We start from the raw sequence: 111,710 nt of genomic DNA on the forward strand, positions 1-111,710 counted from the left end.
GCGGCGGGCACCGGGGCCGCGACCCGCGCGCTCGCCGAGCGGCTGCCGGCGCAGGCGCGCATCGTCGCCACCGACCTCAACCCCGGCATGCTGGAGGTGGCGGCACGGCACGGTCCCGACCCGCGCATCCACTGGCAACAGGCCGACGCGATGGCGCTGCCCTTCGAGGACCGGGTCTTCGATGCGGTGATCTGCCAGTTCGGGGTGATGTTCCTTCCCGACAAGGCGCAGGGCCTGCGCGAGGTGCGCCGCGTGCTGGTGCCGGGCGGCACGCTGATGTTCAACGTCTGGGACCGGCTCGCGGTGAATGATTTCGCGCAGGCGACGACCGAGGCGCTGGCGGCGGTGTTTCCGGGCGATCCGCCGCGGTTCATGGCCCGCACGCCCCACGGCTATTCCAGCCTCGACAAGATGTATGCCGATGTCGAGGCGGCCGGGCTCGCCGATTTCGCGGCCGCGGTGGTGAACCACACCGGCCGGATGCCTTCCGCCCGCGACCTCGCCATCGGCTTCTGCCAGGGCACGCCGCTCAGGGGCGAGATCGAGGAGCGCGCGCCCGGCCGGCTCGACGAGGTGACCGAGGCGGTGGTGCCGATGCTGAGGGCGCGCTTCGGGCCGGGGAGGATCGAGGGGCGGCTGCGGGCCATCGTGGCTAGCGCGGTCCGCCATGACGACGGGCCGGGACACCGGGCGGCCCCGTTCCTGCGGGGGGAGGGCTGAAACCGAGGGGAGGGCTGAAACGCAAAACCCCGCCTCGCGGCGGGGTCGTGATCTGGCGGCGGTGCCGGACGGTTCAGGCCGGGATGCGCTGTTCCTGCTCGCCGGCCTCGCGCAGCACATAGCCGCGGCCCCACACCGTCTCGATGAAGTTGTGGCCGCTCGACGCATTGGCGAGCTTCTTGCGCAGCTTGCAGATGAACACGTCGATGATCTTCAGCTCGGGCTCGTCCATGCCGCCATAGAGATGGTTGAGGAACATTTCCTTGGTCAGCGTCGTGCCCTTGCGCAGCGAGAGGAGCTCCAGCATCTGGTACTCCTTGCCGGTGAGATGCACGCGGGCGCCGCCGACCTCGACGGTCTTGGTGTCGAGATTGACCACGAGGTCGCCGGTGGTGATCACCGACTGCGCGTGGCCCTTGGAGCGGCGCACGATGGCATGGATGCGCGCCACCAGCTCGTCCTTGTGGAACGGCTTGGTGAGATAGTCGTCGGCGCCGAAGCCGAGACCCTTCACCTTGTCCTCGATGCCGGCAAGGCCGGAGAGGATGAGGATCGGCGTCTTCACCTTGGCGACGCGAAGCCCTTTCAGAACATCATAGCCGGACATGTCCGGCAGGTTCAGATCGAGCAGGATGATGTCGTAGTCGTAGAGCTTGCCGAGGTCGACACCCTCTTCGCCGAGATCCGTCGTGTAGACGTTGAAGCTCTCGGACTTGAGCATCAGTTCGATGCTCTGCGCGGTCGCGCGGTCGTCCTCGATGAGCAAGACGCGCATGCCAATCCCCTTCCCTCGCCACGGCCCCCGGGGTTTCAGCGCACAATCGGACAACTCCCGTTCCGAGCGTCACCCCAACCCCGCGCCCGGCTCGGCACACCGATTCGTCAACTACGATCCAATGGGTAACAAAACCGGATTCCCCAGCACAAGCGGTTGCCACGAACTTTCTTCGAGTCTTCCCGCAAGAGGCTGGCGATGAACCAGAATTTTTGTGACCGACTGTCTCAAGCCGAATCTTAAGATATGCGCTTAAGTGAATCTGGCGACTCGGCTTTCGCGCCAAGGCGCCGGATCACACCGGACGTGAACGATCATTAATGGAGCCGGTAAACAAATCGTTTCCAAACCCCTGGAAAGCCGTCCGAATACCGCCTCGGGATATCTTTCCCCCCAAAAATGTAAGGAAGCGGCAACCTCTGGGCGCCAAGATGGCCGTGCCGCCGGGTAAGGGCGGCTCGACCCGGGCGGTCTGGCGTCGGTGCCGATGGGCGCCGGCGGGCCTCCGGCCCGACAGCGGGAGTAACGCCGGCATGAAGTCGCTCGACACCGTCATTCGCCTCCGGCGGTTCCAGGCCGAGGAGAAGCGCCGCCATTTCGCGCAGATCGACGGCATGATCGCCGATTTCGACCGCATGGCGCGCGACCTCGATCGCGAGATTCTCGCCGAGGAGCAGCGCGCGGGCATCACCGATACCAGCCATTTCGCCTATCCCACCTATGCCCGCGCCGCGGCCACCCGCCGCGACAATCTGCGCCGCTCGGCCGAGGAGCTGAAAGGCCAGCTCGACGAGGCCCGCGAACAGCTCGACGCGGCGCTGGACGAACTGAAGAAGGTCGAGGCGCTCGGCGAGCGCGAGCGCGGGCTGGATGCCGTCGAGGTGCCGCGCCCGGCCGGCGGCCGGCGCGCCCGCTCCACCTCGGTATCGCTGGCCTGAACACCGGCCCCCAAGGCACCGGCGGCCGGCGCGCTAGCCGATCACCGGAATGTGAGGGGCGGCATCGCGCCGGATGGTGCCGTCGAGCCGCGGATCGTCGGCGATCTCCACCGCCCGCCCCACCGCGGTGAAGCCCGCTTTGGTATAGAAGCCCACCGCCGCCGGATGATCATGCGTGCAGGTGTGCACGAAGAAGCGGGTCAGCGGCCGGGCGAAGACCAGCTCGATCGCCCGGTTCATCAGCACGCGGCCGGCCCCGGCGCCGGTCTCGCCGGGCACCAGGCCGAAAAAGCCGAGCTCCGGCTCGCCGGGCACCCGCCAATCGAGCTCCAGCAGGCCGATCTCGTCGGCGCCGCGCATCAGCACATGGACCTCCACCGCCGGATCGTCGAGGATCGCCGCCAGCTCGGCATCCGGGAGGCGCAGGCGCGAGAACCACAGCCAGTCCTCGCCGATGCGGCGGAACAGAGCGCGATACCAGCCGGCATCGGGACGCTCGACGCGCCGAACCTCAAGCCCGTGGCCTGACGGCTCCGGCAGCGGCGCCGGGCGCGCGCGCATCTCCAGAAAAGTGACGATGGCGGCGATCTTGCCCGCCGGAACCGGCGTGAGGCCGTCAAGCGCAAGAACAGGGGCAGGGATAAGGGCAGGTGCAGGGGCGAGGCGATCGGTCATCGGGGCGGCCGGCGGCTGGAAGGGCCGGCTCGCGCCGGTCAGAATGCCTGCCTTAGAGCATATTCAGCGCGAGTTGAACGGCTTTCCGCGCCTAGGAGGACACCGGGCGCCGGGGACGCCCGCCGTGCTGGACGGCAGAGGGCCGGAACGCCTGCGCGGCAAGGGGCCGGCGCCGCGGGGCGGGCACTGCGGGGCCCGGCGGCGAAGTCCGCCCGGGAGGCTTCACATCGCCGATTTTTCAGGTAGGTTGCGGATTAATCTACTAATCACGTTGACAATGAGTGAATTGATGACCGTCGCGGTGAGCATCGAGCATGTGGGCAAGAATTTCGGCAGCGGCGCGCCGGCGTTGTCGGACATCTCGCTCGACGTGAAGCCGAGCGAGCTGGTGGCGCTGCTCGGTCCCTCCGGATCGGGGAAGACGACGCTTCTGCGCATCGTCGCCGGGCTGGAGCAGCCGAGCCACGGGCGGGTGCTGTTCAACGGCGAGGATGCGCTGTCGGTGCCGGTGCGCCGGCGCGGCATCGGCTTCGTGTTCCAGAACTACGCGTTGTTCCGCCACATGACGGTGGCCGACAATATTGCCTTCGGCCTGCGCTCGCGGCCGCGCGGCGAGCGGCCTTCGGAGCCCGACATCCGCAAGCGGGTCGCCGATCTGCTGGCGCTGGTGCAGCTCGAGGCGTTCGGCGGACGCTTCCCGGCACAGCTCTCCGGCGGCCAGCGGCAGCGGGTGGCGCTCGCCCGCGCGCTGGCCATCGAGCCGAAGGTCCTGCTTCTCGACGAGCCCTTCGGCGCGCTCGACGCGCTGGTGCGCAAGGAGCTGCGCAAATGGCTGCGCGAGTTGCACGACCGCACCGGCCATACCACGCTGTTCGTCACCCACGACCAGGAAGAGGCACTGGAACTTGCCGACCGGGTGGTGGTGATGGGCAAGGGCAAGATCGAGCAGGTGGGCACGCCGGACGACGTCTATGACCGGCCGGCTTCGGCGGCGGTGTTCGGCTTCATGGGCGAATCCAGCCGCATCGAGGTCGAGGTGAAGGACGGCACCGCCTTTGCCGGCCACACGCCGATCGCGGCGCCGGTGGCGCCGGTGCCGGACGGGCCGGCGCTGATCTATGTGCGGCCGCACGACATCGCCATCGGGCTGGCCGGCACGCCGGGCCTGCCGGGCGTGGTGCGCGGCTTCCGCCGCCACGGCGCCATCCGCCGGCTGGAGCTGGCGGTGGGCAGCGCGCATTTCGAAGCCGATATCGCCCCCAGCGTGCGGGTGCCGGTGGGCGAGAAGGTCGCCGTGCGGCTGGAGCGCGCCCGGCTGTTCGCCGATGGCGTGCCCGGCACCGATTGCCGGGCTCCTTCGGCGCACCAGACCGGCGATTACGCGATCTGAGCGCGGCTGCCTTCGCTGGTCCTCCCGCCTTCGGGGGAAGGGGCCGCGAAGCGGGCCGGTGATAGGAGACATCGGGAGCCGCCGAAGACCCCTCACCCCAACCCTCTCCCCGTCGGGGAAAGGGAGCGGGTCGCCCCGCCAATCACCGCGGGCGCATCAGCCAGACGGACTCATGTGCCGGCTTCAGGCCCTTCAAGCCGTCCTTGAGCTCGTGGCGGCCGGCCTGGGTGAGGTGGTAGGCGACACCATAGTGGCGCCGTACCTCCGCTTCCGGTACCGCGAAAGGCGGGCCGACCAGCAGCGACGGGTCATACTCGACGGCGATGAGCAATTGCGGCGCGGCGCGCGTGAGATGGACGAGATGGCCGGCATAACGCCCGCGCATCGCCTCGGGCAGGGCGACCAGTGCCGCCCGGTCATAGATTGCGGCGACCTCGCCAAGCGCGTGGTGATCGAGATCGAAGATATTGCCGACGAACACCGTCAGCGCTCCGGCGTCGAAGCGCTCCAGCGGCCCGACCGGGGTGATGTGCGGCGTCAGGCCGAGATCGGCGAATAGCTGCTCTATCGCTAGCCGGCTAAGCTCGGCGCCGGTGACGGCGTAGCCCTGTGCGAGCAGCCAGCCGATATCGCCGGTCCTGCCGCAAAGCGGCAGCAGCAGCCGCGCCCCGGCGGGGAGGTCGAGAGCGGGAAGATAGCGCCGCAGCAAGGGGTTGCCTTCGGCCTCGTGAAAGGCGGTCTCGCCGCGTTGCCACTTGCCGTGCCAGAACTGCTCGTCCATAGCCATGCGCCTTTCATTGTCCGAGCGCGGCATCATAGCCGCCGGCCGGCGCTTGCCTAGGCCGGCCGGCCGGCCGGCACGGGCCGGGGGCGGGGTGCTGTGCCGGCAATGGGGGAGCCGGTGCAGGCCGATGCGGCGTGGTGCCGGGGGCGCCGCCGCGGCTAGTCCGTGCGGCGGAGGAAGGCGCCGAAGGCGCGCGGGCCGTCCGCCACCTCGATATCGGCGACCACCCCGAGCGTGCCGGTGTCGATGACGCTCAGTGTGTTGGCCTCCCAATTCGCCACATAGACGAAGGCGCCGTCGCGGCTGGCGGCGATGCCCTCCGGATAGTCGCCGACCGGAATGGTGGCGACGGGCTGGAGCGTGCCGGTGTCGAACACGCTGACCGTCGAGGCGTATTGATCGGTGACGAAAGCGCGGCCGCGGGCGAGGGCCACCGCATAGGGGCGCTGCCCGACCTTCACCGTGCCGACCAGCTTGCGGGCGGCGATATCGATGACGCTGACATCGTCGGAGCCGACATTGGCGGTGTAGGCGCGGGTGCCGGCAGCATCGACCGTGATGCCGAAGGGCCGGGTGCCGACCTGGACCGAACCGGTGCGCGCGAGGGTCGAGGTGTCGATGAAGCTGACGGCGTCGGAATCGCGGTCGGCCGAGAGCAGGAGCTTGCCGTCCGGCGTGACGGCGAGGCCGGAGGGGGACTGGCCCACCTGCACCTCGCCGGCGACGGTGCCGCTGGCGGCGTCCACCGCGACGACGCGGTGCTGGTACCAGTCCGCCACATAGGCCGGGCTGCCGGAGGGATGCACGGCGACGCCGAGCGGGCCGCCGCCGACCTCGACGCGGTGCTCCACCGTGCGGGCGGCGGCGTCGAGGATGGTAAGCACCTTGCCGTCCGGCGAGGTGACGAAGGCGCGGGCGCCGTCCGGGCTCACCGCGATGCCGGCCGGCTTGCCGGGGATCTTCAGGGTGGCGACCACCCGGCGCGTGTCGAGATCGACGATGGACAGCGTCTCCGCCGGCTGCGAGGTGACGAAGGCCTCGTCGGCACGGGCGGGGACGGCGAGGAGGAGGGCGGCCAAGGCAGCGCCGGCGAGCCTCTCCCGCTGGAGAATGGGGCGCCGCGCGGCAGGTGTCCGGCCGGCAGGCGTGGAGGCACGGCACGGGATCAGAGATGATGGGGTTTTCTTCACGCGGGCGACTTCCGCTGATCGGGGGGCTTCACGTGGTCATAGCCGGGCTCGCTCCGGCCCTCGCGGCCTTGATGGGAAGACGCGAACCCGGCGAGGCACGATGTATGCGTGGAGTGTCGGTCATCCCGGACGGACGCCGGGCCGATCCGGGATCGTGCGAACAGGGAAAGGAAACACTGCGGAGACTGGCTCGTCCTTGGCTTTGGTCCGGCACAGTGCCTCCACCACCATGGCCGGGCTCGATCCGGCCATATATCCGTCCGCGCGGTGCTGCGCGTAAAGGTGGGATCTCCGGGTCAGGCCCCGCGGATGAGGAAGGTGGCATCACGAGCGCGGGCACCGGAGCGAGCCCGGCTCTCCGGCTTCGCCCGAGCCCATCCGGCGCTCGCCAAGGCGAGACCCGAGGGGCGGGACGACGGCGCGGCGGAGACGCGGCAGCCGGACAGGACAGGCGGCCGCCGGCCGTCTTTCGGCCGGAGGCCGGCTCCGGCAAAAGACGGCGCGCTTTCCCGAAGCCGTCTGCCTCAGCTGCCGCTCTCGATCTTCTTCTTCAGGTTCTCCAGCCCGGCCTTGTAGAGCCCGGTCACGGCGGCGATGGCGGCCTCGTCGTTCAACTCCGGCGGCGGGTCGTTGTTGGGATAGCCGCGGTAGAAGGCGCCGCGCCACTCGACCTTCGACTTGGCGCCGCCGTCCTGCGGCGTCACGACCAGCCAGGACGAATAGTTGGTGACCGGCAGCACCTTCACGTCGACCTTGTCGATCCGGTACATCAGGGTCATCTTTTCGGGTTCGAGCTTGGCGACCTCCTCCTCCACCGTCGCGCCGCCCTTCAGCGTCAGGGTGCGCTTGGCGCCGGCGGCGCTGCCTCCGGTGCCTTCGGTCTTGTCGACCACCGGGATCCATCCGCCGTCCTGGAAATTGCCCACCACCGCCCAGACCTTGGCCGGCGGGGCATTGATCTCGATGGTCTCGCTGACCTTCTGCCGGGTCGGGCCATGCGCCTGCGCCCCGGAGGCGGCGACGGCGAGGGAGGCGGCGGCCATCGCCACCGTGAACAGTTCGAATTTCATCACTTCCATCCCGGAGCTGTTGACCTTGCGGACTTTTCCCGTCCGTTGCCGACAGTCTAGGAGCGGAATCGACGTTCGTGAACTCTTTTGCGCGGCGAAAATGTCGCGGGCGAATTCTTAGAGATTTCTAAGAGAATTCTTTGAGAATCTTAAGGAATGCCGTCCCGAACGCCTCCAGCTTGGCGGCGCCGACGCCTTTGACGCCGGCGAGCTCGGAGCGGGTGCGCGGGTGCTCCACCGCCATCTCCTCCAGCGTGCGATCGGCGAAGACGACATAGGCCGGCACGCCGCGCTCGGCGGCGAGCTCGCGGCGCAGCGCTTTCAGCTTCGCCAGCAGCGAGGCCTCGGCGGGAGCCAGCTCCGGCGCCTCGGCGCGGCTGGAGCGGTCGCGCTTCACCTTGGAGGGCGCGCGCAGGGTGAAGGCACGGGTGCCGGCGAGGATCGCCTTGCCGTGATCGGTCAAATTGAGCGCGCCGAAGCGCTCGACATCGGCATGCAGCGCGCCGGTGGCGACCAGCTGGCGCAGCAAAGCGCGCCACTCGGTCGCAGGTCGGTCGGCGCCGGCGCCGAAATCGGCCAGCCGGTCATGGCCGCGGCCGCAGACCTGATCGGAGCGCTGGCCGGTGACGACGCTCGCCAGATAGGCGGCGCCGTAGCGTTCGCCGGTGGCGCGGGCGATGCGCAGCACCAGTTCGGCCTGCCGGGAGGCATCGACCACCTTGGGCGGGTCGCGGCAGACGTCGCAATGGCCGCAGGCCTTCGCCCGCTCGCCGAAATAGCCGAGCAGCACCGCGCGGCGGCAGGTCACCGCCTCGCAGAAGCCGACCAGCGCGTCGAGCCGGCGCGCCTCCACCAGCTTGCGCTCAGGGGCGGATTGCTCCTCGTCGATGAAGCGGCGGCGGGTGGCGATGTCGCCGCCGGAATAGAGCAGATGCGCCTCGGAAGGCTGGCCGTCGCGGCCGGCGCGGCCGATCTCCTGGTAATAAGCCTCGAGGCTGCCCGGCGCGTCGGCATGCAGCACATAGCGCACGTTCGACTTGTCGATGCCCATGCCGAAGGCGACGGTGGCCACCATCACAATGCCGTCCTCGGCGAGGAACGCCTCCTGATGCGCGGCGCGCTGCTCCGGCGACAGGCCGGCGTGATAGGGCAGGGCGCGGATGCCGGCGGCGACGAGACGCTCGGCGGTCTCCTCCACCTTCTTGCGCGAGATGCGGTAGACGATGCCGGGCACGCGCGGGCGCGCCTTCACATAGCTCTCGATCTGGCGGGCGGGGTCCTTCTTCTCTTCGAGGCCGATGAAGATGTTCGGCCGGTCGAAGCCGGAGACGAACACCCGCGCCTGCCCGCCGAACAGCCGCTCGACGATGTCGCCCTGCGTCGCCTTGTCGGCGGTGGCGGTGAGCGCCACCAGCGGCACGCCGGGGAAGATCTCGCGCAGCCGGCCGAGCTGGAGATATTCGTTGCGGAAGGAATGGCCCCATTGCGAGATGCAGTGCGCCTCGTCCACCGCGACGAGGCCGAGGGGGAGGCGTTCAAGCGCGGCGAGCATGCGCTCGGTCATCAGCCGCTCGGGCGCGAGGTAGAGCAGCCGCACCTCGCCTGAGGCGACCCGGCGCCAGATGGCGACATTGTCCTCGCGCGACTTGCCGGAATGGATCGCCTCGGCGGCGACGCCCTGCAGCTTCAGCGCGTTCACCTGGTCATCCATCAGCGCGATGAGCGGCGAGATGACGACGGCGAGGCCGCCGACGACCAGCGCGGGAAGCTGGTAGCACAGCGACTTGCCCGCTCCCGTCGGCATCACCGCCAGGGTCGGCACGCCGGCGAGCACCGCGTCCACTACTTCCTGCTGGCCGGGACGGAAGCGGTCGAAGCCGAACACCTGCTTGAGGATGGCGGTCTTGCGCGCCTCGACCTCGCGCGGAAGCGCGTCGGAAGCGGCGGAAGGAGTGTCGGCAAGGCGGCTGGCGGCGCTGTTCATGCGTGACGGGTGCCGGCGAGGCTGGAAACGGCAGACAAACTCTGGACGGCCGTGGCGGCGATGGACATGGTGCGGCCTCCTGCCGGTCTTGAGAGAATCAGTGCGGATGGCGCCGGAGCTCACCCTCGGTTTAACCCTAGTCGCGCTGCTGTTCGAGGCCGCTTTCGGCTATCCCGCCTTCTTGCTGCCGCGCCTCGGCCATCCGGTGATGTGGGCGGGATGGCTGATCGGCTTTCTCGACCGCAGCCTGAACCTCGACGGCGACCCGCCGGGCGATCGCCGCTTCGCCGGTCTCGTCTCGTTGGTGGTGGTGCTGCTGGTGTGCACCGGTGCCGGACTGGCGGCGCAGAAGCTGTTGCTGCTGCTGCCGATGGGCTTCGTCCTCGTCGCCCTGCTCGGCTCGACCCTGCTGGCGCAAAGGAGCCTGCACGACCATGTCGCACGCGTGGCCGAGGGCCTCGATGCCGGACTTGCCGAAGGGCGGGCGGCGGTGTCGCTGATCGTCGGGCGCGACCCGGACGCGCTCGACGAGGCCGGGGTGTCGCGGGCGGCGATCGAGAGCCTGGCGGAGAACTTCTCCGACGGCATCGTGGCGCCGGCGCTGTGGATGGCGATCGGCGGGCTGCCGGGCATCTGCATGTACAAGGCGGCGAACACCGCCGACAGCATGATCGGCCATCGCACCGAGCGCTTCATCGATTTCGGCCGCGCGGCGGCGCGCTTCGACGACCTGATCAACCTGCCGGCCTCGCGGCTGGCCGGCGGGCTGCTGATCGCGGCGGCATTGCTGATGCCGGGCGCCTCGGCACGGGGGGCGTGGGAGGCGGTGCGGCGCGACGCGCGGTTCCACAAATCGCCGAATGCCGGCTGGCCCGAGGCGGCGCTGGCCGGCGCGCTCGGCCTCGCGCTCGCCGGGCCGCGCGTCTATCACGGCCAGCTGGTGACGGACGGCTTCATGGGCACCGGCGGCCGGCGGGACTGCACGGCAGCGGATATAAGGCGGGCGCTCGCGCTTTACCGGATCGCCGATGCGCTGCTGATCGCGCTGGCGGGCGCGGGGGCGGCGGCGTTCTGGGCGATATGAGGCGAGGGGCTGCGGGCGTCATGGAAATGCGCCGGTTCGGGGCGTCCAATGGGTCTTTCGCAACAGGAGGACGCCATGACGAAATTCGCGCTTTACGTGCCGCTGAAGGCCAAGCCGGGCAAGGAGAACGAGGTCGCCGACTTCCTGCGTTCCGCGGTGCCGCTGGTCGAGGCCGAGCCCGGCACGATGAGCTGGTACGCCATCGAGGAGGGGCCGGGCTCCTTCGCCATCTTCGACACCTTCGACGACGAGGACGGCCGGCAGGCGCATCTGAACGGCCAGGTGGCGGCGGCGCTGATGGCCAAGGCGGACGAACTCCTGGAGACGCCGCCGCGGATCCACAAGATCGGCATCCTCGCGTCCTCGCGGAAATAAGCGGGGCCTTCCCGGGTGTTGGTCATACCGGATGGCCGACCGGCCGATCCGGGATCGTTCTCCGAATTGAGAGCGATCCCGGCCTTCCGCCGCGCGCCCGGTGGGATGACGAAGGGGGCGGCGTCGATGATGCTACCCGCTCCGCGCGATCTCCAGAAGCCGGTCCAGATTCACATGAGCGGCGAGGTGATCGGCGAGGGCGTCGAGCGCCGCTTCCACGCCGGCCTCGTAGTCGAGCACGCTCGCGGGGGCGCCGAGGCGGGCAAGCCATTGCGAGCGCTGGGCATCGTCGGCGAACAGGCCGTGCGCGTAGGTGCCGACGACGCGGCCATCGGCCGACATCGCGCCTTCCGCACCCTCGCCATCGATGCGGGCGAAGGGCCGGGCGCGGTCGGGGCCTTCGGTGACGCCCATATGCATCTCATAGCCGGTAAAGGCGGTGCCGTCCGAGCTGACGCCGGTGATCGGGCTCAGGCGTTTCTCGGCGGTGAGCACGGTGTCCACCGCCAAGAGGCCGAGGCCGGGCACGCGGCCGGCCGGTCCCTCGATGCCGGCGGGGTCGTCGATGGAGCGGCCGAGCATCTGGTAGCCGCCGCACAGGCCGAGCACCCGGCCGCCACGCCGTACATGGGCGGCGAGATCGATGTCCCAGCCGGCGGCGCGCAGCTCGGCGAGATCGGAGATCGTGGATTTCGAGCCGGGCAGGATGACGAGATCGACGTCGCCGGGCAGCGGCTGGCCGGGGCGCAGGCGGATCAGCTCGACGGCAGGCTCGGCCCCCAAGGGGTCGAGGTCGTCGAAATTGGAGATGCGCGGCAGCAGCGGCACGGCGATGCGTAAGCGCGCGCCGGGCTTCGATGCGGGGGGGGCATCGAGGGCGAGCGCGTCCTCGGCGGGAAGGCGGCGGGCATCCTTGAAGAACGGGATGAGGCCGAGGCCCTCCCATGCGGTGCGGCGCGCGATCTCATCCATGCCGCTGGCGAAAAGCGCCGGGTCGCCGCGGAAGCGGTTGACCAGGAAGCCGCGGATCATCGCGGCGTCCTCCGGAGCGATCACCGCCTTGGTGCCGACGAGGCTGGCGATGACGCCGCCGCGGTCGATGTCGCCGATGAGGATCACCGGCACGCCGGCGGCACGGGCGAAGCCCATATTGGCGATGTCGCCGGCGCGCAGATTGATCTCCGAGGCGGAGCCGGCGCCTTCGACCAGCACGAGGTCGGCCTCGGCGCGGAGCTTGTCGAAGCTGGCCAGCACCGGCGCCATGAGCTCGGGCTTGAGCTTCTGGTAGTCGCTCGCGCGGGCGTTGCGCCATGCCTTGCCCTGCACGACGATCTGGGCGCCGGTCTCGCTCTGCGGCTTCAGCAGCACCGGGTTCATGTGCACGCTGGGCGCTATGAGCGCGGCGCGCGCCTGCAGAGCCTGCGCACGGCCGATCTCGCCGCCGTCCTGTGTGACGGCGGCGTTGTTCGACATGTTCTGCGGCTTGAAGGGGCGCACCCTCAATCCTTGGCGGGCGAAGGCGCGCGCGAGGCCGGCGACGATCAGCGACTTGCCGACATCCGAGCCGGTGCCCTGGAACATCAGGGCGGGGGCGGTCATGACCGCCCACCGCCAGCCGCCGTCAGGCGCGGCGACCTTCCAGATAATCCACGCGGCGCTCGAGATTGGCCTCGCGCACCATGCCGGGGGTCAGGAACAGATCGACGATCTGGCCGATGCCGAGCAGGCCGACAGTGAGCAGCCACAGCGCGCCGGTCCAGTAGCGGCCGGCATAGAAGCGGTGGATGCCGCAGACCCCGATGAGGCCGAATAGCCAGAAGAGATAGGCAACGGGCGTCGAGCGCATGGACGCGCAACTCCATCTGATGACCACGCCGCGACATCCGGCGTCCCCATGCAGATAGGGATGACGTAGCGGGATTTCGAGAGGGCATCAGAATTCGATGCCCTTCTGCGCCTTCACGCCGGCCTTGAAGTGGTGTTTCACCAGCGTCATTTCGGTGACGAGGTCGGCGGCCTCGATCAGCTCGGCCTTGGCGTTGCGGCCGGTGACCACGACGTGAAGGTCCGGGCGGCGCTGCCGCAGGACGTCGACGACCTCTCCGGGCGGCAGATAGTCGTAGCGCAGGGCGATGTTCAGTTCGTCGAGGATGACGAGGTCGACGGACGTGTCGGCCATCAGCTCGCGCGCCTTGTCCCACGCGCGGAGGCAGGCGGCGATGTCGCGGGCCTTGTCCTGCGTCTCCCAGGTGAAGCCCTCGCCCATGGAGTGCCACGCCACGCGGTCGCCGAACGCCGCCAGGGCGTCGCGCTCGGCCGAATGCCAGGCGCCCTTGATGAACTGGACAACGCCGACGCGGCTACCGTGTCCCAGCACGCGCAGTGCGAGGCCGAAGGCGGCGGTGGACTTGCCCTTGCCGGCGCCGGTGTGGACGATCAGCAGGCCCTTCTCCAGGGTCTTTTCCGCCACCTCGGCATCCTGCACCGCCTTGCGCTTCGCCATCTTCTCGCGGTGGCGCGCGGCCTCCTCGGGGGAAAGGTCGGTCATCATTTTACCTTTACCGGAATGCCGGCGACCACCAGGACGACCTCGTCGGCCAGCGCGGCAAGGCGCTGGTTGAGCCGGCCCTGGGCATCGCGGAAGCGGCGGGCGAGGGCGTTGTCCGGCACGATGCCGAGACCGACCTCGTTCGACACCGCCACCACCGGCCCGTCATGGGCGAGAAGCTCGGCCTCGAGGATCGCCGAATCGAGATCGGCATCGGCGGCGGCCAGCATGCGGTTGGACAGCCAGAGCGTCAGGCAGTCGATCAGCACCGGCGCGCCGGACGGCAGGGCGCCAAGCGCGCCGGCGAGATCGTGCGGCGCGTCCAAGGTGACCCAGCCTTCGCCGCGGCGGGCGCGGTGCTGGGCGATGCGCTCTTCCATCTCGGCGTCATAAGCCTGCGCCGTGGCGACATAGTACCACGGCGCAGGAGCGCGCTGCACCAGCGCCTCGGCGTGGCTGCTCTTGCCGGAGCGCGCGCCGCCGAGGACGAGGGTAAAGGGCATGTCGGTTCAGGCCGTCCGATTCACGCCGCCCGCGCCGAGGCGCGGACGCAGCCAGCCGGAAAGCCCGCCGAGCAGCACCCAGAACAGGAAGCTCACCGCCACCGAGGCGACGACGAAGCTGTGGTGCAGGCTTTCCGGGATCGGGCTGTCATGGCTCTCCGGCTGCGGCGCGCCAATGGCATGCGGCGCCAGGATGATGAGCACGCCGAGCGCCGCCAGCAGCGGCGAGCGGCCATAGACCAGCAAGGCGAGGCCGATGGCGGTGGCCGCCGCGGTGCCGATCCACCACAGTTGCCGGGCCATCAGGTCGGCGGCCGGCATGGCCGGCAGCTCCGGCGGCAGGCCGAGGCCGGGGGCGAGCGTGAACACCGCGAAGCCGGCGAGGCCCCACAGGATTCCCTCGCGCCAGGAGGCGAGGCCGCCCTTCAGCTCGGTGGCGGCGACCAGCAGCAGGCCGAAGCCGAAGGCGGTGAGGACGGTGGCGAGCACGGTGTAGGCGTTGCGCTCGAAGCCGTCGGCCGGCCCCCATTCCTCACCGTCGCCATGGGAGTGTGCCGGCGTCGCCGCCCCGTGGCTGTGCGCCTCCGTGGCGTGGGCATCGGCGGCGTGAGCATCGACGGTGGCGGCCGCCTCGCCGCCCTCGAAGGTCTCGGCCTTGAGGATCAGCGGCACGGTGGTGAACAGGTGCACGGCGGCGGAAGCCACGCCGGTGGCGATGCCCGCCACCAGGGCGACGAGCAGGATTGTCCTGAACAGAGACATGGAAGCCCCCGTCAGTGGCAGGGGAAGGCGACGGCGTGGCGTACGTCGTGCGCCGCATTGTGCGCAGCGGCGATGTGGGAGAAGCCGACGCCGCCGACCACGAACGCGCCGAGCAGCGCGGCGAAGGTGATGGCGAGCGCGCGGGACGCCGGGGTCTCGACGGCGGCGGAAGGGGCGGCGGCGGACTGCGACGGAAGGTTCAGGCGATTCATGGTCGTCTCCTTTTGCCCTCCACCCGAGGGCCAGGGGTGATGTCGACGGCCGGTCTCCTGGCTTGCGGGTCGTCGCCTGTCCCTCCGCCTTCCCGGCGCGAACGCCAGTGGCCAGTAGAGGTGGGCTCGCCGCTCACAGTTGCGGGGGCAGCCGCGGAATCGACCCTGCCCGAAGGCCCGGTCCCACCGCGTTCCCGTCTTGCGTCCCGTGCCCATCACGGGAACCGCCGACTGGCACCAACTATACCGGCAGTCGAGGTCTCCGCAATGCCTGCGCGTTGACATTCCCCCCTCGCGCTCCTTTAGTGGCCGCGACCGACGGTTTCCTCCCTCACCGGGAGGGACGAAGAGGGAATGCGGTGCGCCGGCCCGGCAACAGGACGGCAATTCCGCGGCTGCCCCCGCAACTGTAAGCGGCGAGCCCGAGCCAACGGCCACTGGAGCGATCCGGGAAGGCGGCAAGGGCCACGACCCGCGAGCCAGGAGACCTGCCGTCGGTTCGGTCGTGCGTGCCGGCGGGGTGCCCGGCAGGCGGGTGACGTCGCCGGATGCCCGATTCCGGCGGCTTGCGCGGGAAGATTCCCGCGGCCGGCGTGCCCCGAACCTTGCAACGCCGCCGGAGACGCCGCCATGACCGCTGAAACTGCTTCGCTCGCCCGGGTGCCCTGCACCATCGTCACCGGCTTCCTCGGCGCCGGGAAGACGACGCTGATCCGCCACGTGCTGGAGAACGCCAAAGGCAAGCGCCTCGCGGTGATCGTCAACGAGTTCGGCGATGTCGGCATCGATGGCGAGATCCTCAAGGGTTGCGGCATCGAGACCTGCCCGGAGGAGAACGTCGTCGAACTCGCCAATGGCTGCATCTGCTGCACGGTGGCCGATGATTTCGTGCCGGCGCTCGATGCGATTCTCTCGCGTTCGCCGCGGGTCGACCACATCCTGATCGAGACCTCCGGCCTCGCGTTGCCCAAGCCGCTGGTGCAGGCCTTCCACTGGCCGGCGATCCGCAGCCGGGTCACCGTGGACGGCGTGGTGGCGGTGGTGGACGGCGAGGCGCTGGCCTCCGGCCGCGTCGCCCACGACCATGACGCGCTCGCCGCGCAGCGGGCGGCGGATGCCTCGCTCGATCATGACGACCCGATCGAGGAAGTGTTCGACGACCAGATCGCCTGCGCCGACCTCGTGGTGCTGACCAAGGCCGACCTGATCGACGCCAACGGCGCCCTGCGGGCGCGGGCGGCGCTCGACGCCGAGCTGCCGAAGGGGGTGAAGGTGGTGAACGTGACCGGCGGCCGGCTCGACCCGGCGGTGTTGCTCGGCCTCGGGGTGGGGACCGAGGACGACATCGCCAACCGGCGCACCCATCACGACGACGAGGCCGAGCACGACCATGACGATTTCGACAGCTTCGTCGTCGAGGTGCCGGAGATCGCCGATCCGGCGGAATTTTCCGCGCGGGTGGCGCGGGCGGCGGCGGAGGCCGAGGTGCTGCGGGTGAAGGGGTTCCTCGCGGTGGAAGGCAAGCCGATGCGCCTGCTGGTGCAGGCGGTGGGGCCGCGTGTCGAGCATCATTTCGACCGCCCCTGGGCCGCCGGGGAGCGGGCCGGGCGGCTGGTCGCCATCGGGCTGAAGGGGCTCGACCGGGCGAAGGTGGAGAGCATCCTCGCCGGCGAGCCGGCGGTGGCCTGAGACAGATCGGCCCGCGGCGGCATGCACATACTCGCCACCACATCGACCTCGCTCGACGATCTCGCCGAACCGGTCGACCTCGCGCAGGCGCCGGCGGAGCTGGTGGTGGCCTCCTTCGCCGACAGCGACCTCGCGGCGCTGGCCCGCGCCTTCGCGGCGGGCGGGGGAGAGGTGAGCCTCGCGCTGACCAATCTGCGCGATCTCAAGCACCCGATGTCGGTCGATCTGTGGGTCGACCGGCTGGCGCCGCGGGCGAAGATGGTGGTGGTGCGGCTGCTCGGCGGGCTCGACTGGTGGCGCTATGGCGTCGAGCGGCTGCGGGCGGCGGCGCGGCAGCACGGCTTCGCGCTCGCCGTGCTGCCGGGCGAGGACCGCGACGACCCGCGCCTCGCCGCTGCCTCGACGCTGGCGGCGGACGAACTGGCGGCGCTGCTCGCCTATTTCCGTGCCGGCGGGCCGGACAATATGCGGGCGCTGCTGGCGGCGCTGGCGCGGCATATCGGTCGCCCAATCGAGGTGCCGGCGCCCGTGCCGCTGCCGCTGGTGGGGTTTTATGTGAGCCGCGCGGTGGCCGGAGGGATGGACTCGCAGTCGCGCGCCCCCTCGTCCAGCCCTCTCCTCGACGGGGAGAAGGCCTTTGCCCCGGAGCGGCCCGCTCCTTCTCCCCGTCGAGGAGAGGGCTGGGGCGAGGGGGAGACCTCATCATTTGTCGGGGACGCCCTGGCGGGCGGGGCGGTGCCGGTCGTTCCCGTCATCTTCTACCGCTCGCTGCTGATGGCCGGCGATACCGCGCCGGTCGATGCGCTGTGCGCGGCGCTGGCCGAGCGGGGCATGCGGCCGCTGCCGCTGTTCGTCGCCAGCCTGAAGGAACCGTATTCGGCGGATCTCCTGCGTCGCGAGCTGCCGGAGATGCAGCCGGCGGCGATCGTGACGCTGACTGCCTTCGCCGCCGCCGAGCCGGGGGAATCCGGCCCCCTCGACCTCACCGACGCTCCGGTGCTGCAGGCGGTGGTGGCGACCACCAGGCGGGCGGCGTGGCGGGAGGGCGCGCGCGGACTGGCGGCCGCCGATCTCGCCATGCATGTGGTGCTGCCGGAACTCGACGGGCGGGTGCTGGCCGGGGCGCTGTCGTTCAAGGACATGGCCGAGGAGGCGGGGGCCACGCATCTGGTCAACCGGCCCGAGCCGGAGCTGGTGGCGGCGGTGGCGGACCGGGTGGCGGCGCTGGTGCGGCTGCGCCGCACGCCGCCGGCCGAGCGGCGGGTAGCGATGATCCTGCCGGACTATGCCGGCGCTGCCGGACGCACCGGCTGGGCGGTGGGGCTCGACGTGCCGGCGAGCGTGCTGGCGGCGCTCGCCGACATGCAGGCGGCGGGCTATCGCGTCGCCGACCTGCCGGAGGACGAGCGGGCGCTGGTGGCGGCGTTGGGCGATGCCGCTCGTGCCGAGAGGCTCGGTGAGGTGCCGGCGGCTGCACCCGGCGCCGTCCAGAGACGGGGTGCACAGAGGGGCCTGACGGCTTCCCGATCGCCTTCCCCCCTCACCCAACCCTCTCCCCCTCGGGGAGAGGGCTTCAGTGCTGATGCGGCGACGGACGAGGCCTCGCTGGACCTGGAGGACTATCGTCGCCTGACGGCTTCCCTTCCCGCCGACGCCATCGCCGCCGTCGAGGCCGCCTGGGGCGCGCCGGAGCACGATCCCGCGTTCGCGGAGGGCGCCTTCCGCTTCCGGGCGATCCGCTGCGGCAATGTCGTGCTCGCGCTGGCGCCGGATCGCGGCTCGCACGCCGAGCGGCGGGCGCAGTATCATGATCCGGCCCTGCCGCCGCGCCACGCGCTGCTCGCCTTCGGGCTGTGGCTGCAGCGCGAGGCCGACGCGCTCGTGCATATGGGCGCGCATGGCACGCTGGAATGGCTGCCGGGCAAGCAGGTGGCGCTGACGGCGGCTTGCTTCCCCAGCCTCGTGGTCGGGGCGCTGCCGGTGGTCTATCCGTTCATCGTCTCCAATCCCGGCGAGGCGGCGCAGGCCAAGCGGCGCATCGCGGCGGTGACGCTCGGCCATCTGCCGCCGCCGCTGAAGGAGGCGGAGCTTGATGGCGAGGCGCGCGAGCTGGAGCGCCTGCTCGACGAATATGCACAGGCGGAAGGGCTCGACCGGCGACGGCGCGAGCGGCTGGCACGGCTGATCGTCGAGGAGGCCGGGCGCACCGGGCTCGCGGGGGAAGCGCGCATCGACGGCGCCGATGACGGCGAAGCATTGCGGCGCATCGATGCGTGGCTGTGCGACCTCAAGGAACTGCGGCTGAAGGACGGCTTCCACATTTATGGGCGCGGCGCCTGCGGGGAGGCCGAGCGCGACGGGCTGCTGGCGGCGCTCGCCGGGCGGCGGGTGAAGGCCGGACCGGCGGGGGCGCCCGCGCGCGGACGTTCGGATGTGATGCCGACCGGGCGCAACCTCTCGACCGCCGACCCGCGCGGCCTGCCGACGCCGACCGCCATGGATCTCGGCCGGCTCGCCGCCGAGGAAATCCTGCGCGGCTATCTGCAGGCGCATGGCGACTGGCCGCGGGCGCTGGTGCTCGACCTGTGGGGCAGCGCGACGCTGCGCACCGGCGGCGAGGAGATCGCGCAGGGGCTGGCGCTGATCGGGGCGCGGCCGGCGTGGGACCCGGCGACCGGGCGCGTGACCGGCATCGAGGTGCTGCCGCCGGCGGCGATGGGGCGGCCGCGCGTGGACGTGACGTTCCGCATTTCCGGCCTGTTCCGCGACCTGTTCCCGGCGCAGATCGCGCTCATCGACGCCGCGCTGAAGGCGGTGGCGCGGCGCGACGAGCCGGCGGAGGAGAACCCGCTGGCGGCGGCGGGCGAGGGCGCGCCGCGCATCTTCGGCACCGCGCCGGGGGCCTATGGTGCCGGGCTCGACACGCTGGCGGGCGAACGGGACGCGCAGAGGGTGGGCGCGGCCTATCTCGCCAGCGCCTCGCATGCCTATGGCGGCGCCGAGGGCGCGGCACGCCCCGCCGGCGCGGCTTTCGTCGAGCGGGTGGCGGCGGCCGACCTCCTGGTCCACGGGCAGGACGATCCGGGACGGGACCTGCTGGAGGGCGATGCCGACCTCGCCTTTCTCGGCGGCTTCGCGGCGGCGGCGGCGGCGCTGGGGCGGGCGCCGGACCTCGTGGTGCTCGACACCAGCGAGCCGGCGCGGCCGAGGGCGCGGCCGCTCGACCAGGCGCTGGCGCGGATCGTGCGGCGGCGGGTGGCGCCCGGCTATATGGACGGCCTGCTGCGGCACGGCCCGCGCGGAGCGGCGGAATTGGTCGAGACCGTCGACCGGCTGATCGGCTTTGCCGAGGTGACGCCGGCGGTGTCCTCGCAACTGATCGACCTGATCCATGCCGCCTATGTCGCCGACCAGCGGGTGCGCGACTTCCTCGCCGCCCAGTCGCCGGAAGGCGCGCGCTTCGTCGCGGAGCGGCTGGAGGGTGCGCGGGCGCGCGGGCTGTGGCATCCGCGGCGCAACGATATCGGCGCGGGGCTCGACGCATTGAGAGGGGAGGCGGCGGAATGAGCTTCGCCGCAACCTCTGCCGAGGCCCTGCGCCGGGGCGCCTGCCCGAGCCTGCCGGCGCCGATGGAGACCGGCGACGGCATGCTGGCACGCCTCGCCCTGACCGAGGCGCTGACGCCGGCGCAGGCCGCCGGGCTGGCGGCGCTGGCGCGGGAGTGCGGCAACGGCATCCTCGAGGTGACGGCGCGGGGCAAGCTGCAGGTGCGCGGGCTCGGTGCGGCAGGGGCGACCCGGCTGGCGGAGGGCGTCGGGGCGCTGGGGATTGTCATGCGCGAGGGGCTCGGCATCGAGACGAGCGCGCTGGCCGGGCGCGATCCCGCCGGGGTTTTCGACCCGCGCCCGCTGGCGGCGGCGCTGGCGCAGGCGGCAGCGGCCGCGGGCCTTGCGACGCGGCTGGCGCCGAAGGTCAGCGTCGGCATCGATGGCGGCGGCGTGCTGGGGCTGGCAGGGCGGGATCTCGACATCGCGGTGTCGCCGGCCGGGGCGGAATTCCGCATCGAGGCGGCGGGCCTGACGCTCGGCCGGACGCCGGCGCCGGTGCCGGCGGTGCTGGCGCTGCTGGAACGGCTAGCGGCCTTCGGACCGCGCGCGAGGATGCGCGACCTCGCCGCCGCCGAGGGCGTGGGCGCGCTGGGGGAGGGATTGCAGCCGGCGGAGCCGCGCGATGCCGCGCCGGGCGAGCCGGTGGGGCGGCACAAGCTCGCCGCGGGGTGGGCGCTCGGGATCGGCCTGCCCTTCGGCCAGATCGAAGCGAACGTGCTCGAAGGGCTGGCCGGCACGGCGGGCCGGCTGGGGGCGACCTTCATCGAGCCGGCCGGCGGGCGGGCCTTGCTGATCGGCGCGCTCGACGATGACGCCGCCGCCGGGCTGACGGAGTGGACGAGGACGGCGGGGCTGATCGTCGATGCCGGCGATCCGCTGCGGCGGGTGGAGGCCTGCCCCGGCGCCCCGGCCTGCGGCGCGGCGCGATTCGCCACGCGGGGATTGGCACGCGAGCTTGCCGGGCTGGCTAAGGGCCGTTCGGTGCATGTTTCCGGCTGCGTGAAGGGCTGCGCGCATCCCGGCCGCGCCGGTCTCACCATCGTGGGGCTGGACGAAGGGGGCGGGATCGTGATCGAAGGCACCCCGCGCGACGTGCCGGTGCGGATCGTCCGCTTCGACGAACTGGCGAGTGCCGTGCGCGGGTTTCTGGAGAATTCACGTGGCTGAAGCTGCCCACGACTATATTCGCGACGGCGACGCCATCTATGCGCGTTCCTTCGCCATCATCCGAGAGGAGGCCGAACTCGGCCGCTTCACCCCCGAGCAGGCGGATGTCGCGGTGCGGATGATCCATGCCTGCGGGCTGGTGGAGGCGGCGCTCGCCATCGATTTCGCGCCCGACCTTGTGCGCGTGGCGCGGCGGGCGCTGGCGGACGGCGCGCCGATCCTGTGCGACGCGCAGATGGTGGCGCATGGGGTGACGCAGGCGCGGCTCCCGGCGAAGAACGAGGTGATCTGCACGCTGCGCGACCCGGAGGTGCCGGCGCTGGCGGAGCGGCTCGGCACCACGCGCTCGGCGGCGGCGCTGGAACTGTGGCGCGACCGGATGGAAGGCGCGGTCGTCGCCATCGGCAATGCACCGACCGCGCTGTTCCAGCTGATGGAAATGCTGGATGCCGGCGCGCCGAAGCCGGCGGCGATCCTCGGCATCCCCGTCGGCTTCGTCGGCGCGGCGGAATCCAAGGAGGCGCTGGCGGCGGGCGACCATGGCGTGCCCTGGCTGGTGGTGCGCGGGCGGCTGGGCGGCAGCGCCATGGCGGCGGCGGCGGTGAACGCGCTGGCGAGGGCGGGGATATGAGCGCGGGCGCTTCCGCCGGGCGGCTGATCGGGGTGGGCGTGGGGCCCGGCGACCCGGAGCTGCTGACGCTGAAGGCGGCGCGGGCGCTCGGCGAGGCCGATGTCGTCGCCTATTTCGCCAAGCGCGGCAATGGCAGCCATGCGCGCGCCATCGCGCATCCGCATTTCCGCGCCGGGGCGGTGGAACTGCCGCTCGACTACCCGGTGACGACCGAGCTGCACCGCCACGATGATGGCTACCGGTCGCAGATCACCGATTTCTACGACGCCAGCGCCCGGCTGGTGGCCGGGCATCTCGATGCCGGGCGCAAGGTGGCGGTGCTCTCCGAGGGCGATCCGCTGTTCTACGGCTCCTACATGCACCTGCATGTGCGGCTGGCGGCGCACTATGCCACCGAGGTCATTCCCGGCGTCACCGGCATGTCGGGCTGCTGGTCGCAGGCGGGGGCGCCGATCGCCCAGGGCGACGACGTGCTGAGCGTGCTGCCCGGAACGCTGGACGAGGCCGAGCTCGTCCGCCGGCTGGCGGAAGCCGACGCCGCGGTGATCATGAAGGTGGGGCGCAACCTGCCGAAGATCCGCCGGGCGCTGGCGACGGCCGGGCGGCTGGAGCGGGCTGTTTATGTCGAGCGCGGCACCATGGAAGGCGGCGGCTGCGTGCCGCTGGCCGGGCGCGGCGAGCAAGCGGCGCCCTATTTCGCCATCGTGCTGGTGCCGGGCTGGAATATGCGGGCAAAATCGGGAGCCGAGGCGGAGGGATGAGCGGGCGGATCGCGGTGATCGGCCTCGGCCCCGGCGAGGCGCGCTGGCTCACGCCGGAAGCGGCGGCGGAGCTGGCGGCGGCCGAGGCGGTCTATGGCTATGGGCCCTATCTCGACCGGGTGCCGGCGCTGCACGGGCAGGCGCGCCACGCCTCCGACAATCGCGAGGAGATCGCGCGCGCCGGCGCGGCGCTCGCCCATGCGGCGGCGGGGGCGAGGGTGGCGATGGTGTCGGGTGGCGATCCCGGCGTGTTCGCCATGGCGGCGGCGGTGATCGAGGCGATCGAGGCCGGGCCGGCCGAATGGCGGGCGCTCGAGGTGAGCGTGGTGCCGGGCATCACCGCGATGCTGATGGTGGCGGCGCGGGCGGGGGCGCCGCTGGGCCACGATTTCTGTGCCATCTCGCTCTCCGACAATCTGAAGCCGTGGGAACTGGTGGAGCGGCGGCTGCGGCTGGCGGCGCAGGCCGGCTTCGCCATGGCATTCTACAACCCGGTGTCGAAGGCGCGGCCCTGGCAGCTCGACCGGGCGTTCGCGATCCTGCGCGCGGAACTGCCGGCCACAGTGCCTGTGATCTTCGGCCGGGCGGCGGGGCGGGCGGGCGAGCGCATCGCCACCGTGTCGCTCGCCGAGGCGCGGGGCGACATGGCCGACATGGCGACCTGCATCATTATCGGCACCCCGGCAACCCGAATCGTGCCGCGGGAAGGATTGCCGGACCTCGTCTACACGCCGCGGCGCGCCGATGCTGGCGGAACGGAGCGGGCATGAAGCCGGGCGTCGATCCAGGCGAGCGCCTCCTCGACGCTGGCGGCCGTCGGCACGTCCGGGCGCGGCGGCCGGGCGATGAGAACCACCTGCAGGCCGAGCAGGCGGGCGGCGGCGAGCTTGGCGGCGCTGGCCGTTCCCCCGCTGTTCTTGGCGAGAATCACCTCGACGCCGTGCGATCTGAAAAGATCGACCTCGGAAGCGAGGGCGAACGGGCCGCGATCGAGGATGTAGCGGGCCTGCGGCAGGGCGAGCGGCGGCTCGACCGGATCGACGCTGCGGATCAGGTAATGATGTCGCGGCGCGGCTTCCAGCGCGCGCACCTCGTTGCGGCCGAGCGCCACGAAAATCCGCCGCGGCGAAGCGCCGAGGCCGGCGAGGGCGGCGGCCAGGCTTTCCTCTTCCCGCCAGTGGTCTCCGGGCTGCGGCGTCCAGGCGGGGCGGGCCAGCGCCAGCAGCGGCACGCTGGCGAGCCGGGCCGCCTCGGCCGCGTTCGCCGACATCACGGCGGCGAAGGGGTGGGTGGCATCGATGAGCGCATCTATGCCCTCCGCCCGCACATGTGCGGCGAGGCCGGCGCCGCCGCCGAAGCCGCCGATGCGGGTTGGTATCGGATAGCCGAGCGGGTTGCGCGTGCGGCCGGCAAGCGACACGCTGGGGGCGAGGTCGGGGCGGTCCGCAAGCGCCTCCGCGAGCGCCCGGGCCTCGCTGGTGCCACCGAGCAGCAGGACGCGCAGCGGACGGGACGCAGGATGAGGAGCGGTGATGCCGGGAGCTGAAACCGTGGTCCGTGACATGGTGCGGGACAATGCGCCGGCGCGGCGCTGGTTGTCCATCGTCGGCATCGGCGAGGACGGCCTCGACGGGCTGTCCGCGCGCGCCCGCAGCCTGATCGAGCAGGCCGAGGTGGTGTTCGGCGGCGCGCGGCATCTGGCGCTCGCCGGCGAGGCGATCTCCGGCGTGGCGCGGGCGTTTCCCGCCGAGGCGCGGGCCTGGCCGAGCCCGTTCGAGCAAGGGGTGCGGGAGGTGCTGGCGCTGGCCGGCGCCGATATCTGCGTGCTCGCTTCGGGCGACCCGTTCCTCTACGGCGTCGGCACGGTGCTGGCGCGCCACGTGCCCGCCGCCGAGATGGAGGTGGTGCCGGCGGCGTCCGCCTTCAGCCTAGCGGCCGCCCGGCTTGGCTGGGCGCTCAACGAGGCGACGCTGCTCTCAGCGCATGGACGGGCGGTGGAGGGGATAAGGCGGCATCTGCATCACGGGCGGCGGCTGCTGGTGCTGACCTCCGACGCCGACGGGCCGGCGGCGCTGGCGGCGCTGCTGGCGGCGGCCGGATTCGGCGGCTCGCGGCTCACCGTGCTGGAGGCGCTGGGCGGGGCGCGCGAGCGGGTGCGCACGACCGCGGCGGAAGTCTTCGCGCTCGACGACGTGCACCCGCTCAACATCGTCGGCATCGAGGTGATCGCCGGAGCGGGGGCGCGGGCGATCCCACTCACGCCCGGCTTGCCGGACGACTGGTATGAAAATGACGGCCAGCTGACCAAGCGCAGCATCCGCGCGGTGACTCTGGCGGCGCTGGCCCCGCGCCGGGGCGAATTGTTGTGGGACATCGGCGCCGGGGCGGGGTCGATCGGCATCGAATGGATGCTGGCGGATCCCTCGCTCGCCGCCATCGCCATCGAGGAACGCGGCGAGCGGGCGTCGCGGGTGACGCGCAATGCGCTGGCGCTCGGTACGCCGGGGCTGCGCGTCGTCGAGGGGCGGGCGCCGGAGGCGCTGGAAGGTTTGCCGACGCCGGACGCCATCTTCGTCGGCGGCGGGGCGAGCGACAGCGGCGTGCTCGATATGGCGCTGGCGGCGCTGAAGCCTCGCGGGCGCATCGTCGTCAACGCGGTGACGCTGGAGACCGAGGCGGTGCTGCTGGCACGGCACGCAACGCTGGGTGGCGAACTGACGCGGCTGTCGGTGGCGCACGCTGCCCCGGTCGCCGGCATGACCGGCTGGCGGCCGGCAATGCCGGTGACGCAATGGTCGTGGAGAAAGCCATGATCGTCGCGGGGGTCGGCAGCCGGCGGGGCGCGAGCGCGCAGGAGGTCTGCGCCGCCGTGCGCGGGGCGCTGGCGCGCCATGGCGTGAAGCTCGGCGAGGTGTCGCTGATGGCGACGCCGGCGCTGAAGGGCTCGGAGGCCGGCATCATCAAGGGCGCGCTCGATCTCGGCCTGCTGCTGGTCATGGTGCCGCAGGCGCAGATGGAAGCGGCGGGCGCGCGGGCCGTCACCCATTCGGAGCGGGTGGTGGCGCTCATGGGCGTGCCCTCGGTGGCGGAGGCGGCGGCGCTGGCGGCGGCCGGGCGCGGCTCGACGCTGCTCGGGCCGCGCTTCGTGCTGGGGCCGGTGACCTGCGCCCTGGCCAGGGAACGGGGCGATACGGCAGGCCAAGCCATGGGCGCGACGACGTGACGGTGCATTTCATCGGGGCGGGGCCGGGGGCCGCCGACCTCATCACCCTGCGCGGACGCGACCTGATCGGCCGCTGCCCGGTATGCCTCTATGCCGGCTCGCTGGTGCCGCCGGACATGCTCGGCTGGTGCCCGCCGGGCGCGCGGATCGTCGACACCGCGCCGTTGTCGCTCGACGAGATCGAGGCGGAATATGTGCGGGCGGCGGCGGCGGGCGAGGACGTGGCGCGGCTGCATTCCGGCGACCTCTCGATCTATTCGGCGGTGGCCGAGCAGCTGCGCCGGCTCGACCGGCTCGGCATCGCCTATACGCTGACCCCAGGCGTGCCGGCCTTCGCGGCGGCGAGCGCGGTGCTGGCGCGCGAGCTCACCGTGCCGGGCGTGGCGCAGAGCGTGGTGCTGACGCGGATGTCGGGCCGTGCCTCGGCGATGCCGGAACGCGAGACGCTGGAGGCCTTCGCGGCGACGGGGGCGACGCTGGTGCTGCACCTTGCCATCCATGCGCTGGGAGACGTCGTCGCCCGGCTGCTGCCGACGCATGGGGCCGACTGCCCGGTGGCGGTGGTGGTCGAGGCCAGCCGGCCGGGCGAACGGGTGATCCGCGGCACGCTGGCTGACATCGTCGCCCGCCATGGCGAGGCGCCGGCGGAACGGGCGGCGCTCATTCTCGTGGGGCGGGCGCTCGGCGCCGAGGATTTCCGCGAGAGCGCGCTCTACGATGCGCACTACCAGCGGCGCTTCCGGGGGCGGGACTAGTGGCGCGCGCGCTCATCCTCGCCGCGCCGCGCTCGGGCTCCGGCAAGACCACGGTGACGCTCGGCGTCGTCGCGGCGCTGGCGCGCCGGGGCGTCAAGGTGCGGGCGGTGAAGTCGGGCCCCGACTATATCGATCCCGCCTTCCACGCGGTGGCGAGCGGCATGCCGGGGCTGAACCTCGACAGCTTCGCCATGGCGCCGGAACTGGTCGCCGGGCTGCTGGCGGACGCCGGAAGCGCGGCGGAGCTGATCATCATCGAAGCCTCGATGGGGCTGTTCGACGGCATTTCCGGCGAGCCCGGCCGCTCCGGCGCGGCGGCGGACCTCGCCGCGCGCTTCGGCATCCCCGTGGTGCTGGTGATGGACGTCTCCGGCCAGTCGCAATCGGCGGCGGCGGTGGCGCGGGGCTTCGCCGCGCATGACCCGCGGGTGCGGATCGCCGCGGCGCTGATCAACAAGGTGGCGAGCCCGCGCCACCGCGCGCAGGTGGAAGAGGCGATGGCCGGTCTCGGCCTGCCGGTGGTCGGCGCGGTGCCGCGCGATGCCGCGCTCGGCCTGCCGGAGCGCCATCTCGGACTGGTGCAGGCGAGCGAGCACCCCGGACTGGCTGATCATCTCGACCGGCTCGCCGCCATGGCGGAGGCGCATATCAACCTCGACGCCCTGTCGGGGCTGGCGAGGCCGCTCGACCTGGCGGCCTTGCCGCGGCCGGCCGTGCGGCCGCCGGGGCAGCGCATCGCGCTCGCGCAGGATGTCGCCTTCGGCTTCGCCTATGCGCACCTCACGGCCGGCTGGCGGGCGGCCGGCGCGGAGATCGTGCCGTTCTCGCCGCTTGCCGACGAGGGGCCGCACGAGCAGTGCGACGTGTGCTGGCTGCCGGGCGGCTATCCCGAGCTGCATGCCGGGCGGCTGGCGGCGGCGGCCGGCTTCCTGGACGGCGTGCGCCGCTTCGCGCAGGAGCGGCCCGTGCATGGCGAGTGCGGCGGCTACATGGTGCTGGGCGAGACGCTGGAGGATGCCGACGGCGCCATCCACCCGATGCTCGGCCTGCTCGGCCACGCGACCAGCTTCGCCCGGCGCCGGCTCAATCTCGGCTACCGCCGGGCGACGACGCTGGCGGCGGGGCCGCTCGGTCCGCCGGGGACAATTCTGCGCGGCCACGAATTCCATTATGCCAGCGTCATCAAGCCCGGCGACGATGCGCCGCTCGTCACATTGGCCGACGGACAGGGTAAGCCGCTGGGGCCGGCGGGGAGCCGGCGCGGCTTCGCCTCCGGAGCCTTCTTCCACGTGATTGCGCAGGAGTGAGACATGACACCCTATCGCCGCCTGATCGTGCTTCTTGCCGGCCTGTACGGCGTGGCGGGCGTCGGCCTCGCGGCGGCGGCGGCGCATGCGGTGCCGGATGCCAGCCTCGCCACCGCCGCCAGCTTCCTGATGATCGGGGCGGCGGCGCTGGCCGGCTGCGCGGCGCTGGCGGCGGCGGGCGGGCGACGCTGGTCCTTCGCCGATATCGGCGCTGGCCTCATCGCGCTCGGCACGCTGCTGTTCAGCGGTGCCATCGCCACGCGGGTGCTGCTGGATACCGTTCTTTTTCCTATGGCCGCCCCGACCGGCGGGACTATGCTGATGATTGGCTGGGCGGTGTTGGGCCTTGCGGCCTTCGAGAGAACGCGGTCGCCCGCCTGAGGAATTGAGGGCCCACTTGGCCAAAAGGTTGCATGGGCCCGGGTCGGCATCCGCCGGATCTCGGGACCGGCGGAATTGCAGGCGGCGGATCGTCAATGGGAGCGCTAGTCGCAGATGACAGTCGAGGTCGAGAGCAAGATGCTGGACAAACCGGAGACGACCACCCGCGCACCGGGCGCTGCCGGCGACGATGTCGCCAAGTTCCGCACCGCGGTCATCGCCAAGCTGACCTATGCGGTGGGCAAGAATCCGGCGGCGGCCAGCGATCGTGACTGGTTTCTCGCCACCGCCTTCGCCACGCGCGACCGCATCGTCGACCGCTGGGTGACCTCGACGCGCCAGACCTATTCGGAAGGCCGCAAGCGGGTCTACTACCTCTCGCTGGAATTCCTCATCGGCCGGCTGCTGTTCGACGCGCTGACCAATCTCGAAATGCTCGATACGGTGCGCGCCGCGCTCGGCGACCTCGGCGTCGACCTCGACCGGCTGCGGCAGGTGGAGCCCGACGCGGCGCTGGGCAATGGCGGCCTCGGCCGTCTGGCGGCCTGTTTCATGGACAGCATGGCGACGCTCTCCATCGCCGCCTATGGCTACGGCATCCGCTACGATCACGGCCTGTTCCGCCAGGTGATCAAGAATGGCTGGCAGCAGGAATATCCCGAGGACTGGCTGTCCTTCGGCAACCCCTGGGAATTCGAGCGCCCGGAAGTCACCTATGATGTCGGCTTCGGCGGCTCGGTCGAGGCGGTGGCCGTGGGCGGCGACCGCAAGAAGCAGGTCTGGCACCCGGCCGAGCAGGTCGAGGCGGTGGCCTATGACACCCCGATCGTCGGCTGGCGCGGCCGGCACGTTAACACGCTGCGGCTGTGGTCGGCGCGTGCCACCGATCCGCTGCGGCTCGACGCCTTCAACCAGGGCGACCATATGGGCGCGCTGGCCGACCAGGTGAAGGCCGAGGCGATCTCCAAGGTGCTCTACCCGAGCGACGCCACCCCGGCGGGCCAGGAGCTGCGCCTCCGGCAGGAATATTTCTTCACCGCCGCCTCGCTGCACGACCTGATCCGCCGCCATGTCGACACCTTCGGCGACGTGCGCTCGCTGCCGGACAAGGCGTCGATCCAGCTTAACGACACCCATCCCTCCATTGCGGTGGCGGAGCTGATGCGGGTGCTGATCGACGAGCACGACATCGAGTGGGCGCAGGCCTGGGACATCACCAACCGCACCATCTCCTACACCAACCACACGCTGCTGCCCGAGGCGCTGGAGACCTGGCCGGTGCCGCTGATGGAGCGGGTGCTGCCGCGCCACATGCAGATCATCTACCTGATCAACGCGCTGCATATCGAGGCGGTGCGCAAGGCGTTCCCCGGCGACGACGCGCTGCTGTCCTCGGTGTCGCTGATCCAGGAAGATCACGGGCGGCGGGTGCGCATGGGCAACCTTGCCTTCCTCGGCTCGCATTCGATCAACGGCGTCGCGGCGCTGCACAGCGAGCTGATGAAGACCACGGTGTTCAAGGATTTCTACCGCCTCTACCCGGAGCGGATGAACAACAAGACCAACGGCATCACCTTCCGCCGCTGGCTGAACGAGGCCAACCCCGCCCTGACCAGCCTGCTGGTCGAGACCTGCGGCCCCGAGGTGCTGGACGATCCCGGCGCGCTGAAGAAGCTGGAGGCGCTGGCCGGGGATTCGGCGCTGCACGACAAGCTGGCCGCGGTGCGCCGGCAGAACAAGGTGGCGCTGGCGCGGGTGATCCGCGACCGGCTGGACATCAAGGTCAATCCCGGCGCGCTGTTCGACGTGCAGATCAAGCGCATCCACGAATATAAGCGCCAGCTGCTCAACGTGCTGGAGACCATCGCGCTCTACGACGCCATGCGCGCCAATCCGGCGAAGGCCTGGGCGCCGCGGGTGAAGATATTCTCCGGCAAGGCGGCGGCCAGCTACCATATGGCCAAGCTGATCATCAAGCTGGCCAATGACGTCGCCAAGGTGGTGAACGACGACCCCACCGTGCGCGACCTGCTCAAGGTGGTGTTCCTGCCGAACTACAATGTGTCGCTGGCCGAGGTGATCATCCCGGCCGCCGACCTTTCCGAGCAGATCTCCACCGCCGGCATGGAGGCGTCCGGCACCGGCAACATGAAGATGGCGCTGAACGGCGCGCTCACCATCGGCACGCTCGACGGCGCCAATGTCGAGATCAAGGAACATGTCGGCGACGACAACATCTTCATCTTCGGCCTGACCGCCGAGGAGGTCGAGCAGCGCCGGGCCGCCGGCATCGACGAGGCGGGCGCGATCGCCGCCTCGCCGCATCTCGGCGAAGTGCTGGATGCGGTGGCGGGCGGTGTGTTCTCCCCCGACGAGCCGGATCGCTACAAGCCGCTGGTCGACGCCCTGCGCCACCACGACTATTTCCTGGTGACGCCGGACTTCGACAGCTACTGGGACGCCCAGCGCCGCGTCGACGCGCAATGGAACAACCGTCCGGCCTGGTGGACGTCGAGCGCCATCAACACCGCCAATATGGGCTGGTTCTCCTCCGACCGGACCATCTCGGAATATGCCCGCGACATCTGGCACGTGCCGGTGCTGCAGACGCGGTGACGTCGCTGGAGAGGCGTCCGCCTGCGGCTTCATGCCTCGGATGGCGCCTCTCCTTCATCTCCGTGACGCTATGTGGTGGACTTATTGCCGGCGGTAAAGGAACCTTCTCCGCAATCGGGTCTTGATGCAGCAGATTCCGAGCAGGAAAGGTCTTCGAGCATGCATGCCTGGCAGGCCACGGACCGGGACGTCGACCAGCTCGTCGGCGGCCGGCACCACGATCCGTTCGGGCTGTTGGGACCGCACGAGACCAAGGACGGCCTGGTCATCCGCGCCTTCGTGCCGGGCGCCCTGACCCTCGACGCCTATGACATCGATGGCGCGCCCGTGGCCTCCCTCACGCGCCGGCACGACGCCGGCTTCTTCGAGGGGCTGGCGGGCGACCGCCCGGCCTGGGCGCGCTACACGCTGAAGGCCGGCAATGCCGGCGGCGAATGGTGGCTCGACGATCCCTATGCCTTCGAGCCGGTGCTCGGCCCTCTCGACGACCATCTCATGGTCGAGGGTACCCATACCCAGCTCTATGAGCGGCTCGGCGCGCATCTGAGCCTGCACCAGGGCGTGGCGGGCGTGGCCTTCGCGGTGTGGGCGCCGAACGCGCAGCGCGTCTCGGTGGTCGGCGATTTCAATGACTGGGACGGGCGCCGCCACCAGATGCGCAAGCGCATCGACAGCGGGCTGTGGGAGATCTTCGCCCCCGGTCTCGGCGAGGGCACGATCTACAAATACGAGATCATCGCCGCCGACGGCCGGCTGCTGCCGCTGAAGGCCGACCCGTTCGGCTTCCGCGGCGAATTCCGCCCGGCCACCGGCTCGGTGGTGGCGCTCATCGACAATTTCGAATGGAACGATGCCGCCCACCTCGCCGCCCGCCGCGACGGCGAAGCACGGCACAAGCCGATGTCGATCTACGAGGTACATCTCGGCTCCTGGCGGCGCGGCGAGGGCAATCGCTTCCTGACCTATGACGAGCTCGCCGACCAGCTGATCCCCTATGTGGAGTGGATGGGCTTTACCCATATCGAGCTCTTGCCGATCTCCGAGCATCCGCTCGACGCATCCTGGGGCTACCAGCCGATCGGGCTCTACGCCCCGACCAGCCGCTTCGGCGACCCGGCCGGCTTCGCGCGGCTGGTCGACCGCGCACATCGGGCCGGCATCTCGGTGATCCTCGACTGGGTGCCAGCGCATTTCCCCACCGACATTCACGGCCTTGCGCATTTCGACGGCGGCCCGCTCTACGAGCATGCCGACCCGCAGCGCGGCTTCCACCCCGACTGGAACACCGCGATCTACGATTTCGGCCGCCGCGAGGTGACGAATTTCCTCACCGCCAACGCGCTGTTCTGGCTCGACCGCTTCCATGTCGACGGGCTGCGCGTCGATGCGGTGGCCTCGATGCTCTACCTCAACTATTCCCGCCGCGAGGGCGAATGGTCGCCCAACCCGGACGGCTCCAACGACAACAAGGATGCCGTCGGCTTCCTGCAGCGGGCCAATGTCACGCTCTATGCCGAGCATCCCGGCACGGTGACCATCGCCGAGGAATCCACCTCCTGGGCCGGGGTGTCGGCGCCGGTGCATGCCGGCGGGCTGGGCTTCGGCTTCAAGTGGAACATGGGCTGGATGCACGACACGCTGGACTATCTGGCGCTCGACCCGGCCTATCGGCCCTGGCACCATGACAAGATCACCTTCGGGCTGATGTACGCCTTCAGCGAAAATTTCGTGCTGCCGCTGTCTCATGACGAGGTGGTGCACGGCAAGGGAACGGTGCTGTCGCGCATGCCCGGCGACGACTGGCAGAAATTCGCGACGGTGCGCGCCTACTACGCCTTCATGTGGGCCTATCCCGGCAAGAAGCTGCTGTTCATGGGCCAGGAATTCGCCCAGCGCGGCGAGTGGAGCGAGGAGCGTTCGCTCGACTGGCACCTTACCGGCATGGGCCCGCACCATCGCGGCGTGCAGCTGGTGGTGCGCGACCTGAACCAAGCCTATCGCGAGCTGCCGGCCCTGCACACCGGCGATGGCGACCCCAGCGGCTTCCGCTGGCTGGTGGTCGACGATCGCGCCCAGTCGGTGTTCGCCTGGCTCCGCACCGCCGGCGAGGACGACGCCCCGGTGGCGATGATCGCCAATTTCACCCCGGTGCCGCGGCCGTCCTACCGGCTCGGCCTGCCCAAGGCCGGGCGGTGGAGGGAAATCGTCAATACCGACAGTGCAGATTATGGTGGCTCGGGGGTGGGCAATCTCGGTGGCGTCGTCGCCATCGACGTGCCGGCCCACGGCATGCCGGCGAGCGCGGAACTGATGCTGCCGCCGCTGGCCACGCTCTACCTGAAATGGGAGCCGGAACGGGCAGAGCCCGCAACGGCCGAGGAAACGCCAACGTTCATCGCGACGGTCAAGGAGTAACGATATGGCCAGGCCACCGGTCCCGAACGCACCTCTCGCCCGAACCGCGATGGCCTATGTGCTGGCCGGCGGCCGCGGCAGCCGGCTGATGGAACTCACCGATCGACGCGCCAAGCCGGCGGTCTATTTCGGCGGCAAGTCGCGTATCATCGATTTCGCGCTGTCCAACGCGCTGAATTCCGGCATACGCCGCATCGGCGTTGCCACCCAGTATCAGGCGCACAGCCTGATCCGTCATATGCAGCGCGGCTGGAACTTCTTCCGCCACGAGCGCAATGAGAGCTTCGACGTGCTGCCGGCGAGCCAGCGCGTCTCCGAGACCATGTGGTATCTGGGGACGGCGGACGCGGTGTACCAGAACCTCGACATCGTCGAGGCCTACGACACCCGCCACATCATCATCCTGGCCGGCGACCACGTCTACAAGCAGGATTACGAGGTGATGCTGCAGGAGCATGTCGACAAGGGCGCCGACGTGACGGTGGGGTGCCTCGAAGTGCCGCGCGAGGAGGCCAGCGCCTTCGGCGTCATGCATGTCGATTCCGAGGACCGAATCATCTCCTTCCTGGAAAAGCCGAAGGACCCGCCCGCCATGCCCGGCCACCCGGACAAGGCGCTGGCCTCGATGGGCATCTATATCTTCGAGACCAAATTCCTCATCGAGCAGCTGAAGCGCGATGCCGCCGACCCGCTGTCGACGCATGATTTTGGCAAGGACATCATCCCGTATCTGGTCAAGCACGGCAAAGCCTGCGCGCATCATTTCTCGCGCTCCTGCGTGCGCTCCGACATGGAGACCGCGCCCTATTGGCGCGATGTCGGCACCGTAGATGCCTATTGGGAGGCCAATATCGACCTCACCGGCATCGTGCCGGAACTCGACCTCTACGACCGCGACTGGCCGATCTGGACCTATAGCGAAATCACACCGCCGGCGAAGTTCGTGCATGACGACGAGGGCCGCCGCGGGCAGGCGATCTCCTCGCTAGTGTCCGGCGGCTGCATCGTCTCCGGCTCGTCGCTGCGGCGGGCGCTGCTGTTCACCGGGGTGCGGGTGAATTCCTACGGCACGCTCGAGAACGCCGTGGTGCTGCCTTATGTCGAGATCGGCCGTTCCGCCCAGCTCAAGAACGTGGTGATCGATGCCGGCGTGCGCATTCCCGAGGGGCTGGTGGTGGGCGAGGATCCGGAGCTCGACGCCCTGCGCTTCCGCCGCACCGAGAAGGGCATCTGCCTCATCACCCAGTCGATGATCGACCGGCTCGACATCTGAGCGTCGCGCGCGGGCGCCAGGATCGACCGCGCCAGGGAACAGCGGCCGCGAAGGCGGCACCCACGAAAAAGGGGCAAGGCGGTTATCGTGTCGGAACTGAAGCTTCTCTCGGTGGTGTCCGAGGTCTATCCGCTGGTGAAGACCGGCGGACTCGCTGATGTGGCCGGCGCGCTGCCGGCGGCGCTGGCGGCCCAGGGGATCCAGGTGCGCACGCTGGTGCCGGGCTATCCGGCGGTGATGGCGGCGCTCGGCGCGGTCGAGGAAGCGTTCTACTTCGACCATCTGTTCGGCGCGCCGGCGCGGCTCTACGCCGCCACGGCGGCCGGCCTCGACCTGTTCGTCATCGACGCGCCGCATCTCTACGACCGGCCGGGCGGTCCCTATGTCGGCACCGATGGGCGCGACTATGCCGACAACGCCCAGCGCTTCGCCGCGCTGGGGGCGGTGGCATCGGGGATCGGGCTCGGGCTGGTGCCGGCCTTCGTGCCCGACGTGGTGCACGCCCATGACTGGCAGGCAGGCCTCGCGCCGGCCTATCTGCACTATGCCAGCGGGCGGCGGCCCGGCACGGTGATGTCGATCCACAACATCGCCTTCCAGGGGCAGTTCCCGGCCCATGTGGCGCCCGTGCTGGGAATGCCGGCGCATGCGTTCTCCATCGCCGGCATCGAATATTATGGCACGGTCGGCTATCTGAAGGCCGGCCTGCAACTCGCCGACCGCATCACCACCGTCTCGCCGGGCTATGCCGCCGAAATCCTGCAGCCGGAGGCCGGAATGGGCCTCGAAGGCCTGCTGAACCAGCGGCGCAGCGTGCTCACCGGTATCCTCAACGGGCTCGACGCGGCCGCGTGGAACCCCGCGACGGACCGCCTGATCCCGGCACCGTTCGACGCCAAGAGACTGTCGGCCCGCGCGGCCAACAAGGCGGCGCTGCAGGCGCGGTTCGGCCTGGCCGAGTCGCCGGACACGCTGCTGTTCGGCGTGGTGAGCCGGCTGTCCTGGCAGAAGGGCCTCGACCTTTTGATGGACGGGTTGGGCACGCTTATCGATCTCGGCGCGCAACTGGTGGTGCTGGGCAGCGGCGATCCGCAGCTGACCGAGCGCTATGCCGGCTCGGCCTGGGCCAATCCCGGCCGCGTCGGCGTGCAGTTCGGCTATGACGAGACCCTGGCGCATCTGATCCAGGCGGGAGCCGACGCGCTGCTGGTGCCCTCGCGCTTCGAGCCCTGCGGCCTCACCCAGCTGGCGGCGCTGCGCTATGGCGCGCTGCCGGTGGTGGCGCGGGTCGGCGGGCTCGCCGACACGGTGATCGACGTCAACGAGATGGCGCGGGCGAGCGGGGTCGGCACCGGCGTGCAGTTCTCGCCGGTGACCGTGCCGGCACTGCAGGCGGCGCTCGGCCGTACCCATGCGCTGTGGCAGGACAAGGCGCTTTGGCGAAAGCTGCAGCGCAACGCCATGGCGACGGACGTTTCCTGGGATCGCGCCGCGCGCGCCTATGCCGAGCTGTTCCGCTCTCTCGCGCGGGAGCGGGCGGCGTGACCGACTGGCGGCTGACGGGCGGGCGGCCGGAGCCGCTGGGCGTCACGCCCGCCGGGCAGGGGACAAAGGCGGGCGTCAATGTGGCGGTGTTCTCCGCCCACGCCACCCGTATCGAGTTCTGTCTGTTCGACGTCGTCGACATCGAGATGGCACGCATCGCCCTGCCGGAGCGCACCGGCGACGTGTTCCACGGCCATGTTGCCGGCATCTCGCCGGGCATGCGCTACGGGCTGAGGGCGTTCGGCCCGTGGGATCCGGCCAACGGGCACCGGTTCAATCCGGCCAAGCTGCTGGTCGACCCCTATGCGGCGGCGCTGGATCGGCCTTTCGTGCTGCATGACGCGCTGTTCGACGCCCGTGCGCGCGGCGCACGCGAGGACGAAACTGACAGCGCCGCCCATGTGCCGAAGGCGATCGTGCCGGCGGACGAGGACGAGAACGAACCGGTGCGCCGACCCGGTTTCGACTGGGCGGGGCAGGTGCTCTACGAGCTCCATGTGCGGGGCTTCACCCGGCTGCATCCCGACATTCCGCTCGACCTGCGCGGCAGCTTTGCCGGGCTCGCCGCCCCCTCCGCCATCGAGCATCTGGTCAAGCTCGGCATCACCACGGTCGAGCTGATGCCAGCGATGGCATGGATCGACGAGCGGCATCTGCCGCCGCTGGGGCTCACCAATTACTGGGGCTACAATCCGGTGGTGTTCGGCGCGCCGGACCCGCGCCTCGCCCCCGGCGGCTTTGCCGAGATACGCCGGACGGTCGCGGCGCTGCATGCGGCGGGCATCGGCGTGGTGCTCGACGTGGTGTTCAACCACACCGGCGAGAGCGATGTATTCGGGCCGACGCTGAGCCTGCGCGGGCTCGACAACGCGACCTATTACCGGCACGCGGCCGGCGATCCCGGCAGGCTGCTCAACGATGCCGGCACCGGCAACACGCTCGCTCTCGAGCGCCCGCCGGTGCTGCGGCTCGCCATGGACATGATGCGGCGCTGGGCGGCGGCCGGCCTCGACGGCTTCCGCTTCGATCTCGGCGCCACGCTCGGCCGCCGGGTGGACGGCTTCGACCCCGAGGCGCCGTTCTTCGCCGCCATGGCGCAGGACCCGGTGCTGCGCGATCTCGCCTTGATCGCCGAGCCGTGGGATATCGGGCCGGGCGGCTATCAGGTCGGCAATTTTCCCGCGCAATGGGCCGAGTGGAACGACCATTTCCGCGACGCGGCGCGGCGCTTCTGGCGCGGAGAGGACGGCCAGGTCGGCGAACTGGCGACACGGCTCGCCGGCTCGGCCGATGTGTTCGCGCCGCGCCGGCGGCCGCTGTCGCGGGCGATCAATTTCGTCACCGCCCATGACGGTTTCACGCTGATCGACCTCGTTTCCTACGCGGGCAAGCATAATGAGGCCAATGGCGAGGACAATCGCGACGGAACCGATGCCAATCACAGCTGGAACCATGGCGTCGAAGGACCGAGCGACGATGCCGAGGTGACGGCACGGCGGCGGGGGGACTGCCGGGCATTGCTGGCGACGCTGCTGGCGGCACGCGGCACGCCGATGCTCACCATGGGCGACGAGTGCGGGCGCTCGCAACGCGGCAACAACAATGCCTATGCGCAGGACAATGTCCTGACCTGGCTCGACTGGAGCAAGGTGGATGGCGGGCTGGCGCGCTTCACCGCCAGGCTGGTGGCGCTGCGCCGCGCGCATCCGGCGCTGACCGGCGAGGCGCCGCTGACCGGGCGGCCGCTTGATGCCAGCGGCATCCCCGATGTCGAGTGGCGGGCGGCGGACGGAACCGCTGTCGGCTGGGACGATCCGGCGACGCGGACGCTGGTGGCCGGATTCTACGCGCCTTCTGTCGGGCACCGGGCGGCCGACCGGGTGATCGTGGCGCTGAACGCCGCGGACGCGGTGGTGCCGCTGGTGCTGCCGGAGGCGCGGGACGGCTTCGCCTGGCAGCTCGCCGCCGATACGTCGCGGCCGGAGGCCGAGCCCGACACGGCGCCGGAGGACGGATCGCTGGTGCTGCCCGGTCGGGCGGTGCTCATTCTCGTCGAGGTGGCGGAACCGCGACGGGCGCGGCGGCCGGCGGATCCGGCGCTGCTGGAGAGCCTCGCGGCGGCGGCCGGCATCGCGCGCGAGTGGTGGGATGTCGACGGCAACCACCATCCGGTGAGTGACGACACCAAGCGGGCGCTGCTGGCGGCGCTCAAGCTGCCGGCGGGCAGCGGCGGCGAGGTGCGCGACAGCCTTGCCGCCCTGTCGGAAGAACGGTTCGGCCGCGATCTGCCGCTGGCGCTGGTGGTGCGACCGGGCGGCGCCGAGCTGGTGCTGGGCGGCGCGGCGGCGTTGAGCGGGCGCAGCCTCGACCTCGCCATCGTGCTGGAGGATGGTAGCGAGCAGCCGTTGCGCATCCGTCCCGAAGAGGGCGTGACACGCGAGGTGACGCGGCCGGACGGGCGGCTTGCCGCCGAGCGGCGCGTCGGCTTGCCGGAACTGCCGCTGGGACGGCATGTGCTGCGGCTTGGTTTGAGCGAATGCCAGCTTACCGTGGCGCCGCGCTCGGGCTATCTGCCGCCGGCGCTGGAGGCCGGCGAACGCGTTTTCGGCCTCGCCGGCCACCTCTACACCTTGCGCCGCAGCGGTCATGATTGCGGCATCGGCGATTTTACGGCACTGGCCGACCTCGCGGAGGCGGCGGCGGCACGAGGCGCGCAGATTCTCGGGCTCAACCCGCTGCATGCGCTGTTTCCGCAGGATCGCCGGCGGGCGAGCCCCTACCACCCCTCGGATCGGCGTTTCCTCGACCCGATCTATATCGATGTGACGGCGCTGGCCGGGCCGGCGACGGTCAATGAGGCGCTGGCGGCCGGGCAGGGCGAGTTCATCGCGCTCGCGGCCCTGGGTGACGTCGATTATGCCGGCGTGTGGGCCGCCAAGCGCCTGGTGCTGGAAGCCGCCTTCGCGGCGACCGGCGAGGCGGCGGATGCGGATTTCGATCGCTTCATAGCCGAGGGCGGCGCCGCTTTGCAGGGATTCGCGGCGTTCCAGCTGCTGTCGCGGCGCTTCGCCGGGCTGAGCTGGCGCGACTGGCCGGACGGGCTCGCCGCCGCGCGCGGGCCGGCCGTCGTCGCATTTTCCGCCGCGCATCGGCGCGAGATGCGGTTCGAGCTGTGGCAGCAATGGATTGCCGACCGCCAGTTCGGCGCAGCGGCGCAGCGGGCACAGGCGGCCGGCCTGTCGCTCGGCTTCTACCGCGACCTGGCGGTGGGCACCGCGCCGGACGGCGCCGAGGCCTGGGGGGAAGCGGAGGCGTTGATGGCGGGGGTGACGATCGGCGCGCCGCCGGACCCGCTCGGCCCCGAGGGGCAGAACTGGAACCTGCCGCCGCTCGACCCGCTCGCCATGGCGCGTGACGGCTATCGCGGCTATGGCCGGCTGCTCGCCGCCAATATGCGCCATGCCGGTGCGCTGAGGGTCGACCATGTGATGGGCCTGCGCCGGCTGTTCCTGCTGCCGGAGGGGGCGAGCGCCGCCGAGGGCGCCTATCTCGCCTATCCCTTTGCCGATCTCGCCGGGCAGGTGACGCTGGAGAGCCGGCGCGCGCGTTGCCTGGTGGTAGGCGAGGATCTCGGCACCGTGCCGGAGGGCATGCGCGGCGAACTCGATCGCGAGCGGATGCTGTCCTACAAGGTGCTGTGGTTCGAGCGGCAGGGCGAGGGCTTCGCGCCGCCGGCCGACTACCCGACGCTGGCGGCGGCCTGCGTGTCGACACACGACCTGCCGACGCTGGCCGGCTGGTGGGACGGCGTCGACCTCGCCGAGCGGCGGGCGCTGGGGCTGGACGACGAGGCCGCCTTCGAGGCCGGTCTCGCGGAGCGGGCGCGGGAGAAGGCGCGGCTCGGTGCGGCGTTGTTGCGCGAGGGCCTGGTCGCCGAGCTGCCGGCGGAAGGAGCCTCGCTCGACCCCGGTTTGCTCGCCGCCGTGCATGCCTATGTGGCACGCACGGCGTCATTGATCGCGCTCGCTCAGCTCGACGACCTCGCGGGCGAGAAGGTGGCGGTAAACCTGCCGGGGACCGACCGCGAGCGGCCGAACTGGCGGCGGCGACTGTCGCAGCCGGTGGACGCCGTGCTGGAAACGTCCGCGGCGCGCCTGGCGCTGGAAGCCATGCGCGCCGCACGTTAGCCGCGGCCGATCACGGCGGCGGCGGGTTGGCGGGCGTCGTCGGCGTCGCGGGAGCAGGAGCGGCGGGAGCCGGAGCGGCGGGAGCCGGAGCACTGTCTGTAACCGGTGGCGTCGGCGCTTCAGTCGGCTGTGGAGTGGTGCGCCCGGAAAAATGCACCGCCGCATAAAGGGCCACGACCAAGAGAACGGCGGCGGCGATCAGCGTTGTCGTACGGTTCATGCCACTCTCCGGTGTCATGTTACGTTACGTGATGAATTTTTTCATTGTCGCAACGTTCGTGATAGACGAAAGTTCCAGTTCCACGACCCGGCGGGCGGCCATGCCCACTGCCGGGGAATGATTGGGCGAGCCGCACAAGCGGCCGGGTTCCCGCCATTTCTCCGGCGGCGGGACGTATGGGGAGGAGAACGTGATGCTGCAGGCCGAGTTCGACATCGTCACACTCTCGCCGTCCACGGTGCGGGTGATGCACCGTGTGGCGCACCATATTTACGAGTTCTCGCTGGTGGATGACGGCTGCGGCCGGCGCATCGTCTCGCAGGGGCCGTCCATCCTGTTCGGCAAAAGCGACCAGGTGGCGGCGTGGAACCTCGTCGCCGAGGCCGAGCGGGTCGCTGCCGAGGTGGCCCGCCGTACCGGGATGATCGACTGACAATTTGCGGTATTGCCGCGGCCTCTGCACCTGAGCCGAGCGGCATGGCCTTTCCGTGTCGCTGCGGGCGAAGGTGGCGGCGCCATGGCGGTCGCCCGGTGGCCAGTACGGGGTTGCGCGGGCGGTAGGGGACCGGGGATGCGACGACCTTCCGGTGGTCGCGCCGCGCCCGGCTGGTCGGCGGCTGGCGATATCCGGTCAGCCCTTCTTCGACTCGCGCTGTCGACGCGCCTGCACCGCGGGACGGCGGGCGCCGCGGCATGTCTTCACCGCTTCGGTACTGGCGTCATCCCTCCAATCATGTATATGGACGAATATATGATCGCGGGAGACGTCCTATGTTCCATGCCTCCGCCCCCCTGTTCCGGCCGGTCATAAAGCTGGCCGCCACCATTGCCGTTGCGCTGCTTGTCAACCTTGCCGCCACGGTCTCGGAGGCGCGGGCGCAGACGACGGTGTTCGCCGCCGCCAGCATGACCAATGCGCTGCTGGACATCGGCAAGCTCTACAAGGAGAAGACCGGCAAGGATGTGGTGTTCTCCTTCGCCGCCTCCTCGGCGCTGGCCAAGCAGCTGGAAGCCGGCGCGCCGGCCGGCATCTTCATTTCCGCCGACACCAAGTGGATGGACTATGCCGAGGGCAAGGACCTCACCTTGAAGGCGACGCGGGTGACGCCGATCGGCAACAGCCTCGTGCTGATCATGCCGGCCGATACCGCCAAGGACGTCACGATCGACAAGAGCTTCGACTGGCTGGCCTTCCTCGGCGCCGATGGCAAGCTCGCCACCGGCCTTACCGACTCGGTGCCGATCGGCGTCTATGCCAAGACCGCGCTGACCAATCTCGGCCAGTGGGACAAGGTGAAGGCGCGCGTGGTCGGCGCCGAAAGCGTGCGCGCGGCGCTGGCGCTGGTGGAGCGCGGCGAGGCGGCCGCCGGCATCGTCTATTCCACCGATGCCGCCATCGCCAGGAATGTGAAGGTCGTCGCCACCTTCCCGGCGGTCAGCCACCCGCCGGTCGAATATCCCTACGAGATCGTCAAGGGGCAGGACACGCCGGAGACCAAGGCGGTGTTCGATTTCCTCGTCGGTCCGGAAGCCAAGGCGGTTTACGCCAAATACGGCTTCGTGGTGCATTGACGGAAGCGGCGGTCAAAGCGTGCCGCTCCGGGGAAGCCCATGCTGACGCCTGAGGAATGGACGGCGGTGTATCTGAGCCTGAAGGTCGCGTTCTGGGCGACCTTCTGGAGCCTGCCTTTCGCGCTGGCCACCGCCTTCGTGCTGGCGCGGCTCGATTTTCCCGGCAAGAGCCTGTTCGATGGCCTCGTCTATCTGCCGCTGGTGCTGCCCAAGGTGGTGGTGGGCTATCTGCTGCTCATCACCCTCGGGGCGCGCGGCTATCTCGGCCAGTATCTCGCCGAATGGTTCAACATCCGGCTGATCTTCACCACCGCCGGCGCCGTCGTGGCGGCGGCAGTGATCAGCTTCCCTCTCACCGTCAACGCCATCCGCCTGGCGCTGGAGGCGGTGGATCGCGGGCTGGAGACCGCGGCCCGCACGCTGGGGGCGAGCCGGCTCGACGTCTTCTTCACCATTACCCTGCCGCTGATGCTGCCCGGTATCCTCTCCGGCGCGCTGCTCGCCATCTCCTCGGCGCTCGGCGAGTTCGGCGCCACCATCACCTTCGTCTCCAATGTCGAGGGACAGACGCGCACCATTCCGCTCGCCATCTACAGCGCAACCCACATGCCCGACGGCGATGCGATGGCGCTGCGGCTCACGGCGGTGTCGATCGTGCTGGCGCTGGCCTCCTTGCTGCTTGCCGGCCTGGCCGACCGGCGGATCCGCACATTGATCGGCCGCGCATGATCGAGGTCGCCATCCAGCTGGCGCGCCCGGGTTTTTCTCTCGCGGCGCACTTCACCGCGCCGGGAGCGGGGGTGACCGCATTGTTCGGCCCCTCCGGTGCCGGCAAGACCACCATCATCCAGGCATTGGCCGGGGTGGTGCGGCCGGACAAGGGGCGCATCCTCGTCGATGGCGAGACCTATTTCGATTCGGCTGGCGGCATCGACGTGCCGATCGAGCGCCGCCGCGCCGGCTATGTGTTCCAGGATGCGCGGCTGTTCCCCCACATGTCGGTGGAGCGCAATCTGCGCTATGGCCAGCGGCGTTCACGCGGCGCCGATGCCGGCATCGGCTTCGACGCCGTGGTGGACCTGCTCGGCATCGGCCATCTGCTGCGGCGGCGGCCGCATACGCTGTCCGGCGGCGAGAAGCAGCGCGTCGCCATCGGGCGGGCGCTGCTGGCGCAGCCGCGGCTGCTGTTGATGGACGAGCCGCTCGCAGCGCTCGATGCCGCGCGCAAGGCGGAGATCCTGCCCTATCTGGAACGTCTTCGCGACGAGATGAGGCTGCCGATCCTCTATGTCAGCCATTCCATCGAGGAGGTGCTGCGACTCTCCGACCGGGTGGTGGCGCTCAAGGATGGCCGCCAGGTCGCCGAGGGGCCGGTAGCGGAGGTCATGTCGCGGGCGGACATATTGCCGGTGGTCGGGCGCTTCGACCTCGGCACGGTGCTCGACTGCACGGTGACGCGGCATGACGAGGATTATGCCTTGTCGACGCTGGCCTTTCCCGGCGGAGAACTCCGGGTACCGCGCGTTGAGGCGCGGCTCGGCGGAGGGGTGCGGGCGCGGGTGCGGGCGCGCGATGTCGCCATCGCGCTGGCCAAGCCGGTGGACGTGTCGGTAACCAACCTGCTGCCGGCGATGGTCGAGGCGATCACGCCGGGCGAGGGCCCCTATGCCGATGTGGCGCTGGTCGCCGGGGCGAGCCGGTTCGCCGCCAGCGTCACCCGCGAGAGCGTCGAGCGGCTGGGCCTGACGCCGGGGCGCGCGGTGTGGGCGATGATCAAATCGGTGGCGGTGGATAGCCGCAGCCCGGACTTCACGACCCCGCTGGGGCCGTCGTCCTAGCCTTCGCCGACCGTTTCGCCTTGCCGGAAGCGATCGAGGCCGGCTTTTCCCTGCCATCCGCCGGCTTTGGCGCCAAGGCGGCGCGCAACTCGGCGATCTCGGTGGCGGCCGCAGCGGCGCTCTTGGCTTCGATGCTGCGGTAGAGCGCGATCAGCCGCTCGCCGAAGGCGGTGAGGTCGGTGCCATGGCCGCGCCGTCCGGGATGGGTGACCACAACACGCTGGCCATAGGACGTATCGAGCGCCTCGACCAGCAGCCAGGCGCGTCGATAGCTCATGCCTATCTTCCTGGCGGCCGAGAGGATGGAGCGCTCGGCGCGGATGGTCTCCAGAAGCTCGATCATGCCGGGGCCGAGATGGCGGCCATCGCCGAAATACACACGGATGAACAGCCCGTCGCGCGGCCGCGCGGCGTCGCCATCTTCTGGATCGTGGTCGCGGCGGTTGCTCATGCCTGTCCGTGATGGTGCCGGCGCCCCTGTTTCGCGATCCTAGGCGAAGGGGCGCCGGGCCGAAAGCGCCCCGTTCGAGCGCTCAGGCCGTCGCGCGGCTGGATCGTGGCCGGCGCGTGAAGGCGACGTCGAGCGCGAGCATCGCCAGCATCGAGGCACCCACCAGCGGGAAGAGCACGCCGACCACGGCCATGATGGCGAGAAGGCCGCGCATCGCCCGTGGATCGGCCGGTGCGGGCGGGATGCCGAGCGCGCCGGCCGGACGCCGCTTCCACCACATGACCCCCGCCGCGACCGACATCAGTACGATGGCGAGGCATATGGCGAGCAACACCAGCTGGTTGGCGAGGCCGTATTCCTGGCCCATATGCACGTTGATCCCCCATTCCATCGCCTTGGCGGCCGGGCCGTAATCGGCATAGCTCATGTCGATCAGCGGTGTGCCGGTGTACTGGTCGAGGTGCACGACGCGCTGCTTCGACAGGTCGTCCGGGTAGACGGTGGCGGAGTAGACGCCGGTGGCAGAGCCCGGCAGGCTGAGCGCATAGCCGGGCGATACGCCCATGGCCTCGACGATGGCCGCGGCGCGGTCGATGCCGATCGAGGTGCCGGCCGGCTCCGCGGACAGCGGCATCTTCGCCTGTTCCAGCGACCACGGCGTCGGCCCGGTGGCGTGGGACAGGTGCTCGTCCGACATCGGCACATTGTCGTAGACGCCGGCGGGATAGCCGTAATTGGCGCTGTTGGCCCATTCATTGACCTTGGCACCCCACAGGATCGACCAGGGCATGCCGGACAGCGCCATGACGGCGATGGCGAGGCCGGCAAAAGCTCCGGTGACGGCGTGCAGATCGCGCCAGAACACCCGCCGCTTCGGGGTGCCGCGCACGGATAGGACGCCGCCGGTCTGCTTGCGCGGCCACCACAGATAGAAACCGGTGCCGACCAGCAGGATCGACCAGCCGCCGACGATTTCGATGACGCCGTTGGCGACCGGCCCGAACTCGGCGAGGCTGTGCAGGCGGCGGAAGAGCCACATGATCGTGCCCTTGTCGGCGAGCTCTCCCAGTACCCGCCCGTCATAGGGATCGACATAGACCGAGCGGCGGGCGCCATCGGCCGTCTTCACCACGATTTCGGCGGAGCTATCCGGGGTGGTGGGGGTGACGATCTTGAGCGCCACACCTGGGCGAGCGGCCAGCGCGGCGTCGATCAGCCGGCTCGGGGGCAGCGGAGCGGTGGCGCGCGGCTCGACCTGCTTGAGGTCGTGGTGCCAGAGAGCATCGATCTCATTGTGAAACAGAAAGGCGCCGCCGGTCACGGCGAGCAGAACGAGGAAGGGCAGCACCAGCAGGCCGGCATAGAAATGCCAGCGCCAGACGGCACGGTAAAGATTGAGCGCGCCCGCCTCGTTGGAGGGCGCTTCGTTGGACACGGGAGTGGCGTTCATCGGATCACATCCGGAAAAAAAGCCGACACGCGGCGCGCAACGCCCCGCGGCGCCCGGACACAGGCCGGGGCGTCGGTGGGGTGGTTCGCGCAGAGGCGTCAGCCGATGGGAAGGACGGGAGCTGTCTCGTGCCGGCGCTCATCCGGCCGGCGCGAGTGGCCCAGGTTCAGTTCGACGGCGTGCCGTGGCCGGCATGCGGGTCGGCCGCCGGCGTGCCGGCGGCGCCTTTCGGCCCGGCCATGCCCTCGACCTTGAACTCGACCGCCACCGTGCCGGCCTTCTCGAAGGTGAGGGTGCCCTTGAAGCTGGCTCCTTCCTTCAATGGCTGCCTGAGGTCCTGCAGCATCAGGTGATAGCCGCCCGGCGCCAGCGCCACCGTGCCGCCGGCAGGGATTGGGATACCGTCGGGCAGCATCTGCATCTTCATCACCCCGTCGCTGACGCTCATCTCGTGGATCTCGGCGCGCCCGGCGATATCGGCGGCGACGGTCACCGACACCAGTCGGTCCGGCGTGCTGCCGGTGTTCTCGATGGAGAGATAGGCGCCGCCGACCTTGGCGCCGGGCGGCGTCATCCGCGCCCAGGGATGGCCGATCTCCAGCGCGCCGAGCTTGAAGCCATGCGCATGAGCGGCATCGAAGGCGAAGAGCAGCAGCGCCAGCGCGAGCAGAGAGAAGGCGAGGCGTTGGCTGGTATCGCGGAAACTGTTGAAAAAGGCGGACATGTTGAATTCCCGTGGAACGGCGCCGGAAGGCGGCCGTCCGAATGACGACAGATGCGGAAAGGCAGGATCTGCGTCAGGCCACGGGAGGGGCGCGAGCGTTGTGCGGAAGATGCGCGGTGCCGGTGGAAGGGGCGTCCACCCGCGGGCCGGCGAGCGTGATGGCCGGCAGGGCGAGCGGCGCGGGTATCGGCGCCAGTTCCGGCGGCGGCAGCGAGGCCAGCGCGCCGATGCGGCAATTGGCGGTGCAGCAATCGGGCAGGTGGCCGGCGCTGTCCTGCTGGCCGTCCGGCGTCGTGGCGTTGAGGCAGATGACCTCGCCGGCCGGGCCGAGCGCCACGCCCATTCCGGCATGGGCGCCCATGGCCAGGCCGCCCAGCACCGTCTGCAGGACGAGCAGATAGGCGGCGAGGATCGCCGCCGCCATCAGGCTCATCTGTGGTGCGCGGTTGCTCATGCCGTCCGTCGCGCTGCCTCGCCCCATGGAACGTTCCATGGATGGCTCCAGATCTTGGACCTAGCACACCCCAAGACGGGTGACCAAGCGACCGGATGCCGCCACGGGGCAGGAGCGTTCCCCGCCGGACGATATCGCCCGTCGGCGAGGAAAATCTTCCGAAATTCGACGATTGGAGGGCGGTTTGCCCGCCGCTCCCTCGGCATCATGCGTCGCGCTAGTGCACCGCGCCGGGGCCGGCAATGGCGCCGGGCGGGCTCTTGCCCATGATGATCATGCCCAGCACCTCGTCCTTGGTGACATCCGAGGTCTTGGCGGTGCCGACCAGCTTGCCGTTCTTCATCACGCTGACGCGGTCGGCGAGGTCGAACACGTCGTGGATGTCGTGGCTGATCAGGAAGATGCCGATGCCCTCGGCCTTGAGCTGCTTGATCAGCTCGGCCACCTGTGCCGTCTCCTGCGGGCCGAGCGCGGCGGTCGGCTCGTCCATGATCAGGATCTTGGCGTTGAAGTGGATGGCGCGCGCGATGGCCACCGACTGGCGCTGGCCGCCGGAGAGGCCGCGCACCGGCTCCTTGAACTTGCGGAAGTTCGGGTTGAGCCGGCCCATCACCTCGCGCGCCGCCGCTTCCATGGCGACGTCGTCCAATGTGCCCCACGGCGTCATGATCTCGCGGCCGAGGAACAAATTGGCGGCGGCGTCCACATTGTCCGCCAGCGCGAGGGTCTGGTAGATCGTTTCGATGCCGTAGCGCTTGGCATCGCGCGGGTTGGCGATGTCGGCCTTTTCGCCGTTGATGCGGATCTCGCCGGAATCCGGGCGATAGGCGCCGGCGAGGATCTTGATCAGCGTCGACTTGCCGGCGCCGTTATGGCCGAGCAGGCCGACCACCTCGCCGGGATGGAGGTCGACATTCACCCCGTCGACGGCGCGGATGCCGCCGAAGGAGATCGAGATGTCGCGCATGTCGACGAGAGGGGGCGAGCCGGCGAGGGGGGTAGAGCCTTGGGTTGCCATGATGTCGCCTCCTCTCACTTGAAGCGCTTGCGGTAGAGCGTATCCACCCACACTGCGAAGACCAGCACGATGCCGACCACGATGTTCTGGTAGGGCGTGTCGACCCTCATCAGCACCATGCCCGATTGCAGGCTCTGCATGACCAGGGCGCCGAGCATGGCGCCGGCCACGGTGCCCGCGCCACCCGCGAGGGAGGTACCGCCGATCACCGCCGCGGCGATGACATAGAGCTCGTCGAGCGTGCCCTGGGCGTTGGTCGCCGAGTTGAGGCGGGCGGTGGAGATGGCGGCGCCGATGGCGGCGAGGCCGCCCATCAGGGCGAACACCATCAGCGTCACCCGCTTTGTATTGATGCCGGCGAGCTCGGCGGCCTCCGGATTGCCGCCGATGGCGAAGACGTAGCGGCCGAAACGGGTACGGGTGGTGACGAAGGTCATGATGACGCCGATGGCGAGCGCCACCAGGACCGGCACCGCGAAGCCGAAGGAGATGGCGAGACCCTCCGGCGGCACTTCAAGGCCGTTGGCCTCGGCATAGCGGCGGGCCAATGCGGCGGGCAGCGTGTAGGCATTGACCACCAGCGTAGCGGCCACCACCGCGAGGCAGCCGACGCCGGCGGTGACGAATTCGGCCCAGACCGGCTTCAGCGGAAAGCGGAAGCGCTGGCGCTGGCGGCGCGCCTGCAGGGTGGCGAGCAGGATGACCGCGCAGGCCATCGCCGCCACAACCCAGCTCCAGAACGCGCCGATCGAACCGTCGGCGCCACCGCCCAGCAGCTTGAAATGGTCGTCGACCAGCGGAATGGTCTTGCCCTGCGCCACCGCCCAGGCGGCGCCGCGCCACACCAGGAGGCCGCCCAGCGTGACGATGAAGGCGGGCACGCCGAGATAGGCGATGACGAAGCCGTGCAGGGCGCCGATCAACGCACCGATGCCGATGCCGGCGACCAGGGTGAGCACCGCAACGGCGGGATGGTTGAAGCCGAAGGCCGGCATCAGCGTGCTGGCCTGGAACACCGCCATGATCATGCCGGTGACGCCGAGGATCGAGCCGACCGACAGGTCGATGTGGCGCATCACGATGACCAGCACCATGCCGGTCGACATCACCGCGATGGAGGCGGTCTGGACCGAGAGGTTCCAGAGATTGCGCGGGGTGAGGAAGGTGCCGTCGGCCAGGAAATCGAAGACGATCCAGATGACGGCGAGCGCACCGACCATGCCGAGGAAGCGCACGTCGAGCTCCAGCGCGCCGAGCAGCGACGGTGCGGGCCCCTGCGGCGGCGAGGCCGGCCGCGCGGGGGCGGGTGCGATGGTGGACGGGCTCGTTGACTGGCTCATGGGCGTACTCCTCGGCCGACCCGTTGATGGGCGGGCGGCGGGGTTCGCGCCCCGCCGCATTGTTAGATGACGATCAGTTGCAGGCCTTCACCGTGCCAGCCTTCACGCCCTGGCACACGGTCGCCTTCGGTACCCAGCCGGCCTCGATGATCACGTCAAGATTGTCCTTGGTGATCGGGACCGGCTTCAGGAAGGTCGAGTTCATCGACACCTTCTTCGGGCCGCCGGTGAAGGTGGTGGTGCCCTTCACATCCGTGGGCTTGGTGCCCTTGGCGAGATCGAGGGCGATCTCCGCGGCACGCTTGCCGAGTTCGCGCGAGTCCTTCCACACCGACACGGTCTGGGTGCCGAGCGCGATGCGGTTCAGCGCCGCGAAGTCGGCATCCTGGCCGGACACCGGCACCGAGCCGGCAAGGCCCTGGGCGGCAAGCGCGGCGACGGCGCCGCCGGCGGTGCCGTCATTGGAGGCGACGACGGCGTCGACCTTGTTGTTGTTGGCGGTCAGGAACTGCTCGGTGTTGCGCTGGGCGTTGGCCGGCAGCCACGAGTCGGTATAGGCCTCGCCGACATTCTTGATGTCGCCCTTGTCGATGGCCGGCTTCAGCACTTCTATCTGGCCGGAGAACAGGAAGTCGGCATTCGGATCGGAGGCCGAGCCCTTGATGAAGAGGTAGTTGCCCTTCGGCTTCAGCTTCTGCACCTCGGCCGCCTGCAGCCGTCCCACCTCCTTGTTGTCGAAGGTGATGTAGTAGGCATAGGGGTTCTCGATCAGCCGGTCATAGCCGACCACCGGGATGCCCTCGTTCTGCGCCTTGGAAATGGCGGGGGCGATGGCGTCGGAATCCTGCGCCAGGATGATCAGCACATTGGCGCCCTGGGCGATCAGCGCCTCGACGTCGGAGAGCTGCTTGGAGGCCGAGGACTGGGCATCGGCAGAAATGTACTTGGCGCCGGCGGCTTCGAGCGCCTTCTTGATCGCCGCTTCGTCGGTCTTCCAGCGCTCTTCCTGGAAGTTGGACCAGGAGACGCCGACCACGGTATCGGCGGCGCGGGCAGCGCCGGTCGCGATGAGCATCGCGAAGGCCGCCACGGTGACGGTAAGCTTGGACTTCATGCGTTCCTCCCAAAAGGATGCGTGGTGATCAGATGCAGGGCTTTGTGTTGAGGGACGGGCCGTGGGGCGGCCTCTTCGTCTTGATGTTCGAACCTCAAACCAGATGACGGATTTCATCCTCCTCTGCAATCGGGTACCGACTTTGCACAGCTTCGAGGCCTTCGTCGAGCCTTCATCGCACCGTAACAGAACAATTCCACCACGGCGCTTCACCTCTTGTCTAATTGGTGGACATCTCATTCATGAGTTGCGTACGTCAAATTTTGAGGGCAACTTCTCGCCATGTCGAGAGTTTCCTCACGCATAACCCTTCAGGACGTCGCCCGCGAGGCCGGTGTGTCGCTGGCCACCGCCGACCGCGTGCTCAATGGCCGTGCCGGCGTGCGCGAGGCGACGGCGGGCCGGGTGCGGGACGTGGTGGCTCGGCTCGGCTACCGCCCGAATGCCGCCGCGGCGCGGCTGGCGCGCGGCGAGACCTATCGCTTCTGTTTCGTGCTGCCGTCGGGGACCAACGTCTTCATGCGCCAGCTCGCCGAGCAGGTGGGGAACACGGCGGAATGGCTGTCGACCCACAATGCCTTCATCGACCTGCTGCGCGTCGACGTGTTCGCGCCGGACGCGCTGGCCGCGACGCTGGAAGGGTTGATCGGCCACTATGACGGCGTCGCGGTGGTGGCGCTCGACCACCCGCGGGTGCGCTCGGCGATCGACGACCTCACCGCCGCCGGCATGGTGGTTGTGACGCTGGTTTCCGACGTGCCGTCCTCGCATCGCCGCCACTATGTCGGCGTCGACAACATCGCCGCCGGTCGCACCGCCGGCACGTTGATCGGCCGATTCGCCGGCGGGCGGCAGGGATCGGTCGGGCTGATCGTCGGCACGCCGGCCCTGCGCGACCATGCCGAGCGGCAGTTCGGCTTCACCCAGGTGCTGTCCGGCGAATACCCGTCGCTGAAAGTGCTGCCGGTGCAGGAAAGTCTCGACGAGGACCACCGGACGCAGGAGATCGTCGAGCAGATGCTGCGCGAGGTCCCGGATCTCGTCGGGCTTTACAATGTCGGGGCCGGCAATGGCGGCATCGCCGCCGCCCTGGCCGCCTTCGGCCGCGCCGGCGAACTGGTCTTCGTCGGCCACGACCTTACCGACGACACCCGCCGCTTCCTGCTGCGCGGGGTGATGGATGCGGTGATCAATCAGGATGCCGGCCACCAGTCGCGCTCGGCGGCGCGGGTGCTGCTGGCCTATTGCTCGGGCGAGCCGCTGTTCGACGAACAGGAGCGCATCCGCATCGACATCTTCGTGCGGGATAATCTGCCGTGATACGCCGCTGCGGTGTGGAATCACGGTGAATGAAAGGATGTGAGGCATGTTTGTCGGCCTCGATATAGGTACGTCCGCCATCAAGGCGGTGCTCGTCGACGAGAACCAGGCGGTGCTGGCCACCGCCGAGGTGCCGCTGTCGGTGTCCAGGCCGCAGCCGGGGCACAGCGAGCAGAACCCGGAGGACTGGTGGCAGGCAACGCTTGCCAGCCTCGACCAGCTCAAGGCCTCGCGGCCGGCGGACCTGGCGGCGGTGAAAGGCATCGGCCTCTCCGGCCAGATGCATGGCGCGGTGCTGCTCGACGCCGCCGGCGCGGTGCTGCGCCCGGCGATCCTGTGGAATGACGGCCGCTCGGCTGCGGAGTGCGTGGAACTGGAGGCCGCCTTTCCGCGCTTGCACCAGGTGACCGGCAACCTCGCCTTTCCCGGCTTCACCGCGCCGAAGCTGCTCTGGGTGCGCAAGCACGAGCCCGACATCTTCGCCCGCACCGCCAAGGTGCTGCTGCCGAAAGCCTATGTCGGCTACCGGCTGACCGGCGAGATGGTGGAGGAGATGTCCGACGCCTCCGGCACGCTGTGGCTGGACGTCGGCAAGCGCGACTGGTCGGACGCGGCGCTGGCCGCCACCGGCCTCGACCGCACGCACATGCCGCGTCTTGTAGAAGGCAGTGAGGTCGCGGCCCGCATCACGCCGGATCTCGCCGCCCGGTGGGGCATGGCGAGCCCGCCGGTGCTGGCTGGCGGAGCGGGCGACAACGCCGCCGGCGCGGTCGGGCTCGGCGCCATCCATGCCGGCAACGCCTTCGTCTCGCTCGGCACCTCCGGCGTGCTGTGGGCGACCACCGACCGCTTCGCGCCTAACCCGGAATCGAGCGTGCACGCCTTCTGCCACGCCATTCCCGCCACCTGGCATCAGATGGGGGTGATCCTCTCCGCCGCCTCGGCGCTGGGCTGGTGGGCGCAGAACGAGGGCATCTCGCCCGGCGACCTCCTTAAGCCGCTCGGCGACGCGCCGGTCGCGCCGTCGCGGGCGATCTTCCTACCCTATCTCTCCGGCGAGCGCACGCCGCACAACGACACCGCGATCCGCGGCGCCTTCATCGGGCTCGACCACGAGACCACGCGCGACGGGCTCACCCAGGCCGTGCTCGAAGGTGTCGCCTTCGCGTTCAAGGATTGCCTCGACGCGCTGAACGCCGCCGGCACCACGCTGGAGCAGGCCGACATCATCGGCGGCGGCTCGCGCTCGCGCTACTGGACGGCGGTGATCGCCAATGTGCTCGGCCTGCCGATCAACCGCATCGAGGACGGCGAGCGGGGCGGGGCCTTCGGTGCCGCCCGGCTGGCCCGCATGGCGGCGACGGGAGAGAGCCCTTCCGCCATCTGCCTGCCGCCTCGCCGTATCGAGACCATCGCGCCGACCCCGGCGCTCCAGCAAGCCTATGCGGAAAAGCATGCCCGCTACCGCGCGCTGTACCCCGCCTTGAAGGGAGTGACTTCATGAATGCCCCCGCCGGTTTCTTCGAGCCGACCGCGCCGCTCGCCTATGAGGGGCCGGAAAGCCGCAACCCCTTCGCCTTCCGCTGGTACGACAAGGATCGTGTCGTGCTCGGCAAGCGCATGGAGGACCATCTGCGCTTCGCCGTCGCCTATTGGCACAGCTTCACCTGGCCGGGCGGCGACCCGTTCGGCGGCGAGACGTTCCTGCGCCCGTGGATGCACGGTTCCGACGAGCTGGCGCTCGCCCGTGCCAAGGCCAACGTCGCCTTCGAGCTGTTCCGCATCCTCGACGTGCCGTACTTTGCCTTCCACGACCGCGACATCGCGCCCGAGGGCAAGAGCCTGAAGGAATCCAACGCCAATGTGCGCGCCATCGCCGACATCTTCGCCAGGAAGATGGAGACGTCGAAGGTGAAGCTGCTCTGGGGCACGGCGAACCTGTTCTCCAACCGCCGCTTCATGGCCGGCGCCGCCACCAATCCGGACCCGGACGTGTTCGCCTATTCCGCGGCCCAGGTGAAGAACGTGCTGGAAGTCACGCATGAGCTCGGCGGCGAGAACTATGTGCTGTGGGGCGGCCGCGAGGGCTACGAGACGCTGCTGAACACCGACCTGAAGAGCGAGCTGGACCATATGGGCCGCTTCCTCAACCTTGTGGTCGAGCACAAGTACAAGATCGGCTTCAAGGGGACGATCCTCATCGAGCCGAAGCCGCAGGAGCCGACCAAGCACCAGTATGATTTCGATGTCGGCACGGTGTACGGCCTGTTGTGCCGGGCCGGCCTCGAGAAGGAAGTGAAGCTCAATATCGAGGCCAACCACGCCACGCTCGCCGGCCACAGCTTCGAGCACGAGATCGCCATGGCGGCGGCGCTCGGCATCTTCGGCTCCATCGACATGAACAAGGGCGACGCGCAGTCCGGCTGGGACACCGACCAGTTCCCGACCAATGTCGAGGACACCGCCCTCGCCATGTACGAGATCCTGAAGGCGGGCGGCTACACCACCGGCGGCACCAATTTCGACGCCAAGATCCGCCGCCAGTCGATCGACCCGGAGGATCTCGTCCTCGCCCATTCCGCCGCGATGGATGTCTGCGCGCGGGCGCTGCTGATCGCCGCCGACATGGTGGAGGATGGGGCGCTCAAGAAGGCGGTCGATGACCGCTATGCCGGCTGGCAGACGCCGGCGGCGCAGGCGATGCTGGCCCCGGGCGCCTCGCTCGACAGCATCGCGGCGCGGGTGGAGGCGGAGAACCTCGACCCGCAGCCGCGCTCCGGCCGGCAGGAGCGCCTGGAGGCGCTGGCGGTCAGCTATCTGCGATAAGGCTAGGGAGGCCGGAGAGCGGCGGAAATCGCCACCGCTCTCCGGCATGATGGCTGCCCGGTCAGCCTTTCATCTTCTGCAGCGCCTGAGCGCAGCCGACCGACATTTCCTTGGTGTGCGACTTCAGGCACTTCATGATCCGGCCGCCACCCGGTGCCACCGTGCTGCACAGGCGTTCAATGTCCGCCTTGCAGTATTTGGCGAGGTCGTTCTCCTGCGCCTTGCCGGGCACAGCGAACAAGGTGGCGGCGGAAAGGGCCAGTATAAGGGCTTGGGGGCGCATGGGCGTTCCTTGAGCTGATGAACCGACGCACGCCTGTTTAGCGCGCGCGGCACGCCGAGCGAATGTCGATTTCTGACCGGATGCCGGTGAGCCTGCCGCTAGGTATCTGCGGCTTCCTGCTGCGCTCGGATACCGTTTCGGTGTAGGGCTTAATGGTTCCGTAATTGACTTATGGTGAATAAATCCCTTCGATCGGTGGCGGGGAAGCGACCGTGACTCGTGCCAACATCCCGAAATGCGAGGATGTGGCGATCTGAGGAGGGGACTTGGTATGCGTTGGAGCATTCTGGGCGCGGTGGCCGTTGCCGCCGCCCTGTCCGGTGGAGCCATCAGCGACGCGCAGGCGCAGGCGCGTCCGCCCGCGGGTCTCAACAGCATGCTTTTGGACGTGCAGGAGGAGCCAGGGCGCGTGCCGTCGCCGGACGAGGAACAGCTCGATCCGACGTTCCGCCGGCAGCCGGTCTATTTCCGCACCAACGAGCCGCCGGGAACCATCATCATCCATACCGATGAGCGGTTCCTCTATCTGGTGCTCGGCGACAACCGGGCGATGCGCTACGGCATCGGCGTCGGCCGCGACGGCTTCCAGTGGTCCGGCCTGCAGAAGGTCTCCCGCAAGGCCGAGTGGCCGGATTGGACGCCGCCGGCGGAGATGATCCAGCGCCAGCCCTATCTGCCGCGGTTCATGGCCGGAGGCCCCGGCAATCCGATGGGCGCGGCCGCGCTGTATCTCGGCCAGACCGTCTACCGCATCCACGGCACCAATCAGCCGCAGACCATCGGCTATGCCGTGTCGTCGGGGTGCTTCCGGCTGGTGAACAGCGACGTGGCGGATCTCTACAGCCGCGTGCCGGTCGGCACCAAGGTCATCATCCGGCAGACGCCGGCGCTCTGATAGGCGACATGCGGCAGGAGCCGCAGGGGGAAGGCATGAAACATCTGGGAATGGCGCTGGCGGCTGCCGGCGTCCTGTTCACGGCCGGCATCGCCCAGGCCGACACGCTCGCCGACGTGAAGGCGCGCGGCACGCTCAAATGCGGCGTCAACCAGGGGCTCGACGGTTTCTCCGCGAAGGGCGCCGATGGCAGCTGGAGCGGCTTCGACGTCGATCTGTGCAAGGGCATCGCTGCCGCCATCTTCGACGACCCGGCAAAGGTGGAGTATGTGCCGCTGTCGGCGGAAGCGCGCTTTCCCGCCCTTACAAAGGGCGATGTCGACGTGCTCGTCCGCAATTCCACCTGGACGATGGCGCGGGAGGCCGGGCTGAAGCTGCTGTTCGCCGCCGTGTCCTACTATGACGGCCAGGGCTTCATGGTGCCCGCCGCCAAGAACAAGACCAGTGCGCTGGAACTCGACGGCTCCAAGGTGTGCACCCAGGCCGGCACCACCAGCGCGCTCAATGCGCAGGATTATTTCCTGCAGAACAACATGAAGCTGGAGCTCATCCAGCAGCCTGGCGTCGACGAGCTGGTCAAGGCCTATGACAACGGCACGTGCGACGTACTGACGACCGACGTGTCGCAGCTCTACGCCCTGCGGCTCAAGCTGTCCAAGCCGGCGGACAGCATCGTGCTGCCGGACGTCATCTCCAAGGAGCCGCTCGGCCCGGTGGTGCGCCAGGGCGACGATGTGTGGCTCAACGTGGTGAAGTGGAGCTTCTATGCCCTGCTCAATGCCGAGGAGCTCGGCATCGGCAGCAAGACCCTCGACCAGGCGCTGAAGTCGCAGAAGCCGGACGTGAAGCGCTTCGTCGGTGCCGACGGCGTCTATGGCGAGCAACTCGGCCTGACCAAGGATTGGTCGGTGCGGATCGTCAGGGCGGTCGGCAATTATGGCGAAGTGTTCGAGCGCAATGTCGGCACCGGCTCCAAGCTGGGCATTCCGCGCGGCATCAACCAGCTGTGGAGCCAGGGCGGCATCCAGTACGCGCCGCCGATCCGCTGAGCTCTTTTCGTTCAATTAACAGGGCCGGTGTCGCTGCGAGGCGCGCCGGCCCTTTTTCATGCGTGCTCGGCGCCCCGGAAACGGGCCGCATCGGCGGCTTCCGGGCCGCGAATGGGAACTCAACGGGCATTCCGCCGTTTACCACGCGGCGACAGATTTCATTCAGGTCGCATTCATGTGCTTCCACTTATTTTGACGCTCATGGATGGTATAGCTGGAGTAAACTTGAAATGAACAAAGTTTCCTTCGCGGCCGCCGCCGTTGCGGCTCTTGTGTCCGCTGGCACGCTTCCGGCCGCGGCGGCTCCTTGGAGTCCGCAAGGTATTCAATCGGCTACGCCGCTGGTGGAGCAGGTGCAGTATCGTCCACGGCCCAACTACCGTGGACCCGGTCCGCGATATAATGGGCCGCGCGGCTACTACAATGGTCGCCGTGGATATTATCAGAGCGGCCGCAATTACTATTATAACGGCTATCGCGGCTATAATTATTACCGGCCGGGCTATCGCCAGTACAATGGCTGGTGGTTCCCCGCTGGCGCCTTCGCTGCCGGTGCGCTGATCGGCGGGGCCATCGCCGCCCAGCCGAGCTATAGCGGCGGCGGCAACGCGCATGTGCAGTGGTGTGCGAGCCAGTATCGGTCCTACCGGGCGTCGGACAACACCTTCCAGCCCTATAACGGGCCTCGGCAGCAGTGTGTTTCGCCTTACTGACGCGCCGTCCTGCCGTACCAAAGGAAAGCCCGGCCTCCGCGCCGGGCTTTCGTGTTTTCGCTGACCGGCTTGACGTGCGCACGCGGAGCGGGCCTATCGAAGGTGTCCGATTTTTCCGGCAGAAGCCTCCGATGAAGGTGCGTATATGACCGAACTGACCCTCGCCGCCGCTCAGATCATCGTCGCCACGGCACTCGACCATTGCCGCGCGGGCAATTTCCAGCCGATGTCCATCGTCGTGCTGGACGCGCGCGGTGCGCTGAAGGCCGCGGCGTCGGAGGACGGCACCAGCCTGAAGCGGGCGGACATCGCCCGCGGCAAAGCCTTCGGGGCGCTGTCGCTGGGGGTAGGCTCGCGGTCGCTGTTCAAGCGCGCCAAGGAGCAGGCGTTCTTCATCGCCGCTGCGAGCCATGTCGCCGACGGCGCGCTGGTGCCGGTACCGGGCGGCGTGCTGATCCGCGACCAGGCGGGTGCGCTGATCGGTGCCGTGGGCATTTCCGGCGACACCTCGGACAATGACGAGGCGGCGGCGCTGGCCGGCATCGCGGCGGCGGGCCTCAAGGGCGATCCCGGCGCGGATTGATCCCTGCCCGGAAGGGTTCGGCGCCGGCGTCAGGCCTTGGCGACGGCGTCGAAGGCCTGGAGCCTGGCGATCAGCGCCGGCATGTTGTCGAGCCGGATCATGTTGGGGCCGTCCGATGGCGCGCTGTCGGGGTCCTGATGCGTCTCGATGAACACGCCGGCGACGCCGATGGAGACGGCGGCGCGGGCCAGCGTCTCGACATATTCGCGCTGGCCGCCGGACGAGGCGCCCTGGCCGCCCGGCTGCTGCACCGAATGGGTGGCGTCGAAGATCACCGGCGCGCCGAGCCCGGCCATGATCGGCAGCGAGCGCATGTCGGAAACCAGCGTGTTGTAGCCGAAGCTGGTGCCGCGTTCGCACAGCAGCGTGTTCGGATTGCCGCTTTCGGCGATCTTGGCCAGCACGTTCCGCATGTCCCAGGGGGCGAGGAACTGGCCCTTCTTCACATTGATCGCCCGGCCGGTCTTCGCCGCGGCCACCAAGAGGTCGGTCTGGCGCGAGAGGAAAGCGGGAATCTGCAGCACGTCGACCACCGGCGCCACCTGCGCGCATTGTTCCTCGGTGTGGACGTCGGTAAGCACCGGGAAGCCGAACTGCGCCTTCAGCTCGGCGAAAATCTCCATCGCCTTCTCCAGCCCGATGCCGCGCTTGCCGGAGAGCGAGGTGCGGTTCGCCTTGTCGAAGGACGACTTGTAGACGAAGCGGATGCCGGCCCTGTCGCAGATCTCGGTCAGCCGTTCGGCGACCATGAAGGCATGGTCGCGGCTTTCCATCTGGCAGGGGCCGGCGATCAGCGCCAACGGCGCGTCATTGGCGAAAGTGACCTGCCGGTCGCCGGAGCCGACAAGGATGGTGGCGTTGGTGGTCGCGTCGGCAGTCACGATCAAAACTCCTGGCCTATCGGCCGTCAGGCGGGAGATGCCGCCAGCATCTCGCGCGCACGTTCGAGGTCTTCCGGCGTGTCGACGCCGAGCGGCACCGAGGCGATGATCTCGACATCGATGCGCATGCCCGCCTCAAGCGCCCGCAACTGTTCCAGCTTTTCGCGCTGTTCCAGTGGCGAGGGGGGCAACGCCACGAAGCGCTCCAGCGCCGCACGCTTATACGCGTAGAGGCCGATATGGTGATAGAGCGGCCCGTCGCCATGGGGGGCCGTGGCACGGGTGAAATAGAGTGCGCGCAGGCGGGTGTCGGACAGCGGCGAGCCGACGACTTTCACCACGTTGGGGTTGCCGCGCTCTTCCTCGCGGACGATCTCGACGCAGAGCGTGGCGATGTCGACGCGGTCGTCCGCCAGCGGGGCGAGGGCGGCGCGGACGCTTTCCCGTTCGATGGTCGGCAAATCGCCCTGCACATTGACGACGAAGCGGGCGCGACGCTGCGGATCGACGATCTCCAGTGCCTCGAAGATCCGGTCGGAGCCGGAGGGATGCTCGGCGCGGGTCATCACCGCCTCGAAGCCGGCGGCGGCGACGGCGGCGAACACCGCGTCGTCATCGACGGCGACCACCACGCGGCCGATATCCGCCTCCGCCGCCCGGCGGGCGACCTGCACGATCATCGGCACGCCGGCGATGTCGGCAAGCGGCTTGCCCGGCAGGCGGGTGGAGGCCATCCGCGCCGGAATGAGGACCAGCGTGTCGTCCTTCATGCCACGCCCGCGCGCAGCAGGTCATGGATGTGGACGATGCCTTGCGGTCGCCGCTGGGAATCCACCACGAAGGCGACGGTGATCTTCTCCGACTGCATCAGCAGCAGGGCGCGCGCCGCCAGCATCGCTTCATCGACGACGCGCGGGCGCTTCGACATCACGGTTTCGACCAGCTGCTGCAACAGGTCCGGCGCCATGTGACGGCGCAGATCGCCATCGGTGATGACCCCGGCGAGGGCGCCGGATCCATCGACGATGCCGACCACGCCGAAACCCTTGCTGGACATGACCAGCAGCGCGTCGCTCATCCGCATGCCGATGGAGATGAGCGGCATCTCCTCGCCCGCATGGGCGATTTCGCCGACCGGGCGCAATTGCGAGCCGAGCTTGCCGCCGGGGTGGAAGATGCCGAAATCCTGCGGCGTGAACCCGCGATGCTCCAGCAGCGCGATGGCGAGCGCATCGCCGACAAGCAACTGCAGGAGGGTCGAGGTGGTCGGCGCGAGGCCGTGCGGACAGGCTTCCGCCACCTGCGGCAGGCTCAGCACCACCGTGGCGTTGCGGCCGAGCGCGCTGTCCTCGCGCGAGGTGAAGGCGATGAGCGGGATGTCGAAGCGCTTGGCGTAGGCGAGCACATTGGCGAGTTCGGCGGTTTCGCCCGACCAGGACAGCAGCAGCAGCGTGTCGTCCGAGGCGATCATGCCGAGATCGCCGTGGCTGGCCTCGGTCGGGTGCACGAAAAAGGCCGGCGTGCCGGTGGAGGCCATGGTGGCCGCGATCTTGCGGCCGATATGCCCGCTCTTGCCGACCCCGGAGATGATCAGCCGGCCCTTGCGGCTCGCCACCAGTTCCACCGCGGCGTCGAAGGCCGTGCGCAGGATCTCGTCGCCGCGGACGAGATCGGAAAGCGTCTCGATCGCTTCGGAGGCCTTGTGCAGCGTGCGCAGCAGCGAGGCGACGCCGGCGCTGTCGGCCCGCTCGGCCGGAAGGGTCCTGTTCAGCATAGACTCACCGTAAGGCGTTCCACCGTGATCCCATCTTCCTATCCGATTTGCACTGCCGCTGCACGGCGTGCCGGAGAGGCGGAGCCGCGCCGATGGCGTGGTCGCGGCCGTTCAATAGCCCTGTTCTCATCGCTTGCCCAGCCAGCTCTGGCGGACGGCTCCCGCTGGGAGATTGTTGCCGGGCGATTGTTGCCGGGCCATACGGGCGGGAATGCGGCATGGAAGATGCTGGGGGAGGATGGCGGCGCATGGACGCTGCTTCGCCACAGATCGATCACACGACCGTCACGTGCTAGTAGCAAGGAAGGCGGCAGCGTGGGTGACGGCGCCCGACCGGATGGAGATCGAGCGGACGATGAGCGATGCAGCCGGATCCCTGCGCGGCGGCCGCCCCGGCGCCGTATCCCTTGCCGGCCTCGGCGAACGCCATGCCCGTCTTGTCCTGGTGCTGCTGTTCTTCGCCTGTGTCCTGCCCGGTTTCTTCACCCTGCCGGTGATCGACCGCGACGAGGCGCGCTTCGCGCAGGCCTCGCGGCAGATGGTGGAGAGCGGCGATTATGTCGCGCCCCGGCTCGGCGACGAATACCGGTTCAAGAAGCCGATCGGCATCTATTGGCTGCAGACGGCCGCGGTGAAGCTCACCGGACTGGCGCCGGACGCGCCGATCTGGGCCTATCGGCTGCCCTCGCTGTTCGCCGCGCTGATCGCCGTGCTGGTGACCCATGCCGTCGGGCTGAGGCTGTTCAACCCACGTGCCGCTTTTTTCGGTGCGGCGCTACTCGCCGCTTCGCTCGTTCTCGGCGCCGAGGCGCGGCTCGCCAAGACCGATGCCACCTTGCTCGCCTTCGCGGTGACCGGGCAATTGGTGCTGGCGCGGCTTCACGGCGCACGGCCGGACGAAAAGGTGCCGCTTGGCTGGGCGCTGCTGTTCTGGGGTGCCATGGGTGGGGGGATCCTGATCAAGGGGCCGATCGTGCCGATGCTGGCCGGATTCACCGTGCTCGGGCTCCTCGCCTGGGAGCGGCGCAGCGCCTGGCTGAAGCCGCTCAGGCCGGCGATCGGCGTGCCGTTCATGCTGTTGATCGTGCTGCCCTGGCTCGTCGCCATCTGGCTCAATACCGGCATGGCCTTCTTCCATGAGGCGGTCGGCAACGATCTGCTCGGCAAGGTGGCGACCGGGCAGGAGTCGCATGGTGCGCCGCCCGGGGCGCATCTCCTCGCCTTCTTCGTCATCTTCTGGCCCGGCGCGGCGCTGGCGGCGATCGCCGCGCCCTGGGTGTGGTCGAGCCGATCGGTGCCGGCGGTGCGCTTCGCCCTGTGCTGGATCGTGCCGTTCTGGATCGCCTTCGAGCTGTTCGCGACCAAGCTGCCGCACTACACCCTGCCGACCTACCCGGCCATCGCGCTGCTGGCCGGCGCTGCCCTCGCTTCCGGACGGCTGACGCCGCCGGCGGGCTGGGCGCGACTGCTGGCGCTGGCCGCCGCCGGCGGCGGCATTCTCGCCGGCATCGGCCTGGTCGTCGTCGTTCACGGGCTGTCGGGCCTGCTGCCGGCCGAGGCTCTGGGCCTGGCCGGGCTCGCCACCGTCATTGGCGGCTTTGCGGCCTATCGGGCGTGGAGCGCGACGCTGGAGACGACCTATCCGCTGCTGATCGCGCAGGCGGTGGTGCTTTATGGGCTCGGCTTCGGTGTGGCGGCGCCGCGTCTCGAGGCGCTATGGGTCTCGCCGCAGATCGCTCGGTCCATTGCCGCCCATGCGCCCTGTGCCGATCCGCAGATCCTCGTCTCCGGGTTCGACGAAGCCAGCACGCTGTTCGTGCTCGGCACCGACACCCGGCATGGAACCGGCGCGGACGCGGCGGATTTTCTCGCCGGGCCGGGCTGCCGGATGGCCGCGGTGACCGATCGCCAGCGAGCGGCCTTCGAGGCGCGCCAAAGCCAGCTCGGGCGGCAGGTGGTGCCGGTCGATACGGTGTCGGGATTCAATCTCGGCAACGGCCGCTGGATGACGCTGCAAATCCTGACCACACCTGCCAACGCAACGAAAGGATCATGAGCATGATGTCGCTGACCATCACGCCGTGGCTCATCGTGGGGTTCATCGGACAGGCGCTGTTCACCGGCCGCTTCCTGGTCCAGTGGATCGCCAGCGAACGGGCGCGCCGCAGCGTGGTGCCTTTCGCGTTTTGGGTGTTCTCCATCGCCGGCGGCGTGACGCTGCTCGCCTACGCGATCTACCGCGAGGATCCGGTGTTCATCCTCGGCCAGGCGGCGGGCCTGCTCATCTATGCCCGCAACATCTATTTCGTGATCCGCGAGCGGCTGGGGCGCACGCCGGTGGTGGTCCCCCGGCCTGAGCACCGCACCGACACCGCCGGCTGACATGCGGCAAGGCGGCTTCGCCCACAGCTTTCGTTAATGTTTTATCTGCGCTTCATCGGCATTTCATCGACCACGCTTTGACTCCGCGCAGGCGAGACAGCGAGGCGGGGGCGATGCGGTCGGCGACGATGCTTAGGGTGCGGTTCAAGACATTCTGCACCGAGAACCGGGTGCTGGCCTGCATCCTTGCGACTTTTCTGCTCTCCGCCGCCTTCATCCTGGTGCCGGATATCGATCTTGCGGTCACTCGTCAGTTCTACGTTCCAGGTGTCGGTTTTCCGCTGGCGCACAACGGCACGCTGCAGGAACTGCGCATGGCGGGCAGCAACGTTCCCGTCACGGTGGCGGTGGTGGTGATCGTCGCGCTGGCGCTGAAGCTGCTGCATCCCTGCCGGCCCTGCCTGCTGCCGCCGCGCTTCTCGCTTTATTTCACCATGCTCTTCCTGCTGGGGCCGGTCGTGCTGGTGAACGGCGTGTTCAAGACCTTCTGGGGTCGCCCGCGGCCGGTGAAGGTAGAGGAGTTCGGCGGTTCCGTGCCATTCATCGACGCCTGGTCCTTCGGCCAGAGCTTCGCACATCGGTCCTTCGTGTCCGGCGAGGCGGCGACGATCGCCTGCCTGCTGCCGCTCGCTCTGTTCGTGCCACGCCCCTGGCGCTGGCGCGTCTTCGCGATGATCGCCACAATCATCGCGATGGTCTCGCTCAACCGCGTCGCCTTCGGCGCGCATTTCCTATCCGATGTCACCATTGCCATCGCGATGGTGCTGACACTGGCGGTCATCCTGCGGCAGATCTTCTATGTCAGCCACGCCGACCTGTTTTCGGATGAACGCCTGGAGAGCGAGCTGAGCCGTTTCGGCCTCGCCGTGCAGGCGAAACTGCGCGGCGATCTCGACGCGGTGGCCGGTGCCATCCGTGACCGGCTGACCCTGTTCAGCCGCGGCGTCCGCCGGCTCGGAACCTAGAGGCTGGCGGTATCGGCCTCGGCCTTGCTGGTCGGGGGAAGAGCCACCGGCCGCAGCGGAATGGCGGCGCCACTATCCTCGGCGATCGGCGGCACAAGGGTGCGTCGCCGCAGCCAGACCACGCCGAACAGGTCGTACGCGCCGACCAGCGCGCGGCCGAAATTGGTGTATTTCGAGGTGCCGGCGACGCGCGGCCGATCATTCACCGGCACATATGCCACCTCGTGGGCGTAGCTGAGGAACAGCGCCGGCAGATAGCGGTGCATGCTGGAAAAATAAGGCAGGCGCAGGAACGCCTCGCGCCAATAGACCTTGATGCCGCAGCCGGTATCTGGGCAATCGTCCTTCAGCAGCCGGGCGCGCAGCCCGTTGGCGAATGTGGAGGCGAAGCGCCGCGAGCCGGTGGCCAGCCGGCGGGCACGCAGGCCCCCCACCAGCGCCGGCCCCTTGCCGCCGGGCGGGGCAAGCTTGGCGAGCAGCGCCGGGATATCAGCCGGATCGTTCTGGCCGTCGCCATCCATGGTGGCGATCACCGGAAAACCGGCGGCGAATATGCCGGTGCGCAGGCCGGCGCTCTGGCCGGCACGGTGGCCGTGGCGTAGATAGCGCAAGCGCGGATGCATCGCCATCAGCGCCTTGATCTCGGCGCGCGTTCCGTCGTCGCTGCAATCGTCAACGACGACCACCTCGCCGAGGATGTCCTCGGGCAGAACGTTGAAGGTTTCCGTAACGAGGCGGCCGATATTGCCGGCTTCGTTATAGGCAGGGATAACCACTGAAACACGCATTGTATCGCAATCTCGACCAGGCCGCCGATACTATCCGGCTTCGATGAAATCAGGATGAAAAGGCAATAAGCATCCAGTTAACGGCGAAAATCAGCACCTCGTCAATTTTCGCAACGTCGTTCGGTCTTCGGCGAAAGCGTCGCAGAAGCGACGGGGATCCGGCCGCGCATCGGCGATGTGTCACGCGCTTCTGCCCGCTCCCGCATGCCGAAAGCGTTACCGGCGGAACTTCGCGGGGAGCCGGATCGTTGCCTGATGCGCGCCCGCGACTGGGCGGGGTGCGCCGAGGCGAGCGGTAACGCAAGGGGGTATGCATGAGCGGCAAGATGGCCAGAAAATCGAACGAGGCGCCGCCCAATGTGACGGTTCACGGCGCCTCGACCCTTGCCGCGGTGACCGTCGACAGCTTCAACGCGCAACTGCGCGACGGTGACGGCTTTCTCGGGGATCGCGCCCGGCGTGCCGCCTTCTTCGAAAGTCTCGCGCGATGGCGTGATCTGACAGAACGTAAGCTTGCGCTGCTCGGAGACATGCCGATCGAGGACATCTCCAAATCCCGCATCGACGAAGCTCTGGAGGGCGGCAAGCCGCATGAACAGGCGCTCGTCCACAGCGCGGTCGAGGACTATGCCCGCGAGCTGTTTGCCGTCATCCGGCGGCTGCTCCGCACCGAAGCCTGGCGCCATACCCAGCGGATCGCCATCGGCGGCGGGCTGAAGGCGGGTCGCTTCGCCGAGATAGCCGTCGCCCGCACCGAATTGCTGGCGCGCGCCGAGGGCATCGAGATCGAGCTGCGGCCCATTCACAATGATCCGGACGAGGCCGGCCTCATCGGGGGGGCGCATCTGGCCCCAAGCTGGATGTTCGCCAGCTTCGACGACATTCTCGCCATCGATATCGGCGGCAGCAATATTCGCTGTGGCATCGTCCGGCTGAATCTCGACAAGGCCGAGGACCTCTCGAAGGCGCGGGTGCGCAGCATGGAGCTATGGCCGCACGCCGAGGAGAAGCTGGGGCGCGACGAGGCGGTGGAGCGCCTGGTGTCGATGCTGAAAAAGCTGATCGGGCAGGCGGAAAAGGAGGGGCTGCGTCTGGCGCCGTTCATCGGCGTCGGCTGTCCCGGCTCGATCGCCGCCGACGGTTCGATCGAGAACGGCGCGCAGAATCTGCCAGGGAATTGGGAGAGTTCGCGCTTTAACCTGCCATCGGCGCTCTGGGAGGCGATCCCTTCCATCGGCGGGCACGAGACGACGGTGACCCTGCATAATGACGCCGTCGTGCAGGGGCTGAGCGAAGTGCCGTTCATGCAGGATGTCGAGCGCTGGGGCGTGCTGACCATCGGCACCGGCCTCGGCAATGCCCGCTTCACCAACCGTGCCCATCCCAATGACGAGCAGAAGGCCGTGCGGCGGCGGCACGCCAACCGGCAGAAGGACAAGGAGTGAGCCGCCCGGCTCGCCGGCAATGACCTCGTGCCGATGTCGGGCGCGGGCCGCCATGTCGCTCTCGGGAAGCGGGGCCGCCATGCCTTTGGAGGCGGCCAATAGAAAGAATGGCGCCGGCGATCACGAGCCGTGTCGCCGGTGCCTCCAGCCAAGTGCCGCCGGATGCCGTCATCACCGACGACATCGCGGCACGGCCGCGAATAGCGCGTCCGCCCTCAGGCGGCCTGCGTCATCCGGAGGTCGACATTGCCGCGGATCTCGACCTCGATCTCGAGGACCGACATCGGCGCGCCGCGCTCCAGGCGGACCTTCACGCTGTCCCGCTCGCAGGGCACGCGCTTGGCGACGGCTGCCAGAATGTCCTCGCGCAGGCTGGACAGCAGGTCGTCGCCACCGATCACCTGACGCTCGTGGGAGAGCAGGATCTGCAGCCGCTCACGCGCCTGCGGCGCGCTTCCATTGGTGAAAAACCGCTTCCATAGCGTCATGCCGCCCTCCGCAGGAACTTGCCGAACAGGCCGAGCTTCTGCTTCGGCACTTCCACCGCCAGTTCCTCGCCTTTCAGACGCCGGGCGGCGTCGTTATAGGCGCGCGCCGGCGCGCTGTCCGGATCATGGATGGAGACCGGCACGCCGAAATTGGACGCCCTCAGCACATCCGGGCTCTCCGGCACGATGCCGAGCAACGGCAGGGAAAGGATCTCCAGCACGTCTTCGGTCTTCAGCATGTCGCCGCGCGAGGCCCGCACGGCATCGTAGCGGGTGAGCAACAGGCGCTTGTCGACGGTCTCGCCACGCTCCGCCTTCAGCGTCTTGGAATCGAGGATGCCGACGATGCGGTCGCTGTCGCGCACCGAGGAGACCTCGGGATTGGTGACGACGACGGCAATGTCGGCGTGGCGCATCGCAAGCGTCGCGCCGCGCTCGATGCCGGCGGGGCTGTCGCAGATGACCCAGTCGAAATGACGGGAGAGATCCTCGATGACCTTGTCGACGCCCTCTTCCGTCAGCGCGTCCTTGTCGCGGGTCTGCGAGGCCGGCAGCAGGAACAGCGAATCCAGGCGCTTGTCCTTAATCAGCGCCTGCGGGAGCCGGGCATCGCCCTGGATGACGTTGACGAAGTCATAAACCACGCGCCGCTCGGCTCCCATGATGAGATCGAGATTGCGCAGGCCGACGTCGAAATCGACGACGACCACCTTGTCGCCGGTCCGCGCCAGCGCGGCACCGAGCGCGGCGGTCGTCGTCGTCTTGCCGACGCCGCCCTTGCCCGATGTGACAGTAATGATCTTTGCCATGCCTCGCTCCTAAAGTGCGGCAAGCCGCAACGCGTCATCCTCGGTCCATACCCGCACCGGCCGGCCACGGAGGCTGGCGTCGATGTCTTCGGCCGTCCGGTAGATACCGTCGACGGCAATCAGTTCGGCCTCCATCTTCGTGCAGAAGATGCGGGCCTTGGCGCCGAAGGTCGCGCCGGCAATTGCCCGGCCCGCCAGAGCGCCATACACGTGGATCGAACCACCGGCGATGATCTCGGCGCCGGCGCCGACCGATCCGACGATGGTCACGTCGCCTTCCAGGCAGACGATCGACTGGCCGGACCTGACGCGCTGCTCGATGACCATGTTCACCGGCTCCGCCGGCTCGGCCGACTTGCGCGGCGCTTCCGGCACGGCGACCGGCTCGTCCGGAATGGCGACGGTGGCGTCGCGTCCGCCGCGCAGCAGAGGCGGCATCGACGCATCGACCATGCTGGGGCGTATGCCTTCGAGCCCGATAAGGCGCACGCCGCGTGTCGCAAGCTCGCCGATCCAGCGTTCGACCTCGGCCTTGCTGGCCGCGGTGCCCACCATGTCGAGAACGACCGTCCGCCCGGTGAAGAAGCCCGGCGAGCGCTCCAACCAGATGTCGAAATCGGCGAGCCACTGCTGGAGCGGTACATCGGCCACGAGCGTCATCGCCATGAACGAGCGGCCGCGAAAGCGGATGGACGGGCCGGAGCGGCTGACAGCATTCACCGTGCGAATCTCCTCTAGTCGGGATAGATTCAGTTAATCTTGGTTAACGGCCGGTTAATGCGGCGTGCTGCGGCCGCGCGGCTGTGGATGGTTGCCGGCGCTGGATTTGGCCGGGTCCCGCCTCTCGAATGAAGTGAGAACGTGAGGCGGGTATGTACTCGCCCGTTTCGGTGGTCTGCTGGCGGCTGCGGTCAATTTGGCCGGGCGCGCTGCGATCCCTTTTGCGCTGCATGATCGCCGCGGATTGTCCACAGGCCGAGCGTGTGGTAAGAACTCCGGCATTGAAGCTGCGAACCAGGGAGGGGCGCGAATGACGATCATATTCCGTTTGCCCGTCCCGGCCGGGATTTCGCGCCGCTAGTTCGGCCGCCCTCGCATCCGAGGCCCGCCTGAGCTTCCAACCTCCCCGCTGAGCTATCCCTCTCGCAGGAGAGGCGCGCCCGCCGCGCCTGCCGATTCAATGTCGTTCTCTTCCGATCGCGGCGCCGAGGCGCTGCGCAATGTGCTTGCCTTCACCTTCCAGCATTGGACGCGCCACTGGCGGCTTGCCGCCGCCATCGCCGCCAGCATCGTCGTGGCGACGGTGACGGAGGTTTTCGTGCCGCTGTTCGCCGGCAGGCTGGTGGATGCGTTGACCGCCGGTCCCGCCGAGGCGGCTGCCGCGCTGGAAGCGTTTCTGGTCATGGCCGGGCTCGGCCTCGGCATGGTGGTGCTGCGTCATCTCGCCTGGTGGGGCGTGGTGCCGCTGACCCTCGACATCATGGCCGATGTGGTGCGCGAGACCTTCCATCGCGTGCAGCGCTTCTCATCGGACTGGCACGCCAACAGTTTCGCCGGCTCCACCGTGCGCAAGATCACCCGCGGCATGTGGGCGCTCGATGTCATTAACGACGTGCTGCTGCTGTCCCTGCTGCCCTCGGTGGTGGTGCTGGCCGGCACGGTGGTGCTGCTGATGCTGCATTGGCCGGTGATGGGGCTGGTCATGGCCATCGGGGCGCTGGCTTATGGGGCGATGACGATCGCGCTGGCGACGCGTGTCGTGGCGCCTGCGGCGCGATTGTCGAATGCGTGGGATACCCGCATCGGCGGACTGCTCTCGGACACGCTGGGCGCCAACCAGGTGGTGAAGGCATTCGGTGCCGAGGCCCGGGAAGATGTGCGGCTCGGTGTCGTCGTGGCGCGCTGGCGCCGCCGGGTGCACCGGACATGGATGCTGGCGACCTGGAGCGCCAGCGGCGAGTTCGCTCTGCTCTGGGTGGTGCGCACCGCCGTCACGGGCACGGCGCTGTGGCTGTGGTGGCAAGGCCGCGCCACCCCGGGCGATGTTACCTATGTGCTGACGACCTATTTCGTCGTGCACGGCTATCTGCGCGAGATCGGGCAGCACGTGCACAACCTGCAGCGCGCGGTGAACGACATGGAGGAGATGGTCGAACTGCACGCGCTGGCGGCCGGCGTGGCCGACCGGCACGAGGCCCGCCCGCTGGCGCTGCGCGGCGGCGAGGTTCGCTTCGAGCGGGTTACGTTCCACTATGGCCGTCACGCCGCGCCGTTGTTCCATGACCTCGACGTGGTGATCCCGGCGGGGCAGCGCGTCGGCCTTGTCGGGCCTTCCGGCTCCGGCAAGACCACCTTCGTGAAGCTGCTGCAACGCCTCTACGACGTCAGTTCCGGCCGGGTGACGATCGACGGCCATGACGTGCGCGAGGTGGCACAGGCCTCGCTGCGCCAGCAGATCGCCATCGTGCCGCAGGAGCCGGTGCTGTTCCACCGCACGCTGGCGGAGAACATCGCCTATGCACGCCCGGACGCCAGCCAGGAGGAGATCGAGCGGGCGGCGCTTCTGGCCAATGCGCATGATTTCATCACGCGGCTGCCAAAGGGCTACCGCACACTGGTGGGCGAGCGTGGCGTCAAGCTCTCCGGCGGCGAGCGACAGCGGGTCGCCATTGCGCGCGCCTTTCTCGCGGATGCGCCGGTTCTCATCCTCGACGAGGCGACGTCGAGCCTCGATTCCGAGTCGGAGGCGGCGATCCAGCAGGCGATGGAACGGCTCATGGAAGGGCGGACGGCGCTCGTGATCGCGCACCGGCTGTCCACGGTGCAGGCGATGGACCGTATTCTCGTGTTCGAGCACGGCCGCATCGTCGAGGATGGCCGGCATGCGACATTGCTGGCGAAAGCCGGCGGGCGCTACCGGCGGCTGTTCGAGCGCCAGACCGGCGTGCTGGCGGAGGCGGATGGCGCACGGGCCGGCGACATGCAACCGGTGCGGTAGGCAGGGATGCGCCTTGCGGTGCTCCTGCCACCAGAGCCATTCCGGTGAAATCAGGTTCACCGGAATGGCTCCAGCTCTCTGCTTCTCCGCAATTCTTCCGCAAAACCGCGGCGCGGTCTTGCGGGGAATTGCTCTAGGGGCGGCCGGGCAGGACGAACACCGTCAACTGGCCGCCCAATGCCGTGTAGCTGCTGAGGGCCGCATAGGCATCCTTCGCTCCCGAGCCGGCATTCGGATCGGTGAGGCCGGCAGCGAGGCCGATGCCTGCCCAGCCGCCGACGCCGGAGAGGACGGCGATATATTGCCGGCCGTGATGCTCATAGGTCATGACGTTGCCGACAATGCCGGACGGCGTCTTGAACCGGTAGAGTTCCCGGCCGCTCGTGGCGTCGACGGCCTTCAGGTACCCTTCCAGCGTGCCGTAGAACACGACGCCGCCGGCGGTGGCGAGCGCCCCGGACCAGACCGAGAACCGCTCGGGAATCGACCAGACAATGCGCCCCTTCACATTGTCCCAGGCGACGAAGTTTCCGGTCCGGCCGTCGCCGCCGGGAGCGGGGTACATGTTGAGGGTGGCGCCGACATAGGGCTGGCCGGACGCATAATCGACGTGAAACGGCTCGTAATCCATGCACATGGAGCTGGTGGGCACGTAGAACAGGCCGGATACAGGTGAATAGGCGGCGGGCTGCTGGTTCTTGGCGCCGATCGCCGCCGGGCAAATGCCGGGATAGGTGACGTCCTCGCCTTCCGCCTCGGTGCCGTATTTTGGATCGAGCCGCGGCCGGCCATAGGTCGGGCTCGCTTTGTCCATGTCGATGCCAGTCGCCCAGTTCACGTGCGGGTCGAATTTCTTGGCGACCAGCAGGTCGCCGGTTTGCCGGTCAAGCGTATAGGCGAAGCCGTTGCGGTCGAAATGAGTGAGCAGGTGCCGGGGCTGGCCGTCGACCCTCTGGTCGGTCAGGATCATCTCGTTGACGCCGTCATAGTCCCACTGGTCGTGCGGCGTCATCTGGTAGACCCAGCGCGCGACGCCGGTATCGGCATCGCGGGCGAAGATGGCGTTCGACCATTTATTGTCGCCGGGCCGTTGCGAGGGATTCCACGTGCCGGGATTGGCGCTGCCGTAATAGACGAGATTGAGCCCGGGATCATAGGCGAACCAGCCCCAGGGGGCGCCGCCGCCGATCGTCCATTGCTCGCCTTCCCAGCTATGGAGCGAGGAATCCTTGCCCACCGGCTTGCCAAGTTCCGTGGTCTTCTCGGGATCGATCCGCATCTCGGCGTCGGGGCCGGTGGAATAGGCACGCCAGGCCAGCGTGCCGTCCTTCATATTGTAGGCGCTCATATGTCCGCGCGCGCCGAACTCGGCGCCGGCGATGCCGACGATCAGCTTGTCCTTCACCGGCATCACGGTGGCGGTGTTGGATTCGCCCTTTTTCGGGTCGCCGTTCTTCACCGACCATCTCACGGCACCGGTCTTCGCATCGAGGGCGACGAGGGTGGTGTCCGCCTGGCCGAGGAAGACCATGCCCTGTGCATAGGCGAGGCCGCGATAAACGAGGTCGCAACACATGATGGCTGCGACGTCCCGCTCCTGCTGCGGTTCGTATTTCCACAGGATACGGCCATCGTGATCGAGGTCGAGGGCGTAGATGATGTTGGGAAACGGCGTATGGACGTACATGATCCCGTCGACGACCAGTGGACTGCCCTCGTGTCCCCTCAGCACGCCGGTAGAGAAGGTCCATGCCACCTGCAGCTGGCCGACATTGCCGGCGTTGACCCGATCCAGCCGTGAATAGCGGGTGTTGGCATAGTCCAGCGTCTGGAGGACCTGACCAGCTGGATCGGAAATCCGCCTCAACACGTCGTCACTGGCCGTTGCCTGCGCCGATCCGGCGACCAGCGCGACGACAGCCATGGCAAACGATTTTATGGCAAACGATTTCGCGGTCATGCTCGTCCTCCTGCGCCGTCCTAAAGGCGTCGGGCGGGCCATTGCCATCGACCCGAGAGCCGATGGAACCGATACCATGAGCGCCCGGTGCGAGGGCAATCCGCAGCGTCGGACGGCCCGGGTTCCGATCCGGCCGGGGCGCACTTCTCCGGATATCTGGCCGTCACCATCCATCCGCCACATGCGTTTGCTTCCCGAACCAATTTGCATTTGGTTTGAGTAGGAGCCTCTTCGCGAGTGCTATCCGCGCTGCAAATTCGTGTGAGATCGCGTCGGTTGCGGTCCCACATCGGCAAGTTGTCGGCGCTAGGGGCTTACAGTTGCTGACGGAGGGCGATATTGGCGCATTGACCGGGAAATTAGACCAATATATAACCAAAGAATAATAGGTTGGAAAAATCCAACAGCGGGTCAGCCAATGGCCGGTACGATGTCGCGCGTCAGCGCGCCTGGGAGGAAGCCAAATGTCCATCATGTTCAATCGGCGCCATGTCCTGCTTGCTGGGGCCGGTGCTGCCTTCGCCTCGCTCGCGCCTGCCGCGCAGGCGGCGGGCTATCCCGACAAGCCGCTGCAGGTGCTGATCCCGACCGGGGAAGGCGGTGGCGTCGATCAGGCCGCGCGCGCCTTCAATCGTATCTGGAGCAAATATCTCGGCGCGAACTTCGAATATTCCTACTTCCCCGGCGCGTCCGGCCAGGTGGGCTATGAGGTCTTCGTCTCGAAGCGCGAAGCGGACGGCTACAATATTCTCTTCGGGAATATCGGCCCCGAGATGATCATGTATGCCACCCAGAAGGTGAAGTACAAATATCCGGAAGATTTCGTCTATCTCGGCAGCATGGATGTCGACGATTCGGTGATCTGGGTCGGTGCGGGCAGCAAGTTCAAGACGATCCAGGATATGGTGGAGGAGGGCAAGAAGCGCGAGATCACGCTTTCCACCAGCCGCCTCCCGCATCCCTCGACCATCGGCGCCCTCGCGCTCGCCGAGGCCACCGGCATGAAGGTGCGGATGATTCCCTATGGCGGCGGCGGTCCCGCCCGTTCGGCGGCGATCACCGGCGAGGTCGATGGTTGCGCCACCTTCCTGTCGTCTTCGCTCGGCCTCGGCGATCAGGCCCGCTTCCTCACTGTGTTCAATGAGACCAACCGCGCGCCGGAGCTGACCAACAATGCGCCGCCGGTGAACCAGGCGCTTGGCACCAAGATCCCGCAAATGTCCGGCCAGCGTGCCATCGCCATTCATGCCAAGACGGTGGAGGCCTATCCCGACCGGGTGAAGAAGCTTGCCGAGACCTTCAAGCAGGTCTTCGCCGATCCCGACTACAGGGCGGTGGCGGAAAAAGCCGGCACGCCCTGGGAGTTCATCCAATATGGCGACGCGGCGTCCTGTCAGGAGTCGGCGAAGGAGTTCGTGGAACTCGCCGAGCGCTACCGTCCGCTTCTCTCCGCCACGAAGTGACGCCACGCCGGGCTCGCGCGGCGAGACTGTGCCGGCTCTCAGGCAGGATCTCAACCATGAATGACGACCGCAACGGCAAGGTCGCGACCGGTGCCGACTGGATCATCCCGATTCTCGGTGCCGCCTTCGCGACCTATTATCTGATCTCCATCAAGGACCTCGACTGGGAAGCCAAGGTCTCCGGCGTGTTCTGCGCCGTGGTGCTGTTCCTGCTGATCGGCATCTTCGCGCTGAGGACGGCGATCGGCCTCGCGCGCGGCACGCACTATCTCGAGCTGACCAGCCTTTATGAGGACCGGAAACTCGCCATTGTGCGCGGTTCGCTGTTCGGCCTCACCGTCGCCTCGGTGGCGGTGATCCCCTGGGCCGGCTTCACGCTAAGCACGTTCGGCTTTCTCTTTGCCGGCTTCCTGTGGCTGCAACGCATGAACGTTCGGGCCGCGGCCATCACCGCCGGCTCGCTCGCCCTGTTCGGCTATGTGCTCTTCATCCTGATCCTGCGGACCTCGTTTCCACAGGGCCCCTTCGAGCGCCTCGTCTCGGCCCTGACCGGCCTCTGAGCCCGGCAGAAAGCCGTTGCGGACGGGAGGTCCGATATGAATCTCAGCCTGAGCCTGCTCTCCGACCAGTTCCTGCTGAACTTCAGCTATCTATGGCTGATCGTCATCGCTACCACCATCGGCATCATCATCGGCGCCATGCCGGGTTTCGGCTCGGCCAATACCATCATCATGCTGCTGCCCTTCACGCTGGCGGTGGATGTCGAGGTGGCGATGATCTTCATGGTCTCGCTGTTCGTCGCCTCGCATATGGGCGGCGGCATCACCTCGATCCTGCTCAACATTCCCGGCAATGGCGGCTCGGCGGCCACCTGTCTCGACGGCTATCCGATGGCGCGCAAGGGGCTCGGCCAGCAGGCGCTGGTGCTGTCCTTCGTCGCCTCGACGGTCGGCGGCATGGTCACCGCGCTGATGTCGATCTTCCTGCTCCCCTATATTGCGCGCCTTGCCTTCTACATGCACAGCGTCGAGATGGTGGTGATCCTGCTGTTCGGCATCACGCTGATCGCCTCGGTCGCTTCCGACAACATGCTGAAAGGGCTGATCGCCGGCTTTCTCGGCCTGCTGATCGGGGCGATCGGCGCCGACCACATCTATTCGACGCCGCGCGGCACCTTCGGCTTCATCGAGCTCTATGACGGCGTGCCGCTGATCGCGGTGCTGATCGGCGTCTTCGCCATCTCCGAAGCGCTGATCATGATGGAGAGCACCTCGGTGCTCAGCGACACCGGCCGGCAGATGATGCAGCAGTCCAGCTGGAAGGAGACCTGGGAAGGCGTGGTCATGTCGTTCCAGCGTACCTGGCACATGATCTGGACCGGCATCATCGGGCTGATCATCGGCATCGTGCCGGGGGCTGGTGCCTCCATTGCCGCCTTCGTCGCCTACCAGCAGTCGCGGCTCTACTCCAAGACGCCGGAGGAATACGGCAAAGGCATCCCGGAAGGCGTGATCGCGCCGGAATCCGCCAATAATGGTTGCGCATCTGGCGATCTCATCCCGCTCTTGGTGATCGGCGTGCCCGGCGGCACCACGGCCGCGGTGATGCTGATCGTGATGACCTATCACGGCGTGCAGCTCGGCCCGCGGCTGTTCATCCAGAATCCCGGCCTCGGCTATGGCGTCTTCATCACCATGCTGGTGGCCTATGCGGTGATGTTGTTCACCACCCTGCCGCTCACCCGCTGGGTGTCGAAGCTGGTGCTGATCCCGACCCCGGTGCTGGCGCCGATCATCATCGCCTTCACCCTCGTCGGCGCCTTCGCGCCGCGCGGCTACATGTTCGATCTCTGGCTGACCCTGCTGTTCGGGGCCATCGGCTATGTCTGCCGCAAGACTGGATTCAACGTGGTGGCATTGCTGATCGGGGTGATCCTCGGGCCGATGCTGGAGGCGAACGTCATGCGGGCGCTGCGCATCAGCGGCAACGACCCCTGGGTGTTCTTTTCCTCGCCGGTCGGAAACATATTGTGGGCGGCGCTTGCCTTCTCGCTGGCCATCCCCTCCATCGTTCAATGGCGCCGCAATCGCGCCGCCGCGCGCGTGGCCGCCGCATGAACGCGCACCTTCCGGCCGGGCCGCTGCACAGCGCCAACATCACGCCTCTCGCCCGGCTGGATATTCCGGGCGGCGGGGAGGTGGTGGTGAAGGATGGCTATGCCTTCATCGGCCACATGTCGCCGCCATTGGGCACCAGCATCTACGATGTGCGCGACCCCGCCCGGCCGCGTCTCGTGGCGGCGCTCGCTCCGCCGGACGGCTATTCCCACACCCACAAGGTGAAGGTCGCCGGCGACCTGATGATCACCAATGTCGAGCGGCATCGCCGGCACTTCTATCGCAAGGGCGAGCGGATCGAGGCGGTGACGGGTGAACTCACCACCCACCTCGGACGGGTGCCGACACCGGATGAGATCGCGCGCGCGCTGGGTGTCGCCGCCGATGAGATCGCGGATCTTCGCGCCGGCTTGTCGCGGGGCTATGGCGAGGGCGGCTTCCGCGTGTGGGACATCCGCGATCCGGCCAATCCGCGCGAACTCGCCTATGTCCGCACCGGCGGCATCGGCGTGCACCGCTTCGACATGGACGAGCGCTACGCCTATATCTCCACCGAGATGGACGGATATGTCGGCAATATTCTTGTCATCTACGACCTCGCCGATCCGACGAGGCCGCGTGAGGTTTCGCGCTGGCATCTTCCTGGCCAACATGTCGCCGGCGGCGAAACACCGGCATGGTCGGGGCAGCGTCATCGGCTCCATCATGCGTTGCGCGTCGGCGACGTGATGTGGGCATCCTGCTGGTATGCCGGCGCTTATGCGATCGACGTGTCGGATATCGCCCGGCCGCGGACGCTCGGCAGCTTCAATTATCATCCCCCCTTTCCCGAGCCGACGCACACCTTCTTCCGCCTCGCATCGCCGATCGCCGGGCGCGACATCGCATTGATGATCGATGAGGAGCACGACCATGTGCCCGGCCAGCCGCATGCCTTTCTGTGGGTGATGGATGCGGGCGATCCCGCCGCGGTGAAGCCCCTCTCCACATTCCACCTGAGCGAGGCCGACAGCCCCTATGCGCGCGCCGGCGGGCGCTTCGGCGCGCATCAGTTCCAGGAGCAGCAGATCGGCAGCCTGGTCTTCGCGACATGGTTCGCCGGCGGGTTGCGGGTGATCGACCTTGCCGATCCGGAAACCCCCCGCGAAGTCGGGCATTTTATTCCACGGCCGGCCAATGGCCATGCCAGCCCGCAGAGCAATGACGTCGATGTCGATGGCCGTGGCATCGTCTATGTCATCGACCGCGACCGAGGCTTCGATATCTTCGCGTTCAAAGGGTGAGTGCCTGACGCCATGTGCGAGGATTGTCTGGATGAGGAAGCCGAGACGCTTGCCGGACAAAATCCAGAGCAGCTCGCTTTGGCCGCACGGCACATCGAGCGCGACATGCTTGGCGCGCCGGTCGCGGCTTCTGCTTGGGACATCTATTTCGGCAAGATCACCGGGGCGGTCGATTGGCGCTCGATGGAGCGCATAGCACGCTGCGTAGAGGCGGCGCAGGTTTTGCTCGGGATGCAGCCTCTGCGGGACTGAGCGGCGACGACCGATGCACGATGCCGGAAGATGGCCAGCACAGCGCTCGCGTCTGCGCCATGGCTATAGACCGGCCGATGTGGCGATCAACGCGCGTCACCTGAAGGAATGAGGCTGGCCGGGAGCGCAACTCGCAAATAGCTCCGCTCTGCGGGCCGGATTTCGACCAGGCCGCGGTGTAGGCTGGCCATTCCTATGCTAATCCGTCGATGCTCCAAGCGCGCTTTCGCCCGGGGCCCGCGCCGGTACATGAACGGTCACCTCGTTGCCGTCTTTGAGGGCATTCGAGGCCGCTGCGACGGCGGCTTCGAATGCGGCCTCCTTCGTTGCGTAAGTCATTCCAGCCTTGCCGCCATACACGACATGCCACGCGCCTTCGCGACCCGCAATCTCATAGACGTCATGCCCTTCGCGATGTTCAAGGCGAACCGTACCGCGCTCCTGAACACCGCCCGGCGTTTCGGTCGTGGTTAGGAATACTTCATCCATCGGCGCTCTCCTCTGGTATGCCAGGGATCAACGCAGAGGGCAGCGCAGGGTTCCGAAATAACGCCGTTCGGTACAGTTCCGGGGGTCGATCAAGGTGAGGCCGTTGCCCGCGCCGGCGCGCCTTCAGCCGCGGTAACTCTTCGCGCCACGGTTCTGACGAACGTTTCCGCTGAGTAGCCGTTCAGCCGTCCAATACCGTCAACCCAAATGCCAAGTATCACAAAGGACCGAGACTCGGCGATGTAATTATACTCGGTAGGAAGCTGATCGAGCGTCGTCAGTCTCGTCGTGAACGCGCGTGTCTGATTAGGGGCGCCGAAGCTCACAAAGCGGACATATGCATGCCGCGATAGAGGGATATTCGTACGATCGGTCGAATCAAGCATCCCACCTCTCCCTTATGAGGGAAGGATCACATGTGATTCGGCAGCTGCCAAGTTACCCGCCGTTCTCAACAGCAGAAAAATCTTAAAATTCTATGACGCTGTGGTTCCTCAATGGGTGGGCCAGATGCTGTCCGGCTGATGAAGCCGCCTTGCGGGGCTATTGCCGCGGTCCAATCCTGCCGCGGCGAGCGGCAACGGTAACGGCAGGGGGTCTGGAATGGAGGTGCAGCGGCTATACGCGCGGCAACTCTTTGACGAGGCGCCGGATGTCGTTGAGCGCCAGTACCTTCCCGCCATGCGGCGTGTATCCGGTCGGAATACGCACGTGCCAGGCGGGATTTTCGTCGATCATTTCCGCTGCTTCCAAGAGCGGAACTTTCAAGTCGCCTTCGCGAATGGTCATCACTTTGACCATGCTCTTGAGCGTGAGATCAGGCATTGATTCCTCCCGGGTACTTGATGCTTTTTCAGCTACCTTCGCATGCCGATTGCCAATCGGCTAGGAGGCTCGGTAGGGCAGGGCGCATCGGGGCGTGCAAGACCAGCGGGAAGGTCTCCCCGGCTTGGGCAATCATCTTTTCCGATCGTGGGCCTCTCCCGTCGTTTACGCCTGCCGCGGTTCACAGGCGCCGCTGCGCGGGCCATGCATTTACGTCAGTGGCCGGACTCTTCATGCCGCGCTTGGAATGTCACCCGTGATCGCGGTCAGGGTTTTGTCCTTGGACATGGTGGCTGGCGTGCGTCTCCGCCGACGCGCGTCACTTGCAGGGTTCATTCTTGCACTCCGAATAGCCGTAATCGGGTATTCTGGTGGCAGCCGATAGTTTCGCTCTTCTGCGCGGACGAATGGCGGGTGGGGGTGGGCTGGTCAGCAGCGCTGAGATCTCAACCCGATCTTGTGACGTTGTGCAACTTTTGCGTATAAAATGTAAATTTTAATCGCATAAGATGCAGGTCGATGCGATAACTGATACCGAGAAGAGGTCCCGATGCGAGCAATCGCAGCAGAAATAGACGCTGCTATCACCAAGCTAATGGCGGCCGCGACCGCAGAGCGAGAGCAACGTGCGTCGGATGCCGGCTTGGAGGGGTCTGGCGAACTCGATCCGTTCAGTACGGCCCTGCTCGAGGCCGTTTTCACCGCGCTCAATGGCATTAAAGCCAGCCTGATCGACACATCCCAATCTACCGAAGTGTCCAAGCGCCACGCAGCCGAGAGTTGAGCGGTGACGTGCATTGAGGTCATTCCGACCAGTTTGTCTCGTTCCCTGCATGCGGGTGCCGGCAAGTTCGTGTCGATGCGAATTGGCCGGGCTCAAGCGCTGTTAGGCTTTCCGGAGGAGGCCGGCAGCGTCGCAAAGAGGTCGCGCTCCTGCCCTGGGCGATGCCTTGAACGTCACCGACATCACAACGCAGGACGTGTTTCGCGTGCTCGACCAGCCGTTTGAAGACGGTACCTTGTGGGAAAAGAGGACCGAAACGGCGTCCCCTGCGTTCCCGGATAGATGAATTCGAGCACGATCCGCGCTTGGTGCGGGAGAAACTGCGCACTCGAGAGCCGAGGAGACACCTCGAACTGGCGAATCCCCATGCGTTGCGGGCATGGCCAAGGCGAGGCAGCTGAGAAGCGGGCGAGGGCAGCATTCGCCGCCTGACAGAACAGAATAGATCTGCAGTGTGCGCCGGTAACCAAAAGACCGCGATTCGAGGTCACTGCTGTCCTCGGTCTGGAGCAGGTCGAACCGGCAATTCATTGGACTGAAACCGGATCACTCAAGAGAGGCAGCCAAGCCGCTCCACGTCGGCTTTCGGCTCCGGGATCGAATGGATGTGTACGCATCAAAGGAAGGCATTAAGGGCTGAGCGTCCCCGTCGCCGCGCCAAAAGGTGAAGAACGTTATCAATCCGGCGATTCAAGGTGGTGCTAGGTGGTGCCGTATCGTTCTATTTGTTGGTTGATTTTCGATCCTCTGTGCGTACCATTTTGTACAGATAAAGGGAATTATTCACGTATAAATGTCTTATTTTAAGATAAAATATATAAAACTCGGAGGAGTCGGAGTGTGGATCCACCTCTTGTGGTAGATTTGGATGGGACGCTTGTTCGAACGGATATTCTATTTGAGTCTTTTTTTCTTCTTTTGTCTTCATCTCCCTGGAAAGCTATTGAAGCGATAGCGGCGCTGCCGCGGGGGCGGGCGGCGCTGAAATCGCAGATCGCGAACCAGGCGGCGCTCGATTTCACTGCACTACCGTTCAATGACGATGTGCGGAACTTCGTCGAGACCGAGCACAGGCGAGGCCGGAAGATCTATCTGGCCTCGGCTACCGACGAGCGTTACGTACGGGCGGTCGCCGACGGCATGGGCATCTTTGATGGCGTGTTCGGTTCCAACGGCACTCTCAACCTGGCCGGCAGCGTCAAGGCGACCTCTCTCTGCGAGGCGTTCGGGGCGGGTGGGTTCGACTATATTGGCGATGCGTCGGTAGACGAGGATGTGTGGCGAAAAGCACGCAACGTCTATGTAGCGGACGCTCGGCCTTCGCATCTGGCGGAAATACGCATATGGGCTCCTAATGCGCAGGCCATCGGCATGAGGCGTGTGCAGATCGAGGACTATCTGCGTGCCATCCGCATCCATCAATGGCTGAAAAATCTTCTGGTCTTCGTGCCAGCGATCGCAGCCCACGAACTGGTGGCAGAACTCGGAGCTGTCCTCCTCGCCTTCCTGAGCTTCAGCCTCTGCGCCTCCAGCGTTTATATTCTCAATGACCTCCTCGATCTCAAGAACGACCGCGCGCATAGCCGGAAGAAGAACCGTCCCTTTGCATCGGGCCGCGTTCCCATCCTTCACGGTGTTCTTCTGTTTCCTCTTCTATTGCTTGGTTCGCTCGTACTGGCGCTTTTCCTGCCCTTCGAATTCCTGCAAGCGCTCGTGGGGTATTATGCCCTGACGTGCGCTTATTCATTTTATCTCAAGAAAAAGCTGCTGATAGACGTCACCGTGCTCGCCTGCCTCTATGGAAGCCGCCTATGGGCGGGGGCGGCGGCGATCGGAGCGGCGCTGTCACCATGGCTGATTGCCTTTGCGATCTTCATCTTCTTCTGCCTGGCACTGGTGAAGCGATGCTCCGAGCTGATCGATAGGCTGCAGAAGTCCAAGCAGGATCCCGCCGGCCGCGCCTATAGGCTGGGCGATCTGCCGGCATTGCAATTCATGGCCGCGGCGTCCGGAGCCGTATCGCCGCTCGTTCTGGCGCTCTATCTCAACAGCGAGTCGGTCCGCGCGCTATACACCTATCCGGATCGGCTCTGGATCGTCTGTATCATTCTGCTGTTCTGGATCAGCCGGGTGCTGCTGCTGACCCAACGCGGCGAGATGCATGACGACCCGGTGGTGTTCGCCGCCACGGACCGGACCAGCCTCCTCAGCGCCGCGGCTTGCTCCGGCGCCATCTTGATCAGCATCTAGATGACGCCCGCCCGGCGTATCGCCGCGCTCTACGCACTGTTCGCAGTGCTGGCGATCAGCATGAATCTCGCTGCGCAATGGTGCGTGCTGCGCATCGCCGCCTTGGCCAATGTGGAGGGATGGCCGGGAGTGTTTCTCGCTTTGGCTTTCGGGACCGGTGTCGGGCTTGTTGCCAAATATTGCCTCGACAAGCGCTACATCTTCCGGGATTCCTCGACGGGCGCGGCCGCCCATGCGCAGAAATTCCTGCTCTATGGCGCGACCGGCCTGGTGACCACGGCCATCTTCTGGGCGGCCGAAATCATCGGGTCCCTGATCGATCCCGAAGGAGCCAGCTTGTATATCGGCGGGGCGCTCGGACTGATGGTGGGCTATGCCATGAAATACCGGCTCGACAAGGCCGTCGTTTTCGACGCGCCTTCCCTGGATGCGTCTCGTCCGGAGGAACGTCCGGCATGAAGCTCTCGGGATGGGGACGCTATCCGTGGGTTGAGGTCTTGCCGGAGGAGCCCCGCACCGACACCGAAATCTGCGCGCACCTCGCATGCGCGCCCAGCCTCATCGCCCGCGGTAATGGTCGCTCCTATGGCGATGCCGCCCTCAACGAGTCTTGTGTGCTCGACATGCGGCACATGAGCCGGCTGGTCGCCTTCGACGAGGGCAGCGGCTTCATGGTCTGCGAGGCGGGTGTCCTGCTGTCGGACCTCGTGGCACTTTTCGTCCCGCGCGGCTGGTTCGTGCCGGTGACGCCCGGCACGCGCTTCGTCACCATCGGCGGCATGGTGGCGGCGGATGTGCATGGCAAGAACCACCACGTCGCCGGTTCATTCGGCGATCATGTCCGCTGGCTCGACCTCATGCTGGCCGACGGCCAAATCATGCGTTGCTCCCGCCAGGAGAACGTCGGGCTTTTCAACGCCACGCTTGGGGGTATGGGGTTGACCGGCGTCATTCTCCGGGTCGCCTTCGCCCTGCAGCGGATCGAGACCGACCTGATCGCACAGCGGCTGCTGAAGGCGGCGTCCCTCGACGAGGCGATGGATCTTTTCGAGTCGAACGACGCGGCAACCTACTCCGTGGCGTGGATCGACTGTCTGGCATCGGGGGGACGGCTGGGGCGGTCATTGATCACGCTGGGCGAACATCTGCCGAGATCCGCGCTGCCGCCCACACGGGAGGGGCGGCCCTTCGCGGACGTCCCGCGGCAAAGGCTGGCGATGCCTGTGTCCAGTCCCGCCTGGGTGATGAACAGGCGGTCGGTCGCCACCTTTAATGCCCTCTATTACGCCCGCGGGCGGCCAGGCGAGCGCATCGTGTCGCTTGCCTCCTATTTCTATCCACTCGATGCCATTGGTGCGTGGAACCGACTATATGGCCGGAACGGCTTCGTGCAATACCAGTTCGTGCTGCCGAAGGCGGCAAGCCGTGAAGGGCTGCGCGCCGTGCTCGATCGGGTAGCGGCGGCGGGTGCCGGATCGTTCCTGGCGGTACTGAAGCTGTTCGGCGCGGCGAGGTACCGCGCCGGCTCCCTGTCGTTTCCGCGAGAAGGATACACGCTGGCGCTGGACTTTCCCGTCTCGACGGGCACTTTCAAGCTGCTGGAGCAACTCGACGTCATCGTGGCCGCTTTCGGCGGCCGGCTCTATCTCGCCAAGGATGCGCGCAGCGGTGCCGCCATGCTGGCGGGCTATGACCAGTTGGATACCTTTCGCGTCTTGCGCGAGCGCTTGGATCCGGTGCGGCGCCTCTCTTCGCTTCTCTCCCGGAGGTTGGGCCTATGAATGCATCCGGCACCGCATATGGGGCGGGGTCGCTCATGCTGGTGGTTGGTGGCACCTCCGATATCGGGCGCGCCATCGCGCACCGACATGCGGCGGCGGGTGGCGCCCTGATCCTCACTGCGCGCGAAACGGCCCGCCTCGAGCCGGATGCGCAGGACATCCGCCTTCGCTACCGTACGGAGGTGACAGTCGTCGGGTTCGACCTTCTCGCCCTTGAAACTCATGCCCGTCTGCTCGACGAGCTGCCGGCGCTGCCTGACATTGTGGTCTGTGTGGCCGGCCTGCTCGGCGACCACGCCGTCTCCCGAGGCGACCCGATCGCCGCCAAGCTCGTCATGGAGACCAACTACGTCGCGCCGGCCCTGCTTCTTGGCCTGGTGGCCAATCGGTTTGAGGCCCGCGGCCGAGGGGTGATTGTCGGCATCAGTTCGGTCGCCGGGGAGCGAGGACGGGCCTCGAACTATGTTTACGGTTCGGCCAAGGCGGGTTTTACCGCGTTTCTCTCAGGCCTCAGGGCGAGGCTGTCGCGCACCTCTGTTCGAGTGGTGACAATCAAGCCCGGCTTCGTTGCCACGCGCATGACGGCGGGCTTCAAGCTGCCGCCCGTCCTCACCGCACAGCCCGAGGAGGTCGGCGCTGCGGTGGCGGCCGCCATACGGAGGCAGAAGGACGTCGTTTATGTCCGCTCGATCTGGCAGCCCATAATGACGGTCATTCGTTACATGCCCGAGACAATATTCAAGAGGATGAAATACTAGCCGGATACTTTGGAGCGGATAATGATACCGTCCTGGATCGAAAGGAAGGATTTCTTTGGTCTCCTGCTGACAATTCTCGTTTCGGCGCTGACCTTCCGGGCGCTCTACATGATGCATGGAGACTGGAAGGATCTGGCTGATGCCGCTTACGGTGTCATAACCGGGCGACCTCATTGGCGCGCGTTTCAGAACCGCCTTCTCGGGCCATACCTGGTGCTTGGGATCAATACGGTCGTTCCGACTTACCGGCAAAGCCTGCTCATCTTCACGGCGCTCGGATTGCTGGCGCAAAACGCATTGTTCTACCTCTTGTTAAGGTCGATCGACCTATCGGTCCGATCGGCCATGTTATGTGTATGTTTTTGGTCGTTCATGTTTCTAGTGTTACAAGATTATTGGATATATACGTGGGATGTATTGGATATAATCATATTTACTATCATTTCGTACATTATTTTATTTGTTAATAATAAAAAAATTATGATTTTCCTTTATCCGCTCGCAATTCTCAATCGTGAAATTGCGTTGCTGATTCCAATATTTGTTATATTGTATGAAGCATATAATGTTTTCTATTATAAAAAGAATTCTATATCGATAAATATAAGTAGAAATATATTAAATATAATTATATGCACAATTTTAATTGTGACTGGCCTTATATATGTAAAAATATCACGCGATTTCTTGTTTGTTCAGAGTTCGCTCGGTGGATTGGATAGCAGCAATAAATATATGGGAAATCATATAAACATAATTTATAATCTGAAAGAGCTGTTTTTTATAAATTTTTTCTCGGGAAGCGAGGCGTATGTCGTTACTTTATGGATTTCAATGATATATGCATCTCTTGTATTTACAAAATCTGATGACATTTCGATGAAGATGGCGGTGTTGCTATTTTATATGATCGTTGTGAGCATATTGCTATTTGGTCTTCTGAATGAGGCGCGCGTGTATTTTCCTCTCATTTCCTTAGCGATATTTATATATATCGCGTGGCAACGCGTGCGGGGGCAGGGGCGACTTGATCTCTCTCCCGGAAATCGAAACCGTGAGACGTCGTGCTCGCCATAGGGGCATTGTCGGCGGAAAAGTCTTTGAAGCCGCGAACCCTGGCCAGCACGTCGAGCTGCGTCTGCATCGGCAGGGATGCCGGGTGTCAGCATCACCTGGACGGTCGCGAAGGTGGTGCGCAACTCGTCGTTGAGCCTGGCGATGGCGCGGCGACGAAAGGTCATCATACGCCCTCCCCAGCGGGACGCGGGGCGTGGTCGCTGCGTGCCATCCGCCGCCGAGGGGGGAGCGGTTGACGCCGAGGTCCGGCACACGCAGGGTTTGACGGCGCCCGCATCAAGCCCCGCCTGGATCTGTTGCGGCTTTGCGCCGTCGATGGCGCGTGGTCGGCCGCGCGTCTGTCATGGCGCTTGGCGGCGGCAAGGCCAGCGATCACCCGCTAGCGGGTCAGCGCACGCTCGAACCGCGCCAGCGCATCGAAGATCGAATCGCGGAATACGGCAAAGCTTCGTGATGCTGGACTTGGTGTGTTTGCTTGCGCAGGCCCCTTTGCCACGCCTCGCACGGGGTTCGCCGTCTACCGCCGCCCAGCCCAGCACGGTGCCGACGCGCTGCCGCACGCGCTTGGCGGTTTCCGTTTTAGCAAGCCATATTGGCGAGAAGACATTGAGGATGTCCGGCGTTTCAGTTCGGCCAATGGGGCGTTCGTCCATGCTTCCCGGTCGCCATCACGACGTTCACGAGCGCGTGATCTTAGCGCCGCCGCGTATCCCTGCGTGGGCAGGGGGGCTTGATGAAAGCATCCAATTTTCAGGGTATTCGGTGGGTAGCTTCTGCTCTGAGGGCAAATTCATCGTTGATATCAATGATGAATGGTAGCGGAGGAGGGACTTGAACCCCCGACCCCAGGATTATGATTCCCGTGCTCTAACCAACTGAGCTACTCCGCCATCGGGAGCGGCCGCATAGTGCCGCCTCGCGAGGTGCGCGGATATAAGGAACCCGGCCGAAGGGTGTCAAGCACCGCTGTGCGTTTCTCGCACAGGAGGGATGCCTTGTCCTACCAATAAGCGGCCGGTGGCAGGCCTTCGACGATCTCGACGACGCGGCGCCGGGTTGCCGGGGTCGTCGCCGCGGGGAGGGCGTGCGAAGGAAAGAAGCCGGCCTCGGCGATCTCGCGATTGGGCTGGCACGGGGCTTCCGCGATGAAGGCGCCGGCAACGAAGACCGCGACATGGTCGCGCGAGCCGAGATGTGTATTGAGGAACAGGCCGTGCAACCGGGGCGGCGCAGTGAGACGGATTGCCGCTTCCTCGACAAGTTCGCGGCGGATCGCTTCCTCGGCGGTTTCGCCGGCATCGACCCCGCCGCCCGGCAAGTGCCAGCCAGCCACATAAGTGTGCCGTACCAAGAGGATATGCCCCTGTGCATCGATCACTGCGGCGCGCACGCCGAGCGTCACGCCCCGCGTCAGCCGGCCCCATAGATGCAGCAGGCGCGGCGGGCGGAACACCGGCATGGGGGTGGGGCTTTCTGTGAGCATGATCCGTGTTTTGTCCGTAGCGCGTTCCATCGGGTGGACGGCGCTGCTATGGAGACCCCCGTGTTTGTGCTCGCTCATCTCACCGACCCTCATCTCGGTCCGCTGCCGCGGGCGCGGCTCGTCGAGCTCGCCGGCAAGCGGGCGCTCGGCGTCATCAATTGGCGGCGAGGGCGCCGCCGGCGGTTCTCCGATGCCACGATCGATCTCCTTATCGCCGACATCAAGGCCGCCGCACCCGACCATATCGCGGTCACCGGGGACCTGGTGAATGTCGGTCTGCCGGCCGAATATCAGACCGGTCTCGGCTTTCTGCAGAATCTCGGCCCCGGCCATTATGTGACGGTGGTTCCGGGCAATCACGATGCCTATGTACGTTCCACCGCCCATCACGCGCTGCTCAACTGGGGCAATTATATGCGCGGGGACGGTGCCGAAGGCGGCGAGACGGAAGGCGTTGTCGCCGATTTTCCCTTTCCCTTCGTGCGTCGGCGCGGCGATGTGGCCCTCATCGGCGTCTCGACGGCAGTTCCCACCCAGCCCTTCATGGCAACCGGCAAAGTCGGGCGCGGGCAGCTCGAACGTTTGGCGCAGCTGCTGGCGGAGCTTGGTGGGCAGAAGCTGTTCCGGGTGGTGCTGATCCATCATCCGCCTTGCGGTCATCGCTCCGCCCATAAGCGCCTGCTCGATGCCGAGGCGCTGCGGGCCTGCCTCGCTGCCAACGGCGCCGAGCTGATGATTTGCGGCCATGACCATCGGCCGATGGTGGAGATGCTCGCCGGTCCCTCGGGCGGGCTGGTGCCGGTGGTCGAGGCGCCGTCCTTCGCCGCCGGTCCGGAGGACAGCCACTGGCCCGGCGGCTATCATCTTTACCGGATCGAGCGCTTGCCCGGCGCCGAATTCCCGTGGCGTTGCACGATGGAGGCACGCGGATTCGCCCGTGGCGACGCCACCGTCGCCACACGCACCACCCGGGTGCTGAGCGCGCCGAGAGCTAGCTGAGCGTCTAATAGCGCCCTTGCAGGAGTAGCCATCCGGCGACGCTCGCGGCGATGCCCGCGAGGAGGCCGAGCAGGAAGACGCCGCCATTTCCGCGCCGTGGTGGTGGCTCATGAGCCGGCGCCGGCGGATGGTGGGGCAGGGGGCGCGGGGCCTCCGGCTCAGGCGGTGCGCTGGTGGCGATCGCCTGTTCGCGGGCGATGAGCCGGCGGGCGACATAGCGCGTTACCGCATCGGCGATGTCGTTGGGGTTGATGCTCTCCGCCAGCACTCGCCGGCCGGAGCGGGTGTCCTGCAGGAAGCGAAACGTGCGTCGGTCGCGCCCCAGGGTGACATGCGCGACCATGTCGACGAACAGCCGCGGGGTCTCGCCCGGCATCAGGCCGCGGTCGAATAGATCGGCGTGCTCCAGCGGCACCTCGGCGAAGATCGGGTCGAGAATCTCGTTGAGCATGGACAAGCGGACGAGGCTGGCGTCGCGCAGCTCGACGATGACACCGGCCTGCTCGGCAGCTTCCACCCGTGCGGCGCGGATCGCTTCGCGCAGCGACAGGCCGGAAACATCGCCCCGCTGGTGGCCGCCTTCTTCCATGGATCCCCCGCTCTTCCGTTGCGAGACTAGCCGGCGACTCGGGCGCCCGCCACACACACGCTCCGACTATGTGCCTCTTGGGTTAATAGATGGCCTGCATTAAGGCGGAAGGAGCGGCGGCGGAGCGGATATGGCACGGTTCGAGATTCCCGAAGGCGTGGTGGCGGTGGAGGATTATGAGGCGGTCGCACGCGAGCGGCTGAGCCGAGAGGCGTGGGCCTATTATTCGGGCGGCGCCGCCGACGAGACCACGCTGCGATGGAATCGCGAGGCCTTCGGTCGGCTGCGGCTAAGAAGCCGGGCCCTGCCGGAGATTGCCAGTGGCGGCACCCAGCTGCGGCTGTTCGGGCAGGATTTTACCCATCCGATCCTGGTCGCTCCCACCGCGCATCACCGGCTCGCCGATCCCGCTGGCGAGCTGGCGACGCTGGTTGGTGCCGGTGGCGCCAAGGCCGGCATGGTGGTGAGCACCGAGGCCGACGTCACGCTGGAGGAAATCGCCGCGGCGGCACGCACGCCGCTCTGGTTCCAGCTCTATATCCAGCACGACCGCGGCTTCACGCTCGACCTGGTGCGCCGTGCCGAGGCCGCTGGCTATGGCGCGCTGGTGGTGACGGTGGATGCGCCGGTGTTCGGCATGCGCAACACCGAGCAACGGGCCGGCTACAAGCCGCCCAAGCTCTCCGAGCACGCCAATCTCGCGGGACTGCACACCAGCTATTTCGCGCATGCCGAGCTCGGGGAGAGCCTGATGTTCGGCGGCTTCATGGATGTGGCGGCGCGCTGGGCGGATATCCATCGGCTGCGTGCGGTTACGAAATTACCGCTCATTCTCAAGGGGATAATGTGTGCGGCGGATGCCGAGCGAGCGATTGGCGCCGGCGCGGACGGCATCATCGTCTCCAACCATGGCGGGCGGGTGCTCGACACGCTGCCGGCAAGCATCGAGGCGCTGCCGGGGGTGGCGAAGGCGGTCAGGGGCCGGGTGCCGGTGCTGATGGATGGTGGGATACGGCGCGGCACCGATGTTTTGAAGGCGCTGGCGCTGGGGGCGAGCGCGGTGCTGGTGGGACGTCCGGTGCTGTACGGGCTGGCTGTGGCGGGGCCGGCCGGCGTCGCCCATGTGCTGCATCTGCTGCGCTGCGAACTGGAAATCGCCATGGTGATGACCGGCTGCAGCCGGCTCACCGATATCGGCCCGCAGGTCATCTGGGAGGATCAGTAGAGCGTCTCGCGGTAACGCCGCAGCATCTCCACCTGGGTTTCGGCGGTGGCGAGGTTGAGCTGGTCGCGCAACATCTCGCCCATGCTGGGCAGGCTGTCACGAGAGACGAAATGCGCCGGGTCCCAGGCATGCGAGCGCATGAAGGCCTTGGCGCAATGCAGATAGGCCTCTTGGACGGTGACCCGCAGCACGGTGGCCGGCTGGCGGCCATCGACCTCGAAGCGGGCGCGCAGATCGGCATCGTCATGGATCTCGGCGCGGCCGTTGACGCGCAGCGTCTCATCGATGCCCGGCACCAGGAACAGCAGGCCGATGGCCGGGTTGGCAATGAGATTGGTCAGCGTATCCAGCCGATTGTTGCCGGGGCGGTCCGGAATGAGCAGGGTTGCCGGATTCTCCACGGCGATGAAGCCGGGGGCGTCGCCGCGCGGGGTGACGTCGGCGCGGCCGTCGGCGCCGAAGCTGCCCAGCATGACCAGTGGCGAGAGGGCAATCAGGCGCCGGCAATGAAGATCGAGTGCCGGCAAGACCTTGCGCCGACTGCGCTCGCGGGCTTCGCCATAATGGGCGCGCAGAGCCTCGATGCTGGTAATCCGGGCCATTTCCGATCTCCTAATTCTTCACGACGAGCTGTACACGATCAGCGGAAAAGCGGGCACGGGTAAACTGGATCGGCTGGCGCTTGGGATCGCCATTAATGCTTTCCACCACCATTACCGTCCGGCCGGGAGCAAGGGCGAGCAGATCGCGCTCCTCCTCGTCGGCGAGGCGGGCGGTGATGCGAGTTTCCAGCCGCCGGTAGTCGCCGAGGCCCAGCGCCTCCAGGGCGCGGGTAACCGAGCCGGTGGCCGCGGCGATGAAGTCGAGGTCGCGGCAGCGATCGGCGATATACCAATGCGTGCCGACGGTTAGCGGAACATTGTCGGCTTCGCGGAGCATGTCGAGCCGCAACACCTCGGTGCCCGTTGGCACCTTCAGGGCAGCGGCGATGTCGGCGGTGGCAGCCTCGATGCGGGAGCCGATCACCCGCCCGCCCGGGGCACGGCCTTCTCCAGAAACGATTTCGGAAAAGCGGGTGCGCGGCGTGATCGGATAACGCAGCGGCGGCTCCTTCACGAAGGTGCCGCGGCCAGGGGTGGCCTCGATGAAGCCTTGATCGGTCAGGGTTGCGAGCGCCCGGCGCAAGGTGTGGCGGTTGACGCCGAAGCGCTCGGCCAGTTCGGCTTCGGTGGGGAGCCGGGCGCCGGGCTTTAGCCGGCCCTCGGCGATATCCGCCTCGATACGCTCGGCGATCTGCTTCCAGAGCGCGACGCCGCTGCGGCGGGCGACATCGGAGGAGGGGGTCTCCTCGGCGGACGTCATCGGTGTGTCGTCGGCATCGGTCATCAAGGGCGTGTTCCGTCGTGTACGGCTATTGCGCATTTGTATAGATTAATATACAAAATTGGCATGGTTGTAAACCACGCCACCGCATGCGAGGCCGGACCGAACCGATGCCGCAGAATTCCGAAAAATATAGTTCTGACAATGTGATGCCGGCGCGGAAGGCCGCGCTTGCGACGCTCGCCCGGGCCCGGCGCGACGAGCTCGACGTGATGCTCGGGCAGCTTTCGCCGCTGCCGGCGGCCCGCGATCTCCGGCCGGCAGAGGTCGGGCTGGTGATGCTGCGGGGACGTATGGGCGGCGATGGCGCGCCCTTCAATCTCGGTGAGGCGACGGTCAGCCGCGCCGCCATTCGCCTCGATGGCGGGGCGACGGGCTTCGGCTACCGGCTCGGCCGCGACATTGCCGCGGCCCGACAGGGGGCGCTGATCGACGCGCTGTGGCAGGACGAGGACCGGCGGGCGGCGGTGGAGGCGGCGCTCGCGCCGGTGCGGGCGCGGCTCGCCACCGAGGCCGGCGAAGCGCGGGCGGAAACCGCGGCCACCAAGGTCGACTTCTTCACCCTGGTGCGTGGGGAGGATTAATCTTGCAGACACAAGAGCTTACGCGGGGCTTCGCCGATCCGGTCTTCGCGGCGCAGGGCGTGTTCCGCGCTGCCATGTGGGCACTGTCGCGCCCCGGCCGGCCGCAGGAATTGCCGACGGATCTGGTTCCTCCGGCACCGCTTTCCCCGGAGGCGGCGGCGCTGGCACTGACGCTGTGCGACTATGAGACCCCCGTCTTTCTCGACGCCGCCCTGGCGGCGGATCGGGCGGTCAGCGATTTCCTGCGCTTCCACACCGGGGCGCCAATCGTCGCCCAACCGGGCGAGGCGCGCTTTGCCTTCATCGCCAATCCCTTGAACATACTTGATTTTTCCGAGTTTTCGCTGGGCTCGCCCGATTTTCCCGATGCTTCGGTCACGCTGATCCTGCAAGTCGCGGGCTTCGTCGATCGCGGCTTTACGCTGGAGGGGCCGGGCATCAAGGGGCGCATCGGCTTCGGCGCCGCGCCACTGCCGGAGCACTTCGCGGCACGGATGGCGGCGAACCGGGCGCTGTTTCCGCGTGGCGTCGACCTTTTGCTGGCCGGCGCCGGGCAGGTCATCGGGCTGCCGCGCTCGGTCGCGGTGCAGGAGGGCTGAAGCATGTATGTGGCGGCAAAAGGCGGCGAAAAGGCGATCCGCAATGCGCACGAGCTTCTGGCTAAGCGACGGAGAGGAAAAAGGAATCTCCCATCGATCTCGCTGGAGCAGATCGCTGCGCAGCTGACCCTGGCGGTCGACCGGGTGATGGCGGAAGGCTCGCTCTACGACTCGGATCTGGCGGCGCTGGCGATCAAGCAGGCACGCGGCGACCTGATCGAGGCGATCTTTCTCATCCGCGCTTTCCGCACCACGCTACCGCGCTTCGGTACTTCGCGGCCGCTGGATACCGGCGACATGATGGTGCGCCGGCGGGTGTCGGCGACCTTCAAGGACCTGCCGGGCGGGCAGCTGCTCGGCCCCACCTTCGACTATACCCACCGGTTGCTCGATACCTCGTTGGCTGCGCCCGATGGGTATGGTGAGGTGTATGGTCAGGCCGAAGCCGCCTCCGGGATGTCCGGTGAGGCCGATCCGATCGAAAAAATGCCGCGCGTGACCGATCTGATCGGCGCCGAAGGGCTGATCGAGGCCTCGCCCGCCGATGATGGCAGCGAGCCCTTCGACATTACCCGCGCGCCGACCAACTTCCCGGTCGACCGCGCCACCCGCCTCCAGACGCTGGCCCGCGGTGACGAGGGCTACCTGCTGGCGCTCGGCTATTCCACCCAGCGCGGCTATGCCCGCTCGCATCCCTTTGTCGGCGAGATCCGCTTCGGCGATGTCGAGGTGATCATCGACGTGCCGGAGCTGGGGTTCGAGATTTCCATCGGCGACATCCAGCTCACCGAATGCCAGATGGTCAACCAATTCAAGGGCAGCGCCGAGCAGCCGCCGCAATTCACCCGCGGCTACGGTCTCGTCTTCGGGCAATGCGAGCGCAAGGCGATGTCGATGGCGCTGGTCGAGCGGGCGCTGCGCTGGGCCGAGCTCGGCGAGGAGCCCGGCGCGCCGGCGCAGGACGAGGAATTCGTGCTCTCCCATTGCGACAATGTGCAGGCGACCGGCTTCGTCGAGCATCTCAAGCTGCCGCACTATGTCGACTTCCAGGCTGAGCTGGACCTGGTGCGGCGCATGCGCCGGGAAGCGCTGGAAAGCCGGCAGGCCGACGCGATGAAGGAGGCGGCGGAATGACGTCGCAGCACACCGGCGAGATGCCGGCCATCAGCTACAATTTTGCCTATCTCGACGAGCAGACCAAAAGGATGATCCGCCGGGCGATCCTGAAGGCGATCGCCATTCCCGGCTATCAGGTGCCGTTCGCGGCGCGGGAGATGCCGATGCCCTATGGCTGGGGCACCGGCGGCGTGCAGGTGACCGCCGCCGTGCTCGGCCCGGACGACGTGCTCAAGGTGATCGACCAGGGGGCGGACGACACCACCAATGCGGTGGCGATCCGCGGCTTCTTCGAGAAGACCGCCGGGGTGGCGACCACCACCGCCACTACCGAGGCGACCGTCATCCAGACGCGGCACCGCATCCCGGAGACCAGGCTGAGCGAAAACCAGATCCTGGTCTATCAGGTGCCGATTCCCGAGCCGCTGCGGTTTCTCGAGCCGCGCGAGACCGAGACGCGGCAGCTGCACGCGCTGGCCGAATACGGGCTCATGCATGTGAAGCTCTATGAGGACATCGCTCGGCACGGCCACATCGCCACCACCTACGCCTACCCGGTGGAGGTGGCCGGCCGCTATGTGATGGATCCTTCGCCGATCCCGAAATTCGACAACCCGAAGATGGACGACTGCCCGGCCCTGCAGCTGTTCGGTGCGGGACGGGAGAAGCGCATCTATGCCATCCCGCCGCACACCACGGTGCGTTCGCTCGACTTCGAGGACCATCCGTTCAGGGTGCAGCGCTTCGCCAAGCCGTGTGCCCTGTGCGCGGCCGAGGGCGTCTATCTCGACGAGGTGATCCTCGACGACCGGGGCGAGCGGATGTTCGTGTGCTCGGACACCGATTACTGCAACGGCCGGCAGGCGCAGGGGCATCGGGGGGAGATGGCGGGGGAGGCGACGGATGAGGGCGCTCTTTCTCCTCTGGCGGCGCTCCCCCCTCACCCCACCCCTCTCCCCCTCGGGGAGAGGGAGCTAGGGGGCGTGCCGGTGGGCAGGGCCGCACTTCACCTCTCCCCGAGGGAGAGAGGTCGCCCCGAAGGGGCGGGCGAGGGGCGCGCGACGGCTGCCGTCGAAGCCGACGCCGCGGAGGTGCGGTCATGAGCGCGACGAATGTCACCGTGCGTCCCGCCGTGCCGGCCGATGGGCTGGAAGGCGATCAACTCCCGCCGATCGTGAACGCGGATGTCGCCGTTCGCCCCGCCATGCCGGCCGATGGGCTGGAAGGCGATCAGCTCCCGTCGCGCGTGGCGGCGGATGTCACCGTGCGTCCCGCCATACCGGCCGACCTGCCGGCGGTGTTGGCGCTCTATCGCGAACTCGACGCCGACGACGAACTCGACCTTTCAAGGGCGCGGGCGGTGTTCGACCGCATGGCGCGCTATCCCGACTACGCGCTCTATGTCGCCGAGGCGGCGGGCGAGGTCGTTGGCCCGGCGGATGCCGAGGCGGGGGAGGTGCTCGGCACCTTCACGCTGCTGGTGATGGAGAACATCGCCCATGGCGGGTCGCGCTCTGCGGTGATCGAGGCGGTGGCGGTCGGCGCCGCCGCGCAGGGGCGGGGCGTCGGCCGCGCCATGATGGGCGCGGCGCTCGACATGGCGCGGGCGAAGGGCTGCTACAAGGCGGCGCTCTCCACCCGCATGTCGCGCGAGCGGGCGCATGCCTTCTATGAGAGCCTCGGCTTCCGGCGGCACGGCTACAGCTTCTACACGGAGCTGGAGGAGGGTGAGGAGGCGGCCGGGGACGCGATGGCTCTCTGCAACCGTGGTTCCCCCTCACCCCAACCCTCTCCCCGACGGGGAGAGGGGGATGACGGCGCCCGCCCTCTCTCCTCCGGAAACGCGCGCTCCGCGGCGGCGTGTGAGGGGGCTTCCAATACGGAGATCGCATCATGACGGACGGGATGTCGACCGACGCCCCACTTCTCGTCGCGCAGGGGCTAGGCAAGACCTATGGCGCGCGGATCGGCTGCCGCGATGTCTCGCTCGACATCTATCCCGGCGAGGTGCTGGCGGTGGTCGGGGAATCCGGTTCCGGCAAATCGACGCTGCTCGGCCTGCTCTCCACCGAGCTGGCGGCCAGCACCGGGCGGGTAAGCTACCGCATGCGCGACGGGGTGCTGCGCGATCTCGCCAGCCTCGGCGCGGCGGAGCGCCGGTTGCTGATGCGCACCGACTGGGGCTTCGTGCGGCAGAACCCGGCCGACGGGCTGCGCATGGCGGTCTCGGCCGGCGGCAATGTCGGCGAGCGGCTGATGGCGGTCGGCTGGCGGCACTACGGCAACATCCGCACTGAAGCGACTGACTGGCTGGGGCGGGTCGAGATCGCCGCCGATCGCATCGACGACGACCCGCGCGCCTTCTCCGGCGGCATGCGCCAGCGGCTGCAGATCGCCCGCAACCTCGTCACCAAGCCGCGCCTCGTCTTCATGGACGAGCCGACCGGCGGGCTCGACGTCTCCGTGCAGGCGCGGCTGCTCGACCTCATTCGCGGTCTGGTCTCCGAGCTCGGACTGGCGGTGGTGATCGTCACCCACGACCTCGCGGTGGCGCGGCTGCTGTCGCACCGCATGGTGGTGATGCGGCACGGAAGGGTGATCGAGACCGGGCTGACCGACCAGGTGCTCGACGACCCGCGCGAGCCCTATACGCAATTACTGGTGTCGTCGGTGCTGGCGGCGTGAGGGGGATGACGATGAGCACGAATGATGGCACCGGCCTTCCCCCTCACCCGGCCCTGCGGGCCGACCTCTCCCCCTTGGGGAGAGGTGAGAAGGGCCTGGTCTCGGAAACTGGCCGATCTGATATGAGCGACCAGCGCCCTCTCCCCGATGGGGAGAGGGGCGGGCTGAGGGGGGAGGGAGCGAACACGCAAGGCCCCATCCTCTCGGTTTCCGGCGTCGCCAAGACCTTCGTGCTGCATCTGCGCGAGGGCGCGCGGCTGCCGGTGGTCTCCGGCGCCGGCTTCGAACTCTTCCCCGGCGAATGCGTGGCGCTGGGCGGCCCCTCGGGCGCGGGCAAGAGTTCGCTGCTCAAGATGGTCTACGGCAATTACCGCGTCGATGCCGGGCACATCCGCGTGCGCGACGGCGAGGAGACGGTCGACGTCGCCACCGCCGCGCCGCGCCGGCTGATGACGCTGCGCGCCACCACCATGGGCTATGTCAGCCAGTTCCTGCGCGTGATCCCGCGCGTGTCCGCGCTCGACGTGGTGGCCGAGCCGCTGATCGGCGACGGCGTCTCCCGCGAGACGGCACTGGAACGGGCCGGCGCGCTGCTCGCCCGGCTCAACCTGCCGGAGCGGCTGTGGAGCCTGCCGCCGGCCACCTTCTCCGGCGGCGAGCAGCAAAGGGTGAACATCGCCCGCGGGCTGATCGCCCATCGCCCGCTGCTGTTGATGGACGAGCCGACCGCCTCGCTCGACGCCGCCAACCGGCAGGTGGTGATCGGCCTGATCGAGGAGAAGAAGCGGGCCGGCGTCGCCATTCTGGGCATTTTCCACGATGCCGAGGTACGCGAGGCGGTGTGCGACCGGGTGATCGACGTGACGGATTTTGCGAAGGTGGCGTGAGGACCATGACGAACGAGACGGTTTTGGCCAATGCCACGCTGGTGCTGGAAGACGAGGTGCGGCGCGGGCACCTGGTGATGCGCGACGGGCGCATCGCGGAGATCGGCGAGGGGACGGCGCCGCGCGGGGCGATCGACTTCGGCGGCGACTATCTGCTGCCCGGCTTCGTCGAACTGCACACCGACCATGTGGAGGGCCATCTCTATCCGCGTCCGCGGGTGATGTGGAACGCGTTTGCGGCGGTGACCGCCTATGACGCGCAGATCGCCGCCGCCGGCATCACCACGGTGTTCGATTCGCTGCGGGTGTGGCCGGACAAGAAGGCGGTGGGCATGGACGGCGACGCGCCGCTGCTCGCGGCGACGATCGACGAGGCCGCCAAGGCCGGGCTTTTGCGCGCCGAGCACCATGTGCATCTGCGCTGCGAGGTGGCGGCCGACGGGGTGGTGGAGGATGCCGAGAAGCTGATGGCGGCGTGCGACGTGCGCCTGGTCTCGCTGATGGACCACACGCCGGGGCAGCGGCAGTTCCTCACCGAGGAGCATTTCCGCGCCTACTACAAGAAGAAGAGCGGCATGACCGATGCGGAGATGGACGTGATCGTCGCCGACCGGCTGATCGCCCATGAGCGCCATGCGCGCGCCAATCGCGAGCGGCTGGTGGCGATCGCGCATCAGCGCGGCATCGTGCTGGCGAGCCATGACGACGCATCCGACGCGCATGTGGGCGAGGCCATCGAGGACGGGGTCGCCATCGCCGAATTCCCGACCACGGTGACGGCGGCGCAGGGCTCGCACGCCGCCGGCATAAGGGTGCTGATGGGCGCGCCCAACCTGGTGCGCGGCGGCTCGCATACCGGCAATGTCGCCGCCGAGGATCTGGCGCGGCGCGGCGTGCTCGACATCATGAGCTCCGACTATGTGCCGGGCAGCCTGCTGCTCGCCGCCTTCGCGCTGCCGGGGCTGATCGATGGCATCAGCCTGCCGCGGTCGGTGGCCATGGTGAGCGCCAATCCCGCCGACGCGGCGGGCATGGGCGATCGCGGGCGGCTGCGCCCGGGGCTTCGGGCCGATCTGCTGCGCGTCTCGCGCGCCGGGCCGGTGCCGGTGGTGCGCACGGTCTGGCGCGAGGGCGAGCGGGTGGCGTGAGGCGCAGCCCGGTCTTAAGACGGATGTCGGCGAGCAGGCGGGAGACGGGCGCGTGAGTGTCGGTGCGGCGGCGGATGGCGAGAGCTGCGACGAGGCGGTCCGGATCGGGCCCGGCCCTCTGGTGCTGGTGGTCGGCCCTTCCGGCGCCGGCAAGGACACGCTGCTTGCCTATGCCCGCCTGCGGCTGGCCGGGACGCCGGGGCTGGCCTTCGCGCGCCGGCGCATCACCCGGCCGGCCGATGCCACCGAGGATCATCTCAGCCTCGACGCCGCCGCCTTCGCGCGCGGGGTCGAGAGCGGGACGTTTCCGCTGCACTGGCGGGCGAACGGCTTGTCCTATGCGCTGGGGCCGGAAGTGGCAGCGGCGATCCGCGCCGGACAGGCAGTGGTGGCGAACGGCTCGCGGGCGGCGGTGAAGGAGGCGTGCGCGCGCTTCGCCGATGTGCGGGTCGTGCTGGTCACCGCGCCGCCGCAGGTGCTGGCGGCGCGCATCGCCGCGCGGGGCCGCGAGAGCGCGGAGGATGTGGCGCAGCGGCTGAAGCGCGAGCCGGCGCTGGACCGGGCGCCGGAGCTGACCCTCGTCAATGACGGCCCGCCCGAGGCGGCCGGCGAGCGGCTGGCGGCCTATCTGCACCGGCTGGCGGCGGCATAGCCGGGAACCCTTCCGCCTCCCCGCGCGTGCCGCGTCGCCCGGCCGTTCCGAAGGCGCCATGGCGAGACACGTCGATCCGTGCGGTTCCCACCGGGGAGGGGTTCCATCCGCCGCGGCCGATGGCGCATCGGCCCGGCCCGGCGTCGATCCAAAAATGACGACGGCCGGGACGAGGCCCGGCCGCATTCAATCCGACGATGCCGTCGTTGAACGTTTTACTGGCGATATTGCTGAATGCGGGTGGTGCGCAGGCCGGCGAGGCCGTGGCGGTCGATCGAGGCCTGCCAGGACAGGAATTCCTCGGTGGTAAGGGTGTAACGCTTGCAGGCTTCCTCAAGGCTCAGGAGCCCGCCACGCACGGCGGCGACCACCTCGGCCTTGCGGCGAATAACCCAGCGGCGCGTATCCGGGGGAGGAAGATCAGCAATGGTCAACGGACTGCCGTCCGGTCCGATCACGTATTTCACCCTGGGGCGGTAGGCCTCGGTCATTGTACGCTCACTCATGACACCCGAACTTATGAGATGATGGTATCCTGACAGCGATAAATATTTTCCTAAACGAATCACGACCCGGTGAGTTCACGAAGGTTAAGGCGTTATTAACATCCACGAAACTTTTTGTTTACCTTGCGGAATCTTCGGTGGCTGATTTAATGTCGACGACGATGCTGGAAATCGGCCGTCGCCGGGCGGGTTGCGCCGCCGGGGCGGGATTTCGTACAAACGGGTTCATCGAGCCGCCTCGACGTCCTATATAGGGACATCGACACTCTCCCGCTCCCAGGCCTTCGTGGTCGCAGACCCGCCGCTCGCCATGATCCGCCTCGACGACACAGGCCGTACCCCCAAGGACACCCGCGTGGTGGTGGCGATGTCGGGCGGGGTGGATTCCTCGGTGGTCGCCGCGCTCTATGCGCAGGCCGGCTACGAGGTGATCGGCGTCACCCTCCAGCTCTATGACCATGGCGAGGCGATGCACCACCGCCCCGGTGCCTGCTGCGCCGGGCAGGACATCTACGATGCCCGCGTGGTGTGCGAGAAGCTCGGCATCCCGCATTACGTGCTGGACTATGAGAGCCGGTTCCGCGACGCGGTGATCGAGCGCTTCGCCGACGCCTATGCCTCCGGCGAGACGCCGATCCCCTGCGTCGACTGCAACCGCACCGTCAAGTTCCGCGACCTGATGGAGACGGCGAAGGATCTCGGCGCCGACATCCTCGCCACCGGCCATTACGTGACCAGCCGTGCCCTGCCGGATGGCGGGCGCGCCCTGTACCGGCCGCTCGACGAGAGCCGCGACCAGAGCTACTTCCTCTATGCGACGACGCAGGCGCAGATCAACATGCTGCGCTTCCCGCTCGGCGAGACCACCAAGCCGGAGGTACGCGCGCTGGCCGAGGGCTTCGGCCTGAAGGTGGCCGACAAGCCGGACAGCCAGGACATCTGCTTCGTGCCAAACGGGCACTACACCGCCATCGTCGAGAAGCTGCGCCCGGAAGCCGGCGAGCCGGGCGACATCGTGCATCTCGACGGCCGGGTGCTCGGCCGCCATGCCGGGGTGATGCGCTACACCATCGGCCAGCGCAAGGGGCTCGGCATAGCGAGCGCCGAGCCGCTCTATGTGGTGGGCATCGATGCCCGCCAGCGCCGGGTGCTGGTGGGGCCGCGCGCGGCGCTGGGGGTCACCGAGGTGCGCATCGACGAGGTGAACTGGCTGGGCGACGAGAGCCTCGACGCCGCGCTCGATGCCGGCCGCGAGATCCATGTGAAGGTGCGCTCGACCCGGGCGCCGGTGCCCGGCCAGCTCGGCCGCGCGGCCGATGGCGCGCCGGTGGTGCGTCTCGCCGCCGCGGAGGAAGGGGTGGCGCCCGGCCAGGCCTGCGTGTTCTATGCCGATGTCTCGGCCGGGGCGCGACTGCTGGGCGGCGGGGTGATTCGCCGCGCGCCCAGCGCCTTCACAGCGCTGACACGCGCTCAGGAGATGGTGGCGAACGCCCGTACCGCGTGAGTCGCGGGCGTCGCGCCGGCATCGGCCGCAGGGCCGGGCCGGATATGTTGGGGGGAAACCATGACGACCGATCTCGACCGCGCCACCGTTGAGGAAGCCTATGCCCGCTGGGCGCCGGTTTATGACATGGTGTTCGGCGCGGTCTTCGACCCCGGCCGCAAGGCGGCGATCAAGGCGGCGGAAAAGATCGGTGGGCGCATCCTCGAATTTGGTGTCGGCACCGGCATGGCGCTGCCGAACTACAAGCGCTCCAACCGGCTGGTGGGCGTCGATATTTCCGAGCCGATGCTGAAGAAGGCCCGCGAGCGGGTGAAGAAGGAGCATCTGCGCCATGTCGAGGGGCTGTGCCTGATGGATGGCGCGCATCTCGGCTTCAAGGACGACAGCTTCGACGTGGTGATCGCCCAGTTCGTCATCACCGTGGTGCCGCATCCCGAGGAGACGCTGGACGAGATGGCGCGGGTGCTGAAGCCCGGCGGCGAGATCATCCTCGTCAACCATCTCGGCGCCGAGGACGGGCCGCGCGCGGTGTTCGAGCGCTGGTTCGCCCGCAAGGCGCGCAAGCTCGGGTGGCGGCCGGAATTCCAGTTCGCCCGGCTGCGCAACTGGGCACTGCAGAACGGCACGGTGGAACTGCCGGTGGCCAAGGATGTCGGGCTCGGCGTCTATACGCTGGTGCGTTTCAAGAAGCTGAGCGCCGCGGAACAGGCGGCGCGGGCCGAGGACGGCAAGGTGGCGCTGGCGGGGTAGTTCCCGCCGCTCCGCCCCCCCGCGCCGCCTTCACCTGTTCACCTCCCCGGCCGCCGCGATCACCTCCTCGACGATCAGCCTCACGTCCTCCTCCGTCGTGCGGTGGTTGACGAAGCAGGCGCGCAGGGCGAAGCGGCCGTCTAGGGTGGCGTTGGACAGGAAGACCCGCCGCCGCGCGAGCAGCCGGCGCAGCAGCGCCTCGTTGTCCTTCTCGCGATGACGGAAGCACACCGCGCTCAGCGGGCCGGCCGAGAGAAGTTCAAGCTCGGGACGCGCGGCGATCTCCGCCTCCAGCAGCCGCGCATGGGCAAGATCGCGGGCGATGGCGGCGCGGAAGGCGGCGCGGCCGTGATATTGCAGCGACAGCCACAGCTTGAGCGCCCGGAAGCGGCGGGACAGTTCGAGGCTCTCCTCGAAGAAGGCGAAGGCCTCCTCCGGATCGGTGTTCAGGGCCCGCACATAGTCGCCGCTGTGCGAGAAAGCGGTCTGCGCGACATCGCGATGGCGATGCAGCAGGCAGCCGCAATCGACCGGCTGGTACAGCCATTTATGCGCGTCGAGCGACAGCGAATCTGCCTCTGACAGGCCGTCGAACAGCGCCGGCGCGGCGAGCGACGCCAGCACGCCGAAGGCGCCGTCGACATGCATCCACATGTCCTCCCGCCGGGCGATCGCGGCGATGGGGCGCAGCGGATCGATGGCGCCGGTCGCCACCGTGCCGGCGGTGGCCACCACCGCGAGCGGCGTGCGGCCGGCGGCGCGATCCTCGGCGATGGCAGCTTCCAGCGCGTCGATGCGCAGGCGCATATCGGCGTCGACCGGGATGAGGCGCAGGTTGCGGCGGCCGAGGCCGATCAGCGCCACCGCCTTCGGGATCGACATGTGCACCTGTTCGGAGGCGTAGACCACGCCGGGCCGGACGCCGTCCTCATTGGCCGGCAGCCTGGCCTCGCGGGCCATGGCGAGGGCCATGAGATTGGCCGAGGAGCCGCCGCCGCACAGCGAGCCGGTGAAGCCGGGGCAGCCGACCGCCTCGCCGAGCCAGCCGATCACCGCCCGCTCGACCGCCACCGCCGCCGGGGCGGAGCGCCAGGCGCCGACATTCTGATTGAGCGCCGAGGCGAGCAGGTCGCCCAACGCGCCGACCGGCTCGCCGGAGCCGAACACATAGCCGAAGAACCGGCCGCCCGAGGGGCGGGAATGCGCGGCAATGGCGGCGAAATCCTCCAGCACCGCCGCGCCGCGGCCGTCCTCGGCCCAGGGCCGGGTGAACAGCCGCGCCGTTTCGCCGCCGCTTGTGGGCGGATAGGCCGGGCGCTCATCGAGCCCGGACCAGTAGCCGGCGGTGAGCTGCGCGGCGGCCTCGACGAGGCTGGCGAGTTCCGCGGCGGGGATCTCCAGCGGCCGCTCCCGCCGTGAGTCCTGCCGCGGCTCGATGCCGTCCTGTCGCGCGTCCCGATCCATTTTCGCCCCCCTGCCGGTTCCGGCCTCGGGGGCCGGTTGTGCCGGAGGCTGGATCGTTTCCGCCTTTCATGCAAACGCCGAAACCATCCAGCCGTTGATCTCATGCATTTTCTTCACGCGAGCGGGCTCCGCTTCGCTCGAAAATGCTCCAGGTCCTCCCGGCGCGCGCGGCAATGCGGGGCGGGAGTGTCACGTCGTCCAGGCCAGCGCCGGCCCGACGGGCACGATGCCGGTGGGGTTGATGGTCTTGTGGCTCTCGTAATAGTGCCGCTTGATGTGGGTGAGGTTCACCGTCTCCGACACGCCCGGCACCGTGTAGAGCCGCTGCAGGTAGCGCGACAGGTTGGGATAGTCGGCGATGCGGCGGATGTTGCACTTGAAGTGGCCGACATAGACCGCATCGAAGCGGATCAGCGTGGTGAACAGCCGCCAATCGGCCTCGGTCAGCGTGGCGCCGAAGAGGTAGGGGCCCTCGGCGAGGCGCAGCTCCAATTCGTCGAGCATGGCGAACAGGGCGAGCACCGCCTCCTCATAGGCCTCCTGCTTGGTGGCGAAGCCGGCGCGGTAGACGCCGTTGTTCACCGCGTCGTAGATGCGCGCGTTGAGGGCGTCGATCTCCGCCCGCAGCGGCTCGGGATAATAATCGTGCCGGTCGTCGGTGAAGGCCTCGAAGGCCGAATTGAACATGCGGATGATTTCCGCCGATTCATTGTTGACGATGGTGCCGCGCTGCCTGTCCCACAGCACCGGCACGGTGACGCGGCCGGAATAATGCGGGTCGGCCTGCAGATACACCTCGTAGAGCCGCTGCTTGCCGAGCACCGTGTCCTCGGTGGCGCCCATGGTGGGGCGCCGGGCATGATCGACGAACACCCAGCCTTCCTCGCCCATATAGGGATCGACGACGCTGACGCCGATGAGGCTCGACAGCCGCTTCAGCTGGCGGAAGATCAGCGTGCGATGCGCCCACGGACAGGCGTAGGAAACATAGAGATGGTACCGCCCGGCCTCCGCGGGAAAGCCGCCCTCGCCGGAGGGTCCGGGCGCGCCGTCGGCGGTGATCCAGTTGCGGAAACGGGTGATGGTGCGCTCGAAGCGCCCGCCGGTGCTCTTGGTATCGTACCAGCTATCGGCCCATTTTCCGTCGACCAGCAATCCCATCATGCGTCTCCCTTGGCTTGCCGGGAGAACCTAGGCCGAAAGCGGCCGAATGGCACGCGGCCATCGGTTGCGTCGGCGAGAGGCAGGCATTGCGGCAACGCGCATGGGCGGGAGCGCTCCCGCTTCTCCCGGAATCGCGGGAAGGCCTGCCTCCCGGTTTTTTTCGCGTGTTTCCGGACGGAATGCGCTAGAGCCGCTTGGCATAGAGCCGGGTGCCGGTGAGGCCGCCATGCGGCTTCAGCGCGAAATCCGGGATCTCGCCGCAGAAGACGAAGCCGTGCCGCTCATACAGGCCGGCGGCGCCGCCGTCGCTGGCGGTATCGAGGACGAGCAGGCTGCGGCCGCGCTCGCGGGCGAGGGCTTCGGCGGCGCGCAGCAGCGCGCTGGCGATGCCGCGGCCGCGAAACGTCGGCAAGGTCATCATCTTGGCGATCTCGGCGCGGTGCGGCTGGTTCTCCGGCAGGCCGAGCTGCAGCGTCACCGTGCCGGCGAGCGTGTCGCCGAGGAAGGCTCCCAGCACCACCCGGTCGCCACGGGCGGCGGCCTCGAGCGCGGCGCGCCAGAAGCCGGCGGCCTTCTCCGGTGCCAGCGGGTGCATGAAGCTGACCGAGCCGCCCTCGGCCACGGTCTCGACCAGCAGTGCGGCGAGGGCGTCGATGGTGGCGGCGTCGGCGGCGAGCGGGCGGATGGCGATGGTGTGGGGCATAGCTGGCATGGCAAGGCTCACAGGCGGGTGAGGGCGACGATGTAGCGGCAGGGGGCGTCGCTCTCATTGGCGAAGGTGACGTCTGCCGGCGCGCCGAAGCCGAGCGAGTCGCCGGGGGCAAGCTCGTGCCGCTCGCCGCCCTCGACCAAGGTGAGCGCGCCGGCACGCAGCTGCAGCACCTGGCGTATCGACGCATAGGAAGAGGCGGGCAGGGTGACGCGGCCGCCGGGCGGCAGCTCGACCTCGACCAGCTCGACCGGATGGTCCGGCCGGGCGAAGATCTGCCGGCGGACATAGCCGGTGGCGGGATCGCGCCAGAGCGGCTGGTCGGCGGCGCGCACGAGCCGGTCACCGCCCTCGGCACGCACGAGCAGGCCGGCAAGGGTAAGATCGAAGGCGCTGGCGAGCCGCACCAGCGTCACCGCCGTCGGGCTGATCTCGCCGCGCTCGATCTTGCTGATGGTGGCCTTGCCAACCCCGGCGCGGCCGGCCAGATCGGCCAGCGACCAGCCGCGCGCCTCCCGCTCCAGCTTCAGGCGCCGGGCGAGGCGGGCTTCGGTGTCGTCTACTAAAATAGTCATTCGTCTCTTATAGAAGACGGTGCGATCATGAATCAAGCGGCTGGCGCGCCGTCTGCGCGGGATGTGGGATCGTCGTGCTTCCGATGCGCAAGCTTCTCCCTCGACCTGCGTGCCGGCCTGTGCTATCCGGCCGGACCTTTTTCGGGAAAGACGGCGATGGCCCCGAGGCCGATGCAGCGACGACGAGACGAGATGACCCGCGTGGAGATGCTTCCATGCGCGGGTGATTTCGCTCGCCGGTGCCAGCAGCCGTGACGCCACGGTCGCTCGGCGCGGCGATGTGCCGACCTTGAGCCTGCCGAGCGCCCAGATGACCGAACTCTCCATTACCGTTCTGACCGAGAAGCCTTCCGACGATGCCGCCATCGAGCGGCTGGTGGCCCGCACCTTCGGCCCCGGCCGCTATGCCCGCACCGCCTATCGGCTGCGCGAGGGCAACCCGCACCGGCTCGACCTCTCCTTCACCGCCTATATCGGCACCATGCTGGTCGGCTCGGTGCGGCTGACGCCGATCACCATCGGCAAGGATGCGGCGCTGCTGCTCGGCCCGCTCACCGTCGAGCCGCCGTTCCGCTCGCATGGCATCGGCCGGCGGCTGGTGGAGCGCTGCCTGGAGGCGGTGCGGGCCCAGTTCGACCGCGAGGATGCGGCGCGGCTGGTGCTGCTGGTCGGCGACGAGCCCTATTATGGCCGCATGGGCTTCAGGCGGGTGCCGCATGGCCAGGTGAGCCTGCCCGGCCCGGTGGACCCGGCGCGGGTACTGGTGTGCCCGCTCGACGACACGCCGCTTGAAGCGGTGCGGGGCCCGGTGCGCAGGGCGTTCGCGACGCCGCAGCCGGCCGCGGCGGAGTAGCCGGGCCGGCCTCGAGGCGCGCCGGCGCCGGCTCGGGCAGGCGGGCCGGCAGACCATTCCGTTGGCACAGGCCTCGCTCGCCGCGGAAGGTGTGCGATCGTGCGTCCGCCGTGGGGGACCCGTGCCGGCCAAACCTGCAAGATGCAGGACGTGCCCTATACGGGGCAAAAAGGCACCCGGTGCGCGGAGCGATGTCCGCGCACCGTGCGATGGTCCCGCAGGCACGACGTACACGCTGCAGGGGATGGGCGGCGGCGCGGTGGCAGCTCCGTCACATGTCCTCCGGCTTGGTCATAAGTCTTCCGGCTTGGTCATAAATCTTCCGGCTTGGTCACATGGCCGAATGGAATGGCGGGAGGCAGGCACCTCTGTCCGGCGCAGGGCTGCGAGGGCGGGGGATTGCTGCCGGACGGCGGTACGAGCTGTTGAACCGCGCCGCCGGACGATGCTTTCGAGTTCTTCACGGTGATCGTCACCTGCTGCACGTTGTCGAGGGTCGTTTCGACGCTGCCTTTCACGGAGAGTGGCACGAAGCCATATTTGACGCTGCCCTTGCCGGTGCTGGTCACCCCGAACGTCGCATCATATTTGAATTGATCCGCAATGATCTTCGGATCGCCGACGACGAACCTGTTCACGTCGTTGGCGAGCTGGCGCATGAACACATAGTAGCCGATGCCATTTTGAAGGATGCGTCCGTCTTGCTTGGCAATCAGGCAGGTCTTCGCGTTCTCGGCAGTGCCGTTCAGGGTGAAGTCGGTCGTGGTGTCCACGGTGCTCGTTCCCACGACCGAGGCGCCGAGGCTGACTGCCGGCGTGATGCCGTTGAAGGCAAGGATATCGAGCGAGCCGTCGGCATCGATGCCGGCCGTGGTCTTGATCACTGCTTTCAGCTTCAAATTGACGGTGAAGTCCTGGCCGAGCAGCACGACCCGTCGCGGTGTCTGAAGCGGAAGGTCCGTCACCAACTGGGCGACTTCGCATTTGATGGTGTTGATGATGACGTCCGCCGGCACGAGTTCCGCCGGATTGGGCGGTGGCGGCGCCACGCAGGCCGCTAACACGCACGAAGAGACGATGCCCGCTGCGACGGCGATCTTCATTGCAAATTCCCCCAAATTCCCGAGGGAAGTGTGTATGAAGTTCATGCAACCTAAAAGCGCATTTGTGCGCCAGTTTCGTCGGCTTACCGCCCTTCGCGTGCCCAGGCGGCGGCGATTCCAGCCATAAGGATGAGCAGGCCGGACAGCCCGGCGAACAGCGGGAACAGGCCGAGCCCGCGCACCACCGAGACGTCGCGCAGGGCGAGGCCCATCCAGTCCTCGCCGGCGAAGCGCTCGCCCGAGCGCACCGCCACCACCCGCGGCACGCCGCCGGCAAGCTCCGCCATCCGCCAGACGCCGCCGCCGGTGGCGGCCAGCACCGGGCGCAGCGTCTCGGTGGTCGAGGTCACCTCGGCGAACTCGCGCGGGTTGAGCGGGCCGACATTGACCAGCGCGGTGTGGGTGCCATCGCTGGCCCGCCACAGGCCGAGCCTGTCAGCCGGGAAGGTGGCGCGGAACAGGCCGGGCTCGACCGAGGCCAAAGTGAGGGTGCGGGTCTGGCCGGTCGGGTTGGTGACGACGACGGTTGGGGCGGCGTCGCCCATGGTCTGGCGCTCGACGACGAGGTCCGGGCCGTGGGCGGTGAGGCGCAGGCGCTCCTCCTCGAGGTCCGGCTCCTTCATCAGCCAGTGCGACAGGCGGCGCAGCAGGTCGATATAGGGGCCGCCGCCTTCGAAGCCGCGCGCCCACAGCCAGAAATGATCCGACAACAGCAGGGCGACGCGGCCCTCGCCGACGCGGTCGAGCAGCAGGATCGGCTTGCCGTCCGGCCCGTCCATCACGCTGGTGCCGCGGGCGCCCTGGGTGTCGACGATGCGGAAGAACCGCGCCCAGGTCGGTGGATTGCTCTCCGAGCCCGGCAAGGCACGGGTGACCGGGTGCCGGCGGCCGGCATCGGTGAGCCCGGCGCGGAACGGCGTCTCGGTCATGTGGCCGGCCGGGGCGGCGGGCAGCACCGCTTCCAGCGGGGTGTTGAACACCGAGCCGTCCGAGATGTAATCGGTGCCGGCGGCGACCAGCAGCGCGCCGCCTTCCTCGACATAGCGCACGATGTTGTCGAAATAGATCATCGGCAGCACGCCCTGCTGGGCGTAGCGGTCGAAAATGATCAGATCGAAATCCTTGATCTTCTGCTGAAACAGCTCGCGGGTCGGGAAGGCGATCAGCGACAGCTCGTTGATCGGCGTGCCGTCCTGCTTCTCCGGCGGGCGCAGGATGGTGAAGTGCACGAGGTCGATATTGGCGTCGGACTTCAACAGGTTGCGCCAGGTGCGCTCGCCGACATGCGGCTCGCCGGACACCAGCAGCACCCGAAGCTTGTCGCGCACCCCGTCGATGGAGACGGCGGCGCGGTTGTTCACCGGGGTGAGCTCGCCCTCGAGGCCGGCGGCCTCGATCTCGACGATGTTGGCCCCGGCATGGGTGATCTCGACATCGACGCGGGCTTCCTGGCCGGCGGTGACGATGGGACGGGCCACCACCTCGCCGTCGCGGCGCACGGTGACGCCGACGCGGGCACCGGCCGGGGCGCCTTCATCGACCACCCGGTAGCCGATGGTCTGGTTCTGCCCGACAATGCCGAAGCGCGGGGTGGCGGTGAGCGCCACCCGGCGGTCACGCTCGCCCGGCTGGCCGGAGATGATGGCATGCACCGGCGCCCGGAACCCGAGCGCCGCCATCGAGGCGGGGATGTCATGCACGCGGCCGTCGGTGAGGAAGATGGCGCCGGCCACCCGCTCGGGCGGCACATCGGCCAGCGCGGCGGACAGGGCGGTGAACAGGCGGGTGCCGTCGACCTCGCCGGCCCCGGCGCCGGCATCGACGAAGCGGATCTCGGCGCCCTGCTCCTTGAGGCGGGCGAGGCGGGTCTCCAGCTCGGCGCGGGCGGCCTCGGTCATCCGGTTGCGGTCGCCGAAATCCTGGCTGGCGCTCTTGTCGACGACGACGGCGACCACGGTGGAGAGCGGCTCGCGCTCCTCGCGGGTGAGGGAGGGATTGGCCAGCGCCAGCACGGCCAGCGCCAGGGCGAGGCCGCGCAGGATCGCCCCGCGCGAGCGGGCGACGAGGAGCAGCAGCGCGACGGCGCCGGCCACCACGGCGCAGGCGATGAGGAAGGGCAGCGGGATCAGCGGATCGAAGGCGAGGCCGAGATTCATCGGGCGGGGCCTCCGTCAATGTTGCGGGGTGGGATCTTCCACCTCGCCCCGAGGGGGAGAGGTCGGCCCGCCGGGCCGGGTGAGGGCGCGCGACGACTGCGGAGCGAGGGCAGACCCCTCACCCCCTCCCTCTCCCCCACGGGGAGAGGGAGCAAGGGCGCGCTCACTTGAGTTGTGTGTCGTGCAACACTGCGTCCGGCGCCGCTTGTCTGAGAAACGCGACAGTGCGGGTGTGTGCCCCTCATTGTCCCAGCCTTTCGAGCAGCGCCGGTACATGCACCTGATCGGCCTTGTAGTTGCCGGTCAGCACATACATGACCAGATTGGCGCCGGAGCGGAAGGCGAGTTCGCGCTGGCGGGCGCCGCCATCCGCCAGCGGCAGCAGCGGCCCGCCATCCGGGGCGGTGGCCCAGGCGCCGGCGAGGTCATTGGAGGTGATCACCACCGGCGAGACGCCGTCGCCGGCGCGGGCCGGGCGCTCCTCGCCCTCCTCGGCCGGCGGCAGCGCTTCCACCCAGGTGGTGCCGCCGGTGAAGCGGCCGGGAAAATCACGCAACAGATAGAACGCCTTGGTGAGTACGTGGTCGCGCGGCACCGGCTCCAGCTCCGGGACGTCGAGCCCGTCGAGGATCTGGCGCAACGCGGCATTGGTCGGCGTGGCGCCGCCGACGCCGGGAAGGGTGGTCTCGGCGTCGCGGGTGTCGAAGACGATGGTGCCGCCCTGCTTCATGAAGGCATCGACACGGGCGAGCGTCTCCGGCGCCGGGCGCTGGGCGTTGGCCAGCACCGGCCAGTAGAGCAGCGGGAAGAAAGACAGCTCGTCGCGGGTGAGATCGACGCCCATCGGCTCGCCGGCCTCCAGCGCGGTGCGCTCGCCGAGGAATTCGGTGAGCGCCTTGAGACCAGAGGCGCTGACCTCGTCGGTCTCGGCATCGCCGGTGACAACATAGGCGAGGCGGGTGGCGCTGGTGGCCTTCACCGCATAGTCGATCTCCGCCTGGGACATCGGCTTGTCGGGCCGCGCCGCCGGCTGCCCGGCGGCGGCTTGGGAGGGAGCCCGCGCATTCGGCGCCGCCGCTGGGGCGGTCTGGGCGAGGGCCGGGGCCGCGAGCAGGCCGGAGAGCAGCCCGGCGAGGGCGACGGCGAGCACGAGACCGGCGGCGGTGGAGGCCCGGCGGGGGACGAGGCGGGACAGGCCGCCGGCGAGCAGGAACACGATCATGGCATCCACCAGCAGGAGGGCGAGCAGAGCGAGCAGCAGCGGCGCGCGCAGGTCGCGCGGGGCGGCGTCGCGATAAGGCTCGATCCGGCCGAGCGCCGAGAGGTCGAGCGGCGCCAGCCGGTCGGCGGGCAGCAGCGCGTTGACCGCTACCAGACCTTCCGGCGGGCCGTAGAAGCCGGGGGGATGATCGGCGCTGGCGCGGCCGTTGAACCCGACCGGGATCGCTCGCGCGGTCGGGGTGACCGGCCGGAAGGCGCCGAAGCCGTCGAGCAGGCGCGAGGGCGGCACCGTCTCGCCGGTGGTGGCGGTCTCGCCGACGACCGCGCCGTCGGCCGAGGCCTCGGCGGCGCTGGAGCCGCCGAGCGCC

Annotated in this window: 106 protein-coding genes, 1 tRNA gene, 1 pseudogene and 2 riboswitches (2 of these 110 running past the window's edge); of the genes and pseudogenes, 62 read left to right on the plus strand and 46 right to left on the minus strand. The window is 68.2% G+C overall.

Annotation, left to right across the window (positions count from 1 at the left end; all coding sequences use genetic code 11):
- Positions 1 to 720, plus strand: the 3' portion of a protein-coding gene (locus J2X65_RS04715; protein WP_310198726.1) for a methyltransferase domain-containing protein. The gene continues 141 nt to the left of window position 1, outside the view; only the last 720 of its 861 coding nucleotides appear in the window; the start codon falls outside the window, past its left edge; the stop codon is at positions 718 to 720.
- Positions 721 to 793: 73 nt separating this feature from the next.
- Here J2X65_RS04715 and ctrA read toward each other — a convergent pair whose 3' ends face one another.
- Positions 794 to 1,495: a response regulator transcription factor CtrA gene (ctrA, locus tag J2X65_RS04720; protein WP_310198729.1), complete on the minus strand. Its 702-nt coding sequence runs from the start codon at positions 1,493 to 1,495 to the stop codon at positions 794 to 796.
- A 533-nt stretch (positions 1,496 to 2,028) separates the two neighbouring features.
- On the opposite strand from ctrA, the gene J2X65_RS04725 reads away from it, so the two are divergent.
- Complete coding sequence (locus J2X65_RS04725) at positions 2,029 to 2,433, plus strand: flagellar export protein FliJ (RefSeq protein WP_310198733.1); 405 nt, start codon at positions 2,029 to 2,031, stop codon at positions 2,431 to 2,433.
- Positions 2,434 to 2,466: 33 nt separating this feature from the next.
- Here J2X65_RS04725 and J2X65_RS04730 read toward each other — a convergent pair whose 3' ends face one another.
- Positions 2,467 to 3,108 carry a GNAT family N-acetyltransferase gene (locus J2X65_RS04730; protein WP_310198737.1) on the minus strand — a complete coding sequence of 214 codons (642 nt, stop codon included), beginning with the start codon at positions 3,106 to 3,108 and terminating at the stop codon, positions 2,467 to 2,469.
- A 289-nt stretch (positions 3,109 to 3,397) separates the two neighbouring features.
- Between J2X65_RS04730 and J2X65_RS04735 the strand changes: the two genes are divergently transcribed.
- On the plus strand, positions 3,398 to 4,498 hold the full coding sequence (locus J2X65_RS04735) for a sulfate/molybdate ABC transporter ATP-binding protein (RefSeq protein ID WP_310198740.1): 1,101 nt from the start codon (positions 3,398 to 3,400) through the stop codon (positions 4,496 to 4,498).
- A gap of 142 nt (positions 4,499 to 4,640) precedes the next feature.
- On the opposite strand, the gene tmpT is transcribed toward J2X65_RS04735, so the two are convergent.
- The 4 genes from tmpT to recQ all read right to left on the minus strand — a co-directional run bounded on the left by tmpT (position 4,641) and on the right by recQ (position 9,526).
- Positions 4,641 to 5,285, minus strand: a complete 645-nt coding sequence (gene tmpT / locus J2X65_RS04740) for a thiopurine S-methyltransferase (RefSeq protein ID WP_310198743.1) — start codon at positions 5,283 to 5,285, stop codon at positions 4,641 to 4,643.
- Positions 5,286 to 5,440: 155 nt separating this feature from the next.
- Positions 5,441 to 6,361, minus strand: coding sequence for a YncE family protein (locus J2X65_RS04745; protein WP_310198746.1), 921 nt, complete (start codon positions 6,359 to 6,361; stop codon positions 5,441 to 5,443).
- A gap of 635 nt (positions 6,362 to 6,996) precedes the next feature.
- Positions 6,997 to 7,542, minus strand: a complete 546-nt coding sequence (locus J2X65_RS04750) for an SRPBCC family protein (protein ID WP_310198749.1) — start codon at positions 7,540 to 7,542, stop codon at positions 6,997 to 6,999.
- Between the two features lie 127 nt (positions 7,543 to 7,669).
- Entirely contained in the window at positions 7,670 to 9,526 is a 1,857-nt protein-coding gene (gene recQ, locus J2X65_RS04755; RefSeq protein WP_310198753.1) for a DNA helicase RecQ, read from the minus strand.
- Between the two features lie 106 nt (positions 9,527 to 9,632).
- Here recQ and cbiB point away from each other — a divergent pair, with 106 nt between their 5' ends.
- Entirely contained in the window at positions 9,633 to 10,610 is a 978-nt protein-coding gene (gene cbiB / locus J2X65_RS04760; RefSeq protein WP_310198756.1) for an adenosylcobinamide-phosphate synthase CbiB, read from the plus strand.
- A 75-nt stretch (positions 10,611 to 10,685) separates the two neighbouring features.
- Positions 10,686 to 10,985 carry an antibiotic biosynthesis monooxygenase gene (locus J2X65_RS04765; RefSeq protein WP_310198759.1) on the plus strand — a complete coding sequence of 100 codons (300 nt, stop codon included), beginning with the start codon at positions 10,686 to 10,688 and terminating at the stop codon, positions 10,983 to 10,985.
- Positions 10,986 to 11,117: 132 nt separating this feature from the next.
- Here J2X65_RS04765 and J2X65_RS04770 read toward each other — a convergent pair whose 3' ends face one another.
- From J2X65_RS04770 to J2X65_RS04795, 6 genes are all read right to left on the minus strand, one after another.
- Positions 11,118 to 12,584 (minus strand): cobyric acid synthase, encoded by a 1,467-nt coding sequence (locus tag J2X65_RS04770; RefSeq protein ID WP_310198762.1) that lies wholly within the window; start codon positions 12,582 to 12,584, stop codon positions 11,118 to 11,120.
- A 22-nt stretch (positions 12,585 to 12,606) separates the two neighbouring features.
- Complete coding sequence (locus J2X65_RS04775) at positions 12,607 to 12,831, minus strand: NINE protein (protein WP_310198765.1); 225 nt, start codon at positions 12,829 to 12,831, stop codon at positions 12,607 to 12,609.
- An 87-nt stretch (positions 12,832 to 12,918) separates the two neighbouring features.
- Positions 12,919 to 13,533 carry a cob(I)yrinic acid a,c-diamide adenosyltransferase gene (gene cobO / locus J2X65_RS04780; RefSeq protein ID WP_310198768.1) on the minus strand — a complete coding sequence of 205 codons (615 nt, stop codon included), beginning with the start codon at positions 13,531 to 13,533 and terminating at the stop codon, positions 12,919 to 12,921.
- Positions 13,533 to 14,036 carry a bifunctional adenosylcobinamide kinase/adenosylcobinamide-phosphate guanylyltransferase gene (gene cobU / locus J2X65_RS04785; RefSeq protein ID WP_310198771.1) on the minus strand — a complete coding sequence of 168 codons (504 nt, stop codon included), beginning with the start codon at positions 14,034 to 14,036 and terminating at the stop codon, positions 13,533 to 13,535. The genes cobO and cobU overlap by 1 nt, the downstream gene beginning before the upstream one ends.
- A 6-nt stretch (positions 14,037 to 14,042) precedes the next feature.
- Entirely contained in the window at positions 14,043 to 14,798 is a 756-nt protein-coding gene (locus tag J2X65_RS04790) for a CbtA family protein (protein ID WP_310198774.1), read from the minus strand.
- An 11-nt stretch (positions 14,799 to 14,809) separates the two neighbouring features.
- Complete coding sequence (locus tag J2X65_RS04795; protein WP_310198777.1) at positions 14,810 to 15,010, minus strand: CbtB-domain containing protein; 201 nt, start codon at positions 15,008 to 15,010, stop codon at positions 14,810 to 14,812.
- 29 nt (positions 15,011 to 15,039) lie between these two features.
- A riboswitch (cobalamin riboswitch) is annotated at positions 15,040 to 15,254 on the minus strand.
- Between the two features lie 58 nt (positions 15,255 to 15,312).
- A riboswitch (cobalamin riboswitch) is annotated at positions 15,313 to 15,521 on the plus strand.
- Positions 15,522 to 15,640: 119 nt separating this feature from the next.
- Here J2X65_RS04795 and cobW point away from each other — a divergent pair.
- From cobW to J2X65_RS04825, 6 genes are read left to right on the plus strand one after another with little or no spacing between them, the layout of a single operon-like run.
- Entirely contained in the window at positions 15,641 to 16,699 is a 1,059-nt protein-coding gene (gene cobW, locus J2X65_RS04800; protein WP_310198780.1) for a cobalamin biosynthesis protein CobW, read from the plus strand.
- A 21-nt stretch (positions 16,700 to 16,720) separates the two neighbouring features.
- Positions 16,721 to 20,266, plus strand: a complete 3,546-nt coding sequence (cobN, locus tag J2X65_RS04805; protein ID WP_310198782.1) for a cobaltochelatase subunit CobN — start codon at positions 16,721 to 16,723, stop codon at positions 20,264 to 20,266.
- Entirely contained in the window at positions 20,263 to 21,474 is a 1,212-nt protein-coding gene (cobG, locus tag J2X65_RS04810; RefSeq protein ID WP_310198785.1) for a precorrin-3B synthase, read from the plus strand. The genes cobN and cobG overlap by 4 nt, the downstream gene beginning before the upstream one ends.
- Positions 21,467 to 22,105 (plus strand): precorrin-8X methylmutase, encoded by a 639-nt coding sequence (locus J2X65_RS04815; RefSeq protein ID WP_310198788.1) that lies wholly within the window; start codon positions 21,467 to 21,469, stop codon positions 22,103 to 22,105. The genes cobG and J2X65_RS04815 overlap by 8 nt, the downstream gene beginning before the upstream one ends.
- The gene (locus J2X65_RS04820; protein WP_310198790.1) at positions 22,102 to 22,866 is read left to right on the plus strand and encodes a precorrin-2 C(20)-methyltransferase; all 765 of its coding nucleotides are present in this window, start codon (positions 22,102 to 22,104) and stop codon (positions 22,864 to 22,866) included. Before J2X65_RS04815 ends, J2X65_RS04820 begins: the two co-directional genes overlap by 4 nt.
- Complete coding sequence (locus J2X65_RS04825; RefSeq protein WP_310198793.1) at positions 22,863 to 23,636, plus strand: precorrin-3B C(17)-methyltransferase; 774 nt, start codon at positions 22,863 to 22,865, stop codon at positions 23,634 to 23,636. Before J2X65_RS04820 ends, J2X65_RS04825 begins: the two co-directional genes overlap by 4 nt.
- On the opposite strand, the gene J2X65_RS04830 is transcribed toward J2X65_RS04825, so the two are convergent.
- Positions 23,591 to 24,430, minus strand: a complete 840-nt coding sequence (locus J2X65_RS04830) for a cobalt-precorrin-6A reductase (RefSeq protein ID WP_310198795.1) — start codon at positions 24,428 to 24,430, stop codon at positions 23,591 to 23,593. The genes J2X65_RS04825 and J2X65_RS04830 overlap by 46 nt on opposite strands.
- Between J2X65_RS04830 and cbiE the strand changes: the two genes are divergently transcribed.
- The 10 genes from cbiE (at position 24,399) to glgX (ending at position 40,568) form a co-directional block, all read left to right on the plus strand.
- Positions 24,399 to 25,679 (plus strand): precorrin-6y C5,15-methyltransferase (decarboxylating) subunit CbiE, encoded by a 1,281-nt coding sequence (gene cbiE / locus J2X65_RS04835; protein WP_404977664.1) that lies wholly within the window; start codon positions 24,399 to 24,401, stop codon positions 25,677 to 25,679. The two genes, J2X65_RS04830 and cbiE, sit on opposite strands and share 32 nt — an antisense overlap.
- Positions 25,676 to 26,089, plus strand: a complete 414-nt coding sequence (locus tag J2X65_RS04840) for a cobalamin biosynthesis protein (RefSeq protein WP_310198796.1) — start codon at positions 25,676 to 25,678, stop codon at positions 26,087 to 26,089. Before cbiE ends, J2X65_RS04840 begins: the two co-directional genes overlap by 4 nt.
- Positions 26,086 to 26,844, plus strand: coding sequence for a precorrin-4 C(11)-methyltransferase (gene cobM / locus J2X65_RS04845; RefSeq protein WP_310198800.1), 759 nt, complete (start codon positions 26,086 to 26,088; stop codon positions 26,842 to 26,844). Before J2X65_RS04840 ends, cobM begins: the two co-directional genes overlap by 4 nt.
- Positions 26,844 to 28,151 carry a cobyrinate a,c-diamide synthase gene (locus J2X65_RS04850; protein WP_310198803.1) on the plus strand — a complete coding sequence of 436 codons (1,308 nt, stop codon included), beginning with the start codon at positions 26,844 to 26,846 and terminating at the stop codon, positions 28,149 to 28,151. The genes cobM and J2X65_RS04850 overlap by 1 nt, the downstream gene beginning before the upstream one ends.
- 3 nt (positions 28,152 to 28,154) lie before the next feature.
- Positions 28,155 to 28,532: a DUF423 domain-containing protein gene (locus J2X65_RS04855; RefSeq protein ID WP_310198806.1), complete on the plus strand. Its 378-nt coding sequence runs from the start codon at positions 28,155 to 28,157 to the stop codon at positions 28,530 to 28,532.
- 114 nt (positions 28,533 to 28,646) lie between these two features.
- Complete coding sequence (locus tag J2X65_RS04860) at positions 28,647 to 31,148, plus strand: glycogen/starch/alpha-glucan phosphorylase (RefSeq protein ID WP_310198809.1); 2,502 nt, start codon at positions 28,647 to 28,649, stop codon at positions 31,146 to 31,148.
- Between the two features lie 159 nt (positions 31,149 to 31,307).
- On the plus strand, positions 31,308 to 33,563 hold the full coding sequence (gene glgB / locus J2X65_RS04865; protein WP_310198813.1) for a 1,4-alpha-glucan branching protein GlgB: 2,256 nt from the start codon (positions 31,308 to 31,310) through the stop codon (positions 33,561 to 33,563).
- A gap of 4 nt (positions 33,564 to 33,567) precedes the next feature.
- Positions 33,568 to 34,836 carry a glucose-1-phosphate adenylyltransferase gene (glgC, locus tag J2X65_RS04870; protein WP_310198816.1) on the plus strand — a complete coding sequence of 423 codons (1,269 nt, stop codon included), beginning with the start codon at positions 33,568 to 33,570 and terminating at the stop codon, positions 34,834 to 34,836.
- A gap of 87 nt (positions 34,837 to 34,923) precedes the next feature.
- Positions 34,924 to 36,381, plus strand: a complete 1,458-nt coding sequence (gene glgA, locus J2X65_RS04875; protein ID WP_310198818.1) for a glycogen synthase GlgA — start codon at positions 34,924 to 34,926, stop codon at positions 36,379 to 36,381.
- Positions 36,378 to 40,568: a glycogen debranching protein GlgX gene (glgX, locus tag J2X65_RS04880; protein WP_310198821.1), complete on the plus strand. Its 4,191-nt coding sequence runs from the start codon at positions 36,378 to 36,380 to the stop codon at positions 40,566 to 40,568. Before glgA ends, glgX begins: the two co-directional genes overlap by 4 nt.
- Positions 40,569 to 40,578: 10 nt before the next feature.
- Here glgX and J2X65_RS04885 read toward each other — a convergent pair whose 3' ends face one another.
- Complete coding sequence (locus J2X65_RS04885; RefSeq protein ID WP_310198823.1) at positions 40,579 to 40,788, minus strand: hypothetical protein; 210 nt, start codon at positions 40,786 to 40,788, stop codon at positions 40,579 to 40,581.
- 193 nt (positions 40,789 to 40,981) lie between these two features.
- On the opposite strand from J2X65_RS04885, the gene J2X65_RS04890 reads away from it, so the two are divergent.
- From J2X65_RS04890 to modC, 4 genes are all read left to right on the plus strand, one after another.
- Positions 40,982 to 41,221 (plus strand): hypothetical protein, encoded by a 240-nt coding sequence (locus J2X65_RS04890; RefSeq protein WP_213363787.1) that lies wholly within the window; start codon positions 40,982 to 40,984, stop codon positions 41,219 to 41,221.
- A 338-nt stretch (positions 41,222 to 41,559) separates the two neighbouring features.
- Positions 41,560 to 42,360, plus strand: coding sequence for a molybdate ABC transporter substrate-binding protein (gene modA / locus J2X65_RS04895; RefSeq protein ID WP_310198826.1), 801 nt, complete (start codon positions 41,560 to 41,562; stop codon positions 42,358 to 42,360).
- Positions 42,361 to 42,399: 39 nt separating this feature from the next.
- On the plus strand, positions 42,400 to 43,089 hold the full coding sequence (gene modB / locus J2X65_RS04900; RefSeq protein ID WP_310198828.1) for a molybdate ABC transporter permease subunit: 690 nt from the start codon (positions 42,400 to 42,402) through the stop codon (positions 43,087 to 43,089).
- Positions 43,086 to 44,198 (plus strand): molybdenum ABC transporter ATP-binding protein, encoded by a 1,113-nt coding sequence (modC, locus tag J2X65_RS04905; RefSeq protein ID WP_310198831.1) that lies wholly within the window; start codon positions 43,086 to 43,088, stop codon positions 44,196 to 44,198. Before modB ends, modC begins: the two co-directional genes overlap by 4 nt.
- Here the strand turns inward: modC and J2X65_RS04910 are convergent.
- The 7 genes from J2X65_RS04910 to xylF all read right to left on the minus strand — a co-directional run bounded on the left by J2X65_RS04910 (position 44,170) and on the right by xylF (position 50,749).
- Positions 44,170 to 44,649, minus strand: a complete 480-nt coding sequence (locus J2X65_RS04910; protein WP_310198834.1) for a LysR family transcriptional regulator — start codon at positions 44,647 to 44,649, stop codon at positions 44,170 to 44,172. The two genes, modC and J2X65_RS04910, sit on opposite strands and share 29 nt — an antisense overlap.
- 82 nt (positions 44,650 to 44,731) lie before the next feature.
- The gene (locus J2X65_RS04915; RefSeq protein WP_310198836.1) at positions 44,732 to 46,099 is read right to left on the minus strand and encodes a PepSY domain-containing protein; all 1,368 of its coding nucleotides are present in this window, start codon (positions 46,097 to 46,099) and stop codon (positions 44,732 to 44,734) included.
- Positions 46,100 to 46,265: 166 nt separating this feature from the next.
- Positions 46,266 to 46,823, minus strand: coding sequence for a copper chaperone PCu(A)C (locus J2X65_RS04920; RefSeq protein WP_310198840.1), 558 nt, complete (start codon positions 46,821 to 46,823; stop codon positions 46,266 to 46,268).
- 73 nt (positions 46,824 to 46,896) lie between these two features.
- Entirely contained in the window at positions 46,897 to 47,316 is a 420-nt protein-coding gene (locus J2X65_RS04925) for a hypothetical protein (protein WP_310198843.1), read from the minus strand.
- A gap of 178 nt (positions 47,317 to 47,494) precedes the next feature.
- Positions 47,495 to 48,295 carry an ATP-binding cassette domain-containing protein gene (locus tag J2X65_RS04930; protein ID WP_310198846.1) on the minus strand — a complete coding sequence of 267 codons (801 nt, stop codon included), beginning with the start codon at positions 48,293 to 48,295 and terminating at the stop codon, positions 47,495 to 47,497.
- Positions 48,296 to 48,309: 14 nt separating this feature from the next.
- A complete protein-coding gene (locus tag J2X65_RS04935) occupies positions 48,310 to 49,635 on the minus strand; it encodes a sugar ABC transporter permease (protein ID WP_310198848.1) in 1,326 nt (441 codons plus the stop codon).
- Positions 49,636 to 49,708: 73 nt separating this feature from the next.
- Positions 49,709 to 50,749: a D-xylose ABC transporter substrate-binding protein gene (gene xylF / locus J2X65_RS04940; protein WP_310198851.1), complete on the minus strand. Its 1,041-nt coding sequence runs from the start codon at positions 50,747 to 50,749 to the stop codon at positions 49,709 to 49,711.
- Positions 50,750 to 51,031: 282 nt separating this feature from the next.
- On the opposite strand from xylF, the gene J2X65_RS04945 reads away from it, so the two are divergent.
- From J2X65_RS04945 to xylA, 3 genes are read left to right on the plus strand one after another with little or no spacing between them, the layout of a single operon-like run.
- On the plus strand, positions 51,032 to 52,069 hold the full coding sequence (locus J2X65_RS04945) for a LacI family DNA-binding transcriptional regulator (RefSeq protein WP_310198855.1): 1,038 nt from the start codon (positions 51,032 to 51,034) through the stop codon (positions 52,067 to 52,069).
- Between the two features lie 46 nt (positions 52,070 to 52,115).
- Entirely contained in the window at positions 52,116 to 53,573 is a 1,458-nt protein-coding gene (xylB, locus tag J2X65_RS04950; RefSeq protein WP_310198857.1) for a xylulokinase, read from the plus strand.
- Positions 53,570 to 54,895: a xylose isomerase gene (gene xylA, locus J2X65_RS04955; protein ID WP_310198859.1), complete on the plus strand. Its 1,326-nt coding sequence runs from the start codon at positions 53,570 to 53,572 to the stop codon at positions 54,893 to 54,895. Before xylB ends, xylA begins: the two co-directional genes overlap by 4 nt.
- 61 nt (positions 54,896 to 54,956) lie before the next feature.
- Here xylA and J2X65_RS04960 read toward each other — a convergent pair whose 3' ends face one another.
- Positions 54,957 to 55,178 (minus strand): cysteine rich repeat-containing protein, encoded by a 222-nt coding sequence (locus J2X65_RS04960; protein WP_310198861.1) that lies wholly within the window; start codon positions 55,176 to 55,178, stop codon positions 54,957 to 54,959.
- Positions 55,179 to 55,449: 271 nt separating this feature from the next.
- Here J2X65_RS04960 and J2X65_RS04965 point away from each other — a divergent pair, with 271 nt between their 5' ends.
- The 4 genes from J2X65_RS04965 to J2X65_RS04980 all read left to right on the plus strand — a co-directional run bounded on the left by J2X65_RS04965 (position 55,450) and on the right by J2X65_RS04980 (position 58,418).
- Positions 55,450 to 56,073, plus strand: coding sequence for a L,D-transpeptidase (locus J2X65_RS04965; protein ID WP_310198865.1), 624 nt, complete (start codon positions 55,450 to 55,452; stop codon positions 56,071 to 56,073).
- A 35-nt stretch (positions 56,074 to 56,108) separates the two neighbouring features.
- Positions 56,109 to 57,122, plus strand: coding sequence for an amino acid ABC transporter substrate-binding protein (locus J2X65_RS04970; protein WP_310198868.1), 1,014 nt, complete (start codon positions 56,109 to 56,111; stop codon positions 57,120 to 57,122).
- A 230-nt stretch (positions 57,123 to 57,352) separates the two neighbouring features.
- Positions 57,353 to 57,835 carry a BA14K family protein gene (locus J2X65_RS04975; RefSeq protein WP_310198870.1) on the plus strand — a complete coding sequence of 161 codons (483 nt, stop codon included), beginning with the start codon at positions 57,353 to 57,355 and terminating at the stop codon, positions 57,833 to 57,835.
- A gap of 145 nt (positions 57,836 to 57,980) precedes the next feature.
- Positions 57,981 to 58,418: a heme-binding protein gene (locus J2X65_RS04980; protein WP_310198872.1), complete on the plus strand. Its 438-nt coding sequence runs from the start codon at positions 57,981 to 57,983 to the stop codon at positions 58,416 to 58,418.
- A 29-nt stretch (positions 58,419 to 58,447) separates the two neighbouring features.
- Here J2X65_RS04980 and kdsA read toward each other — a convergent pair whose 3' ends face one another.
- The 3 genes from kdsA to J2X65_RS04995 are packed head-to-tail and all read right to left on the minus strand — an operon-like array spanning position 58,448 to position 61,073.
- Positions 58,448 to 59,299 (minus strand): 3-deoxy-8-phosphooctulonate synthase, encoded by an 852-nt coding sequence (kdsA, locus tag J2X65_RS04985; protein ID WP_310198874.1) that lies wholly within the window; start codon positions 59,297 to 59,299, stop codon positions 58,448 to 58,450.
- A 26-nt stretch (positions 59,300 to 59,325) separates the two neighbouring features.
- Complete coding sequence (locus J2X65_RS04990) at positions 59,326 to 60,069, minus strand: 3-deoxy-manno-octulosonate cytidylyltransferase (protein ID WP_310198877.1); 744 nt, start codon at positions 60,067 to 60,069, stop codon at positions 59,326 to 59,328.
- Positions 60,066 to 61,073 (minus strand): KpsF/GutQ family sugar-phosphate isomerase, encoded by a 1,008-nt coding sequence (locus J2X65_RS04995; protein ID WP_310198880.1) that lies wholly within the window; start codon positions 61,071 to 61,073, stop codon positions 60,066 to 60,068. Before J2X65_RS04995 ends, J2X65_RS04990 begins: the two co-directional genes overlap by 4 nt.
- A 355-nt stretch (positions 61,074 to 61,428) precedes the next feature.
- On the opposite strand from J2X65_RS04995, the gene J2X65_RS05000 reads away from it, so the two are divergent.
- From J2X65_RS05000 to J2X65_RS05010, 3 genes are all read left to right on the plus strand, one after another.
- Positions 61,429 to 63,129 (plus strand): glycosyltransferase family 39 protein, encoded by a 1,701-nt coding sequence (locus tag J2X65_RS05000; protein WP_310198883.1) that lies wholly within the window; start codon positions 61,429 to 61,431, stop codon positions 63,127 to 63,129.
- On the plus strand, positions 63,126 to 63,455 hold the full coding sequence (locus tag J2X65_RS05005; protein ID WP_310198887.1) for a lipid-A-disaccharide synthase N-terminal domain-containing protein: 330 nt from the start codon (positions 63,126 to 63,128) through the stop codon (positions 63,453 to 63,455). The genes J2X65_RS05000 and J2X65_RS05005 overlap by 4 nt, the downstream gene beginning before the upstream one ends.
- Positions 63,456 to 63,592: 137 nt before the next feature.
- Positions 63,593 to 64,420: a phosphatase PAP2 family protein gene (locus tag J2X65_RS05010; protein WP_310198889.1), complete on the plus strand. Its 828-nt coding sequence runs from the start codon at positions 63,593 to 63,595 to the stop codon at positions 64,418 to 64,420.
- Here J2X65_RS05010 and J2X65_RS05015 read toward each other — a convergent pair.
- Positions 64,417 to 65,208 carry a glycosyltransferase family 2 protein gene (locus J2X65_RS05015; protein WP_310198891.1) on the minus strand — a complete coding sequence of 264 codons (792 nt, stop codon included), beginning with the start codon at positions 65,206 to 65,208 and terminating at the stop codon, positions 64,417 to 64,419. The two genes, J2X65_RS05010 and J2X65_RS05015, sit on opposite strands and share 4 nt — an antisense overlap.
- Before the next feature lie 314 nt (positions 65,209 to 65,522).
- Between J2X65_RS05015 and J2X65_RS05020 the strand changes: the two genes are divergently transcribed.
- Positions 65,523 to 66,653 carry an ROK family protein gene (locus J2X65_RS05020; protein ID WP_310198894.1) on the plus strand — a complete coding sequence of 377 codons (1,131 nt, stop codon included), beginning with the start codon at positions 65,523 to 65,525 and terminating at the stop codon, positions 66,651 to 66,653.
- Positions 66,654 to 66,868: 215 nt separating this feature from the next.
- On the opposite strand, the gene minE is transcribed toward J2X65_RS05020, so the two are convergent.
- The 3 genes from minE to minC are packed head-to-tail and all read right to left on the minus strand — an operon-like array spanning position 66,869 to position 68,670.
- On the minus strand, positions 66,869 to 67,141 hold the full coding sequence (gene minE / locus J2X65_RS05025; protein ID WP_310198898.1) for a cell division topological specificity factor MinE: 273 nt from the start codon (positions 67,139 to 67,141) through the stop codon (positions 66,869 to 66,871).
- Positions 67,138 to 67,950: a septum site-determining protein MinD gene (gene minD, locus J2X65_RS05030; RefSeq protein ID WP_310198901.1), complete on the minus strand. Its 813-nt coding sequence runs from the start codon at positions 67,948 to 67,950 to the stop codon at positions 67,138 to 67,140. Before minD ends, minE begins: the two co-directional genes overlap by 4 nt.
- A gap of 9 nt (positions 67,951 to 67,959) precedes the next feature.
- The gene (gene minC, locus J2X65_RS05035) at positions 67,960 to 68,670 is read right to left on the minus strand and encodes a septum site-determining protein MinC (RefSeq protein ID WP_310198904.1); all 711 of its coding nucleotides are present in this window, start codon (positions 68,668 to 68,670) and stop codon (positions 67,960 to 67,962) included.
- Positions 68,671 to 69,130: 460 nt separating this feature from the next.
- Between minC and J2X65_RS05040 the strand changes: the two genes are divergently transcribed.
- The gene (locus J2X65_RS05040; protein ID WP_310198906.1) at positions 69,131 to 70,948 is read left to right on the plus strand and encodes an ABC transporter ATP-binding protein; all 1,818 of its coding nucleotides are present in this window, start codon (positions 69,131 to 69,133) and stop codon (positions 70,946 to 70,948) included.
- Between the two features lie 133 nt (positions 70,949 to 71,081).
- On the opposite strand, the gene J2X65_RS05045 is transcribed toward J2X65_RS05040, so the two are convergent.
- The gene (locus J2X65_RS05045) at positions 71,082 to 72,872 is read right to left on the minus strand and encodes a methanol/ethanol family PQQ-dependent dehydrogenase (protein ID WP_310199388.1); all 1,791 of its coding nucleotides are present in this window, start codon (positions 72,870 to 72,872) and stop codon (positions 71,082 to 71,084) included.
- 500 nt (positions 72,873 to 73,372) lie between these two features.
- On the opposite strand from J2X65_RS05045, the gene J2X65_RS05050 reads away from it, so the two are divergent.
- From J2X65_RS05050 to J2X65_RS05070, 5 genes are read left to right on the plus strand one after another with little or no spacing between them, the layout of a single operon-like run.
- Positions 73,373 to 74,371 carry a tripartite tricarboxylate transporter substrate-binding protein gene (locus J2X65_RS05050; RefSeq protein WP_310198909.1) on the plus strand — a complete coding sequence of 333 codons (999 nt, stop codon included), beginning with the start codon at positions 73,373 to 73,375 and terminating at the stop codon, positions 74,369 to 74,371.
- A gap of 56 nt (positions 74,372 to 74,427) precedes the next feature.
- Positions 74,428 to 74,931 (plus strand): hypothetical protein, encoded by a 504-nt coding sequence (locus J2X65_RS05055; protein ID WP_310198911.1) that lies wholly within the window; start codon positions 74,428 to 74,430, stop codon positions 74,929 to 74,931.
- A gap of 36 nt (positions 74,932 to 74,967) precedes the next feature.
- Positions 74,968 to 76,488 carry a tripartite tricarboxylate transporter permease gene (locus J2X65_RS05060; protein WP_310198914.1) on the plus strand — a complete coding sequence of 507 codons (1,521 nt, stop codon included), beginning with the start codon at positions 74,968 to 74,970 and terminating at the stop codon, positions 76,486 to 76,488.
- Complete coding sequence (locus J2X65_RS05065; protein ID WP_310198917.1) at positions 76,485 to 77,771, plus strand: RNA polymerase subunit sigma-70; 1,287 nt, start codon at positions 76,485 to 76,487, stop codon at positions 77,769 to 77,771. Before J2X65_RS05060 ends, J2X65_RS05065 begins: the two co-directional genes overlap by 4 nt.
- The gene (locus J2X65_RS05070; protein WP_310198920.1) at positions 77,772 to 78,023 is read left to right on the plus strand and encodes a hypothetical protein; all 252 of its coding nucleotides are present in this window, start codon (positions 77,772 to 77,774) and stop codon (positions 78,021 to 78,023) included.
- A gap of 198 nt (positions 78,024 to 78,221) precedes the next feature.
- Here J2X65_RS05070 and J2X65_RS05075 read toward each other — a convergent pair whose 3' ends face one another.
- Together J2X65_RS05075 and J2X65_RS05080 are read right to left on the minus strand one after the other, a co-directional pair.
- Positions 78,222 to 78,512, minus strand: coding sequence for a hypothetical protein (locus J2X65_RS05075; RefSeq protein WP_404977665.1), 291 nt, complete (start codon positions 78,510 to 78,512; stop codon positions 78,222 to 78,224).
- A 618-nt stretch (positions 78,513 to 79,130) separates the two neighbouring features.
- Complete coding sequence (locus tag J2X65_RS05080) at positions 79,131 to 79,337, minus strand: hypothetical protein (RefSeq protein ID WP_310198923.1); 207 nt, start codon at positions 79,335 to 79,337, stop codon at positions 79,131 to 79,133.
- A gap of 550 nt (positions 79,338 to 79,887) precedes the next feature.
- Here J2X65_RS05080 and J2X65_RS05085 point away from each other — a divergent pair.
- The 6 genes from J2X65_RS05085 (at position 79,888) to J2X65_RS05110 (ending at position 85,987) form a co-directional block, all read left to right on the plus strand.
- Positions 79,888 to 80,121 (plus strand): hypothetical protein, encoded by a 234-nt coding sequence (locus tag J2X65_RS05085; RefSeq protein ID WP_310198926.1) that lies wholly within the window; start codon positions 79,888 to 79,890, stop codon positions 80,119 to 80,121.
- An 813-nt stretch (positions 80,122 to 80,934) separates the two neighbouring features.
- Positions 80,935 to 82,371, plus strand: coding sequence for a UbiA family prenyltransferase (locus J2X65_RS05090; protein ID WP_310199392.1), 1,437 nt, complete (start codon positions 80,935 to 80,937; stop codon positions 82,369 to 82,371).
- The gene (locus tag J2X65_RS05095) at positions 82,372 to 82,830 is read left to right on the plus strand and encodes a GtrA family protein (protein ID WP_310198929.1); all 459 of its coding nucleotides are present in this window, start codon (positions 82,372 to 82,374) and stop codon (positions 82,828 to 82,830) included. It abuts the gene before it with no gap.
- On the plus strand, positions 82,827 to 84,152 hold the full coding sequence (locus J2X65_RS05100; RefSeq protein WP_310198931.1) for an FAD-binding oxidoreductase: 1,326 nt from the start codon (positions 82,827 to 82,829) through the stop codon (positions 84,150 to 84,152). Before J2X65_RS05095 ends, J2X65_RS05100 begins: the two co-directional genes overlap by 4 nt.
- The gene (locus J2X65_RS05105; protein WP_310198935.1) at positions 84,149 to 84,910 is read left to right on the plus strand and encodes an SDR family oxidoreductase; all 762 of its coding nucleotides are present in this window, start codon (positions 84,149 to 84,151) and stop codon (positions 84,908 to 84,910) included. The genes J2X65_RS05100 and J2X65_RS05105 overlap by 4 nt, the downstream gene beginning before the upstream one ends.
- Before the next feature lie 21 nt (positions 84,911 to 84,931).
- Positions 84,932 to 85,987 carry a hypothetical protein gene (locus J2X65_RS05110; protein WP_310198937.1) on the plus strand — a complete coding sequence of 352 codons (1,056 nt, stop codon included), beginning with the start codon at positions 84,932 to 84,934 and terminating at the stop codon, positions 85,985 to 85,987.
- 341 nt (positions 85,988 to 86,328) lie between these two features.
- On the opposite strand, the gene J2X65_RS26970 is transcribed toward J2X65_RS05110, so the two are convergent.
- The 3 genes from J2X65_RS26970 to J2X65_RS05120 all read right to left on the minus strand — a co-directional run bounded on the left by J2X65_RS26970 (position 86,329) and on the right by J2X65_RS05120 (position 87,470).
- Complete coding sequence (locus J2X65_RS26970) at positions 86,329 to 86,640, minus strand: phage integrase central domain-containing protein (RefSeq protein WP_404977666.1); 312 nt, start codon at positions 86,638 to 86,640, stop codon at positions 86,329 to 86,331.
- 160 nt (positions 86,641 to 86,800) lie between these two features.
- Positions 86,801 to 86,877 (minus strand) — tRNA-Met (locus tag J2X65_RS05115).
- 110 nt (positions 86,878 to 86,987) lie between these two features.
- Positions 86,988 to 87,470 (minus strand): NUDIX domain-containing protein, encoded by a 483-nt coding sequence (locus J2X65_RS05120; RefSeq protein WP_310198938.1) that lies wholly within the window; start codon positions 87,468 to 87,470, stop codon positions 86,988 to 86,990.
- A 60-nt stretch (positions 87,471 to 87,530) separates the two neighbouring features.
- On the opposite strand from J2X65_RS05120, the gene J2X65_RS05125 reads away from it, so the two are divergent.
- Positions 87,531 to 88,469 (plus strand): metallophosphoesterase, encoded by a 939-nt coding sequence (locus J2X65_RS05125; RefSeq protein ID WP_310198940.1) that lies wholly within the window; start codon positions 87,531 to 87,533, stop codon positions 88,467 to 88,469.
- 4 nt (positions 88,470 to 88,473) lie between these two features.
- Here J2X65_RS05125 and J2X65_RS05130 read toward each other — a convergent pair whose 3' ends face one another.
- Positions 88,474 to 89,058 (minus strand): hypothetical protein, encoded by a 585-nt coding sequence (locus J2X65_RS05130; protein ID WP_310198942.1) that lies wholly within the window; start codon positions 89,056 to 89,058, stop codon positions 88,474 to 88,476.
- A 130-nt stretch (positions 89,059 to 89,188) separates the two neighbouring features.
- Between J2X65_RS05130 and J2X65_RS05135 the strand changes: the two genes are divergently transcribed.
- Positions 89,189 to 90,283, plus strand: coding sequence for an alpha-hydroxy acid oxidase (locus J2X65_RS05135; RefSeq protein ID WP_310198944.1), 1,095 nt, complete (start codon positions 89,189 to 89,191; stop codon positions 90,281 to 90,283).
- Here J2X65_RS05135 and J2X65_RS05140 read toward each other — a convergent pair.
- Entirely contained in the window at positions 90,277 to 90,885 is a 609-nt protein-coding gene (locus J2X65_RS05140; RefSeq protein WP_310198945.1) for a pyridoxamine 5'-phosphate oxidase family protein, read from the minus strand. The two genes, J2X65_RS05135 and J2X65_RS05140, sit on opposite strands and share 7 nt — an antisense overlap.
- 10 nt (positions 90,886 to 90,895) lie before the next feature.
- The gene (gene phnF, locus J2X65_RS05145) at positions 90,896 to 91,669 is read right to left on the minus strand and encodes a phosphonate metabolism transcriptional regulator PhnF (RefSeq protein ID WP_310198948.1); all 774 of its coding nucleotides are present in this window, start codon (positions 91,667 to 91,669) and stop codon (positions 90,896 to 90,898) included.
- A gap of 107 nt (positions 91,670 to 91,776) precedes the next feature.
- Between phnF and phnG the strand changes: the two genes are divergently transcribed.
- The 9 genes and pseudogenes from phnG to phnN all read left to right on the plus strand — a co-directional run bounded on the left by phnG (position 91,777) and on the right by phnN (position 99,337).
- Positions 91,777 to 92,250, plus strand: coding sequence for a phosphonate C-P lyase system protein PhnG (phnG, locus tag J2X65_RS05150; RefSeq protein WP_310198950.1), 474 nt, complete (start codon positions 91,777 to 91,779; stop codon positions 92,248 to 92,250).
- A 2-nt stretch (positions 92,251 to 92,252) separates the two neighbouring features.
- Complete coding sequence (phnH, locus tag J2X65_RS05155) at positions 92,253 to 92,849, plus strand: phosphonate C-P lyase system protein PhnH (protein WP_310198954.1); 597 nt, start codon at positions 92,253 to 92,255, stop codon at positions 92,847 to 92,849.
- 3 nt (positions 92,850 to 92,852) lie between these two features.
- On the plus strand, positions 92,853 to 93,983 hold the full coding sequence (locus tag J2X65_RS05160; RefSeq protein ID WP_310198957.1) for a carbon-phosphorus lyase complex subunit PhnI: 1,131 nt from the start codon (positions 92,853 to 92,855) through the stop codon (positions 93,981 to 93,983).
- A gap of 20 nt (positions 93,984 to 94,003) precedes the next feature.
- A pseudogene (locus tag J2X65_RS05165) lies at positions 94,004 to 94,861 on the plus strand (alpha-D-ribose 1-methylphosphonate 5-phosphate C-P-lyase PhnJ); the annotation flags it as partial.
- Between the two features lie 203 nt (positions 94,862 to 95,064).
- A complete protein-coding gene (locus tag J2X65_RS05170; protein WP_310198960.1) occupies positions 95,065 to 95,862 on the plus strand; it encodes a GNAT family N-acetyltransferase in 798 nt (265 codons plus the stop codon).
- Complete coding sequence (phnK, locus tag J2X65_RS05175) at positions 95,859 to 96,650, plus strand: phosphonate C-P lyase system protein PhnK (RefSeq protein ID WP_310198961.1); 792 nt, start codon at positions 95,859 to 95,861, stop codon at positions 96,648 to 96,650. Before J2X65_RS05170 ends, phnK begins: the two co-directional genes overlap by 4 nt.
- Positions 96,651 to 96,661: 11 nt before the next feature.
- Entirely contained in the window at positions 96,662 to 97,537 is an 876-nt protein-coding gene (gene phnL, locus J2X65_RS05180; protein ID WP_310198964.1) for a phosphonate C-P lyase system protein PhnL, read from the plus strand.
- Between the two features lie 5 nt (positions 97,538 to 97,542).
- On the plus strand, positions 97,543 to 98,685 hold the full coding sequence (locus tag J2X65_RS05185) for an alpha-D-ribose 1-methylphosphonate 5-triphosphate diphosphatase (RefSeq protein ID WP_310198967.1): 1,143 nt from the start codon (positions 97,543 to 97,545) through the stop codon (positions 98,683 to 98,685).
- Between the two features lie 52 nt (positions 98,686 to 98,737).
- Entirely contained in the window at positions 98,738 to 99,337 is a 600-nt protein-coding gene (gene phnN, locus J2X65_RS05190) for a phosphonate metabolism protein/1,5-bisphosphokinase (PRPP-forming) PhnN (RefSeq protein ID WP_310198970.1), read from the plus strand.
- Positions 99,338 to 99,552: 215 nt separating this feature from the next.
- Here phnN and J2X65_RS05195 read toward each other — a convergent pair whose 3' ends face one another.
- On the minus strand, positions 99,553 to 99,828 hold the full coding sequence (locus J2X65_RS05195; protein ID WP_213356345.1) for a DUF1153 domain-containing protein: 276 nt from the start codon (positions 99,826 to 99,828) through the stop codon (positions 99,553 to 99,555).
- A 325-nt stretch (positions 99,829 to 100,153) separates the two neighbouring features.
- On the opposite strand from J2X65_RS05195, the gene mnmA reads away from it, so the two are divergent.
- The gene (mnmA, locus tag J2X65_RS05200; RefSeq protein ID WP_310199394.1) at positions 100,154 to 101,347 is read left to right on the plus strand and encodes a tRNA 2-thiouridine(34) synthase MnmA; all 1,194 of its coding nucleotides are present in this window, start codon (positions 100,154 to 100,156) and stop codon (positions 101,345 to 101,347) included.
- Between the two features lie 60 nt (positions 101,348 to 101,407).
- On the plus strand, positions 101,408 to 102,097 hold the full coding sequence (locus J2X65_RS05205) for a class I SAM-dependent methyltransferase (RefSeq protein WP_310198976.1): 690 nt from the start codon (positions 101,408 to 101,410) through the stop codon (positions 102,095 to 102,097).
- Between the two features lie 30 nt (positions 102,098 to 102,127).
- Here the strand turns inward: J2X65_RS05205 and J2X65_RS05210 are convergent, their stop codons facing one another.
- The 4 genes from J2X65_RS05210 to J2X65_RS05225 all read right to left on the minus strand — a co-directional run bounded on the left by J2X65_RS05210 (position 102,128) and on the right by J2X65_RS05225 (position 106,009).
- Complete coding sequence (locus J2X65_RS05210) at positions 102,128 to 103,561, minus strand: aminotransferase class V-fold PLP-dependent enzyme (protein WP_310198979.1); 1,434 nt, start codon at positions 103,559 to 103,561, stop codon at positions 102,128 to 102,130.
- 189 nt (positions 103,562 to 103,750) lie between these two features.
- Positions 103,751 to 104,722: a glutathione S-transferase family protein gene (locus tag J2X65_RS05215; RefSeq protein WP_310199396.1), complete on the minus strand. Its 972-nt coding sequence runs from the start codon at positions 104,720 to 104,722 to the stop codon at positions 103,751 to 103,753.
- 187 nt (positions 104,723 to 104,909) lie between these two features.
- A complete protein-coding gene (locus J2X65_RS05220) occupies positions 104,910 to 105,428 on the minus strand; it encodes a GNAT family N-acetyltransferase (protein ID WP_310199398.1) in 519 nt (172 codons plus the stop codon).
- 17 nt (positions 105,429 to 105,445) lie between these two features.
- Complete coding sequence (locus J2X65_RS05225; protein ID WP_310198982.1) at positions 105,446 to 106,009, minus strand: XRE family transcriptional regulator; 564 nt, start codon at positions 106,007 to 106,009, stop codon at positions 105,446 to 105,448.
- A gap of 310 nt (positions 106,010 to 106,319) precedes the next feature.
- Here J2X65_RS05225 and J2X65_RS05230 point away from each other — a divergent pair, with 310 nt between their 5' ends.
- Entirely contained in the window at positions 106,320 to 106,862 is a 543-nt protein-coding gene (locus J2X65_RS05230) for an N-acetyltransferase (RefSeq protein WP_310198985.1), read from the plus strand.
- A gap of 311 nt (positions 106,863 to 107,173) precedes the next feature.
- Here the strand turns inward: J2X65_RS05230 and J2X65_RS05235 are convergent, their stop codons facing one another.
- The 3 genes from J2X65_RS05235 to J2X65_RS05245 form a co-directional block, all read right to left on the minus strand.
- Complete coding sequence (locus tag J2X65_RS05235) at positions 107,174 to 107,965, minus strand: hypothetical protein (protein ID WP_310198987.1); 792 nt, start codon at positions 107,963 to 107,965, stop codon at positions 107,174 to 107,176.
- A gap of 83 nt (positions 107,966 to 108,048) precedes the next feature.
- Positions 108,049 to 110,121, minus strand: a complete 2,073-nt coding sequence (locus J2X65_RS05240) for a hypothetical protein (protein ID WP_310198989.1) — start codon at positions 110,119 to 110,121, stop codon at positions 108,049 to 108,051.
- A gap of 241 nt (positions 110,122 to 110,362) precedes the next feature.
- Positions 110,363 to 111,710: the 3' portion of a DUF4159 domain-containing protein gene (locus J2X65_RS05245; RefSeq protein ID WP_310198991.1), read on the minus strand. It continues 1,583 nt past the right edge of the window; only the last 1,348 of its 2,931 coding nucleotides appear in the window; its start codon lies off the right edge, out of view; the stop codon is at positions 110,363 to 110,365.

This window comes from Ancylobacter sp. 3268 (assembly GCF_031456575.1).
Classification (GTDB): domain Bacteria; phylum Pseudomonadota; class Alphaproteobacteria; order Rhizobiales; family Xanthobacteraceae; genus Ancylobacter.

Coding starts and splice junctions, on each gene's coding strand:
- ctrA (WP_310198729.1), bottom strand. CDS start 1,495: ATGCGCGTCTTGCTCATCGAGGACGACCGCGCGACCGCGCAGAGCATC.
- J2X65_RS04725 (WP_310198733.1), top strand. CDS start 2,029: ATGAAGTCGCTCGACACCGTCATTCGCCTCCGGCGGTTCCAGGCCGAG.
- J2X65_RS04730 (WP_310198737.1), bottom strand. CDS start 3,108: ATGACCGATCGCCTCGCCCCTGCACCTGCCCTTATCCCTGCCCCTGTT.
- J2X65_RS04735 (WP_310198740.1), top strand. CDS start 3,398: ATGACCGTCGCGGTGAGCATCGAGCATGTGGGCAAGAATTTCGGCAGC.
- tmpT (WP_310198743.1), bottom strand. CDS start 5,285: ATGGCTATGGACGAGCAGTTCTGGCACGGCAAGTGGCAACGCGGCGAG.
- J2X65_RS04750 (WP_310198749.1), bottom strand. CDS start 7,542: ATGAAATTCGAACTGTTCACGGTGGCGATGGCCGCCGCCTCCCTCGCC.
- recQ (WP_310198753.1), bottom strand. CDS start 9,526: ATGAACAGCGCCGCCAGCCGCCTTGCCGACACTCCTTCCGCCGCTTCC.
- cbiB (WP_310198756.1), top strand. CDS start 9,633: ATGGCGCCGGAGCTCACCCTCGGTTTAACCCTAGTCGCGCTGCTGTTC.
- J2X65_RS04765 (WP_310198759.1), top strand. CDS start 10,686: ATGACGAAATTCGCGCTTTACGTGCCGCTGAAGGCCAAGCCGGGCAAG.
- J2X65_RS04770 (WP_310198762.1), bottom strand. CDS start 12,584: ATGACCGCCCCCGCCCTGATGTTCCAGGGCACCGGCTCGGATGTCGGC.
- J2X65_RS04775 (WP_310198765.1), bottom strand. CDS start 12,831: ATGCGCTCGACGCCCGTTGCCTATCTCTTCTGGCTATTCGGCCTCATC.
- cobO (WP_310198768.1), bottom strand. CDS start 13,533: ATGACCGACCTTTCCCCCGAGGAGGCCGCGCGCCACCGCGAGAAGATG.
- cobU (WP_310198771.1), bottom strand. CDS start 14,036: ATGCCCTTTACCCTCGTCCTCGGCGGCGCGCGCTCCGGCAAGAGCAGC.
- J2X65_RS04790 (WP_310198774.1), bottom strand. CDS start 14,798: ATGTCTCTGTTCAGGACAATCCTGCTCGTCGCCCTGGTGGCGGGCATC.
- J2X65_RS04795 (WP_310198777.1), bottom strand. CDS start 15,010: ATGAATCGCCTGAACCTTCCGTCGCAGTCCGCCGCCGCCCCTTCCGCC.
- cobW (WP_310198780.1), top strand. CDS start 15,641: ATGACCGCTGAAACTGCTTCGCTCGCCCGGGTGCCCTGCACCATCGTC.
- cobN (WP_310198782.1), top strand. CDS start 16,721: ATGCACATACTCGCCACCACATCGACCTCGCTCGACGATCTCGCCGAA.
- cobG (WP_310198785.1), top strand. CDS start 20,263: ATGAGCTTCGCCGCAACCTCTGCCGAGGCCCTGCGCCGGGGCGCCTGC.
- J2X65_RS04820 (WP_310198790.1), top strand. CDS start 22,102: ATGAGCGCGGGCGCTTCCGCCGGGCGGCTGATCGGGGTGGGCGTGGGG.
- J2X65_RS04825 (WP_310198793.1), top strand. CDS start 22,863: ATGAGCGGGCGGATCGCGGTGATCGGCCTCGGCCCCGGCGAGGCGCGC.
- cbiE (WP_404977664.1), top strand. CDS start 24,399: ATGCCGGGAGCTGAAACCGTGGTCCGTGACATGGTGCGGGACAATGCG.
- J2X65_RS04830 (WP_310198795.1), bottom strand. CDS start 24,430: ATGTCACGGACCACGGTTTCAGCTCCCGGCATCACCGCTCCTCATCCT.
- J2X65_RS04840 (WP_310198796.1), top strand. CDS start 25,676: ATGATCGTCGCGGGGGTCGGCAGCCGGCGGGGCGCGAGCGCGCAGGAG.
- J2X65_RS04855 (WP_310198806.1), top strand. CDS start 28,155: ATGACACCCTATCGCCGCCTGATCGTGCTTCTTGCCGGCCTGTACGGC.
- J2X65_RS04860 (WP_310198809.1), top strand. CDS start 28,647: ATGACAGTCGAGGTCGAGAGCAAGATGCTGGACAAACCGGAGACGACC.
- glgB (WP_310198813.1), top strand. CDS start 31,308: ATGCATGCCTGGCAGGCCACGGACCGGGACGTCGACCAGCTCGTCGGC.
- glgC (WP_310198816.1), top strand. CDS start 33,568: ATGGCCAGGCCACCGGTCCCGAACGCACCTCTCGCCCGAACCGCGATG.
- J2X65_RS04885 (WP_310198823.1), bottom strand. CDS start 40,788: ATGAACCGTACGACAACGCTGATCGCCGCCGCCGTTCTCTTGGTCGTG.
- J2X65_RS04890 (WP_213363787.1), top strand. CDS start 40,982: ATGCTGCAGGCCGAGTTCGACATCGTCACACTCTCGCCGTCCACGGTG.
- modA (WP_310198826.1), top strand. CDS start 41,560: ATGTTCCATGCCTCCGCCCCCCTGTTCCGGCCGGTCATAAAGCTGGCC.
- modB (WP_310198828.1), top strand. CDS start 42,400: ATGCTGACGCCTGAGGAATGGACGGCGGTGTATCTGAGCCTGAAGGTC.
- modC (WP_310198831.1), top strand. CDS start 43,086: ATGATCGAGGTCGCCATCCAGCTGGCGCGCCCGGGTTTTTCTCTCGCG.
- J2X65_RS04910 (WP_310198834.1), bottom strand. CDS start 44,649: ATGAGCAACCGCCGCGACCACGATCCAGAAGATGGCGACGCCGCGCGG.
- J2X65_RS04915 (WP_310198836.1), bottom strand. CDS start 46,099: ATGAACGCCACTCCCGTGTCCAACGAAGCGCCCTCCAACGAGGCGGGC.
- J2X65_RS04920 (WP_310198840.1), bottom strand. CDS start 46,823: ATGTCCGCCTTTTTCAACAGTTTCCGCGATACCAGCCAACGCCTCGCC.
- J2X65_RS04925 (WP_310198843.1), bottom strand. CDS start 47,316: ATGGAACGTTCCATGGGGCGAGGCAGCGCGACGGACGGCATGAGCAAC.
- J2X65_RS04930 (WP_310198846.1), bottom strand. CDS start 48,295: ATGGCAACCCAAGGCTCTACCCCCCTCGCCGGCTCGCCCCCTCTCGTC.
- J2X65_RS04935 (WP_310198848.1), bottom strand. CDS start 49,635: ATGAGCCAGTCAACGAGCCCGTCCACCATCGCACCCGCCCCCGCGCGG.
- xylF (WP_310198851.1), bottom strand. CDS start 50,749: ATGAAGTCCAAGCTTACCGTCACCGTGGCGGCCTTCGCGATGCTCATC.
- J2X65_RS04945 (WP_310198855.1), top strand. CDS start 51,032: ATGTCGAGAGTTTCCTCACGCATAACCCTTCAGGACGTCGCCCGCGAG.
- xylB (WP_310198857.1), top strand. CDS start 52,116: ATGTTTGTCGGCCTCGATATAGGTACGTCCGCCATCAAGGCGGTGCTC.
- xylA (WP_310198859.1), top strand. CDS start 53,570: ATGAATGCCCCCGCCGGTTTCTTCGAGCCGACCGCGCCGCTCGCCTAT.
- J2X65_RS04960 (WP_310198861.1), bottom strand. CDS start 55,178: ATGCGCCCCCAAGCCCTTATACTGGCCCTTTCCGCCGCCACCTTGTTC.
- J2X65_RS04965 (WP_310198865.1), top strand. CDS start 55,450: ATGCGTTGGAGCATTCTGGGCGCGGTGGCCGTTGCCGCCGCCCTGTCC.
- J2X65_RS04970 (WP_310198868.1), top strand. CDS start 56,109: ATGAAACATCTGGGAATGGCGCTGGCGGCTGCCGGCGTCCTGTTCACG.
- J2X65_RS04975 (WP_310198870.1), top strand. CDS start 57,353: ATGAACAAAGTTTCCTTCGCGGCCGCCGCCGTTGCGGCTCTTGTGTCC.
- J2X65_RS04980 (WP_310198872.1), top strand. CDS start 57,981: ATGACCGAACTGACCCTCGCCGCCGCTCAGATCATCGTCGCCACGGCA.
- J2X65_RS04990 (WP_310198877.1), bottom strand. CDS start 60,069: ATGAAGGACGACACGCTGGTCCTCATTCCGGCGCGGATGGCCTCCACC.
- J2X65_RS04995 (WP_310198880.1), bottom strand. CDS start 61,073: ATGCTGAACAGGACCCTTCCGGCCGAGCGGGCCGACAGCGCCGGCGTC.
- J2X65_RS05000 (WP_310198883.1), top strand. CDS start 61,429: ATGAGCGATGCAGCCGGATCCCTGCGCGGCGGCCGCCCCGGCGCCGTA.
- J2X65_RS05005 (WP_310198887.1), top strand. CDS start 63,126: ATGAGCATGATGTCGCTGACCATCACGCCGTGGCTCATCGTGGGGTTC.
- J2X65_RS05015 (WP_310198891.1), bottom strand. CDS start 65,208: ATGCGTGTTTCAGTGGTTATCCCTGCCTATAACGAAGCCGGCAATATC.
- J2X65_RS05020 (WP_310198894.1), top strand. CDS start 65,523: ATGAGCGGCAAGATGGCCAGAAAATCGAACGAGGCGCCGCCCAATGTG.
- minE (WP_310198898.1), bottom strand. CDS start 67,141: ATGACGCTATGGAAGCGGTTTTTCACCAATGGAAGCGCGCCGCAGGCG.
- minD (WP_310198901.1), bottom strand. CDS start 67,950: ATGGCAAAGATCATTACTGTCACATCGGGCAAGGGCGGCGTCGGCAAG.
- J2X65_RS05040 (WP_310198906.1), top strand. CDS start 69,131: ATGTCGTTCTCTTCCGATCGCGGCGCCGAGGCGCTGCGCAATGTGCTT.
- J2X65_RS05045 (WP_310199388.1), bottom strand. CDS start 72,872: ATGGCTGTCGTCGCGCTGGTCGCCGGATCGGCGCAGGCAACGGCCAGT.
- J2X65_RS05050 (WP_310198909.1), top strand. CDS start 73,373: ATGTCCATCATGTTCAATCGGCGCCATGTCCTGCTTGCTGGGGCCGGT.
- J2X65_RS05055 (WP_310198911.1), top strand. CDS start 74,428: ATGAATGACGACCGCAACGGCAAGGTCGCGACCGGTGCCGACTGGATC.
- J2X65_RS05060 (WP_310198914.1), top strand. CDS start 74,968: ATGAATCTCAGCCTGAGCCTGCTCTCCGACCAGTTCCTGCTGAACTTC.
- J2X65_RS05065 (WP_310198917.1), top strand. CDS start 76,485: ATGAACGCGCACCTTCCGGCCGGGCCGCTGCACAGCGCCAACATCACG.
- J2X65_RS05075 (WP_404977665.1), bottom strand. CDS start 78,512: ATGGATGAAGTATTCCTAACCACGACCGAAACGCCGGGCGGTGTTCAG.
- J2X65_RS05080 (WP_310198923.1), bottom strand. CDS start 79,337: ATGCCTGATCTCACGCTCAAGAGCATGGTCAAAGTGATGACCATTCGC.
- J2X65_RS05085 (WP_310198926.1), top strand. CDS start 79,888: ATGCGAGCAATCGCAGCAGAAATAGACGCTGCTATCACCAAGCTAATG.
- J2X65_RS05095 (WP_310198929.1), top strand. CDS start 82,372: ATGACGCCCGCCCGGCGTATCGCCGCGCTCTACGCACTGTTCGCAGTG.
- J2X65_RS05100 (WP_310198931.1), top strand. CDS start 82,827: ATGAAGCTCTCGGGATGGGGACGCTATCCGTGGGTTGAGGTCTTGCCG.
- J2X65_RS05105 (WP_310198935.1), top strand. CDS start 84,149: ATGAATGCATCCGGCACCGCATATGGGGCGGGGTCGCTCATGCTGGTG.
- J2X65_RS05110 (WP_310198937.1), top strand. CDS start 84,932: ATGATACCGTCCTGGATCGAAAGGAAGGATTTCTTTGGTCTCCTGCTG.
- J2X65_RS26970 (WP_404977666.1), bottom strand. CDS start 86,640: ATGGACGAACGCCCCATTGGCCGAACTGAAACGCCGGACATCCTCAAT.
- J2X65_RS05120 (WP_310198938.1), bottom strand. CDS start 87,470: ATGCTCACAGAAAGCCCCACCCCCATGCCGGTGTTCCGCCCGCCGCGC.
- J2X65_RS05130 (WP_310198942.1), bottom strand. CDS start 89,058: ATGGAAGAAGGCGGCCACCAGCGGGGCGATGTTTCCGGCCTGTCGCTG.
- J2X65_RS05135 (WP_310198944.1), top strand. CDS start 89,189: ATGGCACGGTTCGAGATTCCCGAAGGCGTGGTGGCGGTGGAGGATTAT.
- J2X65_RS05140 (WP_310198945.1), bottom strand. CDS start 90,885: ATGGCCCGGATTACCAGCATCGAGGCTCTGCGCGCCCATTATGGCGAA.
- phnF (WP_310198948.1), bottom strand. CDS start 91,669: ATGACCGATGCCGACGACACACCGATGACGTCCGCCGAGGAGACCCCC.
- phnG (WP_310198950.1), top strand. CDS start 91,777: ATGCCGCAGAATTCCGAAAAATATAGTTCTGACAATGTGATGCCGGCG.
- J2X65_RS05160 (WP_310198957.1), top strand. CDS start 92,853: ATGTATGTGGCGGCAAAAGGCGGCGAAAAGGCGATCCGCAATGCGCAC.
- J2X65_RS05170 (WP_310198960.1), top strand. CDS start 95,065: ATGAGCGCGACGAATGTCACCGTGCGTCCCGCCGTGCCGGCCGATGGG.
- phnK (WP_310198961.1), top strand. CDS start 95,859: ATGACGGACGGGATGTCGACCGACGCCCCACTTCTCGTCGCGCAGGGG.
- phnL (WP_310198964.1), top strand. CDS start 96,662: ATGAGCACGAATGATGGCACCGGCCTTCCCCCTCACCCGGCCCTGCGG.
- J2X65_RS05185 (WP_310198967.1), top strand. CDS start 97,543: ATGACGAACGAGACGGTTTTGGCCAATGCCACGCTGGTGCTGGAAGAC.
- J2X65_RS05195 (WP_213356345.1), bottom strand. CDS start 99,828: ATGACCGAGGCCTACCGCCCCAGGGTGAAATACGTGATCGGACCGGAC.
- mnmA (WP_310199394.1), top strand. CDS start 100,154: ATGATCCGCCTCGACGACACAGGCCGTACCCCCAAGGACACCCGCGTG.
- J2X65_RS05205 (WP_310198976.1), top strand. CDS start 101,408: ATGACGACCGATCTCGACCGCGCCACCGTTGAGGAAGCCTATGCCCGC.
- J2X65_RS05210 (WP_310198979.1), bottom strand. CDS start 103,561: ATGGATCGGGACGCGCGACAGGACGGCATCGAGCCGCGGCAGGACTCA.
- J2X65_RS05215 (WP_310199396.1), bottom strand. CDS start 104,722: ATGGGATTGCTGGTCGACGGAAAATGGGCCGATAGCTGGTACGATACC.
- J2X65_RS05220 (WP_310199398.1), bottom strand. CDS start 105,428: ATGCCCCACACCATCGCCATCCGCCCGCTCGCCGCCGACGCCGCCACC.
- J2X65_RS05225 (WP_310198982.1), bottom strand. CDS start 106,009: ATGACTATTTTAGTAGACGACACCGAAGCCCGCCTCGCCCGGCGCCTG.
- J2X65_RS05230 (WP_310198985.1), top strand. CDS start 106,320: ATGACCGAACTCTCCATTACCGTTCTGACCGAGAAGCCTTCCGACGAT.
- J2X65_RS05235 (WP_310198987.1), bottom strand. CDS start 107,965: ATGAAGATCGCCGTCGCAGCGGGCATCGTCTCTTCGTGCGTGTTAGCG.
- J2X65_RS05240 (WP_310198989.1), bottom strand. CDS start 110,121: ATGAATCTCGGCCTCGCCTTCGATCCGCTGATCCCGCTGCCCTTCCTC.